Raw genomic sequence first — 112,686 nt, 5'->3', positions numbered from 1 at the left:
TGCCCACGAGCATGTCCACGCCCGACGTGGGGCGTGCGGCGGCGATCGCGCCGGCCACGTCGCCGTCGGAGATGAAGTGGATGCGCGCGCCGGCCTGGCGGACCTCCTGCACGATCTGCTCGTGCCGGGGCCGGTCGAGGATGCACACGTTCACGTCGGACACGTCGCTGTGCTTGGCCTTCGCGACGCGGCGGATGTTCTCCGCGAGCGGCGCGGTGATGTCGATGACGTCGGCCGCCTCGGGGCCCACGGCGAGCTTTTCCATGTAGAACACGGCGGACGGGTCGAACATCGCCCCGCGCTCGGCCACCGCCAGCACGGCCAGCGCGTTCGGCATGCCCTTGGCCATCAGCGTGGTGCCGTCGATCGGGTCGACCGCGACGTCGCAGTCGGGACCCTCGCCGTTGCCCACTTCCTCACCGTTGAACAGCATGGGCGCCTCGTCCTTCTCGCCCTCGCCGATCACCACGACGCCTCGCATCGAGACGGTGTGGATGAGCTTGCGCATCGCGTCGACGGCCGCGCCGTCACCGCCGTTCTTGTCGCCGCGTCCCACCCACCGGCCCGCGGCCATCGCCGCTGCCTCGGTGACGCGCACGAGCTCCAATGCCAGGTTCCGGTCGGGGGCTTCGCGACGTCGTTCCGCGGGGGTGTTCACCATTGCGCGCCTCCATGCGACTACTCAGCGTGCCGGATTTTGTGATCGGCAACTGAATCCTTGCACGGGATCACGCCTGCGAAACGTCCTCCTCGACCACAGCGAGAGCTGCATCGATTCGCTCGCGCGCACCGGCGAGATGCTGCTCACACGTCTTGGCGAGCGCCTCACCGCGTTCCCACAACGCGAGCGAGTCCTCAAGGGACAGCCCGCCGGCCTCCAGTTTGCGGACCACCTCGACCAGTTCGTCGCGGGCGGCCTCGTAACCCGGTGAAGTTTCCTGACTGGCTTCCGAACTCACGCGGATTGACTCCTCAGACGGCTCAGCACGGTCGCGACGGCCAGGTCGTACCCGACCAGCGCCTCCGCGAACTCCTCGCCGTCACCCTCTCGCACCGCCTCGTCGATGAGCGCCTCGGCCTCCGCGACGCGCCGGTACTGCACCGTGCCCGCGGTGGCCTCGCTCAGGTCGTGCAACGTGAGGATCAGCGTGCGGCGGCTCTTGGTGTCGCAGTCGCCCACCATCGCCGTCCAGCAGTCGGCTGCGGCGCGGTTCGCCGCCTCCGCCTTGCTCCGCAGTCCCGTCGCGCAGTCGCCGGCCGCCTCCATGGTCAGGGGCAGGAACACGGCATCACGCATCATCGGTACCTCCCCCTTCCGAGTCGACCTCCGAGCCGGAGACAACCGCTCGCACTGCCCCGTCAACGACGCGTACCCGCAGCTGTGTTCCGCTCGGCGCGTCCGTCACAGAACGCAGCACGCCGTCGGGCCCGTCAGGTGTGACGAGTTGCACAACGGCATATCCGCGCGCCAGCGTGGCGGCTGGTCCGAGGGTCGTCAAGCGGGCTTTCGTCCCCGAGAGGTGGACGTCCTCCCGATCGAGTCGTTGCGTCACGGCCCTGCGTCCCTGGTCGCGAAAACGCTTCACTTCCTCGGAACGCCGCTCCAGTGGCCCGTGAGGGTCCGAAAGTACTGGTCGGGAGCGCAGAGCGTCGAGCAGTTTGCGCTCTCGATCGACCCAGCCGTGCAACGCGCGCCGGCCGCGATCGCGCATCTGGCGGACGCGTTCACTCTCTTCAGCGACATCGGGAACCACCCGTTTGCCTGCGTCGGTCGGCGTCGAACAACGCACGTCAGCGACGTGGTCGAGCAGCGGGGTGTCCGGTTCGTGCCCGATCGCCGACAGCACCGGCGTGCGGCACGAGGAGACCGCGCGGCACAACGCCTCGTCGGAGAACGGCAGCAGGTCCTCCACGCTGCCGCCGCCGCGGGCGATGATGATCACGTCGCACTCGGGATCTCTCTCCAAAGTGGACAGTGCGGTCATCACCTGGGTGACGGCGGTCGGGCCCTGCACGGCGACGTTGATGACGCGGAAATGCGCTCCAGGCCAACGGTTTCGCGCGTTCGTGAGCACGTCCCGCTCGGCGGCTGACGCACGTCCGGTGATCAGGCCGATCTTGGCGGGCAGGAACGGCGGCTTGCGCTTGCGGCGCGGGTCGAACAGGCCCTCGGCGTGCAGCAGCTTGCGCAACCGCTCCAGGCGCGCGAGCAACTCGCCGATGCCGACCGCGCGGATGTCGTCCGCCCGCAACGACAGCGTGCCCCGGTTCGGGTAGAAGCTGATCTTCCCGTGCGCGATCACCCTGCTGCCCTCGGTGAGCTGCAGCTCGCGGATCATCGAGGCGTTGCAGGTGATCGACATCGACATGTCCACGCTCGGGTCGCGCAGCGTCAGGAACGCCGTCGAGCTGCGCGCGTTGAGCTGCGTGACCTGACCTTCGACCCACACGTCGCCGAGCCGGTTGATCCAGTCGAGCAGCTTGCGGGCGACCGTCCGGACGGGCCAGGGGTTTTCCAGCGTGGATTTGGCTTCACTCACGATTGGGCTTTGACCGTCGCGATCCGGCGGTTGAGCATCCCCACGAACTCAGGCCGCGACTCGTGCGCCTTCTCGTAGCGCAGCAGTTCTTCGAGCTGCTCGACGTCCAGGTTGCGCAGGCGGGCGCGCAGCTGGGCGATCGACAGTTCGTCGTAGGTGGGGAGGAACTCGGGAACCTCGGCGATCGCGCGTTCCTCTTCCTCCCACGGGTCGTCGGCGGGAGTTTCCTGAGAAGTCGTGACGGGCGTCTCGTCCTCGTCGAACGTCGCCCACTCCGGTTCTTCCTCGGCCGGGCGCAGTCCAGAGAGGACGTCGTCGCCCTTGATGGCGAGTTCGGTCACATGCTGCTGCACGCGCATGGACAACTGCATTGCCTCGCTGACCACCGTCAACGGGAGTCCGGCGAGCTGCTGAGGCAGCTTGCGCGCCTGTTCGAGGGCGGTCACCGCGAGCCCGGCAGCGAGTCGGACCGGCAACGGCAGTGGCTTCATGGGTCCTAGCCTGCCGCAACTGTGCGGCGAATGCCTAGGAACAGGGCTGGGTACCCTGGACCCATGCCCAAGCGAGTCCTGTTGGCGAAGCCGCGTGGTTACTGCGCGGGCGTTGATCGTGCCGTCGAGACGGTCGAGCTCGCCCTCGAGAAGTACGGCGCCCCCGTGTACGTGCGCAAGGAGATCGTCCACAACAAGTACGTCGTGGAGACGCTGTCCGACCGCGGCGCCATCTTCGTCAACGAGACCGACGAGGTTCCTGAGGGCGCACTCGTGGTGTTCTCAGCGCACGGCGTGTCGCCCGCCGTCCACGAGGAGGCGGCGAACCGGTCGTTGCGCACGATCGACGCCACCTGCCCGCTCGTGACGAAGGTCCACAAAGAAGCGGTGCGGTTCGCCAAGGAGGACTACGACATCCTCCTGATCGGCCACGAGGGTCACGAGGAGGTCGAGGGCACCGCCGGTGAGGCGCCGGACCACGTGAAGCTCGTCGACACCGCCGAGGACGCGGCCAAGGTCGAGGTCCGCGACCCGAGCAAGGTGATCTGGCTGTCGCAGACCACGCTCTCGGTCGACGAGACCATGGTGCGGGTCCGGCAGCTCAAGGACCGCTTCCCCGATCTGCAGGACCCGCCCTCCGACGACATCTGCTACGCCACCTCGAACCGCCAGACCGCGGTGAAGACGATGGCGCCGTCGTGCGACCTGGTGCTCGTCGTGGGCTCGAAGAACTCCTCCAACTCGGTCCGGCTGGTCGAGGTCGCGCTGCAGCACGGCGCCAAGGCCTCCTACCTGATCGACTACGCCAAGGAGGTCGACCCCGCGTGGCTCGAAGGCGTCGAGACCGTCGGCGTCACCTCGGGCGCGTCGGTGCCGGACCTGCTGGTGATGGAACTGCTGAAGTACCTGGAGACGCAGGGCTACGGCGAGGTCGAGGAGATCACCACGGCGAACGAGCGCATCACGTTCTCGTTGCCGCGTGAGCTCCGCAAGGACCTCGTCCGCTAGCGCTGCTAGTTCTCGACCACGCGGAGGGCGTGGGCCATGTCCAGGCCCCACACCTGGATCGCGTCCGCGCCTGCGGACACCAGTTGCGAGCCGTCGGGGCGCCACGCCACGTGCGTGACGCCACGGCTGTGCCCGCGCAGGGTCGCCCACGCGGTTCGTTCGCGCACGTCCCACACGATCACCGAACGGTCGGTGCTCCCGCTCGCCAGCCGGCTGCCGTCCGGGCTGAACTCCAGGGCCTTGACGGCGTCGGCGTGCCCGCGCAGCTCGCCGAGCTTCTGCCAGCCGGTGGTGTCCCACAACGCGATCAGGCCGTCGTCGCCACCCGTCGCGAGAATCCTGCGGTCAGGGGAGAGCGCGAGCGCCCGCACCGCCGCGGAGTGGGTGTGCGGCAGCGCGAGGTTCTGGTTCGGTACGCCGGAGTCCCGGACCAGCACCTCGCCGTCCTCGCGGGCGAAGACCAGCTGCCCGTCGTCCCTGCCGAACGAGATGGCGCTGCGCGGGCCGCTGGAGTCGCCGCCGATGAAGTTCGGCTTGCTCTCCTTCTCCAGCGGCCACACCGCGTCGGGTTCCGCGGAGTTCACGACGGCGATCTGCTGCTCGCCGAACGCGATGCCCGTGATCGAGCTCCCGGCGCGCACCGCCGGTGCGCTGACCTTCTCCCCGGTCCTGGCGTCGAGCACCTGGAGGTCGTCGTTCAGGACGACCAGGTCGTGGTTCGGGCTGAAGCGGCCGGAACGGCTTTGCGGCACACCGGTTTCGATGCGTTTGAGCGTGCGCAGCGTGCTGTCGCGGCGTTCGATCACGCCGGCTTCGTCGAGGGTGACGATCGTGCCGTCGTCGTCGACGGTGAGCGCTCGGACGGTGTAGCCGGCGGTCCGCGGGACGCTGCCGGGAGGCCAGAACCGCAGGGCCCGCGGGGTGAGCACGGCGAGTCCGCCGTCCGGTGAGAACTGCACGCTCCTGGCCGGTTCGTTGATCACGACCGTCGTGATGGCGTTGCCGTGCGCTACGTCCCAGATGTGCGCGCGGCCGTCCTCGCCGCCGGAGACCAGCATGCTGCCGTCGGCGCTGAGCGTCAGGCTGTTGACGACGCCGGTGTGCGCCGGGGGAGTGGCGACCACGGCACCGGTCGCGAGGTCCCGCACCTGCACCTGACCCTCGGTGGTGGCGAGCGCGGCCAGTCTGCCGCCGGGCAGCAACCGCACCCTGGTGATCTCGCCGGACTGCACCTGCAGGCCGCCGGTTCGTTGCCGCGTCTGCAGGTCCCACACCGAGAGGGAGCCTGCGGTCACCAGCGCCAGCACCCGGTCGTCCGCGATGTCGAACGGTCCGTTGATCGGCCCGACCGGCAGTGAGAACCGCACCTTGCGGGTGGCGAGGTCCCAGACGTCGCCACCGACGACGAGCGAGCGGCCGTCCGCGGTGAACGCGACGCCACCACGCGTGCCCTGGCGCTGGAGCACGACCTGGTCGTCCTCCGGGCCCGTCCACAGCACGATCCGGCCGTCGTGCAGGCACACCGCGATCGTGCGCCCGTCCGGCGCGACGGTCCAGGAGTAGACGACGTCGGTCGTGCTCGGGCGCCAGCGGGCCTTCAGCGACAGCGTGGCCGTGTCGTGCACGACCAGTCCCTCCGGCCCCATCAGGCCGACGAAGTCCTTGCCGAACGCGAAGCTCCACCCGCCGAGGTGGTCGAGCTTGCGCCCGCGTGCCGACGCCGACGCGCTCAGGACGCGGCTGCGCGCCTCGGGCGTGGGATAGGCCCGGTAGGCCTCGCCTGCCTTGCGGGCGGACTGCTGGGGGTCGCTGACGGCGAGTGCCTCCGACGCGGCCGCCAGCCGCTGGGACTGCGAGATCAGGCCGAGCCGTTCGACCTCACGGCGCTGCTGGACGGCGACGACGGCGCTCGCGGCGGTGGCCACCAGCATCACCGCCAGTACGGCCGCGGTCCAGCGCAGACGGCGGGTGCGGCGGCGTTCCCGCGCCTTCGAGGCGCCGATGAACTCGCGTTCGGTGCCGGTCAGCTCCGGCCTGGCACGGGTGACCCACTCGGTCGTCTCGGCGAGCCTGGTGCTGCGGTAGAGCGAGTCGTCGTCCTGGCCCAGTTCCCGCCACGTGCGGGCGGCGTCGGTGAGCCTGCGGTGCGTCCTGAGGCCCTCGTGGTCCTCGTCCAGCCACGCCCGGAGCCTCGGCCAGGCCTGGAACAGCGCCTCGTGGGTCACCTCGACGGTGTGCTCGTCCACGGTGATGAGCCGGGTGTCGGCGAGCACGTCGAGCACTTCCTCGCCCACGACCTCATGCCGCGGCACGGGCCGTTTGGTGCCGTCGGCGCTCAGCCGGAGCAGCAGTTGTTTGGCCAGGTGCTGCTCGGACTCGTCCAGCGTGGCGAACGCGGCCTCGGCGCTCTGCGCGAGCGCTCCCTGGATGCCGCCGGCGGACTGGTAGCCGCCGAGCGTGAGGGTGTTGCCGCGCTTGCGGTGCCACGTTTCGAGCAGCGCGTGCGACACGAGGGGGAGCACGCCGCTGCGTCCCGCCGCCTCGGCCACGAGGGTGGTCAGCAGGGCTGTTTCGACGGTGCAGCCGACGGTCGCGGCGGGCTGGGTGATGGCGCGGCGCAGCTCGTCCGGCGTCATGGTGCCGAGGAGCACCTGGGCGTCCGTGAGCGCTTCCGCGAGCCTCGGGTACTGGGCGCAGTGCGGGTAGAAGTCGGATCGGACGGCGATGACGCGGCGGCACTCCACGGCCAGCAGCGCGTCCAGGAACGCCTGGCGCTGCACCTCGTCCTCGCAGAGCGTGAAGAGCTCCTCGAACTGGTCGACGACCAGCAGGTCCGGGAGGAGCGCGAGCGCGTCGGCGAGGGCCGCGTCCGGATCCGGGCCGGGCGTGCACACCACGGCGTTCGGGAACTTCGCCGCGATGCCCGCCCTGATCAGCGACGACTTCCCCTCGCCGGACGCGCCGAACACGGCGAGGAACGGCTGCCGTTCGAGCCTGTCGAGCAACGTGTGCGTGAGCGCCTCACGGCCGAAGAAGCGGTCGGCGTCTTCTCGCGTGAACGGGTTCAGGCCCACGTACGGCGACGGTCCGTCGTTCGTCCTGCTCTGCGCCATCGCGACGGCGAGGTCGTGCCAGCGCCGTTCCCACGCGGGCTCGTCGCCGTGGCACGCGCGGACGTACGCGAGCGCGACGTCGAGGCCCGGCAGCTTCCGGCCGCCCGCCGCGTCGGACAGCGTGCTCGCCGAGAAGTGCGCGCGCCGGGACAGTTCCCGATAGCTCGGCGTTCCCGCGTCGGCGCGCAACTGGCGCAGGTCCGCGGCGAACAGCAACAGCGGGCTGTCGCCCTCGTCCAGTGGACGTTCTCCCCTAGGCATCGAACTCATGCTCGCAGAGTGCGTGCTGGTCAGGGGGTTGTTGTCCGTGATCCGTTGTACGACGTTCTAGGGGGCGATCGCGAACAACGGGCTAGCGGTCGTCACGCGGCGGGCGGGGCCTGCGCTGGCCTGCCGGGCGTTCGCCGCGGGCGGCGCCTTCCGGGCGCGGACGGCGGGCAGGGGTGCCCTCGGGACGCGGGCGACGGGCAGGGGTGCCCTCGGCGCGTTCCGGACGGGGGCGGCGCGGACGCTCTTCCTCCTCGGGCTCCTCGCGGGGCCTGCGGACGGGCTTGGAGCGTTCCTTGATCTCCGCCTTGGCCTCGCGCACCTCGTCCTTGGACGGGCGGTTCGGGTCCTTCTGCAGGAAGATCCGCAGGATGCCCAGCCCGACCGTGACGGCGGTGGTGACGGCCATGACCGGGAAGCTGTCGATCAACGGCCTGCCCAGGCCCAGGGCCATGGAGGTCAGGCCGCCCTTCGCGATGCCGCCGGTGAGCAGCACGAGCAAGGGCACCGTGATGGCGAGGATCAGCGGCGGCTGCACCATCGGCCCGAACAGGCTGCGGCGCTGCACCAGCAGGATCGCGGCCAGCGCGCCCAGGAAGAACACCGCGTTGAACGTCCAGCCGACGGTCTTGCTGGAGTTGATGTCGATGAACGCGCCGATGAGCGCCGGGACCAGGGCAGCGAGGATCGCCGCCCACCACGGGATGCCCTTGAACTCGCCGAAGATCGCTCGGTAGTTCCACGGGACCGCGTCGTAGTCTTCGACATCGTCATCATCGAAAGCTGCTGAACGCTCGCGCAACGCACTCACGACGCACACGGTAGCCGTTCGGCCATTCGGTGTTCGTCAGTCCGCGGCTTTCTCACCCAGAAGCAACCCGCGGGCACACTGCGTGCGTTTTAAGCGGACTGTTCGTCCGCCCTTCGGACCAGTGGGAGGGGCGTAGGAGTGGCGGAGGCGTCCGTCAGCGGCTCCACGCTCGCCCGGAAGCCCTCGAGGGCGTCGAGTTCCCTGCGTCTCGCCGAGAGGAAGCGCTGCAGGTGGGTGGTGGAGAGGTTGACGGCGTCGATGGCGCTGTCGGCGGCCCGGTTCGCCCGGCCGGCCTGCAGCCTGACCTGCTCGACGTCGTCGGCCAGCGCTCGTTCGGTGACCGCGAACATGGCGCTCGACGCGATCACGGCGAACCCGGTCGGGCCGCACAGGAAGACCCGGCGGTCGAGCAGCCAGCGCAGCAGTTCGGGATCGGTGTCCAGGGCCGCGACGACCGCGCCGTCGTTGGGGACGAACATGATCGTGCCGTAGATGGCGTCGGCCCAGCGCTGGTAGCCCTTGCCCGCCAGTTCGGCGGCGCGCGAGCGGATGTTGCGGACGTGGACCCGCAGCGCGTCCTGGCGTTCCTGTGGATCGTCCGTCTCGACGGCCTCGGCCCAGGTGGCCATGGACATCTTCGAGTCGACCGGGACCGCGCGGCCGCCGCCGACGTTCAGCACCATGTCGGGCCGGACCGCGCCGCCGCCCGCCACGTCCGTCTGGAGCGTGTAGTGGAGGTTCTCCCTCAGGCCGAGTGCGCGCGCTGTCTCGACGAGCACCTGTTCGCCCAGCTCACCGCGTCCGCTGACGCTGGAGAACGCCACTTCGTAGCGTTGCAGGGCAACCTGTTGCGCGTCGTAGCGCGCGCGTTCCGAACCGATGGCCTGGAGCGCTTCGTCGGTGCGCCGGACGCTGTCCTGGTAGAGACGCCAGACGAACAGCAGCGCCCCGGCACTCACGAGTGCCAGGACGATCGAGGCGGTGATGATCACTGCGGTCACGGCACCGATGATGCTCCCTCGAAGATGTTGAACTCGATCGGGTGACACGCCGGGAACCCTCCCGGAGATTTGTCAGACCCCGTCTCTACGGTTGGGGCCATGCGGATCCTGCACACCTCCGACTGGCACGTGGGGCGCACTTTCCACGGCCGCGACCTGCTCGTGGAGCAGGAGTCGGTGCTGAGCGGCCTCGCTGACCTGGTGTCTTCCGAGAAGGTCGACGTCGTGGTCATCTCGGGCGACCTGTACGACCGGGCGGTGCCCTCGGCCGACGCGGTGGCGTTGTGCGCGCGGGTGCTGATGCGGATCCGCGCGGCAGGGGCGCGGATCGTGATCACGCCCGGCAACCACGACTCGGCGGCGCGGATCGGGGTGTTCGGGGAGTTCGCGGCAGCGGGCGGGCTGTACCTGCGCACGCAGATCTCGTTGCTGGACAAGCCCGTCGAGCTGGAGGACGAGCACGGGCCCGTCGCGGTGTACGGGATTCCGTTCCTGGAGCCGGAGCCCGCGCGGCACGTGCTCGGGGTGGCGGACAAGGGGCACGCGCCCGTTCTCGGTGAGGCGATGCGGCGGATTCGCGCCGACCTGGCATCACGCGAGGCGCGTTCCGTGGTGCTGGCGCACGCCTTCGTGACCGGTGGGGCGCCGTCGGAGTCCGAGCGCACCATCGCGGTGGGCGGTGTGCAGGACGTGTCGATGCAGGTGTTCGCGGGCGTCGACTACGTGGCTCTCGGGCACCTGCACGGGCCGCAGACGCTCGCGGAGAACCTGCGGTACTCGGGCAGTCCGCTCGCGTACTCGTTCTCCGAGGCGCGGCACCGCAAGTCGGTGTGGCTGGTCGAGCTGGACGCGGGCGGGCTCGTCGGGGTGGAACGGCGGGATCTGCCGGTGCCGCGGCAACTGGCCGTGGTGAGCGGCACCTTGGCGGAGGTGCTGGAGGATCCGGCGCACAAACCGCTGGAAGACCACTTCCTGTCGGTCGTGCTCACGGACCAGGTGCGGCCGATGGACGCGTTGCGGCAGCTGCAGAAGCGGTTCGAGCACGCGGTGCACGTGGAGTGGCGGCCGGAACAGGGCCAGCAGCACAACATGACCTACGCGGACCGGGTGCGCGGCCGTTCCGACGAGGAAGTGGCTTGCTGCTTCGTGTCGGACGCGCGCGGCTCCGAGCCCTCCACGGCGGAGATGGCGTTGTTGCGCGAGGCGTTCGCGTCGGTGGCGAGGGAGCAGGAGCAATGAGACTGCACCGCTTGGAGCTCACGGCGTTCGGTCCCTACCCGAAGCCCGAGGCCGTGGACTTCGACGAGCTGGGCGCGGACGGGCTGTTCCTGCTGCACGGGGACACGGGCGCAGGCAAGACGACGTTGCTCGACGCGGTCGCGTTCGCGCTGTTCGGCCGGGTGCCGGGCGCACGCGGCGACGTGAAGAAGCTGCGTTGCGAGTACGCCGATCCCGAGGTGCCGACGGAGGTGTCGCTGGAGCTCACCGTGCAGTCGCGGCGGTTCCGGATCGTGCGCTCGCCGGAGTTCGACAGGCCGAAGAAGCGCGGCGGCGGTTTCACCACCCAGCCCGCGAAGTGCTCGCTGACCTGGCTCGAGGGCTGGGACGGCGAGGGCATCACCCGCATCGACGACGTGGCGCGCGCGGTCGAGGACATGCTGGGCATGTCGTACGAGCAGTTCTTCCAGGTCGTGCTGCTGCCGCAGGGCGAGTTCGCGCGGTTCCTGAGGTCGGACACGGCCGAACGCGAGGTGTTGCTGGAGAAGCTCTTCGGCACCGAGCGGTTCCTCGACGTGGAGAAGTGGTTCCGGGACAAGCGGGTCGTCGCCGGCCGGGTGCTGGAGGACCGCCGTCAGGGCGCCGGCGAACTGATGCACCGGGTGGCAGAGGCCGCGGGCGAGGAGCCGTCGTTCGAGCCGGGCTGGCTGGAATCCGTGCTGGAGCGGCTGACCTCCGCCGTGTCCGCGGCCGGTGCGCTGGCGGAGGAGACGGCGGGCCTGGCCGATGGCGCGGACGCGTTGCTGGCCCAGGCCCGTGTGCAGGCCGACCAGATCCGTCGCGTGCGCGAGGCCCGCGAGTTGCTGGCCCGCGTGGAAGCTGCGGACTCCGCAGCGTGGTTCGCCGAACGGGACGCGGCCCGCCGTGCCGTCCCGGTCGTGCCGGCGTTCGGGGAGATCGCGAAGCTTCAGCAGTCCTGCGAGTTCGCCGTCCGCGACGAGGCCCGCGCTCTCGAATCGTTGGAGCGCTTGGGTTACACGGGTTCGGAGTTGCGCGAGGACGCTTCGCGCTACCGCGAGGAGGCAGGTGGCCTGGGCGAGCTGGCCGCCGAGGCCGAACGCCAGCAGGCGGACGTGCGCCGGTTGTCGGTGCTGAAGAACTCCTCGTACCAGGTCGAACGCCGGCTGCTGGCCCTGAACGCCGAGCTGGAGGTGCTGCCGGAACGGGTGGCGCAGTGCCGCCTCCAGCTGGACGCGGCCGCGGAGGCTTCGGCACGCCTGGACTCCCTGAAGTCCCGCGCCGACGCCGCGCTGGCACTGCCGGACGCCGGGAAAGCGTTGGAGCGCACCAAGAAAGAGCTGCACGAGGCGATCGACGTCCACCAGAAGGCCAAGGACGTCCTCCAGCAGGTCCGCCACCAGCGCCTCGAGAACATGGCCATCGAACTGGCCGCGGCGTTGAAGCGCGGCAAGCCCTGCGCCGTCTGCGGCTCGCCGTCGCACCCCGCGCCCGCGCAACCGATGCTCGGCGGCGTCGACGCGACTGCCGAGGAGGACGCGGCCGCCGAGGAACAGCTCGCCCTGGACCGCCGCAACGAGGCGGAGCGCGCCGCCCACGCCGCCGAGCTGCGCATCCAGGCCTGCTGGGAGGCCCTGGGCTCCGCCGAGCCCGCTGTCGCGATCTCCGAGTACCGCGAGGCCTACGACCTGGCCCACACCCGTTCGCAGCGGCAGAACGAGTTCGTCGGCCTGGAAGCCAAGACCCGTGAGCTCGGCGCGGAGAAGGCCCAGGTGGAGCAGGACCTGGTGGGCCTGCACACCGAACACAGATCGCTGGTCACCGTCGTCGAGGAACGCGGCGCCCGCCTGGACAAGGCGCGAGGCGAGCACGACGACGTCCTGACCCGCCGCGACCACCTGCTCCGGTTGTCGAAGGCGTTGGTGGAACTGGCAGACCGCCGCGCAGCTCGCGACGCCGCCTTCGCCCGTGTGGAAGAACAGCAGGCCCTGGTGGCGGCCATGGCCGCCGACGCGGGCTTCCCCGACGTCGACGCGGTCCTGGCCGCGGCCCGTCCGGCGATCAAACTGCAGGCCCTCGACGACCGCATCGCGGCCTGGGAACGCGCCCGTGCCTCTGCCTCGGCGACGGTGGAGGAACTGGCCGAGATCGACCCGGCGGACGAGGTGGACCTCGGCCAGGTGACGGCCGCGGCGTCGTCGGCCCGTGCCGCCGCGTCCTCCGCCGCCACCGGCCTGGCGCGCGCTCAGGCGGCGTTGGACCGAGTCGGCGAGCTGGCCGCGCGGTTGCGGGCCGAGTGGAAGTCGCTGGAGCCGCTGGAGGCCACGTACGCCGAGCTGGACGCGTTGACCGACGTGATCAACGGCCGCGGGCAGAACTCCAAGAAGATGACCTTGCGGTCGTACGTGCTGGCCGCGCGCCTGGAGGAGGTCGCGGTCGCCGCGTCCGCCCGGCTGCACCGGATGAGCCAGGGCCGGTACAGCTTCGTGCACTCCGACTCGGCGGGCGCGCGCGGCACCCGAGGCGGGCTGAACCTCGACGTGCTGGACGACTACTCGGGGCGGGCCCGGCCGGCCAAGACGCTGTCCGGCGGGGAGTCGTTCCTGGCCTCGCTGTCGCTCGCGCTCGGGCTGGCCGACGTGGTCGCCAACGAGACCGGCGGGGCGTTGCTCGACACCCTGTTCGTCGACGAGGGGTTCGGGACCCTGGACTCGGACACGCTGGACATCGTCATGAACACACTGGACGAACTGCGCGCCGGTGGGCGGGTCGTGGGGCTGGTGTCGCACGTGGAGGAGCTGCGGCAGCGGATTCCCACGCGGCTGCGGGTGCGGAAGGCCAGGACCGGGTCGACGCTGGAGATGTCGCTGGCGTGAGTTGGCTCTAATCTCGGCCCGTGCTGTCCCATGTGGAAGTCACCGCGCGTGTCACCGTGACCCCGGCCGCCCACTTCGTGTGGTCGAACCGGCTCGACTTCACCCACGACTGCCTCGTCTGCCTGCGCGTCGGACGTGTCGTGCAGCTGCGGCACGGCATGCCCCACGGGCTCTGCACCGGCAACGAGCACCCCGCCCCGATGCGCGTCAGCGCGTTCGACGCCACCGAGCACGGTGCCGAGCGCAGGTTGCGGTGCCGGATCACGTCGTGGTGGGCACCGTTCAACGACTTGATGGAGCCTGAAGTCCAGGCCTCGGAGCTGACGGCGCAACCGTGGGTGCGGCTGAACTACCGCGTCGGCTGCCACACCTGCCGGGACAACGGGGTCGGCGAGTGGCTGGGCATCGAGGGTCACCTGGTCTCCGGCGCGGCGCCGGTGACCAGCTCGTGCCCCAGGTGCGGCACCGAACTGACCACCGGTGCCGCCCCGGAGATCAACCTCGTGGGTTAGTTCTCGTGGGCCAGCAGCCAGCGCTTGACGTCCAGGCCCCAGCGGAAGCCGCCGAGGTTGCCGCCGATCCGGATCACCCGGTGGCAGGGGACGAACAGCGCCGCCGAGTTGCGGGCGCAGGCCGAGGCCGCCGCCCGGATCGCCGCCGGGCGTCCCGACAGTTCCGCGTACTCGGAGTAGGTGACCGGTTCGCCCGCCTTGACCGTGCGCAGGACGTCCCACGCGTGCTGCAGGAACGGGCCGGACCTCTGGCGGACCTCGATGGTGTCGATCGAGGTCAGGTCGCCTTCGTGGTAGGCGACGACGGCCTTGGTGACGTCGCCCAGATCGGGCCGCGAGGTGATCTCGGACGGCATCAGGGAGGCGTGGATCTGGGGCGTCAGCAGGGCGAGGTCGCCGGTCCAGCCGCTGGCCAGCACTGCCCCGTCCGGCGCGACGATCGCGGTGAACGGCCCCGCCGGGGTGTCCACAGTGGACGTGTGCGCGACGCTCATGATGTTGCTGCCTTCCTCGTCAGGTGTGCTCCGGCGTAGGAGCGCCACGGCCGCCAGTTCGGGCCGTGGGAAGCCAGATGTCGCGAGGCCTCGGGGAGCACCAGCACGTCCGGTGCGCCCAGCACTCGCATGGCCACCTCGTCGGCCACGGAGGCGCCGACCAGGGGAGTGAGTTCTTCGGTCAGGTCTTCGATCGAGCGGCCCACGTCGACGACGAGTCTGCCGTTCGCCAGCGCCTCGGTGACGGGATGGTCCCCGGCCGCGTAGAGGTGGGTCAGGGTGCCGTCCGGGATCTGCAGCGGGACGCCCGTGAACGGGGCCACCAGGCGCAGCAGGGTCTCGGCGCCGTCGACGCTGCCCGCCACGCGGATGCCGGGCACCTCGCGGACCAGCGGGCCGATCAGCGGGTCGGCGCCCAGGAACGAGTCGACGGCCATCGGGTCCGCGTCGAGGTCCAGGAGACGGCGGACGCGGGCCACGGCCGCGCCCAGGTCCCGCACGTCGGCGAGACGCAGCGAGCACAGGACGTGGTCGGTGGGGAACGTCAGGCGGACCGTCGCCTCACCGTGCGGCAAGGAGAGGGTGCGTGCGTAGGAGTCGGCGGTCACCTCTTCGACGCCGGGCAACGCGTGCGCCCGGAAGTGGGCGAGCAGACCCGTGGCGTCGAACGGCGGCCGGTACGGCAGGCGCAGGACGATGCGGCCCGGCGTGCCCACCGGTGCCTTGCCCCGGCCGCGCATGTCGGACGGGGTCGAGGCGAACACCATGCGGATCGTGTCGTTGAACTGGCGCACCGACGCGAAGCCCGCGGCGAACGCGATGTCGGCGAACGACAGTTCGGTCGTCTCGATCAGCAGACGGGCCGCGTGGGCGCGGTGGGCGCGGGCCAGGGCCAGCGGACCGGCGCCGAGTTCGGCGGTCAGCACCCGCGTGAGGTGGCGTTCCGAGTAGCCGAGCTTGGTCGCCAGCCCGGTCACACCGTCGCGTTCGACGATGCCATCACTGATCAGGCGCATCGCCCGGCCGGCCAGGTCCGCGCGGAGGTTCCACTCGGGTGAGCCCGGCACGGCGTCCGGCAGGCAGCGGCGGCAGGCCCGGAAGCCCGCGGACTGCGCGGCGGCGGCCGTCAGGAAGAACTGGCTGTTGCGGCGCTTCGGGGTCACCGCGGGGCACGACGGCCGGCAGTAGATGCCGGTCGTGCGGACCGCGTGGATGAAGCACCCGTCGAAACGGGCGTCACGTGCGGAGCACACCCGGTACGCGTGTTCTTCGTCAATGACCATGCCAACGATCCTGCCAGCGGGAACGTCCAATGGCTCGCGGGAATCGGACACGACCGTCGGCTGCCGTAGACTCGCTCACCGTGAGTTTGACCCTCGGTATCGTCGGCCTGCCCAACGTTGGCAAGTCCACCCTGTTCAACGCGCTCACGCGCAACGACGTGCTCGCCGCGAACTACCCGTTCGCGACCATCGAGCCGAACGTGGGCGTGGTGCCGCTGCCGGACGCCCGCCTCACGACGCTCGCCAAGATCTTCGGCTCCGAGCGCGAGGTGCCCGCCGTGGTGTCGTTCGTCGACATCGCGGGCATCGTCAAGGGCGCGTCGGAGGGCGAGGGCCTCGGCAACAAGTTCCTCGCGAACATCCGCGAAGCGAACGCGATCTGCCAGGTCATCCGCGTCTTCGACGACCCGGACGTCGTGCACGTCGACGGCCGCGTCGATCCGTCGAGCGACATCGAGACGATCAACACCGAGCTGATCCTCGCCGACCTGCAGACCCTCGAGAAGGCCATCCCGAGGATCGAGAAGGAGGCGCGGATGCAGAAGGACCGCCGCGCCGTCCTCGAGAACGCGAAGAAGGCCAAGGACATCCTCGACGCGGGCCGCACGCTGTTCGCAGCGCAGTCCGAAGTGGACGGTGAACTGCTGCGTGAGCTCTCCCTGCTCACCACCAAGCCGTTCCTCTACGTCTTCAACGCCGACGAGGGCGTGCTGACCGACGAGGCCCGCGTGAAGGAACTGCGCGAGCTCGTCGCCCCGGCCGACGCGGTCTTCCTCGACGCCAAGGTCGAGTCGGAGCTGATCGAACTCGACGACGAGTCGGCCCTCGAACTGCTGGAGTCGATCGGCCAGACCGAGCCGGGCCTGCACGCCCTGGCCCGCGCCGGTTTCCACACCCTCGGCCTGCAGACGTACCTCACGGCCGGCCCTAAGGAATCGCGCGCCTGGACGATCCCGAAGGGCGCCACCGCCCCGCAGGCGGCCGGTGTGATCCACACGGACTTCGAGCGCGGCTTCATCAAGGCCGAGGTCGTGTCGTTCGACGACCTGACGGCCTCCGGTTCGAAGGCCGACGCGAAGGCGGCGGGCAAGGTCCGAATGGAGGGCAAGGACTACGTCATGTCCGACGGCGACGTGGTGGAGTTCCGCTTCAACGTCTGATCAGCTCAGAGCGGCCGTGCAGAGCGCGGTCGCGTTCGCCGCTGCCGGATCCATGAAGTCCGGCAGCGGCCGCCCATAGGCGACGGCCAGCTCGGGAACGCGGTCAACAGCGGTGGTCCAGCTGTGCGCGGCCAGCCATCCGGCGGGATCAGCCGCGGTCGCCACGAACTCCGCGCCCATGCTCCGGATCTGCTCCAGCGTGCCGGCCACCGACTCGCGGTCGTCCGCCGAGGTGTCCATGTGGTCGAAGGCGAACCGGCTGCCTGGCGCCGACCGCGAGTGGACCGTGTCGAGCAGGCGTTTCTTTTCGTCCTCGGTCAGGTACTGGAGCAGGCCCTCGGCGATCCACGCGGTGGGCGACGAAGCGTCGAACCCCGCGCCGGCCAGGGCGGTGGTCCAGTCGGTGCGCAGGTCCACCGGGACGACGACGCGGGTGCATCGTGGGACGAGGCCCGAGGCGACCACGAGTTCTTCCTTGAACTCCAGAAGTTCGGGGGAGATCCAGCTCGAACAGTCGCGTGCCGGAGGGCTGGTCCAGCCGGAACGCGCGGGAGTCCAGGCCTGCGGCGAGCACCACGATCTGGGGCAGCGCGGAGCCGAGCAGGAAGTCGTCGTAGAAGCGGGTGCGCACGGCCATGAACTCGGCCGCGCCTGGTGGGGCGGCGGGGATCGGCTCGCCGAGTGATACCGCCAACGCGGCCAGTGGGTCGTCGTGCAGGCGGTCTGATCTCGCGGCTTCCACGGCGCGCATCGACGCGACCCACAACGCTGTTCTGCTCACTCCCCGCATGTCTGGAAGGGTGGCATCGCGCCGCGTCCGACGTCGAGCGCGTGTCTCGGTGGCGCACCTAGACTTCCGCGGTGTGAGAGCTGAGTACCGGTTGCTGGGACCGCTGGAGGTAGTGCTCGACGGTGAGCCCGTGCCGGTTCCCGCCGGCCGCGGCCGGGTGCTGCTCGCCACGCTGTTGTTGCGCGCCAACCGGTTCACGTCCGTGGACGAGCTGGTCGAGCGGTTGTGGGAAGGCGCGCCGCCGGATCTGGACCGGGCGCACAAGACGTTGCAGACGGTCGTCATGCGGCTGCGGCAGGCGCTCGGCGAGGCGAACTGCGTGCGGCACGAGCCCGGCGGGTACCTGGCCGAGATCGAGCCGGAGCAGCTCGACCTGCTGAGGTTCCGCGCGCTGGTCGCCCGGCAGCAGTTCGGGCCCGCGCTCGCGTTGTGGCGGGGGCCGGTGCTGGGCAACGTCACGTCGGAGTCGCTGCACCGCGACGAGGTGCCGTCGCTGGTGGAGGAGCAGCTCGCCGTGCTGGAGCAGCGGATCGAGGCGGATCTCACGGCCGGGCGGTCGGCGGACCTGGTGCCGGAACTGCAGGACCTCACCCGCAGGCATCCGTTGCGCGACCGCTTCTGGGCCCACCTGATGCTCGCCCTGTACCGGTCGGGGCAGCAGGCCGGTGCGCTCGCGACGTATCGGCAGGTCAGCGAGATGCTCGCGGACGAGCTGGGGATCGACCCGGCACCGGCGCTGCGCCAGTTGCACGAGCAGATCCTGCGCGGAGAGGTCGTGCCGCCGAAGGAGAAACGCGTCACGCCGAGGCAGCTGCCGCCGGATCTCGCCACGTTCGCCGGGCGCGAGGACGACGTGGCACGGCTGGCGGCCAGCGGGGCGAAGGTGCTGGCCATCGCGGGCACAGGTGGAGTCGGCAAGACCTCCCTGGCTGTGCACTGGGCCCATCGGATCAGCGAGCGGTTCACGGACGGGCAGATCTTCGTGCACCTGCGCGGTCAGGATCCGGTGCGGGCCATGGCACCGCAGGAAGCACTGACCCTCGTTCTCAAGGCATTGGGCGTCGACCACGTGCCTGCCGGACTGGACGAACAGGTAGCGCTCTACCGGTCGCTCGTGGCGGACCGGAAGTTGTTGCTGGTGCTGGACAACGCCGCGAACGCCGAGCAGGTGCGGCCGCTGCTGCCCGCGTCCGCCGGCGCCCTGACGATCGTCACGAGCCGAGGCGACCTGCGCGGACTCGCCCTGCACGACGCCGACCTGCTGCGGCTCCCGGTGCTGAGCGATGACGGCGGAACGCGCGTGCTGGAGCGGGCGCTCGGCGCGGACCGGGTGCGGGCCGAGGCGGAGGCCGCCGCCGCGCTGGTGCGGTTGTGCGGCGGGCTGCCGCTCGCGTTGCGCATCGCGGCCGCGGACCTGTCCTCCCAGGACACGATGACCATCGCGGACAAGGTCGCGCAGCTCGGCGACGACCGCCTCGGCGAGCTCGCGGTGCCCGGTGATCCCGCCGCGGCCGTCAGCGTCGTCCTGGACGAGAGCTACTCCTCGTTGCCGGAGGAGACACGGATGGTGTTGCGCAGGCTGGGATTGTTGCCCGGCGCGGACTTCACCGCGAACGACGCCGCGGTGATCGCAGGCCTGCCCAACGTCCGCCGCCACCTCAACCACCTGGTCGGTGTGCACCTCGTCGAACAGCGCGGCACCCGCTTCGCCCTGCACGACCTGCTGCGCGTGTACGCGAGGGAACGGTGCACGAGTGAGGAGACCAACGAGGCCATCGCACGGCTGTACGACTTCTATCGCCGCATGGCCGACGCCGCTGCCGAACTGCTGTTCCCGGACCAGCGCAGATACCCGCTCAACACCACCACGACCCCACTGCCCGGCGTCGTGCTGAAGAGCACGGACGAGGCGTTCGCGTGGCTGAACGCCGAGCACGTGAATCTGATCGCGACGATGCTCGTCGCGACCGAGCGGGGTGATCACCGGCTGGTCGCCGAGCTCGGGGCCGTGGCCAACGGCTTCTACTACGAAGTTCGTTATGACGCGAACTGGGCGGTGTTGTGCGAGATCCGGGACCGCTCCAGCCGTGCGTCCTGCGATGACCTGCTGGTCGCCGGCGCGAACCTCGGCGCCTCCATCTACCGCTACTGCCAAGGGGACTTCGCGGAGGTGAAGCAACTCGCACAGGAAGCGCTCGACATCGGCGTCAGGGAGGGTGACCTGTCGATCCAGGCGAGCGCGCACCTCAGCATCGGGGCGATGGCCCGGATCGCCGGTGACGCGGACTCCGCTGTCGAGCACCTGCAGCGGACGCTCGCGATCCACGAGCTCCGGGGGTCGACAGAGGGGCAGGCGCTGGCCCTGCGGAACCTCGCCGCCCTCTGGTGCGAACTGTCCGACTACCCGGCCACCGAACAGGCGCTGCTCAGGGTTCTGGAGCTGGCCGACTCACCCGCCGTTCGCGTGAGCACTCACGAAGGCCTGGTCACGATCTGTCTGGAACTGGGCAGGTTCGCGGATGCCAGAGCGCACTACGAGCAGTACCTCGCGCTGCTGGCCGAGCTGGGAGACCCCCTGCGCGTCTCCATCGGCGCCGCCTCCGTCGTCAGGATCGACCTGGCACTCGGGAGGGTCGACGAGGCATTGGACCTCGTGCTCGGCCTCCTCCAAGAGGCGCGGCACAGGATCGGTGTCGAGGAGGAGTTCCACGTCTGGCATGCGCTGGAGGACGTGATGGACCACTGCGGTGCGCATGAGGACGCGCTGGCCGCCGCCATGGTGCGCCTGGGGCTCGTGGGTGAGGACTCCACCGTTCCCTCTTATCGGCTCACCGCGCATTGCTCGGCCGCGCGGGCGTACCGGAAACTCGGCGAGTTCGAACCGGCGCTGAGCCATCTGAACGAGGCCCGCGCAGTCCGAACCGCTGCCGGCTACGCGGTCGGGGGAGAAGGAGTGCTGCTCAGCGAGCGCGCGTTGCTCCACCTTGCGATGGGCGAGCCTTCGGAAGCGTTGTCGTGCGTGGAAGAGGCAGTCGCCACGCATCAGCGGCACCGCCAGCGGTATCTGGAAGGGCAGTCGCACGAAACTCTCGCGACCGTGCGCCGTGCATTGGGTGACGAGGAAGGCGCGAAGGCCGCGGAAGCGTTGGCCGCCAATGCCTACCGGGACTGCGGTGTGCCGGTAGGTTCGCCCGAATGACTGCCGAGTACCGCGTCCTGGGGCCGTTGGAAGTGCTGCTCGACGGCGAGCCGGTAGCTGTTCCCGCAGGTCGCGGGCGCGTGCTGCTGGCGGCGCTGTTGTTGCGCGCCAACGAGTTCGTGTCGGCGGATGAGCTGGTGGAACGGGTGTGGGACGGCGAGCCGCCCGCCCTCGACCGTGCGCGCAGGACGTTGCAGACCGTCGTGATGCGGCTGCGGCAGTCGCTGGGCGCCGCCAACTGCGTCCGCACGTCGTCGCACGGCTACCTGGCCGAGGTCGGCCCCGGACAGCTCGACCTGGCCGAGTTCCGCCGGCTCACCGCACGGGGCGAGCACCACACGGCGCTGGAGCTGTGGCGCGGCCCGGTGCTGGGCAACGTCACGTCGGAGTCGCTGCACCGCGACGACGTGCCGCCGCTCGTGGAGGAGCAGGTCGTCGCGCTGGAACGCCGCATCGACGAGGATCTCGCCCGGACCGCCGACGTGCTGGTGCCGGAACTGTGGTCGCTGGTGCGGCAGCACCCGTTGCGGGAGATCTTCTGGGCTCAGCTGATGCTCGCGCTGCATCGCGCGGGGCGGCAGGCCGAGGCGCTCTCGGCCTACCAGGAGATCCGCAAGCGGCTCGCGGACGAGCTCGGTGTGGATCCCGGCCAACGGCTGCGCGAGGCGCACGAGCAGGTCCTCAGCGGTGAGATGCCCGCTTCACCGGTAGTGCCTCGGCAGCTGCCGCCCGCCCACCCGCATTTCGTCGGGCGCGAGCACGAGCTGGCCCGGCTGTCCGAGATGGTCAAAACCCGGCCCGGCGAACCCGTGCTGATCTCCGCGATCAACGGCATCGGGGGCGTCGGCAAGACGGCGCTCGCGGTGCAGTGGGCGCATCAGGTGGCCGGCCGCTTTCCGGACGGCCAGCTCCACGTCGATCTTCGTGGGTTCGACACCGACACCGACCCGCTCGACCCGCAGGTGGCGATCCGCGCCTTCCTGTTGGCGCTGGGCGTCGGGGAGAACGACATCCCGTCGTCCGGTGACGCACTTGCCGCCGCCTACCGGTCGGCACTTGCCGGGCGGAGAATGCTGGTGTTGCTCGACAACGCCAGGGACGTCGACCAGGTCCGTCCGTTGCTGCCTGGCGGGGCCGGCAACCTCGTGCTGGTCACCAGCCGAAACCGCCTGAGCGGACTGGTCGCGCGAGAGGGCGCGCGGCCTGTCGCCCTCGACGTGCTGGACGAGCGGGAGGCCATCGACCTTCTGACCGAACGGGTCGGTGCGGATCGGATCGCCGCCGAACGCGAGGCGGCCGCTCGCCTGGTCGAACGGTGCGCGGGCCTGCCGCTGGCGCTCGGCATCGTGGGCGCCCGCGCGGCCTACGGCGACTCGCTCACGACGCTCGCGGACGAACTGGAGAAGGAACGGCTCGGTGCTCTCGACATCGAGGACGCCTCCACCGCCGTGCGCGCGGTCTTCTCCTGGTCGTTGCGGTCGGTCAGCGACCTCGCGGCCACGGTGTTCGTGCTGCTCGGTCTGCATCCCGGACCCGACTTCACCGCTGAGGCCGTGGCGAGTCTCGCGGCGCTACCACTCGCTCGGGCCAGGAAGGCCCTCGCCGAACTCGTCGCGGGCAGCCTGCTCACCCGGGGGAGCGACGGCCGGTACACCTGGCACGACCTCCTGCGTGACTACGCCGCCGAACGCGCCGCGGAGCTGCCGTCCGGCCCGCGGTCCACGGCTCAGGGCCGGATGTTCGACCACTACCTGCACGTCTCGCTCGCGGCCTGCGACTGGCTTTCCTCGATCGCGGTCGAGTGGACGCCGTTGGCTCCACCGGCCGAAGGGGTGGTGCTGGTGCCGGTGCCGGACGTGGCGGACGCGCACGCGTGGTACGACGCTGAGGAGCAGGTGCTGCTACGCGTGGTGTCGGCGATGGTCGCCGCGGGCGCCGACGACCTCGCCTGGCGGCTGAGTTACACGCCGCACATGCATTTGGTGACCCGAGGACGTCTGGCCGAAGCCGAAGTGGTCGAACGGGCAGGGCTGGCAGCGGCTCTACGACTGGAGGACGTGTTCGCACAGGCACGCCTGCACCGCTCGCTGGCGGGTGTGCTCGTCGCGCAACGCGACTTTCCCAGGGCGGAAGTCCAGATCAACGCCGCGATGCGATGTGAGGAGCTCCTCGGCCGGGTCGACGGCCGGTCGAACCTCTCGCGAGGACTGTCTTTCCTGTACGAACAGCAAGGCCGCAACGCGGAGGCACTGGAGGTCCTGCTCCAGGTGTACCCGCTGATAGAGCAGTGCGAACCCGGAGAGCAGGCCGCGCTGCGGGGCGAGCTGGGGCGTGCCTATCACCGCGTGGGTGACCACGAACGCGGGTTGGAGCTCTGCCTCGTGGCGGACGAGTGGCTTCGAGAGCGTCAGCCGTTCCCGTCTCCCACGAAGTCGTTGGCCCGCCAGACGCTCGCCGTCATCTACCTGAGGCTGGGCAGGGTCGCGGAAGCAGTGGACCGCCACAGCGAGGCTGTGCAGATGATGAGGGAGATGAGGGAGACGCACGACCTGGCGGACGCCCTGACCGAACTGGCCGAGGCTCAGGTGGCGGCGGGAGACCGGCCCGCGGCCCGTGAATCCCTCAGCGAGGCGTTGTCCATCTTCGAGGAGTTGGGGGACGGGCGGGCCGCCCAGGTGCGGGAGCTGATCGCATCGGTGACGAATGTATGAAGCGAGGTTTGTACCGACCCCCGTGGGGTAATCCAGAAAAGGATTCCCCACCTGGAGGTGTCATGATCGTCCTCGGTCTTATTTTGCTTGTCGTCGGGTGGCTGATGGGTATCAGCATCCTGACGACCCTGGGAGTGGTGCTCCTGGTGATCGGCGCGATCCTCGCCGTGTTGGGCGCGGTCGGCAAGCCGATCGGCGGACGGGCGCACTACTTCTAAACGCGCACCAAGTCACCGTTCCTCCCCTCGGAAACGGTGAAGGGGGAGCCTCCTTTGTGGAGGCTCCCCCTTCTGCTTGTCTCACAAGCTCTTACACGTTGTTCTTTGCGCGTGCGGCAGCGGCGAACACTCCGAACGCGACCCCCAGCATGGCCAGAGCGGCGACAGCGGCAACTACAAGATCAACAGACATGACCAGAAAACTCCCTCTTGCGATCTCTCCCGTCCTAATGACGCCGGGGTACCCCGTTTCGTTGCCTCGGGTAACGTTTTCGGGGTGAAACTCCGTGCTGTGGAAGCGCGTGTGCTCTCCGTAGCACCGTGGCTGCTCGCGTTGTCCGTCGCCGGGCACCTGTTCATGGTCGCGTTCCAGGCGAAGATGACCATGATCGACCTGCTGGTGTACCGCAACGGGTCGCCGCACCTGTTCTCCGGCGACCTCTACGAGTGGCGGCTCGACCAGTACGCGGACGTGTTCCCGCTGCCGTTCACCTACCCGCCCTTCGCGGCGGCGATCTTCACGCCGATGAGCTGGGTGCCGTGGGAGGCGTCGCGCTGGATCTGGCAGCTGCTCTGCCTGGGCTGCCTCTACTACATCGTGCGCACCAGCCTGAAGCTGCTGAAGCTGCAGGACCCGCGCCGCGCCATGATGTGGACCGCGCTGACGCTGTGGATCGAGCCGGTCCGCACCACGCTCAACTACGGTCAGATCAACCTGGTGCTGGTCGCGATCCTGATCGGCACGCTCGCCAGCGCGCGCAACTGGGTCGGCGGCGCCGGGGTCGGTTTCGCCGCGGGGATCAAGCTCACACCCGCGATTTCGGGGCTGTACTTCCTCATTCAGCGCCGGTGGATGGCCGCTGTGTGGTCGTTCGTCGCTTTTGTCGTGGTGTACGGCATCGGCTGGGCAATCTCACCGTCCCAGTCGGACAAGTTCTGGTTCCAGCTGCTCGGTGACGCCAGCCGCGTCGGGCCGGTCGGCAGCGCGATCAACCAGTCGATGCGCGGCGCCCTGAGTCGCACGGTCGGGTACGACGTGAAGACCGGGCCGATCTACATCGTCGCCGTGCTCGTCGCGGCCGCGCTCACGTGGTTCGCGGTCAGCAGGACCAAGGACGTGCTGGCGTTGATCGTCAGCGTCCAGATGCTCGGCCTGCTGGTCTCGCCGATCTCGTGGAGCCACCACTGGGTGTGGATGGTGCCCGCCCTGTTGTGGTTGATCTACGAGGGCGGACACCTCCTGTGCAGGATCACCGCCGGCCTGTGGGTGCTGCTGACCGGCGGCTACCTGATCTCGTTCCTGCTGCTCGCCCAGCCGAACATCTGGGACTTCCCGCGGCCCTGGGTCTTCGTGGCGCTCGGCTGGGGCTATCCGGCCGCGGGCCTGCTCACGCTCGTCGCGATCGGCCTAGCAACCCGGCGTAAGAGGGACGAGCTGCTGCCCCGCGATGAGGAAACTGCCCACGGCGAACCCACCGGTGTCACCGGCTGACGCGGGCTTCCACGAGTTTCGGGCCGCGACCCAGCCCAGCGTTCCGTCGGTGTCCAGCGCGGTCAGGAGGGCCTGCCAGCCCTTCTGGACGTGCGGCAGGTAGGTCTCCCGGTCGAGCACACCCGCGTTGATGCCGGCGGCGATCGCGTAGGTGATCATCGCGGTGGCCGCGGAGTCCTTGCCGGTGCTGCCCCAGAAGCCGTCGTGGCGCTGCAGGAACTTGAGCGTCTGCACGCTCTTGCGCAACGTCTTGGCGTACTCGGCGCGGTACGGGTGGTCGGCCGGCAGCGCGAGCATCGCCTTGGCCAGACCCTGCACGGCCCAGCCGTTCGTCTGCACGTTCAGGCTCCACAGGCCCGTGAACTCGTTGAACGTCCGGGCCTTGAGGCTGCGGTACGACTTGAACGAGTAGTCGAGCATTGCCTGGTCCTGGTCGGCCACGGCGACGCGGGTGAACGACGGCAGCGCCATGTTCAGTGCGTCGGGCGAGCGCCAGTAGTGCGTCTTCCCGTCCTTCACCTGGGCGCGCAGGTTGTCGCGCAACGGTTGCAGCACCTCGGGCTCCGGGTGGAAGTACGCCACGTCGAGGTACGGCTCACCGGTCGACTGGGCGTCCGGGGCGAAGGGGTTCGCCGGGTCGACCGGCAGCAGGTACTTGTTCGCCTGCACCCACGGCCACGTCTTGTGGTTGCTGATCCCGGTGGTCCGCACCTGGGCGAGGTTGCCGACGTGGAAGTTCGCGTTGGACCAGTTGTTCGCCGCGAGATCGGGGCCCTTGGTGACCCACGTCGCACTGACCTTGATCATCGTGTCCGTCACGGCACAAGGTACGGCGTTCGCACCGGCCGGAACCGCGGTAAGACTCCCGGCCAAAACGACGGCAAAAACAGATGTGCGCAACCGCATGAGGGTGTTCCCTCTCATTTCCGCGGGCGGCGGCAGCGCACATCTTGACCGAATCAGCTCATCGCGTCCAGGACTCCGTCGATCTCCTCGGCGAGAGACACGTCGAGCGCGGTGATTCCTCCCTTGTAGTGCGTGCTCAGGCGGAATGTCAGCGTCTTGTAGCGGATGTCGATGTCCGGGTGGTGGTTGTCGTTCTCGGCGATCTCCGCGATCCGGTTCACGACCATGATCGCGTGGGAGAAGCTCGCCAGCTCCACGGTCCGGACCAGCGCCGCGTCCTGGGCACCCCAGTCGGGCAGCTTGGGCAGCACGTCGTTCAACTGATCGTCGCTCAACAGCTCGGCCATGTCCTGATCGTCCCACCACGTCACGTAGGCTGCGCGTTGCCACGGGAGTCCGGTGAAGCGCCGGGCTGAGAGGAGGGCTCGCAAGCCCTCGACCGTCCACCTGATCCGGGTCATACCGGCGTAGGGAGAGATTTGACGTGAGAAAGATTTTCGCTGTTTGCGCTGCTCTGGTGCTGACCGGTTGTTCGGCCGGTACTTCGACCGCGCCGCAGACGCACGAGGTCACATTGGTGACGCACGACTCGTTCGTCGTGAAGCCCGAGGTTCTGGACGAGTTCCAGAAGTCCTCGGGAATCACCGTGAAGCAGATCGCGAGCGGTGACGCGGGCGAACTGACGAACAAGCTGGTGCTCACCAAGGCGAACCCGATCGGCGACGTCGCGTTCGGCGTCGACTCGACGTTCGCCTCGCGTGCGCTGGCGGAGGGTGTGTTCGCCGAGTACGCCTCGCCGGAGGCCTCGAAGGGCGCTCAGCGGTACAAGGCGGACGAGTCGAACCGCCTGCAGGCCGTCGACGTCGGTGACGTGTGCCTGAACATCGACCCGGCCAAGCTCGGCGGCGTCGAGCCGAAGTCGTACGACGACCTGGCCGACCCGAAGTTCAAGGACAAGCTGGTCGTCGAGAACCCGGCCACGTCCTCGCCCGGCCTCGCGTTCCTGCTCGGCACGATCGCCAAGTACGGCGAGAACGGCTGGCAGGACTACTGGACCAAGCTCAAGGCCAACGGCGTCAAGGTCGTGAGCGGCTGGGAAGAGGCCTACAACCAGGAGTTCTCCGCCACCAAGGGCGACCGGCCGATCGTCGTGTCGTACGCGTCGTCGCCGTCGGCCGAGGGCGGCAAGACCAAGGCCGTGCTGGACACCTGCTACCGCCAGGTCGAGTACGCGGGAGTGTTGTCCGGGGCCAAGAACTCCGCTGACGCTCAGAAGGTCCTCGACTTCCTGCTGGGCGAGAAGTTCCAGGCCCAGGTGGCCGAGCAGATGTACGTCTACCCGTCGCGTGAGGGTGTCGCGCTGCCCGAGTCGTGGGCCAAGGACGCGCCGTTGCCGCCGAATCCGCAGACCCTGCCCGCGGACAAGGTGAAGGACAACCGCGAAGCGTGGGTCGAGCAGTGGCGCAAGCTCGTGCAGGGCTGAGTTCCCGCACGGGGTGGTCGGCGGCGGCGCTGCTGCCGCTGGCCTTCCTGGGTTTGTTCTTCGCGTGGCCCGTGCTGGCGATCGTGTCGCTCGGGCTGCGCGAAGGTGGCGTGGCCTCGGTGCTCGTCGAGAGCGACACCTGGGAACTGGTCGGGTTCACGCTGGGGCAGGCCCTGGCGTCGACGGTCGTGGCAGTCGTCGCCGGGATGCCGCTGGCGTTCGTGCTGGCACGCTGCCGGATCCGCGGGCTCGGCGTGATCCGGGCCGCGGTGATGGTGCCGTTCGTGCTGCCGACCGTGGTGGTGGGCCTGGCTTTCCGGACGTTCTGGCCGGACGGCGGAGTGCTTCCGATCGTGCTGGCCAACGCGTTCTTCAACGTGGCGGTGGTCGCGCGGACCGTCGGCGGGCTGTGGGCGCACACGGATCGACGGGCTGAGGACGCGGCTCGGGCTCTTGGGGCTTCCCGTCCGCGAGCGTTCGTGTCTGTGGTGCTGCCGGCGTTGGCACCGGCGATCGGGTCGGCCGCGGCGGTCGTGTTCCTCTTCTGTGCCACGAGTTTCGGCGTGGTGCTGGTGCTGGGCGGGTCTCGGTACCGGACGCTGGAGACCGAGATCTACCTGCGGACGGTCGAGCTGTTCGACCTGTCCGGGGCAGCGGCTCTGTCGTTGTTGCAGTTCCTCGCCGTACTCGCGGTGCTGGTGCTGGGCGCTCTGGCACGGCGGCGCAGGGAGACCGCGCTGGCGTTGCGGGGCAGGGAAGAGCTGGCGCGGCGGCCGTCCGGCGGCGAGTGGTACGTGGTTCTCGGCGCTTTCGCCGTGGTGGCGGCGTTGCTGACGCCCGTGGTCGGACTGGTGACGCGGTCACTGTCCACTCGGGACGGCTGGAGCTTCGCCGGGTACGTGGCGTTGAACTCCCGTGGCGACCGCGGCACGTTGGCGGTGACCGGGATCGACGCCGCGGTGAACTCGTTGCGGACGGCCTTCGACGCGACGCTCGTCGCGTTGGTGGTCGGGGTGTTCTCGGCGGTGGTGCTGGTCGGGTTGCGGCGGTCCGGGAGTCGCGTCTCCGAGGTGCTCGACACCGCACTGATGCTGCCGCTCGGGGTGTCCGCGGTGACGGTCGGCTTCGGCTACCTGATCACGATGGACGCGTTGCCCGGCGACTTCCGCACGTCGCCGATGCTGGTGCCGCTGGCGCAGGCGCTGGTGGTCACGCCGCTGATCGTGCGGATGGTGCTGCCGGTGCTGCGGGCCGTCGACGAACGGCTGCGGCAGGCGGCGGCGACGCTGGGCGCCTCACCGTTGCGGGTGTGGCGTGAGGTGGACCTGCCGCTGGTCGGGCGGTCGTTGGTGGCGGCGGCCGGGTTCGGGTTCGTGGTGGCGCTGGGGGAGTTCGGCGCGACGAGCTTCCTGGCCCGCCCGGACGCGCCGACGCTGCCGGTCGTGATCGCGCGGCTGATGTCGCGGCCGGGGGAGTTGAACAGCCAGATGGCCTACGCGGCGTGCGCGTTGCTGATGGTCGTGACGGTCGGGTGCGTGCTGCTGATCGAGCGGTTGCGCGTGCCGAGCAGCGGGGAGTTCTGATGGCGCTGGAACTGGACTCGATCACCGTCCGTTATGGACAGACGGCCGCGGTGTCGGACGTGTCGCTGTCGGTGGCGGACGGCGAGGTCGTGGCGTTGCTCGGGCCGTCGGGGTGCGGGAAGTCGACGTTGCTGCGCACCGTGGCGGGGCTGGAGAAGCCTTCCGCCGGCGCGGTCCGGTGGGATTCCGCCGACCTGGCCGGCGTTCCGGTGCACCGGCGCGAGTTCGGGCTGGTCTTCCAGGACGGGCAGCTGTTCCCGCACCGGACGGTCGCCGGGAACGTGGCGTTCGGCCTGCGGATGAAGAGGGTCGAACGCGAGGCGCGGGACAAGCGAGTGCTGTCGCTGCTGGAGCTCGTCGGGCTCGAAGGCTATGCCGACCGCAGGGTGACGCAGCTGTCCGGCGGCGAGCAGCAGCGAGTCGCGCTGGCACGGGCGTTGGCGCCGTCACCGCGGTTGTTGCTGCTGGACGAGCCCTTGTCTGCGCTGGACCGGGCGTTGCGCGAACAGCTCGCGGTCGACCTGGCGCGGCTGCTGCGGGAGGCCGCGACGACGGCCCTCGTGGTGACGCACGACCACGACGAGGCGTTCACGCTGGCCGACCGCGTGGCGATCATGTCGCGTGGCCGGATCGTCCAGGTCGGGCCGCCTGCCGAGGTGTGGTCGTCGCCGGTGGACGTGGAGACCGCGAAGTTCCTGGGGTGCAGCAAGTTCGTGCCGGGGTCGTTCGTGGGGCTCGATGTCGAACGGGTCGGGCTGCGGGCCACAGCGCTCCGGGTCGCCCCGGACGGCCTGCTGGAGGGCACGGTCGTCGAGCGGGTGCACCGGCGCGATCACGTGCGGCTGCTCGTGGAGATCGACGGCGAGGAGTACGAGGCCGTGGGGCCGATGACCGAGATCGGGGACCGGGTCCGGCTCGAAATTGACTTGGACGGCGTCGCCCGCATCGGTTGACTGTGAGTCCTATGGGATCTCTCGAAGGACGAGTCGCGCTGGTCACGGGCGTGAGCAGGCGCCAGGGCATCGGGTACGCGATCGCGCAGCGGCTGGCAGGGCTGGGCGCGGACCTGTTCGTGCAGCACCACGTCGCGCACGACGCCGAGCGACCGTGGGGCGCGGATTCGATCGAGGACGTGATCGCGGGCATCGGCGGTCGCGTCGAGCACGCCGGTGCCGACCTCGCCCTGCCGGACGCGCCCGACCGCCTGGTGGAGGCCGCTGTCGAGGCTTTCGGGCGCGTCGACGTGCTGGTGTGCAACCACGCGAGCAGCGGGCCCGACGGCGCGCTGGGTGAGCTGGACGCGGAGAAGATCGACGCGCACTACGCGGTGAACACGAGGTCGTCGATCCTGTTGGCGCAAGCGTTTGCCCGCCAGCACGACGGCGCACCGGGCGGCCGTGTCGTGTTCATGACGTCCGGGCAGAACCTCGGGCCGATGCCGGGCGAGATCGCCTACGCGGCGTCGAAGGGCGCGCTGGTGGGGATCATGTCGACGCTGTCGCACCAGCTGATCAGGCAGGGCATCACGGTCAACGCGGTGAACCCAGGCCCGACCGACACCGGTTACGCGGGCGAGGAGACGAGGGAGTGGGTGCGCGAACGCATGCCACTCGGCCGCTGGGGTCAGCCGGACGACGCCGCCAGGCTGATCTCCTGGCTCTGCACCGACGACGCCGAGTGGATCACCGGTCAGGTGATCAACAGCGAGGGCGGGTTCCGGTGACGACCAGCCACGCGCCGGACGGGTACGAGTGCCCGTTCTGCTTCCTGCTCGCCGGCGGGGAGACCGAGATCGACAGCCAGAGCGACGTTGTGCTCCGCACCGAACTGGCGACCGCGTTCGTCGCGTCCGGGTGGTGGGCGAACAATCGTGGCCACGTCATCGTGATCCCCAACGCGCACCACGAGAACATCTACGACCTGCCCGCCGAGTACGGCCATGCCGTGCACGACGTCGTCCGCGAGATCGCCGTCGCGATGCGGGACGCGTACGGCTGCGAGGGGATCTCCACCCGTCAGCACAACGAGCCCGCCGGTGGCCAGGACGCGTGGCACTTCCACGTCCACGTCATCCCGCGGTACCACGGCGACGACCTCTACGGGTCGAAGCCGCTACCGGGATTCGCCACCGGCGAGCAACGCCGGCCTTATGCGGAGAAACTGCTAGCTGTCCTTGGTGATCAGGCGGATCGCCGCCAGCCCCGTGCCGATCAGCAGGTAGCACCCGGCGAGCAACGTGCTGTCGCCGATCTGCCCCAACGGGATCGGGTCGCGCATCACGTCGATCAGCCCCGGGAAGCCCGTGGTGATCAGGAACGGGTGCAGCCAGTCCAGTGAGCTGAACTGCCCCAGCACCTGGAACACGATGATCGTCACCATGGTCGCCGCCTGCACCACCAGCGGGTGCTCGGTGGCGGACGAGACGGCGAGGGCGACCGCGCCGATCGACACCATCTGGAACGTCACCAGCAGGATGAACAGACCGATGCGCAGCAGGCCCTCTCCGGTCGAGAGGGTGGTGCCGGACAGCGTCGCCATGCCGTCGGAACCGAGGAACGCGGTGCCGGCGATGATGCCGACGACGGCCATCAGCGTGACGGCGAGCAACGACATCGCGGTGAGGCCGAACAGCTTCACGAACAGCAGCCGCACTCGGGACACCGGCGCGACCAGCAGGCCGCGCAACGTGCCGTGCTGGGCCTCGCCCGCCAGGCCGTCCGCCGCCCAGATCGACGCCACCAGCGGCAGCAACAGGTTGAGCGACAGGAACAACGTGAAGATCGGCACGACCATGCCGTTGCCCTCGATGATCGCGGCGAGGCCAGGCCCGCCGCCACCGTCGTCGCCGGCGGTCCAGATGCCGAAGCTGATGATGATCGGCACCAGGATCAGGCCGAACAACCCGATGAGGGTCCGCGGCCTGCGCAGCATCCAGCGCACCTCGGAACCGAACTGACGCGTGATCATCGCCGTCCCCCGTCCAGAGTGTCCACAGCGGACATTCCGCGCTCTGCCTCCTCGGCCTCGGTGAGCCGGGCGAACAGCTCCTCCAGACCGGTCTTCCAGCGCGTCGCCTCGTAGACCTGGGCGCCTCCGTGCACGAGCGTCTCGATCACCTGCGGCGCGCTCGTCCCCGCGAGCTCGACCCGCAGGCCGTCACCGAGCGGCCTGGCGGAGATCTTGGCCTGCCGCAACGCGCTCAGCGCCTTCTCGACGTCCGGTGTGATCACCTGGAGCGCCGATCCGCCCGCCTGCAGCAGTTCGGTCAGCTCTCCTTGCGCCACAACGGTTCCGCGGTGCAGCACGGCGACGTGCGTGCAGGTGGCCTCGACCTCGCTGAGCAGGTGGCTCGACACCATCACGGTGCTGCCGGACGCGTGCAGCTCCGCGATGATCTTGCGGATCTCCCGCGTGCCGGCCGGGTCGAGGCCGTTGGTCGGCTCGTCGAGGACGACGAGCTTGCGCGGCACGAGCAGCGCCGCGGCCAGGCCGAGACGCTGCTTCATGCCGAGCGAGTACCCCCGGTACCTGCGGTGGGCCGCCTGCGCGAGCCCGACGCGTTCGATCGCGTCCTCGACCGCCTGCTTGATCTGCTTGCGCGGCAGCAGAGGCTCGAACGCGGCACACCTGACGAGGTTCTCCCGCCCGCTCAGGAACGGGTGGAACCCCGGACCCTCGACCAGCGCGCCGACGTGCGGCAGCACCTGCTCGGCTCCGTCGGGAAGACGTTTGCCGAGCAGTTCGATCTCCCCCTGCGTGGGGCGGACCAACCCGAGCAGCATCCGGATCGTGGTCGTCTTGCCGGACCCGTTGGGCCCGAGCATGCCGAGCACGGCACCTTCCGGCAGCTCGAGGTCGACGCGGTCCACGGCGACCGTGCTCCCGTACTCCTTGCGCAGACCCTTGGTCCGCGCGGCGACAGCGTGTTTCGACGGCGCTGTCACCGGCGCGCTGGTCGAGGTGGTCACTTCACCTGTCCGATCGTGTCGAACAGCACCTGCTCGGGCACGGCGCCCGCGACAACACGGCCGTCGTCCGCGATCAGGATCGTGGCGACCTTCGTGTTGAAGATCTTGCCGCTACCCCAGGCGCCGCTCACCTTCTTGGTGAACTTGTCGACCATGCCCTGCGCCTCTGCGGGCACCTGGGTCATGGCCTCCGCCGGAATCCTCGCGCCGACGACGGTGTCCCAGCCGGTGCCGAAGATCTGCGGGTCCTTGCCCTGAAGCGCCTGCTCGATGCCCATCTCGGGCATGCGGTCGCGGCCCTTCTCCTCCTTGGCCTCCGGCGTGGTGACCTTGGCGTTGGCGGGCGGCGTGAACTCGAACAGCTTCGAGTCCTGCGGGCCGACGTTGATCTCGCTGAAACCGACCAGGCCGACCGGCTCGCTCGTGCCGTTGGTCAGAACGGCGACGCGCAGCGGCATCTTGAGCTCGGAGTCGACCGCGATCCGCACCTCGCGGATCAGGGTCTTCTCGCTGGCCTTCGGGGTCAGCACGAGCTCGTAGGCGGCACGGTTCGCGACCCGCGCGGTGCCGTCGACGCTGATGTCGCTGAACTCCTTGGTCAGCCCGACGACCTGCTTGGCCGCCGCGGCCGGGTCCATGGTCTCGGCCTTCTCGGTGTCCGGCTTCGGCTGGTCTGCCTTGTGCTCGGACTTGGTGACCTCGTTGTCGGCGGAGTTCCACGACCACGTGGTCGTGCCGTCGTCGACGATGGTCTGCTCGGACTGGCCGTTCGGCAGGGCGGCGCGGAACTTGCCGTTGCCGTCCGTCCAGATCCTGGCGCTGTGCTTGCCGTCGGCGAGCTGCGGGATCTCGGCGATCGACGGGAGACCGAGCTTGTTGTCGACCTCCACGGTTCCGCCGAACGCACTCGGGTTGCTCGTCAGCACCTGCTCGACGAGCGTCTCCGCGGAGACGTCCGGCAGGGACGGCGGCTGGCCCGCACCCGCCGGCATGGCGAGCAGGCTCAGGCCTGTCGCACCGGTGATCACTCCGGCCGCCGCAGCGGCCAGGGTCACCTTTCGCTTGTTCATCAGTGGTCCCCTCCTCCAAGGGTTGTACTCATAGCTTGGTGGTGGGTTGCTGAGATGGTGCTGAGACTACTCCCACCTGCGGTTTTGTGCCTGCCGCTGAACGCTTTCTGAGAGTCGGCTGAGATCTTGCGCGCGGCTGGGAGTCGCGCGCGGCATGCTGTGACCCGTGAAGCCTCGGGTGCTGGTCGTGGACGACGAAGTCGGCGTGCGTCGGGCGTTGGAACGCGGGCTGACCGCGGAGGGCATGGAGGTCGTCACCGCCTCCGACGGGCCCACGGCGTTGCGGGTGGCGTTGACCGGTGCCTTCGACGTGGTGCTGCTCGACATCATGCTGCCCGGCCTGTCCGGGTACCGGATCCTGCAGCGCATGCGGGCCGACGGGGTGCGCACGCCCGTGCTGATGGTGTCGGCGAAGGACGGCGAGGTCGACCAGGCGGACGGGCTGGATCTCGGCGCCGACGGGTACCTGGTCAAGCCGTTCAGCTTCGTCGTGCTGGTCGCCCAGGTCAGGGCGTTGCTCCGACGCGGTGGCGGGGCTCGCCGCAGGCTGACGCTGGGGCACCTGGTGATCGATCGCGGCCTGCGCGAGGTCACCTGGGCCGGGCAGGACGTGTCGCTTTCGCCGCGTGAGTACGCGGTGCTCGACGTGCTGGCGTCGCGGGCGGGGTCCGTGGTGACCAAGGACGAACTGCTGCGGACCGTCTGGGGAGACGAGCAGGCCGCCACGCGCAACGCGGTCGAGGTCTACGTGGGGTACCTCCGGCGCAAACTGGACGCCGTGGGGGCAGGGGAGGTCGTGCGGACCATTCGCGGGCACGGGTACATCGCGTCGACCCCGGACCTGGACAACGCGCTGGGGAACAAGTGAACCCTCGCCGCTGGTGGTTGCGGCGCACGTTGCGCTTCCGCATCACCGTGGTGGCCACGGGGGTGGCGTTGCTGTGCCTGCTGGCGTTCACCGGGCTGGCGCCGGCGTTGATCGGGCTGATCCAGATCACCGCGGTGGACCAGGAACTGGAGAAGTCGCCGCCGCGGGTGCTCGACGTGTCCGGGACGCCGGTGGACGGCCAGCCGCCGCTTCCGTTGACGGCGCAGGACATCCGGGCCCTGAGGTCCGGCGAGCCGGTGCTGCGGATGGACGGGGAGTCCGCGCTCAGGTTCCGGGGACAGGTGGTGTTCTCCGGGGACGGGACACCTCGCCTGGAGGTCTACGCGAGCACGTTGCTCGGCTATGGGAAGGCCAACACGCTCGGCACGCGCTGGCTGGCGGTCGCGGCGGTGCTGGTGGCGGTGCTCGTGGGGATCGCGACCTGGCTGTCGGTGCGGTCGTCGTTGCGGCCCGTCGAACGGATGCGGGTCGCGGCGGGGGAGTTGCCGCACGGGGAGCGGTTGCCGGTCCCGCTCGCGCGGGACGAACTGCAGGCGCTGGCCGAGGCGCTGAACGCGTTGCTGGCCAGGCGCGACGAGGCGTCGGACCGGTTGCGGCGGTTCACCGGCGACGCCGCTCACGAGCTGAGGTCGCCGGTCGCGTCGGTGCGGGCGCAGGCCGAGGTCGCCGTGGCGCATCCGGATCCGGACTTCTCGATCGAGGTGCTGGAGTCGGTGGTCGAGGAGTCGATCCGGCTCAGCGCGCTGGTGGAGTCGTTGCTGATACTGGCGCGGGCGGACACCGGGGTGCCGGCGCGGGCGGAGGCGGTGGACCTCGTGCTGGAAGCCGAGGCCGCGATCTCCCGGCTGGACACGGAACTGCTGGTCCGGCTGACCGCGCCGCCGTCGGCGTGCCTGGTGTCGGCCACGCGGTCCGAGGTCGAGCTGGTGCTGGACAACCTGCTGCGCAACGCCGCCCGGTACGCGTACTCGACGATCACGCTGACGCTGGTGCCGGTCGGGCGGGACGTGCGGTTGCTCGTGGACGACGATGGGCACGGGATTCCCGCCGAGCACCGGACGAAGGTGTTCGACCGGTTCTACCGGGTCGAGGAGGACCGCGGGCGCCGCTCCGGCGGGTTCGGTCTCGGGCTCGCGCTGGTGGCGCATCTCGTCGGGCGGCGGCGTGGATCCGTCCGTGCCGCGGAGTCACCTGCCGGTGGTGCGCGTTTGGAGATCCGCTGGCCGTCCTGGTAGCAAGCTCTGGTGCCAGAGTTGCGAGCGTCGGCGCTGGTCGACGCGCCTGTTGCCGCTGTTGCGGGTGCCCTGTTGGACACGTCGCTGATCACGGGGTTCGGGGTGACGGTCCCGGGTCCGTTGCTGTGCCTCGGCGATGTGCTCGTCGGGCCGTTCGGGGTCCGGCTGACGGTCACCCGAGCTGATCTGTCCGGTGTGTCGGCCGCCGGCGATTTCCTGGAGCTGCACACGGATCTCGTGGCCACCGGGGCCGGGACGATGGTGGTCGACCGGGTGAGCTGGACCTCCGTGCGCGGCGCCGTAGGGCGGTTCGCGGACATGACGGTCGGGCGCGGAATGGCGTTGCGGGTGCTGGAGAAGCGCTCGGCATTGCTCGCGCGGAGGTGTGAGGAGCTGCGGGCGGCGCGGGTCGTGGTGGGGGCCGCGATCGTCCGGGACGGACGGTTGCTGGCGCAGCAGCGGTCCTACCCGGAAAGCCATGCGGGACAGTGGGAACTGCCCGGTGGCCGGGTCGAGCCCGGCGAGAAGCCCGCGGACGCGTTGGTGCGCGAGTGCGTGGAAGAACTCGGTGTGACGATCGTCGTCGGCGAGCACATCGGGCCGGACGTGCCGTTGAAGAAGGACATGGTGCTGCGGATCTTCGCGGCCGAGCTCGCCGACGGTGAGCCGGAAGCGTTGGAGCACAACGCTGTCCGGTGGCTCACCGCCGGCGAGCTGGCCGGCCTGGACTGGCTGCCGGCGGACCGGGTGCTGGTGCCGGCCCTTCAGCAGCTCCTCAACTGAGTCCGGACAGGCGCAGGGCCGCGTTCAGCCGGTGCTGGGCGCGGTCGCGGGCCCGTTCCGCACCGGCTTCCCTGATCCTGTCCAGTTCGGCCGGGTCGGCGAGCAGCTCCAGCGTGCGGTCGCGCACGGGCTTGAGCTCCTCGATCACCGCTTCGGCCACGACCTCCTTCAGGTCGGAGAACCTGCTCGTGTAGTCCTCCGGCTCCTTCCCGGTGCAGGAGCTGAGGATCTCGGTCAGGTTCGCGATGCCCTCGGTGGACGAGACGGCCCTGCGGACCTTGCGCCGCACCAGGTCCGGCTCGTCGAGCACGAAGACGACGCCCGCGGAGTTCTGCGCCGACTTGTCCATCTTGCGCGCAGGGTCCGAGAGGTCCTTGATGCGCGCCCCCACCTTCGGCACCACCGCGGTCGGCACGATGAACGCGTCACCGTAGGCGTGGTTGAAGCGCCGGGCGAGCGCACGGGCCAGTTCGACGTGCTGGAGCTGGTCCTCGCCGACCGGGACCTCCGCGGTGCCCTGCAACAGGATGTCCGCGGCCATCAGCACCGGATAGGTCAGCAGGCTCAGCCGCACCGACTCCCGTCCCAGCGACTTCTCCTTGAACTGGATCATGCGCGCCGCCTCGCCATAGGTGCAGGTGCACTCCAGCACCCAGTTCAGCGCCCCCAGCTCGCGGATCAGATCGCTCTGCACGCACACGCTCGCCGGGTCGATGCCGGACGCGATGAGAACGGCGAGCTGTTCGCGCGTCAGGGATCGCAGACGTTGTGGATTGTGCGACGACGTCATCGCGTGCAGGTCGCTGATGAAGTACACGTCCTCGTGGGTGCCCTCACGAGCCCACGTGCGCAGCGCACCCAGGTAGTTGCCCAAGGTGGGCTGGCCCGACGGGGTGATGGCGGAGAGACGGATCATTTTGCTGGTCCTTCCGTTCGAAGGACCGCCCCGGACGAACGCATCAAAAAAGCCGCCCGTCGGGGCGGCCTGTGTACGCGTCAGCGGTGATGTCTGCGCGCAGCTACTCCGGCCGCCTGAAGGCGGCCCACCAGAAGGCGTTCAGAGTGCGCACGTCGCCCAGTATAGGGCTACCGTCGAGGAATGTTCATCGTGCTGCTCAAGTACGCCGCGCCACTGGAACAGATCGACTACGCCCTGCCCGACCACCGAGCCTGGGTCGAGAAGCAGTACGAGCGGGGCCTGTTCCTCGCCTCGGGGCGTCAGGTGCCGAGGACGGGCGGCGTGATCATCACGCGGCCCATGCCCCGGGGCAAGCTCGAGGCGCTGCTCGCCACGGACCCGTGGGCCGAGCAGAAACTGGTGAAGTACGAGATCTGCGAGTTCGAGGCGACTCGGACGGCGCCGGAACTCGTGAAGCTGAACGAGGCCGTGCTCCAGCACTAGGCCCTTGAGGCGAGCCAGGCGATCGCGGTGTTGAGCACGCGATCGTGGGTGTCGTCTGGGTTCGTCGCGTGTTCGTGCTGGGCGATCGGCTCGTTGCGGTACGTCCTGCCGGTGCGGGCGGCCGGGATCCTTCGCCACCGGAACGCCGTGTTGCCGCCGTTATAGACGTGGCCGCGGCGGACGCCCCAGCCCGTCGCTTCGCCGTCTTGGCCGATGAACCTGCCCCTCTCGCCCTCGCCGAGCAGCGGGGCGACCACCGTGAGCATCGGGTGCTTGTCGCCGCCCCGGTTGCCGCGCAGGTCCACCACCCAGCCGGTCGGCCCGCACGCGATCAAGCCACGCAGGAGGGTGAGACCGGCGGTGACGTACGCCCTGCCGTTACGGGAGTCGGTCTCGGGCGGAAGCAACCATCCGGTCGGTCCAGATAGCTGGCCGGTTGGTTCGAGCAACCGACCAGTTGGTTCAGATAACTGACTGGTTGGTCCGATCGACCGACCGGTTGACCAAGGCAACTGACTGGTTGGCCCAAGTAACCGACTGGTTGGCCCGACTGACCGACCCGTCGACCCAGGTAACTGACTGGTTGGTTCGACTGACCGACCCGTCGACCCAGGCAACTGATCGGTCGGCTCAAGCGACCGACCGGTTGGTCCGAGCAACCGACCGGTCGGAACGGTTCGCCGTGCAGGCGAGGCCGCCCGCTGGGCCGTGATCAGGTGGGTGTGCGGGTTGCCGAGGGTGGCGATCACGTGACGGATCGCTTCACCGGTGTCCTCGGGCCCGTTCGCCGAGGCGGTGGCGACGTGAGCTTCGGCACGCGGGGCAGGCCAGTCGGCCTTCGCGCTCTCGATCGAGTGACGCTCGAGAAGTTCTAGTGACCTGTCCAGATGCGCGCGGACCTCGGCGATGCTCAAGCCGCCTTCTTCAACGCCTTCTTGGCGGCCTTCGCGGCCTTCTTGGCAGCCTTCTTCCTGGCCTTGTCACGCTCCTTGAGCAGGAACGGGACCGGGCAGCGCTTGCACTGGGGCTTCGACCGGCAGCACTTCTTCTTGAGCTTCTTACCCACTGGTTGCACTCCACTCCGACACGTTTGGCTAGAGTAGGTGAGGCTCACTTCACTGGCAGTCTTGTGTGGTAATGGCGACGCAGCCGGTAGTATCGGAAACGGCTGTGCGCATCGACGTGTCTGGCGCGAGCCCCTCCAACGCCTTCGAAGCTCTAGGAGTTCCGCGTGCCCACGGCCACCGCGTCTGCCCTTCAGACGCGAACTGACCTGCGAAACGTCGCGATCGTCGCGCACGTCGATCACGGTAAGACCACCCTGGTTGACGCCATGCTGCGCCAGTCCGGCGCCTTCTCCGCGCGTGCCGAACTCGTCGACCGGGTCATGGACTCCGGCGAGCTCGAGCGCGAAAAAGGCATCACGATCCTCGCCAAGAACACGGCTGTGCGCAGGCACACGCCGGACGGCGACGTGATCATCAACGTGGTCGACACCCCCGGCCACGCCGACTTCGGCGGTGAGGTCGAGCGCGCGCTGTCGATGGTCGACGGCGTCGTCCTGCTGGTCGACGCGTCCGAGGGCCCGCTGCCCCAGACGCGCTTCGTGCTGCGCAAGACGCTCGCGGCCGGCCTGCCGGTGATCCTGCTGGTCAACAAGGTCGACCGCCCCGACGCCCGGATCTCCGAGGTCGTCGAGGAAGCCCACGACCTGCTGCTCGACCTCGCGACCGAGGTGGGCGCCGACGAGTCCGTGCTGGACCTGCCGGTCGTCTTCGCCTCCGCGCGTTCCGGTCGTGCGTCGCTGAACCAGCCCGAGGACGGCGGCCAGCCGGACGAGGAGAACCTGGACGTCCTGTTCCAGGTGCTGCTCGACCACATCCCCGCCCCTCACGTCGACGTGAACGGGCCGCTGCAGGCGCTGGTCACGAACCTCGACGCCTCGACGTTCCTCGGCCGCATCGCGCTGTGCCGCATCCACCGGGGCACGATGCGCAAGGGCGAGACCGTCGCCTGGTGCCGCGAGGACGGCGAGCCGGTCAAGGTCCGCATCACCGAGCTTCTCATCGCCGAGGCGCTGGACCGCGTCCCGGCCGAGTTCGCCCGTGCGGGTGACCTGGTCGCCATCGCCGGCATCTCGGAGATCACCATCGGTGACACGCTGGCCGACGCCGAGACCCCCGAGGCGCTGCCCCGGATCACGGTCGACCAGCCGGCCATCTCGATGACCGTCGGTGTGAACACCTCGCCGCTGGCCGGTCGCAACGGCGGCACGAAGCTCACCGCCCGCGTGCTCAAGGCGCGTCTCGACGCCGAACTCGTCGGCAACGTGTCCGTGAAGGTGCTCCCGACCGAGCGCCCGGACACCTGGGAGGTGCAGGGCCGCGGCGAGCTGGCGCTGGCCATCCTGGTCGAGCAGATGCGCCGCGAGGGCTTCGAGCTCACCGTGGGCAAGCCGCAGGTCGTCACGCACATGGTCGACGGCAAGATCCACGAGCCGTTCGAGCGCCTGTCCGTCGACTGCCCCGAGGAGCACCTCGGCGCCGTCACGCAGCTGCTGGCCAACCGCAAGGGCCGCATGGAGAACATGTCGGGCCACGGCACGGGCCGCATCAAGCTCGACTACGTCGTTCCGTCGCGTGGCCTCATCGGCTTCCGCACGGAGTTCCTCACCGAGACCCGCGGCACCGGCATCGCGAACGCCGTCTCCGAGGGCTACGCCCCGTGGGCGGGCGAGATCCGCACCCGCCACAACGGCTCCCTGGTCGCCGACCGCACCGGCTCCATCACCGCCTACGCGATGATCCAGCTGGCCGACCGCGGCACGTTCTTCGTGGAGCCGGGTGCTGACGCCTACGAGGGCATGGTCGTGGGCGAGAACCCGCGCGCCGAGGACCTCGACGTCAACATCACCCGTGAGAAGAAGCTCACGAACATGCGCTCCTCCACGGCCGACGTGATGGAGACCCTGGCCCGCCCCCGCAAGCTCTCGCTGGAGGAGGCGCTGGAGTTCTGCGCGTCCGACGAGTGCGTGGAGGTGGCCCCGGAGGTCATCCGCGTCCGCAAGGTCACGCTGGACGCGAACCTGCGCGGCCGCGAGCGCTCGCGTCTCAAGGCGCGCGGCTGAGCACGACGCTGACGTAACGCCCGACAGGGGCGGTTGGGCCGCGATGGCCTGGCCGCCCTTCGTCGTGTGTGGGGGCGTGTGGGCCTCGGGTTTAGCCACCACAACCGCACGGTGTCCGGGTCGAACCACTCGACCAGGTGAGCCGTAGTACCCACCGGGCGAGCAACCCCGCGACCACGCGCCACGTCCCTTCAGTGGCACGGGTGACAAATTCCGGGTTGCCCGAACGCCACCACCAACCTTCTGGCAATGTGAGGACCATGAGGCGACTCGGGGGAGTGCTTGCTGCTGCCGTTCTGTGCGGCACAGCCGCGGCGTGCACGAACGCACCGCCGCCGCCCCTGGTCGCGAAGTCCGAGGCGCCTGTCATCACCACCACCGGGCCCAAGGTCACCGAGATCGTGGTGGGCGTGGACGACGTGGCCGGCGGTTACAACCCGCACGCCCTCGCGGCGCAGAGCCCCATCACGACGGCGCTGAGTTCGTTGCTGCTGCCCAGTCCGTTCCGGCCCGGCAACGACGGCGCTCCGCAGCTCGACCGGAACCTCATGGTGAGCGCGAAGGTCACCAAGGCAGAGCCGTTCACGGTCACCTACACGATTCGCAAGGACGCCAGCTGGTCGGACAGCGCTCCCATCGCCGCCGAGGACTTCTACTACCTCTGGCAGCGTATGCGGACGGAACCCGGTGTTGTGGATCCGGCGGGTTACCGGCTCATCAACAACATCAGCGCGCGTGAGGGCGGCAAGGTCGTCGAGGTCGCGTTCGGCAAGCCGTTCCCTGGGTGGCGAAGCCTCTTCTCGAACCTGTTGCCCGCGCACCTGCTCAAGGACGCGCCCGGTACGTGGTCGAACGTGCTGTCCACCGGCTTTCCCGCCACCGCCGGACCTTTCCAGATGCGCAGCCTCGACGAGCCGCGCGGTGAGGTCGTGCTCGAACGCAGCGACCGGTACTGGGAGACGCCGACGACGCTCGACCGGGTCGTCATCCGCAGGGCCACGCACAGCGCGATGGCAGAGTCACTGTCCAAAGGCGACAACCAGGCCGCGCTTCTCCGGGCTGACGCGGCGGACGTGAACCTGTTCCAGTCGATCAAGGACGTCACCACGAAACCCGTGCCGCGCAACGAGGTCGTGCAGGTGCTGCTGCGGCCCGCGAGCGAGCAGCTCAAGGACGTCAAGACGCGCAAGGCGATCGTGGCCTCGCTCGATCGTGAGGCGCTCATCGCGTCCGGGACGCAGAGCGGGCCGAGCACGCCGTTCCGGGCCGACTCGTACGTGGTGCCGCCCAGCCGCGCGGGGTACGTGAAGACGATCACCGCGAACACGCTCGACGCGTCGGCGAGCGACCAGCTGCTGACCGAGGCCGGGTATGTGAAGGCCGGCACCGAGTGGCAGAAGTCCGGCAAGGCGCTCAAGCTCCGGATCGCGGCGCCGGAGAAGGTCGAGCCGTACGCCGGCATCGCGAACCGGATCAAGGCTCAGCTCAAGGACCGGGGCATCGACTCCGAGGTCGTCACGCCCGCCGCCGAGGACCTCTTCAGCAAGCAGCTGACCGAGAAGGACATCGACATCGCCGTCGTCCCGAGGGTGGACGCGGGCGACACGGCGGCGGCGCTCGCGAGCGAGTACGGGTGCGCCGGTGACGCTCCGGACGGGTCGACGCCCAGCCCGCAGAACATCGCCGGTTTCTGCGACCCGGCGATTCAGGCCGACATCGACGCCGCGCTCAACGGCAGGACGTTGGTGTCCGACGTGCTGGCCCGCGTCGAGCCGTTGATCGCGGCCCAGGCCGTTTCGGTACCGCTGTTCCAGATCGTCGATCTGCTCGGAGTTCTGCCGTCGGTGGTTTCAGGCGTCGACACCGGGGCACCCCTCGCGGGCGTGCTCAGCGGTGCACCCGAATGGCGGCGTCTCGACAAGTAGCCGGCGGGTGGGAAATCCCGTTGCGCGAATCCTTTTCGCGTTGCTACTTTCGGCCGTTCTCGTTGACAGAATTCCGCGCGCCCGGTCAACGAACGTTGGCGCCCGGTAATCGGGCCATTGCGGCCTGCAACAACCTGTTTCCATTGGGTCACGATCCCCCTCTCAGGTAGTGACCGCCACCTCCACGGGTTCTTACCGTGCTGCCCACGATGTGCCGGTTCGGGGCGCGTATGGCACATCACGGTTATGGGCGTGCATGCCGACCTGGCAGCGGCCGCCCAGTGCTAGGAGGGCACGTGTCGATGAGGAGATCCAAAGCACTTCCGGCGATCGCGCTGGTTGCCAGCGCGTCTCTCGTGCTGGGTGCCTGTGGTGGCGGTGGCGGAACCAGCGACGCTGACGGTGGCGACGCCACGGTCGCGGAGATGGCGACTGCCCGTGGTGAGTCCGCGGACGGCTACACCGCGCCGGATACGAAGCAGAGCGACCAGGTCGTCGTGTCGACCGACAAGCCGTTCACTTCGTACAACAACGCGACGGAGGACGCCAACCAGTCCTACAACACGTTCGCGTTGACGCTCGTGCAGCCTGGCGTGCACATCATCAACGGCAACAACAAGGTCATCCTGAACAAGGACACCACGGAGTCGATCGAGGTCACCTCGAAGTCTCCGCAGGTCGTGACCTGGAAGTTGAAGAAGGGCGTCACCTGGTCCGACGGCGAGGCCTGGGACTGCGACGACATCTACATGGCGTGGTTCACGCAGTCGAACTCGGCGAAGAAGGCCGACGGCGCCAAGTACTTCAAGCCGGCCGGCACCACCGGGTACGACCTGATGACCGGTGAGTGCAAGGACGACCAGACGTTCGTCGGCACGTTCTCGGCTCCGTACCCGGACTACGAGGACATGTTCAACAACGACGTCCTCCCGGCGCACATTCTCGAGAAGAACGCCGGCGTCGCCGACATCACCAAGGTGAACAAGGACACCGCCGCCGCTGACATCCAGAAGATCGCTGACTTCTGGAACGAGAAGTGGAACGGCTTCACCAAGGACCTCATGCCGGGTGCCGGCCCCTACGTCCTGACCGGCTTCGAGCCGAACCAGTCGGTGACCCTGGAGCGCAACCCCAAGTGGCCGGGCAAGCCCGGTGGCCCCGCGAAGATCGTCCTGAAGGCGATCCCGGACCCCGTCGCGCAGGCACAGGCGCTGGAGAACGGCGAGCTCGCCGTCAACTCCTTCGCGCAGCCGGACGCGAACGCGGCCACGAAGCTCAAGGGCCTCAACGCCCAGGGTGTGACGTTCGGCGCGGGCCCCGGCCTGTCGTTCGAGCACCTCGACATCCAGATGAAGAACCCGGTGCTCGCCAAGGAGGAGATCCGCAAGGCCTTCTTCATGTGCGTCAAGCGCCAGGACATCATCGACAAGCTCATCAGCGAGGTCCAGTCCGACGCCAAGCCGATGGGCAGCCTGGTCTTCTTCCCGACCGACGAGGGCTACAAGGACGTCTACGCGGACAAGGCCAAGGGTGACGCGGCCGAGTCGAAGAAGATCCTGACCGACGCCGGCTGGGCGCAGGGTGCCGACGGCGTGTTCGCGAAGGACGGCGTCCGCGCCTCCTTCCGGATCAGCCACACCGACATCCCGCGTCGCAAGCAGACCGTCGAGCTGATCCAGGGCCAGTGCAAGGACGCCGGCATCGAGGTCAAGGACGACACCGACCCGAACTTCCTCGACGAGCGCGTCTCCGCGGGTGACTACGACGTCGCCCTGTTCGCGTGGTCCAGCTCGCCGTTCAAGGGCGGCAAGAAGTCGATCTACGAGACCGGTGGTGGCCAGAACTGGCAGAACCTGACCGTGCCGAAGGCCGACGAGGCCATGAAGCAGGCGGTCTCGCAGACGTCGATCTCCGACGCGCTGAAGTACTGGTCGGAGGCCGACCAGGCCCTGGCCGGTGCGTACGGTTCGCTCCCGCTGTTCCAGATGCCGAACATGTGGGCCTTCAAGGGTCTCGACCGCGTGTACTTCCAGAGCTACTACGGCGCGCTGTGGAACGCCAACGAGTGGCAGACCAAGTAATTCGCCTTAGCTCATCAGCTGAAGTGCGCAACGCCTGACCGGGCGGGGCCGGACCACGAGTCCGGCCCCGCCCGAGCCGGGTTGCCCCCTAGGAGCCCGCCCGTGATCCGCTACATCATCCGGCGCCTGCTGATCTCCATACCCATCCTGCTGATCGGCAGCTTCGCCTGTTACGTCCTCGTCGCGACCGCCGGAAACCCGTTGGCGGAAATGCGATTCCGGCCCGGTGTCACCGAAGCCGACATCAAGGCCGCGGAAATCGCGCTGGGCCTGGACCAGCCCGTGATCCTCCGCTACTGGAACTGGCTCACCGACTTCCTGTCGGGAGACTGGGGCCAGAGCATCGCCCTCGGTCAGGCCAAGACCGCTGTCTTCCCGGCCGTCACCGACGCGCTGTGGACCACCGGACGCCTCGTCATCGGCGCCGAGCTCCTCGCTCTCACACTGGGCGTCTCGGTCGGCGTGCTCGCCGCCGTGCGCCAGTACTCGATCTTCGACTACCTCGCCACCAGCACCGCGTTCCTCATGTTCTCGATGCCGATCTTCTGCGTCGCGGTCATCGTGAAGAACTACGGCATCCAGTTCAACAACGTCCTGGAGTCGATGGGGCTGGACCGCTGGCTCACCACCGCGGGCCCGCGGCCGGGTGGCTTCAGCGGCAACCTCGGTGAAGTGATCTTCAAGTACACCGGCACGTTCCTGCTTCCGACGCTCGCGCTGATGCTGATCAGCTTCGCCGCGTACAGCCGGTTCGAACGCGCCTCGATGCTGGAGATCCTGCACTCGGACTTCGTGCGCACCGCGCGGGCGAAGGGCATCTCGCAGGGCCGCGTGATCTTCAAGCACGCGTTCCGCAACGCGCTGATCCCCGTCGCCACGCTGTTCTCGCTGAACTTCGGTGCCGTGCTGTCCGGCGCGATCATCACCGAGACCGTGTTCGGCTGGTCCGGCATGGGCACGTTGCTGGTGAACTCCGTGCGGCAGTTCGACCCGCCCATGCTCATGGGTTGGCTCGCGGTCACCGCGACCCTGATCGTGCTGTTCAACCTCTTCGCCGACATCGTGTACGGCGTCCTCGACCCTAGGATTCGCCTTGGCTAACATCAACCTGGCGTCCGAGGGCGGCGTGGTGAACAGCGCTCCCCAGTCGGACTCCCACGAGTTCGACGCCTCCAAGACCCGCACACAGGGCCAACTCGTCCTGCGGCGCTTCCTGCGCCATCGGCTCGCGATGGTGAGCCTCGGCGTGTTCATCTTCCTCGTGCTGTTCGCGTTCCTCGGGCCGTTCATCTGGACGTACGACTACGAGGATGTGACCAGCAAGTCCTACCAGCCGATGAGCGGCACCCACCCGCTCGGCACCACCCAGGTCGGCAAGGACATGCTCGCGCTGCTCATGCGCGGCACCGGCTACTCGCTGCAGATCGCCCTGATCGTGGCAGCGCTGGCGACCGCGATCGGCGTGATCTTCGGTGCCCTGGCGGGATATCTGCGCGGTTTCGTCGACACGGCGCTGATGCGCCTGGTCGACCTGCTGCTGATCATTCCGCAGATCGCGGTCGCCGCGATCGTCGTGAAGGGCTTCTCCGGCAGCTGGTACGTCGTCGCGCTGGTGCTCGCCGCGTTCGCCTGGATGCAGATCGCCCGCATCACGCGCGGTGAGACGCTTTCCCTGGCACAGCGGGAGTTCATCGAGGCGGCGCGGGCCTGTGGCGCCTCCACCTCGCGGATCATCTTCAAGCACCTCGTGCCGAACATGATCGGCAGCATCACCGTCAACGCCACGCTGGCGATCGCGTCCGCGGTGCTCACCGAGGCCGCGCTGTCGTTCCTGGGACTGGGCGTCCAGCCCCCGGACACCTCGCTCGGTGTGATCGTGCTGGAGAACTACGGGCAGTTCATGAACCGGCCGTGGCTGTTCTGGGGTCCGTTCATCGTTCTCGTGTCGCTTTCCCTGGCCGTCAACTTCATCGGTGACGGTCTGCGCGACGCGTTCGACCCGAGGCAGACGAAGGTGCGTGCCTGATGACCACTGTTTCCGAACTGTCGGAGGACTTCCTGCCCTCCAACACCACCGCACCGCTGCTCTCGGTCAAGGACCTGTCGGTCACCTTCCCGACCGACGACGGTGACGTCCGCGCCGTGCGCAACGTCTCGTTCGACCTCAACGCCGGCGACGTGCTCGGCATCGTCGGCGAGTCGGGCTCCGGCAAGTCCGTGTCCTCCATGGCGATCATGGGCCTGCTGCCCAAGAACGCTGTCATCGACGGCTCGATCCGCTACCGGGGCGAGGAGCTGAACGGCCGCAGCTACAAGCAGATGCAGCCGTTCCGCAGCAAGCACATCTCGATGATCTTCCAGGACCCGATGACGTCGCTGAACCCCGTCTACACCGTGGGGTGGCAGCTCGCCGAGACCTATCGCGCGCACCACAACGTCTCCAAGAAGGCGGCGTGGGCCAAGGCGGTCGAGTCACTGGAACTGGTCGGCATCCCGCAGCCGGACAAGCGTGCGAGCCAGTACCCGCACGAGTTCTCCGGCGGCATGCGGCAGCGCGTGGTGATCGCGATGGCGATCATCAACGACCCCAGCGTGATCATCGCCGACGAGCCGACCACCGCGCTCGACGTGACGGTGCAGGCGCAGATCCTCGACACCATGCTGCGCATCCAGACCGAGACCGACGCGGCGATCGTCATGATCACGCACGACCTCGGCGTGGTCGCGGGCATGGTCAACCGCGTGCAGGTGATGTACGGCGGCACCGTGGTCGAGTCCGGCCCGGTCGACGACGTCTTCGAGCGGCCGCGGATGCCCTACACGGTGGGACTTCTGGGTTCGGTCCCGAACCCGGCCTCCCTGGGCAAGCGGCTCACCCCGATCAAGGGCGCGCCGCCGTCGCTGGTGAACCTGCCGACCGGGTGCTCGTTCTCGCCGCGCTGCCCGCTCGTCTCCGAGGTCTGCCACGAGTGGGAGCCGCTGCTGGAGGAGGCCGGTGCCGCGAACCACACGACGCGGTGCCACCGCTGGGAGCACCTGGCCACGTTCGAGCAGCCGCAGAAGCTGTTCCTGCACGACGAGATCGGCACGGTGGAGAACCCGGCCGTGTTCGCCGCGGCCAACCCCGACGAGTCGCTCGAGGTGACCGCCGTGCACGGTTCTCTGATCACCGAACTGAAGGATGAGGAGGCGAAGTGACCGCGCCACTGCTGGAGGTCACCGACCTCGTCAAGGAATTCCCCGTGCGGGGCAAGGGCATCATCCCGCGCAACACCGGTTCGGTGCAGGCCGTGTCCGGGGTGTCGTTCACGCTGCACCCCGGTGAGACGCTCGGCCTCGTCGGCGAGTCCGGCTGTGGCAAGTCCACGACCGGGCGCGCGATCCTGCAGCTGCACAAGCCGACCTCGGGCTCGGTGAAGTTCGAGGGCCGCGAGCTCACCACCATGAGCGCCAAGCAGCTGCGGCCGCTGCGCAAGGACATCCAGATCGTCTTCCAGGACCCGTACGCGTCGTTGAACCCCAAGTGGCAGGTCAACGACATCATCGCGGAACCGCTGGTGATCCACGGTGTCGAAGGTGGCGTGCAGCGGCGGGTCAACGAGCTGATGGAGCTCGTCGGGCTCAACCCCGAACACCGCAGCCGTTACGCGCACGAGTTCTCCGGCGGTCAGCGGCAGCGCATCGGCATCGCCCGCGCGCTGGCGCTCAACCCGAAGTTCCTGGTGCTGGACGAGCCGGTGTCCGCTTTGGACGTCTCGGTGCAGGCCGGTGTCGTGAACCTGCTGGAGGAACTGCAGGAACGGCTCGGGCTCGCGTACCTGTTCGTCGCGCACGACCTCTCGGTGGTGCGGCACATCTCCGACCGGGTCGCGGTCATGTACCTCGGCAAGATCATCGAGATGGGCGAGCGGGAAGCCATCTACGGCAAGCCGATGCACCCGTACACGCAGGCGTTGCTGTCCGCGGTGCCGATGCCGGACCCGAAGAAGGAACGCCAGCGGCAGCGGATCGTTCTGACGGGTGACGTGCCGTCGCCGGTCAACCCGCCGTCGGGGTGTCGCTTCCGCACGCGGTGCTGGAAGGCCCAGGACATCTGCGCCACCGAAGAACCGAAGCTGGAAAGGCGCGGCGGACCGGAAGGAACGCTGTCCGCCTGCCACTTCGCCGAGGAACGTTCGGTCGTCTAGCGCCTCGCTGACCAGGTGTTTTCGGCCTGGCGCGGGGATCGCGAGATCGCGTCGGTCATCCGGTCAACCGCTCCTGTCGAATTCGGCGAAGCCCAATTCGACAGGAGCGATTCGGCCGGATGACCGACTTCCCGGCGATCTCGCCGCCCCTGCGGAGCAGGGGCCTTAAACACCGCTTTACTCTGATTCGGTGACGCTGACTGCCCCACCACGGTTGCTCTTCGTGCACGCCCACCCGGACGACGAGAGTCTCTGGACCGGCGGCACCATCGCGCGCTACGCCTCGGCCGGCGCGCACGTCACGGTCATCACCTGCACGCTGGGGGAAGAGGGCGAGATCATCCCGCCCGCGCTGGCGCATCTCGCCGCCGACGCCGCCGACCAGCTGGGCGGGTACCGCGTGGGCGAGCTGAGATCTGCCTGCGCCGCGCTCGGCGTGACGGACCACAGGTTCCTCGGCGGCATCGGCCGCTGGCGCGACTCCGGCATGGTCGACGTGCCGTCCAACGCGAAGGCGCGCGCGTTCGTCCAGGGAGCGCTCGAGGACCAGACCGCCCAACTGGTCGAGATCCTGCGCGAGGTCAAGCCACAGGTCGTCGTGAGCTACGACGCGTTCGGCGGCTACGGCCACCCCGATCACATCCGCGCGCACGAGATCACGGTCGCCGCGTGCGCCCAGGTCTCCGAGGTCGAGCGGGTCTTCTACGCGGTGACGTCCCGCGACGCCACGAACGCCGGTGTGGCCGCGCTGGAGAACGTCCCCGAGGCGTTCCGGCTGCCCGAGCCGGGCGAGCTCCCGGCGACGCCGGATGAAGAGATCACAACGGTTGTCGACGTGTCGGAGCACCTGACGGCCAAGCGCCGCGCTTTGCGTGCACACTCGACGCAGGTCAGTGTGTGGGACGGCGGATACGCGTTGTCGAACGACATCGCGCAGCCGCTGGTCGGTGCCGAGTACTACGTGCTCGCGAAGGGCTCACCGGAGGGTGCGGCCACGGATTTGTTCGGAGGCCTGGGTGATCGTTAGCTGGCGAGTCGTTCTGCTGCTGCTCCTGTGCGTCGAGGCAGCAGCACTCGCCGTGCTGGAAACGATGTTCCTGCCCCTGCGCTTCGACGGCACGCTGCTGCCGAGGCTGGGGGACTGGCCGTTCCCGATCACCATCGTGGTGGCCGCCGTCACGATGCCGTTGCTGGTGTCGTGGGCGGCCTCGCTGTCCGAACGGGTCTTCACCGCCGCGCTGCCGCTGATCGTGTGGTTCCTGACGCTGATGGTGTTCGGCTACTTCGAGCCCGGCTACGCCGCGGGCAGCCCCGTCCTGCTGCTGCAGGACTGGCGCGGGCTGTTCTTGCTCGCGGGCGGCGCGTTGACGGGTGCGGTGGCCGTGGGGGCCGTGATGGCGCGCAACGCGGCCAACCGGCCCGGCCTCTACGACACCGCCGGGATCCAGTAGCGGTAGCGGTGGTGCTCGGTGCAGCCGAGTTCCTCGTACAGCCTGATCGCCGGCTCGTTGTGCTCGGCGACCTGCAGCACGCACGTCGTGGCGCCCTGAGCGAGTCCCCAGCCGGCCACCTCGCCCATGAGCCGCCGTGCGAGGCCCTGACGGCGATGTGACGGCCGCACGGCGAGGCGGGCGACGTGCAGGACGTCTTCGACCACGGCGCCCCGCACAGCCGCGATCACGACCCCGTCCTCGGCGATCGAGGCGAAGCAGACGTTGCCGCCGCTGCCGAGGACGTGCCGCTGGGCGGCGGAGACCTCGGATCCGGCCGTGAGCTCCCACCATCCGGGAAGATCGCGGCTCTCGGCCACGCCGTCGGCGAACTTCTCCAGCGGACCGGTCATCACCAGCGACTCCGCCCCGCCGGGGTGATCCAGATCGACGATCCAGCCCGCGGCGGCGAACTCGGGTTCCGGTGGTGAGCCCTTGATCACGTGAGCGGTGGGTTTGATGCCGTGCTCGCGGGCGAACACTTGAGCGGCCCTCAACGCGTCCGGGATCGGCATGCCGGGATCACCGCAGGTCAACGTGCTGTTGGCGCGGCCGGTGAAGCCGTCGGCGGCGCGCATCAACCAGTCTCCAAGCGGAACTTCTGCCAGGACGGGCCATGCTTGCGCGCAGAGTGATTCCAGGTGATCCACGGTGTGCACACGTCCATCCTGACTATGTTGGCGAGGGAGTTTCCGGTCAGGAGTTGTGACGTGTCACACCGCACAGCTAAGGCAAGCCTGACCGGGTGATACTCGAACGTGCCGCGTACTCTCCGGCTTGCGCGGTGTGACCGATGAAGTTGGAGAGCGCAGTGACTTATGTGATCGCCCAGCCGTGCGTGGACCTGCTCGACAAGGCCTGCATCGAAGAGTGCCCTGTCGACTGCATCTACGAAGGCGACCGGATGCTCTACATCCACCCCGACGAGTGTGTGGACTGTGGCGCGTGCGAACCCGTGTGCCCGGTGGAAGCCATCTACTACGAGGACGACGTCCCCGATGAGTGGAAGGACTACACCAAGGCGAACGTCGACTTCTTCAACGAGCTCGGCTCGCCCGGTGGCGCGTCGAAGGTCGGCAAGGTCAGCGCCGACCCGGAGTTCGTGAAGGTCCTCGCGCCGCAGGCCGAGGGGCATTGATCATCAACCGCAGGGGTCCGGCGCTGCCGGACTTCCCGTGGGACCTGTTGGCAGGCCACGCCGCCAAGGCGCGCAAGCACCCCGGTGGCGTGGTCGACCTGTCGGTCGGCACCCCTGTCGACCCGGTTCCCGCGGTGATCCAGTCCGCGTTGTCGTCGGTCGCCGACATCCCCGGCTACCCGACCACCCACGGCACTCCTGAGCTGCGCGCGGCCTTCGTCGCCGCGGTGGAGCGCCGGTACGGGATCGTCGGTGTCGCGGAGGCGGCGGTGCTGCCCACGATCGGCTCCAAGGAGCTCGTGGCGTGGCTGCCCACCCTGCTCGGTGTCGGGCCGGGCGACGTCGTCGCGGTGCCCGCCGTCGCGTACCCCACCTACGAGGTGGGCGCGCTGATGGCGGGGGCCGAGGTCGTGCGCCTGGCCGACGGTGAACCGCCACCCGCCGGCACGAAGCTGGTGTGGCTGAACTCGCCGTCGAACCCGACCGGCCGAGTGCTGTCGGCCGAGCAGCTGCGTGCCGCCGTCGCCGCCGCACGCGCGGTCGGCGCGATCGTGGCGTCGGACGAGTGCTACCTCGCGCTGCCGTGGGACTCCTCACCGGTGTCCGTGCTGCATCCGTCCGTTGTGGACTCCTTCGACGGCGTGCTCGCCGTGCACTCGCTGTCGAAGTCGTCCTCGCTCGCGGGCTACCGGGCCGGGTTCGTCACCGGCGACCCGGAGCTGATCGCGGGCCTGCTCGAACTGCGCAAGCACGCCGGCATGATCGTGCCGCGGCCGGTGCAGGAGGCCATGCGCGCCGCTCTCGAAGACGACGCGCACGTGGCCGAGCAGCGGTCCCGGTACCTGGCCCGGCGTGAGGTGCTCAAGCCCGCGCTGGAGGCGGCCGGGTTCACCGTGTCGCACTCCGAGGCGGGACTCTACCTGTGGTCGTCGCGCGGTGAGGGCGCCTGGGAGACGATCTCGTGGCTGGCCGATCGCGGCATCCTCGCGGCACCCGGCACGTTCTACGGACCGGCAGGCGAGAAGCACGTGCGGATCGCGCTCACGGCCACCGACGAGCGGATCGGCGCTGCCGTGGAACGCCTCAAGGCTTGAGGGCCGACCAGACCCTGCGGGTGAACTGGTTGGGCGGCACCGCGTCCGTCGTCAGACGCACGCTGGTGCTGATCTCCTCGCCGCTCAGGCCGAGGCCGAGCACGAGGTGCCAGTGCAGGTCCCAGAGGTCGGAGAACGCGTCCAGTTCCACGTCGGCGTCCGCGCTGACGTGGAGCACCGCCGGTTCCGCGACCCGCACGACGCGTTCGACCGCCCGCACGTCCCGCGTGTTGGTGCGGAAGCTGAACGCCAGGTCGACCGTCTCGCTGTCGAGCCCGTACGTCGCGTACGAGTGGCATCGGTGGTGCGGCAACGACAACGGCTGGTTCGTCTCCAGGTAGAGGTCGCCCTCGAACCGCAGCGTCGGCGAGTGCTGGCTCAGCGTCGCGCGGGCGCTGACGAACTCCCAGCCGGGCATGTCCAGCTTGGGCACCAGCAGTTCCAGCACCTCGCTGCGGCGCGCGGACCGCGTCCGTTCACCGGAGCGCCACGGGATTTCCCTGCTGTACGGCTCTTTCTTCGTGACGAACACGTACGGCGCGTTGTCGGTCTGCAGGCTGAGGACGACGACCGTGCGGCCACGAGCCCAGTCGAACGCGACGGTGGTCAGACCCGGTGCCACGCCGTCGAAGTGGCTCTCGACCCGAGGCCACCAGCTCGACAGCTCCTCGGCCAGCGCGCCTTTGACGTAGCGGCCCTTCTCGTCGACGCCGACGATCCACATGGCCTCCGACCCGCGCGCGGCGTTGCACAGCGCGGCGATCTGACGGGCGGCCTTGCCGTGGTCGATCGGCCACTGCGTCTTGAACTCCACGAAGGAGTCCTCGGACTGGGCCCCCTCCAGGGCACGTTCGATCGCGGCGCGAGCGTTCAACTCAAGTCGCTGTTTCAGCACGTGCACCTCCTGGAGTCGGCCCCTGAAAGCGATTGGGACCCAGTCTGCCTTCGCAGACCGGGCCCCAGACACCGAGTTTCGCTGTCTCAGTCGTTGGCGTGCAACGCGGCGTTCAGTTCGACGCCGGTGCCCTTCCGGGGCTTCACCTTCACCGTGCCGGTCACCGAGTCCCGGATGAACAGCAGGTTCGATTGTCCGCTCAAAGCGACCGCCTTGACGACCTCGCCGTCCGGCAACGTCACCTTCGTGCCCGCGGTGATGTAGAGGCCCGCCTCGATCACGCAGTCGTCGCCGAGCGAGATGCCCAGACCGGCGTTCGCGCCGAGCAGACAGCGCTCGCCGATGCTGATGACCTGCTTGCCGCCGCCGGACAGCGTGCCCATGATCGACGCGCCGCCGCCGACGTCCGAGCCGTCGCCGACCACGACGCCGCCGGAGATGCGGCCCTCGACCATCGAGCTGCCGAGCGTGCCGGCGTTGAAGTTCACGAAGCCCTCGTGCATGACCGTGGTGCCGGACGCGAGGTGGGCGCCGAGCCGGACCCGGTCCGCGTCGCCGATGCGGACACCGGACGGGAGGACGTAGTCGACCATGCGCGGGAACTTGTCGACGCTGAAGACCGTCACCGGGCCGCGCAGGCGCAGGCGGGTGCGGGTCTGCTCGAAGCCGTCGACCGCGCACGGGCCGTGGTTCGTCCACACGACGTTCGTCAGCAGGCCGAACATGCCGTCGAGGTTCGCGCCGTGCGGCTTGATCAGGCGGTGGCTGAGCAGGTGCAGGCGCAGCCAGATGTCGTAGGTGTTCTCCGGGGCGGCCTCCAGGTCGATGACGACCTTGACGCCGACGACCTCGACACCGCGTTCCAGGTCCTCGCCGAGCAGCTTCGCGGCGGCTTCGCCGAGCGCTTCCGCGATCTCGGCGGACGACACGCGGACGGTGCCGAGGTCCGCCGTGTCGCCGAGGACGGGGGACGGGTACCAGGTGTCGAGGACGGTGCCGTCCGGGGTCACAGTGGCCAAGCCGATGCCGTATGCGGTGCTCACGGCTACCGAGCTTAGTCCGATGGTTCAGTCGGGCACTTCCGCCGAGAAGTACAGCGAGCCCAGGTCGCCCCTGGTCGCGATCAGGGCCTCGTTGCACTTCGACTGACGCGCGTCGGTGCTGGACACGTTGTCGACGCGCACCTCACCGCACCGGTGCGCCTCGAAGTCGCCGATCGCGGTCATCAGGCGGGGCAGCACCTCGCTGACGTCCTGCTGGACGTGCTTGCCCCGCAGGGACGTGTCCAGCCGCCGGGTCATGGTGCTGACCTCGCCGACCCATCCGGCGCAGTCGGCCGGGGTGAAGCTGTGCTGCGAGCCGCACGGCGCGGTGAACAACGTCCGGATCTCTCCGCACTGCCGGTCGCACGCGGCAGGGGCCTCGCCGCAGCCGGTCGCCAGGAGCAGCAGGGAGATGACCAGGAGTGTGCGCTTGATCACGCAGAGCACGGTATCGGCTGAACGGCCTAGCGCCCAAGCCGCTTGAGTAGGGTGATCGCGTGTCCGACACCCTTGATCTGTTCGCCGACCCGATCGATCTGACGACCTCGCTGGTGGATGTGCGCAGCGTGTCCGGGGAGGAGGCGGAGATCGCGGACCTCGTGGAGCGGTCGCTGCGACTCCACGCGCCCCACCTGGAGATCACCCGATCAGGGAACGCGGTGCTGGCCCGCACGAACGCCGGCAAGGACCGTCGCGTGGTGCTCGCCGGGCACCTGGACACCGTGCCGATCAACCAGAACTTCCCGAGCCGCCGCGAGGGCGAGATCCTGCACGGCTGCGGCACCGTCGACATGAAGGGCGGCGACGCGGTCATGCTCGCGATCGCGGCCCTGAGCGAGAACGCGCGCCACGACCTCACGTTCGTCTTCTACGACTGCGAGGAGATCGAGGCCGAGCGCAACGGGCTCACCAGGATCGAGCGCGAGCAGCAGGACTGGCTGATGGGCGACCTCGCGATCGTGTGCGAGCCGTCCAACGGCACGGTCGAGGCCGGCTGCCAGGGCACGATGCGCATCGAGATCAGGACCACCGGCAAGCGCGCGCACACCGCCAGGGCGTGGATGGGAAAGAACGCCATCCACGGCCTGGGCGAGGCGCTGCGCAGGCTGGAGGCCTACGTGCCGCGTCAGCCCGAGATCGACGGCTGCCACTTCCACGAGGGCCTGCAGGCCGTGAAGATCAGCGGCGGCGTCGCGGGCAACGTCGTGCCGGACGAGGCCGTGCTCACGGTCAACCACCGGTTCGCCCCGGACCGCACGGTGGAGCAGGCCGAACAGCACCTGCGCGAGGTCTTCGAGGGCTTCGACGTCACCGTCACGGACCGCGCGGCCGGTGCGCTGCCGGGCCTGAACGCCCCTGCGGCTCTGGAGCTCGTCCAGGCCGCGGGAGGCACGCCGGTCGCCAAGCTCGGCTGGACGGACGTGGCGCGTTTCGCGGCGCTGGGCATGCCCGCGGTCAACTTCGGGCCGGGTGATCCGACGCTCGCGCACACCCAGGAGGAGAACGTGCCGGTCCAGCAGATCACCGGGTGTTTCGCCGTGCTTAAGCGATTTCTGTTGAACTGATCCCTAAGATCTCAGTGATGACGGAAGAAAAGAAGAACGGCGCCGTCGACGAGCGCCCATCGGAGAAGCGTCGCGGTCCGGTCGTGGAACGGCGTGATCGCAAGGACGACCAGACCACCACCACTGACCAGCGGTTGCTGGACTCCCGCGGCCCGTCGGACTGGGTGCACACCGACCCGTGGCGGGTGCTGCGGATCCAGGCCGAGTTCGTCGAGGGTTTCGGCGCGCTGGCCGAGGTTCCGAGCGCGGTGACGGTCTTCGGATCCGCGCGCACCGGCCGTGACCACCCGGAGTACCAGACTGGGCGTGACCTGGGCGCGGCACTGGCGGAGGCCGGGTTCGCGGCGATCACCGGCGGTGGTCCCGGCGCCATGGAGGCCGTCAACCGCGGGTGTTCGGAGGCCGGTGGCTTCTCGATCGGGCTCGGCATCGAGCTTCCGTTCGAGCAGGGCCTCAACCCGTGGGTCGACCTCGGCGTGAACTTCCGCTACTTCTTCGTGCGCAAGACGATGTTCATCAAGTACTCGCAGGCGTTCATCTGCCTGCCGGGTGGCTTCGGCACCCTCGACGAGCTGTTCGAGGCGCTGACCCTGGTGCAGACGAAGAAGGTCACGAAGTTCCCGGTCGTCCTGTTCGGAACCGAGTACTGGCAGGGTCTTTACGACTGGATCCAGAACTCGGTGCTTCCCGGTGGCAAGGTCGGCGAGAAGGACCTCGCGCTGCTGCACCTCACCGATGACATCGACGACGCGGTGCGCGTGGTCAAGGACGCGCACAAGGCATGGGCGGACTCACACTGATGTATGTCGCTGTCTACTGCGGAAGTCTCGCGACCGTCCCGCAGAGCTACATCGACCTCGCCGCCGAGGTGGGGCGCCAGATCGCGGCTCGCGGCTGGCACCTCGTCTGGGGCGGCGGGCAGACGTCGATGATGGGCGCGGTGGCGCGCGAAGCCCGTGCGGGCGGCTCGCACACCTACGGCGTGATCCCGAAGGGCCTGGCCACCAGGGAGATCGCCGACCGCGAGTCGACCGAGCTGCACGTGGTCGACACCATGCGCGAGCGCAAGAAGATGATGGACGACAAGGCGGACGCGTTCCTGACGCTGCCGGGTGGCATCGGCACCGCCGAGGAGTTCTTCGAGGTGTGGACGGCCGGTGTGCTGGGCATGCACGGCAAGCCCGTCGTGCTGCTCGACGTCGACAACCACTACAAGGGACTCGTCGAGTGGCTGACGGAGTTGCGGGACAAGGGTTTCGTCTCGCACGCCGCGTTGCAGTCGCTGATCGTCACGGACGACGTGTCAGTCGCTCTTGACGCTTGCGTCGTCTAGTCCCTTGGCCTGAGCCAGGATCTGGGTCTCCGGCAGGAGATCCGGCAGCGGGCGGTACGGCGTCGCCGTCACCTCGAACCGCTTGCCGGACACCACCCTGCCCTGCCAGGAGCCCGCGATCTCGCCGTCCACCAGCACGGCGCCGCGCCGGCCGAGGACGCGGAAGATGTCCTTCTGCGCGGCCTTGTCCGGCAGCAGCAGGTCGCGGTCACGCGCCTGCAGGTACGGGTCGGTCGGCGGCAGCAGGCGGACCTCCGGCGGTTCGGCGTCGGCGATCTCCAGCTCCTCCGGCAGCCACGCCTGCTCGCCCTCGACGGTCACCTCGACCAGGCCGTCCTTCGGCCACCGCTTCTTGACCTCGCGCGTCGACGTGCCGAAGTAACCGGCCACTTCGGACGGTCCGGCGGGGCCGTGCAGCGTCAGGTACCGGTGCACCAGCTCGTCGAAGCCCGCGGTCTTGCGCGGGACGCCCGGCCAGCCGTGGATGCGTTCGAACGTCACGGTCTTCTCCTCCGGGATGATCCGGAGACCCGCGGGCAGTGCGCCGAGGCGGAAGATCGGGTCGCTGACGTGCTCGGTCTGGCAGCCCCGGCACGGTTCGATCGTCTGCTGGGGAGCCAACGGCGTCAGGGCCTTGCTCACCTCGCCCTTGGTCATCGGCTTCGTCACGATCGACCGCATCGCGGTGGCGATGTGCCGCAACGCCGCCACCATGTCGTCCACCTTCGGACGTGAGGCACGAGCGCGGGCGTCGGCGTCGCTCCACGGCCACAGCGCGCGGGAGAACGCCTTCAGCTCACCGTCCCGGTGCAGGTGAGGAGCTCCCCGCACGGACCAGATGAGGGTGAAGTCCTCCGTCGACGGTGCGCTCAGGCGCGCGGCGAGACTCAGCAGGGCCGAGCCGGAGGTGTTGTCCTGGATGCCCAGTGACAACACCGCCAGCTCGGTCGCGTCAGAGATCCGCCGGTCCAGTTCGTGCTGATGGATCCGGTGGAGGAGCACCTGCTGCCGGGTGAGGTCCACCCGGACATTCTTACGCCTTCGGAACCGTGAGGCTCGACGGTCCGAAGGTGACGGTTGAGCCGCGAGTTGATTCCGTCAGATAACGCGGGTCCACCGTGTCGATCACGAGCGCCAGCCGGTTGCCCGCGCCGACGTTCCACACCGTCGGCTCCAGCTCCACGTCGAGCGTCTGCGTGCGGCCCGCGCCGGTCACCTTGACCGGCTTGTGCGTGATCAGCGCGCCGAGCCCGAGCGGCCCCACCTCGTACAGGTACGCGAACAACGTCGTCGTCTCCGCACTCGGTGTGACCTGGAGCTTGAGCTTCGGTGTGCCGGCCACCGTCGCCCCGCGGGGATACGAGGGCCCGCCCCACACGCCCGCGACGTTGCGGTCGACGAACGGCAGTGAGACCCCGGTCGGGATGTTCAGGAACCCTTGCAGCGCACCGGAGAGCAGGATCGTGCCGCTGTCGGCCACCGTGCCCCAGCCCGCGGCGATCCGCTTGCCGTCGAGCTGCACGGTGTCCACGTTGCCGTTCGGCCAGGCGCCGAACGACTTCCACGCGCCGCCGTTGTTGGGCTTGAGCTGCACCGGCTGCTCGGCGTCGATGCCGTTGGCCGTGCCCTTGACGTAGCGGTCGAACCAGCGGCCGACCGACTCCCAGATCTCGTTGGGCAGCCCCGCCGCGCCGAACAGTTCGGCGGTGGCGTGGTCACCCGGCGAGAGCATGAGCCGCTTCGGGCCGGTCAGCTTGCCGTAGAAGTCCGTGATCTGGCCCGGCGCGAAGATGCCGTCGTTCCAGGCGTTGCCCAGCATCACCGCCGTGCCGTTGGCGTTGATCTGCGCGATCTTCTCCGCGGCCGAGCGTTCCGCGGAGATCGGCACGACCTCCCAGAACCGGCCGTCACGATAGGCGTCCTCGGCTTCCCGCAGGACCGGTCCGGGACGTCCGGTGGCCTTGCCCGCCGCGAGCAGGACCTCGACGGCCTGCTTGTTGACGGTGCTGTTGGGGTAGAGCGAGCGGGCCAGGTCGGTCCACGTGCTCAGCGCCGCCGCGGCCTTGATGCGCTTGTCGTTCGCCGCGGCCAGCAGGGACTGCCCGGCGCCGTAGGAGATCCCGGCCGCGCCGACCTTGGTGCCGTCGGCGTGCGCGTTGGCGATTGCCCAGTCGATGACCAAGCTGACGTCACCGACGGTGTCGGGGCCGGCCACGTCGATCTGACCGCCCGAGTCCCAGAAGCCGCGGCTGGTGTAGCTCACCACGACGTACCCGGACTGCTTGGCGAGCTTGGCCGCCGCGCCGACGTACTCGATGTTGGGAACCGCCCAGCTGGACGGCATGACGAGCAACGGGAAGGGGCCGTTGCCCTGTCCGGTCGGTTCGACGACGAGGGCCTTCAGAACGGTGCCGCCGACGCCGGGGATCGACCGGTACGAGATCTGGTGTCCAGGGGCCGCCGTGGCGGCAACAGGAGCACCGAGCAGGGTGGAGAGGAGTACCAGGACTAAAACAAGTGATCGTCGCACTCTGGTCCTCCTTGACCATGACGTAGATCACACAGGGTTTGTTACTGCGGAGTAAACCAGGTGGCTACTCGTGAGTAGCAAGAAGCTGTGAGCCAGCTCACTGTCTACGCTGGGTGGTGTGAACCGATTCCGCGTCACTGAGCTGCCGAAAGACCGCGTGCTGGTCGTTGCGCATCTGACCAGCGCGGACGCCGTGGCGCAGGCCGTCGCCGACGGTGCCGACGTCGTCGAGTTCGACGGTGATCTGGAGCTGCCGTCACTGCTCGAAACGTTGGATGTGGTGACGATCCCAGCGGGGGACGAGGACTTCACGCTCGCGGCTGCGACAGTGGCTGCGGTGTCCGGAGCACGTGCGGTTCGTGCTTCCGACGTACGGCAGGCGAGGAAGGTCGTGGAGATGGTCGCGAGCGTGACGGGCACCCGTCCGCCGGTCCGGGCGATGCGGGCGCTCGCCTGATGCTGCCCTCCGTCGAAGCCTGGTTCGCCTCGCACACCTGGCAGCAGCCGACCTGGACGCCGGACGAACTGGTCGCGTTGAAGCGCGGCCGGACCGTGTCGGTGGTGCTGCCCGCGCTGAACGAGGAGGAGACCGTCGGAGACGTGGTCTCCGTGGTCAAGCCGCTGCTCGGGACCCTTGTGGACGAACTGGTGGTGATGGATTCCGGCTCGACCGACCGGACTGTCGCCGTCGCTTCCGCCGCTGGGGCACGGGTGGTGCTGCGCGAGGACGTCGTGCCGTGGCTTCCACCGTTGCCCGGCAAGGGTGAGGTGCTGTGGCGGTCGCTGGCCGCGACCACCGGGGACCTGATCGTCTTCCTGGACTCCGACCTGGTGGATCCGGAGACCGCGTTCGTCACGGCGTTGCTGGGGCCGTTGCTGCTGGACGCCGATGTGCATCTGGTGAAGGGGTTCTACCGGCGGCCGTTGCGGCTGGAGAGCAGTGGCGGCGGACGGGTCACCGAACTGGTGGCGCGGCCGTTGCTGAACACGTTGCGGCCGGAGCTTTCCGGTGTGGTGCAACCGCTCGGCGGCGAGTACGCGGCCACCCGGTCCTTTTTGGAGTCGGTGCCCTTCGCGGCCGGGTACGGCGTGGAGATCGGGTTGTTGCTCGACGTGCACCGGGTGCACGGGCTTTCCGCGCTGGCACAGGTGAATCTGGGCGTCCGGAAGCACCGGAACCGATCGTTGCTGCAGCTCGGCGCGATGTCGTCGCAGATCATGGGGACGGCGTTGGCCCGGTGCGGGGTTGTCGCGGACTCCGGGCCGCTGACCCAGTTCGTGCAGGTCGGCGGCGAGTGGCTACCCGACTCGACCGACGTGCTCGTGGCTGATCGGCCCCCGATGGCGCACGTGATCGAACAGGGCTAGCTGCTCGGTCCGGTGGGTGATGACCAGGGCGGTGCCCTGGGAGTTGTCCAGGATCTTGCCGAGCACGCGGTCGGCTTGTTCCGGGTCGAGGCCTTCCGTCGGCTCGTCCATGAGCAGGACTTCGGGATCAGCCAGCACTGATCTGGTCAGGATCAGGCGTTGCCGCTGGCCGCCGGAGATCTCCTCGCCGCGTTCGCCGACGACCTGGTCCCAGTCGAGGTCCAGCTCGGCGATCTCGGCCGCGCGGTCGAGTTCTTCCTGCGTGGCATCGGGCTTGGCCAGCAGAACGTTCGTGCGGACCGTGGTGTGGAAGACGTGCGCGTCGGCCAGCGCGCCCTTGCTCGGTTCGAGGCGGCGGGCGATGGCGTTGAGCACCGTGGTCTTGCCCGCGCCGCTCGGGCCGACGATCGCCGTTTTACCTTGCAGATCAGGGGTCTCTGTCGGGCAGGCCGGTTCGGGTTCGTCGGTGGGTTCCGGGCTCGGTCTGGTCAGCGCCGCGAGCGGGACGGTGATCTCGAACGTGGCGATGGCGGCCATGATCAGCCAGGCCGGCTCGTGCTGGACGAGCATGAGCAGGGCCGCGCCGAACTGGACGGCGATCGCCAGCGGGGTCAGGTCGCGGGTGCGTTCCTCGCGGGACAGTTCTTTCGCGGTCTTGGTGGCATTGCGGAGTTTCCCGTCGAACAGGCCGTAGGCGATCAGTTCTTCTCTGCTGTGGACCAGTTCGGTGGTTTGTTCGGTCAGCCTGGCGCGCAACGGGGTCAGGTTCCGCGGGCCGCGGATCGCGAGCCAGGGGAGCAGGGCCAGGTTGATCAGCAGACCGGCGATCAGCGGCAGCGAGAAGCCTGAAACTGTTGCGACGACGGCGCCGACCAGGGCCGCGGTGATCCACGGCAGGGTAGCGCGGAGCCTGGTGTCGAGCCGCTGGTCGACGTTCGTGACGATGCGGGTCAGGGCCGTGCCGGACGGGATGTGCCTGCGGTGCGCGAGGTCGTCGTAGACCTGGCCGCGCAGTTCGACGGCCTCGCTGAGCACGGCCTTGTGGCTGGTCAGACGTTCGAGATAGCGCAGCGCGCCCTTGGCCAGCGCGAGCGTGCGGACCGCGACGATCGCCACGGTCAGCGCCTGCATCGGAGGATGCTCGGCGGCACGCATGATCAGCCAGGTCGCCGTGGCGGTGAGGCCGACGCCGGCCAGTTCCGCGAGCGTTCCGACGAGGATTGCGAGCTTCACACCGCCACCACCCTGTTGACCTCGGTGAGCAGCGTCGGGCGGTGCGCCACGATCACCGCCGTCCTGCCTTGCGTGAAGTCGCGCGTTGCCTTGAGCACCAGCGCTTCCGTCTCCGCGTCGAGGTGCGCGGTCGGTTCGTCCAGCAGGAACAACGCTGCCCGGCGCCGGCCCAGTGCGTTGGCCAACGCGACCCGCTGCTGTTCGCCGGACGAGAGGTTCGCCGGGACGAGCGTGGGCCGTTGTGGCACCCACGACAGGGCTTCCAGCCACTTCTCGTGGTCGATCTCCTCGAGGTCGACACCGCCGACGAGCACGCGCCCTTCGTCAGGTCGCACGAAACCCAGCAGCAGCGCCAGAATCGTGCTCTTTCCCGCGCCGCTCGGGCCGACCAGCGCGATCCGTTCGCCGGGCCGGATGCGCAGTGAGAAGTTCCTGAGGCTGCGCACTGAGACGTTGTCGAACACGATCTCGGCCTGCGCGAGGTCCGGCGGCGCCTGGCCCGTCGTCTCGGTTCGGACCGGCACCTGGGCGAGCACCTCCCGGCCCTGGGCGCTGGCGTGGTACTGGGCGCCGGCCGCTCGGAGTGGCAGGAACGCCTCCGGGGCAAGGAAAAGTACGAGGAGCGCGGTGTACAGCGGCACCCCGCCGTCCAGGAGCCTGAGCCCGACCGGCACGGCGACCATCGCCACCGACATCGTGGCGACCAGTTCCAGCACGAACGCCGACAGGAACGCGACTCGCAGCGCGGACATCGTCTCGGTCATGTGCTGCGCGGCCAGCTTGCGGACCGTCGCGGACTGCGCCTCGGCCCGCCCGAACGCCCGCAGCGTGCCGATTCCCTTGACCACGTCGAGGAAGTGCCCGCCGAGAGTGGCCAGCGCGTCCCATTGGCGGGCCGTTCGTTCACGGGTGTGCGCGCCGACCAGCGCACCGAAGATCGGGATCAACGGCAGCGTCGCGAGGATCGTCAGAGCCGCGGTGAGGTCGGCGAACGCCAGCCTGATCACCACCGCGAGAGGCACGGCCACGGCCAGAACCTGTTGTGGCAGATACCCGACGACGTACGGCGTCACGTCGTGCACGCCACGAGTGACCAGGGTGGCGACCTCGCCGGCCTTGGTGCCGGGCGAGCGCAGGAACGCCTCCCGCAGACGTGCGCGAGTCCGTTCGGCTGCCCGATGAGCCCACTCGCGGTGCACCCACCACACCAGCACCCGCAGCCCGATGACCAGGCACAGCAGGGCAAGCCCGGTCTCGCCGCTCAGCGCCGACGCCAGGAGTTCGGCCTGGGCCAGCACCAGGAACGGGATCGGGATCAGCGCGAGGAGATGGCGACGATCGACCATTGCACCAACACCACCAGCGGAATGATCGGGATCGCGACCCACGCGAGCAGGCCGAGCGTGTCGTTGTGCGCCATGAGCCCGGTGACGTCGATCGAGCTGAACGCGAGCGGGATCGGCAGCGCGCACAGCAGCGCGGTGACCGGGAACAGCTTCCACTGCCGGGTCTGGAACACCCAGCCGTGCACCGCGAACAGCGCCGGCATCACGAACGCGACCGGCCACGGCGCGTGCAGCAGATGCGCCAGGAACAGCCCCCAGCCCACGGACACCATCAGCGCGCCCGTGAACACCAGCCACCACCACAGCCTGAGCTGCACGGCCGCCATGAACAGCACCAACCCGGCCAGGACCAGCGTGAACGTGCTGTGCGCGCCGGAGAGCAGTTCGCCTTCGAGTCGCGGGAACGCCGCGAACAGCACGCCGATCGCGGCGACCAGCCACACCTCGTTGCCGAGGAAGAACGGGTTCATGCGTTGCAGAGCGACCTCGCGTCTGCGGAACGGCAGCAGAAGTCCTGTGCCGTAGTCGAATCCGGCCAGCGCGAAGTAACCGACGGTCAGCATGCCGAGCACGACGAGCCAGAGCGTTTCCATCACAGAGTCACCACCAGCGGCGAGACAGGGGCGGGCGCCACGTCCGGACCGCGACGGACCGCACGTGCGATCAACGCCCAGTCGGTGACGGCCAGCACGACGAACAGAGACGTGAAGACGATGAGCGACAACAGGATCTGCGAAGCGTCCACATGCGACACCGCGTCCTCGGTGCGCAGCAGGCCGTAGATCAGCCACGGCTGCCGTCCGATCTCGCGGAACATCCACCCGAAGATGGCCGCCACGAACGGCAGCGGAATGCCGATCACCATGAGGTACAGCGGAAAGCGCATCCGGATCACGGCATCCTTGATCAGCAACGGCAGCGTGAGCCAGCTGACCATCGTCAGCGTCATCCCGATGATGATCATGAACCCGAGCGGCGCGCCGATCCACGGCGCCGCCTCTGTCTTGTCCGGCTGGTACTGCGCGATCACCGGGAACTGCGCGAACCCTGCCCCGATCAGCGACGGGGTGGCCAGGGCCGTGGTGACCACGCCCATCCGCAGCGACCGCCGGAAGAAGTCGACCTCGGGCGTTCGCCTGATGAAGTGGTAGGCCGAGACGCCGGTCATGAACACGCCGCCGACCGTGATGGAGGCGAAGATCACGTGCGTCAGCGCCGAGGTGAAGGTCGGGTTCGACAGCAACGCGCTGAAATCGTCCAGTCGCAACACGTTCCCGTCGATCCGGTAGCCGACGGGGTGTTGCAGGAACCCGTTCGCCGCCATGATCCAGAACGCCGAGGCGAACGCGGTCAGCGCCGTCAGGTACAGCAACGACAGGTGCACCCAGCGGTTCAGCTTGCCCCAGCCGAAGATCCAGAGGCCGAGGAACGTCGACTCCAGGAAGAACGCGATCAGCGTCTCCATCGCGAGCGGCGCGCCGAACACGTCGCCGGCGTAGGTCGCGAGGCCCGACCAGTTCAGCCCGAACTGGAACTCCATCACGATGCCGGTGACGATCCCCAGCGCGTAGTTGATCACGTAGATCCGTCCCCAGAACCGTGTCATCCGCTCGTGCACGGGCGCGCCGGTGATCGTGAACCTCGTCTGCATGATCACCAGCAGGGTGACCAGACCCAGCGTGAGCAGCACGAACAGGAAGTGAAACGAGGTCGTCAGCGCGAACTGGAGGCGGGCGAGGTCACTTGCGCTCATAGGCAGCGACGCTATGTGTAGCCCCGCTACTTATGAAGGCTCGAACGAGCATTTCAGGGGGATCTCAGGGCTGACCCTGAGCGGAGATTTCAGGGATCACTTCCAGGGGGTGGATCAGTAGAGTCACTACTCATGAAGCCCGACGCGCTCCGCGGCCACCTCGACGCGTTGCTGCTGGCGACGCTCGACGACAGGCAGCTGCACGGCTACGCGATCATCGAGGCGCTGCAACAGGGCAGCGGAGGGGCGCTGGACCTCCCGACAGGCACGGTGTACCCGGCGTTGCGCAGGCTGGAGCGGGCAGGCCACGTCGTCAGCGACTGGAGCACGGTCGGCGGACGCAAGCGCAGGACCTACAAGCTCACGCAGGCGGGGAAGCGCGCCCTGAACGCCGAACGCACCGCGTGGCGCGAGTTCACGACGGTCATCGACGGGGTGCTGGGAGGTGACGGCAAATGGGCACAGACGTGATCGAGCGCTACGTGACCGATCTCGGGACGCGGTTGCAGGGCTCGAAGAAGCAGGTTCGCGAGCTGCTCACGGAGACCCGCGACAGCCTCGCCGACGCCACCGAGGCGCACCTGGACCGCGGACTCACCGAGCGCGAGGCGCAGAAGCGCGCGGTCGAGGAGTTCGGCCCGGTGCGCGAGATCGCGAACGAGTACCAGGCCGAGCTGGCCGTCGCGTACGGCACGCGCACGCTCGTCTGGCTGGCGATCGTGCTGCCGCTGATGCACATGGCGTGGGAGTACGGCCGGATGCTGCTCGTCGGCCCGTGGCAGGACTTCGGCACGATGCCGCCCGCCTGGTACCTGTTCGTCGCCAAGGCCAACGACCTCACCAGCGGCATCGCGTCCGGGGTGGCGCTGGTGGCGTTGATCCTCGGCCGGGTCCTCGCTCGCAGGTACGACGCGAAACTGCTGGCCAAGCTCGGCGCGACCATCGCGATCGTGGCTGTCGGCGCCGTGCTGCTGGGCAACGTCTCGATCATCGTGGCCACCGCGCACCTCGACGTGTCGCGGCTCGTGCAGTCGTTGCCGATGAGCATCGCGAGCCTGATCACCTGGATCGTGATCGTTCGTCTCGGTCTGCTCGCTCGCCGCTGCCTGAGCTGTGCCACGATCGTCGCGTGACCAACGCCCTGATCTACCTGATCGTGATGATCGCCGTCGCGGCAGTGGTGTTCCTGCTCGCGGCGTTGGTGTTCGGGCGCGGCGAGGAGCTCGCGCCGCTGCCGCCCGGTGCGTCGCCCACGCGGCTGCCGTCCGGCGACATCACCGCGGAGGACGTCCGCGAGCTGAAGTTCCAGCAGGTGTTCCGCGGCTACAAGATGTCCGAGGTCGACTGGGCGTTGCAGCGGCTCTCGACCGAGGTCGAGACGCTGCGGGCGCGCGTCGCGGAGCTCGAGGACGCCGAGAACCTGGAGAGCAGTGAGCACCGAGCTTGAGCTGACCGTCGAGGTGGCGGCGCCGCCGGACACGATCTTCCGGGCCATGTCGGACTGGGAACGCCAGTCGGAGTGGATCTTCGGCACCACCGTGAAGGTGGTCGCCGGGGACGGGAAGTCGGTCGGCAGCGAGATCGACGCCGTCACGTTGGGCGTCTCGGACCGCATGCGGATCACGCGCTGGGACCCGCCGCACGCCGTCGAGGTCCTTCATCTCGGCCGCGTCGTGCGCGGAACCGGTGTGTTCGCCGTGCGCGGCAGCCGTTTCGTGTGGTCGGAAAGCCTCGACGTGCCGTTCTTCTACCCGTTGGTGAAGCCGCTCTTCGTGCTGATGCTGCGACGGTCGTTGCGGCGGTTCGCCCGTTTCGCCGAGGAGTACCGGTGATCGTTCGTTGTCCCTGGGGCGACTCGACCCCGGACTACGCCGAGTACCACGACACCGAGTGGGGCGTGGAGCTGCACGGCACCCCCGAGCTGTACGAGCGGATGTCGTTGGAGGCGTTCCAGTCCGGGCTGTCGTGGATCACGATCCTGCGCAAGCGGGCGGCGTTCCGGGCGGCGTTCGGCGACTTCGACCCGCACCTGGTCGCGAAGTTCGGACCCGCCGACGTGGAACGGCTGATGGCCGACGCGGGCATCGTCCGGAACCGGCTGAAGATCGACGCCGCGATCCACAACGCCCGCGTGATCGTCTCGGAGGGCGTCGACCTGGACGCGCTGCTGTGGTCGTTCGCGCCCGCCGATCACGTGCGGCCCGCGACGTTCGCGGACGTCCCGGCGATCACGGACGAGTCCAAGGCGATGGCCAAGGAACTGAAGAAGCGCGGCTTCAAGTTCCTCGGCCCCACCACGTGCTACGCGCTGATGCAGGCGACCGGCATGGTCGACGACCACATAGCGACCTGCTTCAGGGCTACTTCCCGCTGAACTTCGGGGCGCGCTTGTTGACGAAGGCGTCGACCGCCTCGCGGTGATCCTCGGTCGCGCCGCAGTCGGCCTGGGTGCGGCGCTCGGCTTCGAGCGCGTCCTCCAGGGTCCCGTCGGCGGCCGCGGCCAGCGCTTCCTTGATCTTCGCGTACGCCGTCGTCGGGCCGGCGGCGAGCTTCGCGGCCAGCAGGTGCGCGGTGGACAGCAGTTCCTCGTCCGGCACGACCTGGTTGACCATGCCGACCCGCAACGCCTCCTCGGCGCCGACGGGCTGCGCGAGCAGCATCATCTCCATCGCGCGGCCGTGGCCGATCAGCCGCGGCAGCGTGTAGGACGCGCCGGAGTCCGCGGTCAGGCCGACGTTCGCGAAGGCCATCAGGAACTTCGCGGACTTGCCCGCGATGCGCAGATCGGCGGCGTAGGCGAAGGACGCGCCCGCGCCCGCCGCACTGCCGTTGACCGCGGCGATCACCGGCTTCGGCATGCCGATCAGCTCACGCACGATGGGGTTGTAGTGCTTCTCGACGGTGTGCAGCGGCGCCGGATCACCGGCCTGCAGCAGGCCGATGTGCTCCTTGAGGTCCTGACCCGCGCAGAACGCCCTGCCCGCACCCGTGATCACCACCGCGCGCACCGACTCGTCCGCCGAGGCTTCGCGCAGCGCGGCGAGGAACGACTCCTTCAGCGCGACGGTGAAGGCGTTGAACGACTCCGGGCGGTTGAACGTGAACGTGCGCACACCATCGGCGTCGTCGACGAGGAGCTCGGACACTGGACCTCCATCAAGCAGTGGAAACGTTGCGCACCGGCCGCAGGCACTCGTCGACGAACCGACTCGTGCCCGGCGCCAGCCGCAGCGTCTGTTCGTCGAAGAACGACGCTGCCGCGTGGCCCGGCCAGTCCGGTGGCAACAGTTCAGCAGGAAGACCGGGATCACGGAACAGGAACTTCCGCCACGCGTGCAGCAGCTGCTGTGACGCCGCGAACGCCGCCGCGTCGTCCGTCTCGTCCACAACGGACACCTGCTCGTGCCAGTGCGCGACGAACCCGGCGTAGTCGCGCCCCAGCTCGGCCAGGTCCCAGGCCTTCGCGGCGAGCTCGGCGTCCCCACCGTCGTGTGAACCGTGAAAAGTTCGTGCGGGAACCTCGCCGGCGGCCAGCACGTCGGCCAGCTCCGGGGACGGCCGGGGAGCGATCCACGTCACAGGACCGAGCGCGCCGTAGCCGAGCAGTTGCAGTTCCGACGCCAGGTGATCGCGCGAGTCGCGGCCGGGGATCTCCTCCAGCACCACCACGTGCCAGCGACCGTCCCACGTGGACGGCCCGGTGCGGTAGATGCGGGCAGCGGCCTCGTCGAGCCGCCGTTCCCCGCGAGGTGTCATCGCATATCCAGGCCCGTCAGGCAGCCGGGAGGGCTGCAGCCAGCCCTGCCGGACCGTGCGGGACACGGCCGTGCGGACGGCCGGCGCGGCGAAACCCAGCGGCTCGAGCAGGCGTACGAGCGCGGCGATGGTGGCGGCGCCACCGCGTTCGCGAAGGTGGCCGCCGTAGACGTCGAAGAGCGCGGAACGGGCTCGCACCCGTCCCATCCTGTCACGACACGGCAGGGCGTGCCCAAAGTGTTGCGTTGGCGCGAAAACAGGTACTGATCAGGGACAAGTCAAGATCGACAAACGTCACCCGGACTCGCCAAAAGATCGGTTCGGTTTCGCCCCTGAGTCGCCATAGGGGAGAATGGAGAGATCCGGCCTGGCCGGACGGGGAAGATGTTGACGATGGGAGCACGCGATGGCGGCCATGAAGCCCCGGACCGGTGACGGTCCCCTCGAGGTCACCAAGGAGGGACGCGGCATCGTCATGCGCGTTCCGCTCGAGGGTGGTGGGCGCCTTGTCGTCGAGATGTCGGCGGACGAGGCCAGCGCCTTGGGCGACGCGCTGAAGGCCGCCGCCGGCTGAGGCCTCCCGGTGAGAAGCACGTGAAGCCCCGGTTTCCACAGTGGAGACCGGGGCATCGCTTCGTTCTCTCCGGCTGCCGAGAGCACCTGTCTGGCCCGCGAAACACGGGGCGGACGACGGCGATCGCGGCACCGGGAGAGAATGAACGGTCGTTAATGCAATAGGGGAGGTCCAGTCGTGGCGTCGACGATGCCGTCAGTGCCAACCAAGCTCGTGGACGTCGAGGTGGCCACCTCGACGCGCCGCAACGTTCCGGCGGTCGTGCTCGCGGCCACCGGACCGGCGCTGGGACCGGGCGGCGACGGCATCGACGTCTCCGACCTGACCGGCAAGGCCGGCGAGGCGGTGCGGCACGACGAGGCCTGGACCCTCGGCGTCGGCACCGGGACGCTCGCCGACTACCGCACGGCCGGGGCCAGCCTCGTCCGCGCGTTGAGCGGTGAGGACGCGCCCAAGACCGCCGACGTCCTGCTGACCCCGGACTTCGACGCCGACAAGGTGCGCGCGTTCGTGCTGGGCGCGGCGCTCGGCGGCTACCGCTTCAAGGTCACCGGCGAGGAGGGCCCGAAGCGCGTCGGCTCGTTGCGGCTGATCACGGCCGACGACGGGTTCGAGGAGGTGCTCACGTCGGCCGCGCTGAAGGCCCACGCGCTCGCCACCGCGACCGCACTGGCACGTGATCTCGCCAACACGCCGTCCAACGTCAAGGACCCGCGCTGGCTCGCCACGACCGCCGCCAAGCTGGCGGACAAGGTCGACGGGCTGCACGCCACTGTGCGCGACGAGAAGTGGCTGGCACAGCAGGGCTTCGGCGGTGTGCTCGCGGTCGGCGGCGGATCTGCCCGCCCGCCGCGGTTCCTGGAGCTGACGTACGGCACCACCGGCCCGCACCTGGTGTTCATCGGCAAGGGCATCACGTTCGACACCGGCGGCATCTCGGTGAAGCCCGCGGACGGCATGCACCTCATGCGCACCGACATGGCGGGCGGTGGCGCGGTGATCTCCGCGCTGCTGGCCGTGGCGCGCAGGCGGCTGCCGGTCAGGGTCACCGGGCTCGTGCCGTGCGCGGAGAACCACGTCTCCGGCTCCGCCTACCGGCCCGGCGACGTCGTGCGCCACTACGGCGGCGCGACCACCGAGGTGCAGAACACCGACGCCGAGGGCCGCATGGTCCTGGCCGACGCGATGGCGTACGCGGTGAAGAACCTGAAGCCCGACCTCGTCGTGGACGTGGCGACGCTGACCGGCGCGATGAAGGTCTCGCTGGGCCTGCGCACGGGCGCGGTGTTCAGCGCGTCCGACGAACTCGCGGCCGAGGTCGTCGCCGCGGGTGTGAACGTCGGCGAGAAGTGGTGGCGGATGCCGTTGCTGGAGGAGCACGTCGGTGCCGTCTCCAGTGAGGTCGCGGACTACAAGCAGTGCCCGCCCGGACCGGGTGGCATCACGGCGGCGCTGTTCCTGCAGAAGTTCGCGGGCGACGTGCCGTGGGCGCACCTCGACATCGCGGGCCCCGCGCGGTCGGAGAAGGTCTACGACGAGGTCGTCGCGGGAGCCACGGGCTTCGGCGCGCGGACGCTGATCGAGCTGGCTGAAAAATATTCACGTTAGTCCCTACGATCAGCCCATTCGAGACGGCGACGTTCCACGGCATGATGTGAGCTCCTTCACAACGTCGTAGAGGAGCGCTCGTGTTACTCCGCCTGGCTCTCGCCGTCTCGCTGGTTCTAGCGGCGATGTCCCCTGCCACCGCGGCCACGCCGTGGTGGGAACCGGTGGCGAGGCCCGCCCAGGACTCGCAGATCAACGTGACCGGAGAGCCCTTCAAGGGCGTCGACGGGCAGGGCAGGGTGCGCGGGCTCGTCGACGCGCACAACCACCTCATGACCAACGAGGGCTTCGGCGGCAAGCTGATCTGCGGCAAGCCGTTCTCGGAGCAGGGCATCGCGGACGCGCTGAAGGACTGCCCCGAGCACTACCCGGCCGGTCTGGGCGCGATCTTCGAGGCGATCGTGACGGGCGACCTCGACGGCCACGACCCGGTGGGCTGGCCGACGTTCAAGGGCTGGCCGTCCTCCACGACGGTCTCGCACCAGCAGAACTACTACGCCTGGCTGGAACGTGCGTGGCGCGGCGGCCAGCGCGTGCTGGTCCAGGACCTGACGAGCAACGCCACGTTGTGCGTCATCCACCCGTTCAAGGACAAGCCCTGCGACGAGATGCAGTCGGTCCGGTTGCAGGCCCAGCGCACCTACGAGCTGCAGGCGTTCGTCGACAAGCAGTTCGGCGGGGCGGGCAAGGGCTGGTTCCGCATCGTCACGTCGGCCGAGCAGGCGCGCGACGTGGTCGCGCAGGGCAAGCTCGCGGTGGTGCTCGGCATCGAGACCTCTGAGCTCTTCGGCTGCCGGACGTTCCTCGACATCCCGTTGTGCAACAAGGGCGACATCGACCGCGGCCTCGACGAGATGTACGCGCTCGGCGTCCGCAGCGCGTTCCTGTGCCACAAGTTCGACAACGCGCTGTGCGGCGTCCGGTTCGACTCGGGCACGCAGGGCGGTGTGATCAACGCGGGCCAGTTCCTGCGCACCGGCCAGTGGTGGCAGACCGAGCAGTGCAAGGGCCCGCAGCAGGACAACCCGATCGGCACCGTCGGCCCGAACGCGCTGGTCCCGGCTTCGGCCGTCGCACCCGCGTACGACCCGGCCAAGCGGTGCAACGTGCGCGGCCTGACGTCGCTCGGCGAGTACGCGGTGCAGGGCATGATGCGCCGGCACATGATGATCGAGGTCGACCACATGAGCGTGAAGGCAGCCGGCCGCACGCTGGACCTCGCGGCACAGGCGAAGTTCCCCGGCATCATCTCCAGCCACAGCTGGATGGACGCGCAGTGGACCGAGAAGGTCTACCAGCTCGGCGGGTTCGTGGCGGGCTACGAGAACAGCCCCGAGGGGTACGTCTCCCAGGCGGCCGCCGCGGAACCGTTGCGGCGCAAGTACGACGTGGGCATCGGGTTCGGCTCCGACTACAACGGCGTCGGCTCGCACCCGGCACCGCAGACCGGCGTGACCTACCCGTTCCGCAGCTACCCGGACGGCCCGCTGGTCGACCGGCAGCGCACCGGTGAGCGGGTCTGGGACATCAACGTCGACGGCGGCGCGCACATCGGTCTGCTGCCGGACTGGGTCGAGAAGGTCCGTCAGCTCGGCGGCGACCAGCTGGTGAAGGACATGCTCGGTGGCGCCGAGTCGTACCTGCGGACGTGGTCGGGCACTCAGCGCTGGACGCCGTGAGTCCTGAGCGCGTGTTCACGGAAGGCGCGGACGGCGGGCGGCAACGGGTGGTCCTTCAGCCACGTCAGCCCGAAGATCCGGCCGGTGCGCGGGGTCAGCGGTAGCTCGCGCAGTCCGGGAGGTGGAGCGAACTCGGCGTGGGTCAGCAGTGCCACGCCGAGGCCCGCCGCCACCAGGCCCCGCACCGTCTCGATCTCCTGGCACTCGAAGACGTAGCGGGGCGCGAACCCGGCGGCCGCGCACATGTCGTCGGTGATCTGGCGCAGGCCGTAGCCGTGTTCCAGGGTGATCAGGTCCTCGCCCTCCAGGTCCTGGACCCGTACCGACCTCCTGGACTCCAGCCGGTGCCCCGCCGGCACGACGACGATCAGGGGCTGCTCGAACACGACCACCGACTCGAACTCGGGACCGACGGGCGGCGGGGCGACCAGCGCGAGGTCGATCTCGCCGCTCACGAGCTTGTCGATCACGGCCTGGCGGGCGTTCTGGACCAGGCCGAACCGCACGTGCGGGTGCTCGGCGCGATAGCTGCGGACGAGTTCCGGCACGACCGCGCGGCCGAGCATGTGCAGGAAGCCCAGCACGACACGGCCCTTCTCCGGATCGAGCTCCTCCTCGACCTCGCGCAGACCCGGTTCCAGCGCGGCCAGCGACCGGGTGGCGGCCTCGGCCAGCAGCCGGCCTGCCCGCGTGAGACGGACGCGCCTGCCGGTCTTCGTCATGATCGGTGCGCCGAGCTGATCGCCGAGCTCGGCGATCCAGCGGCTGACGGTGGGCTGGGGAAGCCCGACGCGTTCGGCGACACGGGTCACGTGCTCGTCGGTGGCAAGTGCTTTCAGCACCGCCAGCTTCGGTGCCAGCTCCAATTCATCCACGGATCGATTCTGGCGCATTTCCGTATTGGACGTATGGCTTAGCGTCAATCGTGTGAACAGGTTGACCGCGGCCATCGCCGCATCGGGGTTCGCGTGCTTCGCGCTGCTGTACACCCCGCAGCCGGTCATGCCGCAGATCGCCGCCGAGTACGGGCTGGGCCCGGGCAGCGCGTCGCTCGCGCTGTCCGCGGCGACCCTCGCGCTGGCCGTGGTGGTCGTGCCGATCGCGATGCTGTCCGAACGCGTCGGGCGTCGCCCGGTGATCGTGGTCAGCGTGCTGGCGGCGGCGTTGCTCGGCCTCGTGCTGCCGTTCGCACCGAACTACGAGGTCTTCCTGGGTCTGCGGGTGCTGCAGGGCATCGCGGCGGCCGGGGTGCCCGCGGCGTCCATGGCCTACCTCGCGGACGCGCTGGACAAGAAGAAGCTCGGCGCCGCGATGGGCGCGATGATCGCCGGGAACAGCCTCGGAGGCATGTCCGGGCGGCTTGTCACCGGCATGACCGCCGACTGGCTGGGGTGGCGCGGCTCTGTGCTGCTCGCCGGCGTGTTCGGGCTGGTCGCGGCCCTGGTCGTGGTGTTCTTCCTGCCCAAGGCCCAGACGATGCCGAAGCGCGCGCCCAGTGGCATGAAGGCGGCGTTGAAGGACCCGGTGCTGCTGTCGATGTACGTCGTCGCCGTGCTGCTCGTGGGCGCGTTCATCTCGTTCTACAACGTCGCGGGCTTCCAGCTCACCGGTCCGGCGTGGCTGGAGACGCTGGTGTTCCTGTTCTACGGGTTCGGCAGCACCTCGGCGGCGTTCGCGGGCAGGCTGGCCGACAAGTTCGGCCGCGGCAAGGTGCTGCTGCTGTGCATCGGCGTGCTGGCTCTCGGCGCACTGGCGAGTCTGCTGTGGGTGCCGCTCGGCCTGGCGATCGTCACCGCCGGGTTCTTCGCGTCGCACACCACGGCGAGCGGCTGGGTCGCCGCACGGGCACCCGAACACGCCCGCGGCCACGCGTCCGGGCTGTACCTGGCCGGGTTCTACGTGGGCAGCAGCGTCGGCGGGACGTCCGGCGCCACCGCGTACGAGGAGTGGGGCTGGGGAGGCCTGGTCCTGGTGATCCTGGGCTGGCTCGCCCTGGCCGCGATGCTCGCTCAGAACTCCAGGGCGAGGGTGACGCGCGAGTCGACCGGCGCGATGGTGGTCTTGCCGAGGCGCGACAGGTCCACCGTCCCGTCGACCATGCCGACCGAGACCGAACGGGTGTCCGCCGGGACCTCGACCACGATCGCGAACGGCAGCGGGCCACCGTCGTAGCGGGCGCCGACCTGCCGGGCGGTCGACCCGTCCGGCAGCGTGACGGTGATCAGGTCCTTGGTCAGGAGGCCGCCCGCGGTGTCGGGCAGGTTGCCGGTCGCCTCGACCCGCACCTCCAGCAACGCCTTGTCCGGCGCGGAGATCGTGGCCACGTCGTACTGGCTCTCGCCGAGCTTGACCGGGCGCTGCCGGCCGAGCCGCACGCCGGTGACCTTCATGCCGAGCTCGCGGTCGCCGAAGCGGATCTTCTGCGTCTGGTCGGAGAACTGCGGGGGAGCGGCGGCGCGCTGCAGCACGTGCGGCGGGTTGTCGGTGCGCTTGCCGGACGGGACCTCGGCGCGCTGCTCCAGCGACTTGGCGCCGAGCGTGCCGAGCACGAGTGACTCGGTGCCCGCCTGCGGGTCGGGCACGGTGTAGACGACGAAGACCGAGCCGTTGGCCGGCAGCCGGTCTGCGGGCAGCACCTGGCGCTTGCCCGGCACCTCCAGCGCGAGCTCGGACGGCTGCGGGGCGAACCCCTGCCAGTTGGTGCGGTGGAATCCGCTGTCGGTCTCGTTGAGCTTCTCGACCTTCATCCTGACCACGCGCAGCCGTGACCCGGCCTCCGCGCGCACCGTGCCCTCGGCGGTGAACCAGATGTCCGGATTCGCCCAGCCGGTGACGGCGGTGCCGAGCAGGTCGTCGCGCAGCTTGATGTCGGCGTTGCCGAGGCCGAGGTCGACGTTGTTGCGCTTGCCGTCGTCGGGCAGCACGGCCAGGAAGTCGCGCCCGGCGGTCAGGTCCTGCTGCTTCGACGGGTCGAACTCCTTGCCGTCGGTGCGCACGAGCTTGCCGGACGGCGTGCTGCGGTTGCCCTTCTCCGGCACCTGAGGTGACTGCACCTCGTAACGGACCTCGTCATCCGTCTTGGTGACTTCCTTGAGCGGTACGGGCACCCAGTCGGTGCCGGCACCGGTGCCGGGGACCTGGACCGGTCCGCACCACAGCCGCTTGTCGACCTCGGACTCCAGACCCGTCTTCGCGAACCAGCAGCTGACCGCGGCGGCGCCCGCCCGTGCCACGTAGCCGTACTCCAGCGTGTAGGCGAGCTGTGCTTCGGCGTTCGCCTGCAGGTCAGAGGCCTCGGCGAGCTTCTTGCCGTCCACCGTGAGCTGGACCGCGGCCGGCTGGGCGGCGGGAGCTGTGGCACATCCGGTCACTGCCAGAAGGACCGTCAGACCCAGCACCGCACAACGCACAGTCCTCGCGCCCCTCACCAGTTGAAACCACAACGTCACTACTGGTTAAAGGCGGCGTTCACACTTTGGGGTTGCCCTGGACGGGTGTGGCTCAAATCACACTGCGGTACACCTCGACCGTTTGCGCGGCCATCGTGGACCAGGAGAACTCCTGCTCAGCGCGGGTGCGTCCGGCGGCTCCGAAACGCTTCGCGCGCTCGGGGTCTGTGATGAGTTCGTTGATCGATTCGGCGAGCTGCTGTCGATATGTCGACAAATCATGCTCGTCGTAGTGGACGAGAAGGCCCGTCTCGCCGTGCACGACGACCTCGGGGATGCCGCCGACATCGCTCGCGACGACGGCCGTGCCGCACGCCATCGCCTCCAAGTTCACGATGCCCAGCGGCTCGTACACAGACGGGCACGCGAACACCGTCGCGTGGCTCAGGATCTGCCGGACCTCGGCGGGCTGCAGCATCTTCTGGATCCAGAAGACACCGGGACGTGCCTGGGAGAGTTCGCTGACCGCCTGCCGGGTCTCCTCGGCGATCTCCGGGGTGTCCGGCGCCCCGGCGCACAGCACGATCTGCGCTTCCGGGTCGATGTGGTGCGCGGCGGCCACGAGATGACCGACGCCCTTCTGCCGGGTGATCCTTCCCACGAACGCCACGATCGGCTTCGTGGGATCGATTCCACGAGACGTCAGGGCGTCCGTTTCCCCGACCGGGTGGTAGGCGACGCTGTCGATCCCGTTGCGGACGACGTGCACCTTTGCCGGGTCGAGCGCGGGGTAGGCGTCGAGCACGTCGGTCCGCATGCCCTCGCTCACGGCGATGACCGCGTCGGCGTGTTCGTACGCCGTGCGCTCCGCCCAGGAGGAGATCCGATACCCGCCGCCGAGCTGCTCGGCCTTCCACGGCCGGCGCGGTTCCAGCGAGTGCGCCGTCACCACGTGCGGGATCCCGTGCAGGAGTTTGCCCAGGTGACCGCCCATGTTGGCGTACCAGGTGTGCGAGTGCAGGAGGTTCGCCGCGGACACCGCGGCGGCCATCTCAAGATCGACCGCGAGGGTCGTCAGAGCCGCGTTCGCCTGCTCCAGGCTGTGCGGTGGGTTGTGGGCCGTGGCATCCGATCGGGGTGCACCGAAGCAGTGCACGTCGACGTCCACGAGTTCGCGAAGATGGGGCACGAGGAAACCCACGTGCACACCAGCTCCACCGTAAACCTCCGGCGGATACTCCCGCGTCAGCAGCGCAACTCGCACGCACTCACCGTAGATCACGGACGTGCCTGTTGGGACAAACCGGTTTGCGTCTGGTTCGAGAACGATCGCACGGATAGGGTCACATGCTGTGAAGGGGCAGCCGCACGTTCTCGGAATTGTGCTTGCCGGTGGTGAAGGCAAGCGCCTGTGGCCACTGACGGCCGACCGCGCGAAACCGGCTGTGCCCTTCGGGGGCAACTACCGGCTGGTCGACTTCGTGCTGTCGAACCTGGTCAACGCGGGGCTCGCGAAGCTCTGCGTGCTGACGCAGTACAAGTCGCACTCACTGGACCGCCACATCTCGACGACGTGGCGCCTGTCCAATGTGCTCGGTCAGTACGTGACACCGGTACCGGCGCAGCAACGCCTGGGCCCGCGCTGGTACACGGGCTCGGCGGACGCGATCTTCCAGTCGCTGAACCTCGTCCACGACGAGAAGCCGGACCACGTCGTCATCTTCGGCGCCGACCACGTGTACCGGATGGACCCCGGCCAGATGATCTCGCAGCACGTCGAGTCGGGCGCGGCCGTGACCGTCGCCGGCATCCGCGTGCCGCGCAACGAGGCCAAGGCGTTCGGCTGCATCGACTCCGACGTGTCCGGGAAGATCACCCGGTTCCTGGAGAAGCCGTCCGAGCCGCCGCACGTGCCGGACGACCCGGAAGTAACTTTCGCTTCAATGGGCAACTACGTGTTCACGACCGAGGCGCTGCTGGACGCGCTTCGCGGGGACGCGTTGAACCCCGACTCGGACCACGACATGGGTGGCGACATCATCCCCATGCTGGTGGACCGGGGGAAGGCGCACGTCTACGACTTCCAGGACAACGACGTGCCCGGTGCTACCGACCGGGATCGTGGGTACTGGCGGGACGTCGGGACGATCGACGCCTACTACGACGCTCACATGGATCTTGTTTCGGTCCATCCGATCTTCAACCTGTACAACCAGTTGTGGCCTATTCGGACTGCCACCCCGCCGTTGCCTCCCGCCAAGTTCATCGCCGGAGGGTCCGCTGAGGACTCGATGGTCGGGCCTGGAGCGATCATCTCCGGGAAGATCCACGGGTCGGTGATCTCCTCGGATGTGATCGTCGAGGTCGGGTCTGTGGTGCAGGGGTCTGTGCTGTTGCCGGGGGTTCGGATCGGCAAGGGTGCTGTGGTTCGGCGGGCTATTTTGGACAAGAACGTTGTTGTGCCTGATGGGGCGTTGATCGGTGTGGACGCTCCTATGGATCGGGAGCGGTACACGGTGTCCGCGTCTGGGGTCACGGTGTTGGGGAAGGGTGTTCGGGCTTACTGAGTCGCTCTGTCCGTAGGTGGTTCTGTTGCGGGCGGCGGGTTCTGTTGGGTGCTTCCCCTGGGGGCTCTGCCCCCAGACCCCCGGCAATCTGATCGGGGGAGGGCGCCGTACGTGGGTTGATGGCACGCCTGTTGCGTTGGGCGGCCGCCGGTTGCTTAGAAGGTTGCGTTGGCGGTGGGTCCCGTCACGAGCCGCACCAAGAGCGGGCCACATGTGAGAGGGAGGGTCAAGTCGACGAAAAGCGTGTCGACTTGACCCTCCCTCTCACATGCAGCAAGAGCTGTGGTGCGACTCGTGACGGGACCCACCGCCGGGCCCGCGCGCTAAGGACGGCTCGCCTTCGGCATCGCGGGCGAACAGGTGCTTGCCGTGAGGTCAGGGCCTTCGCGCTGCTACCAGTAGGCCGTCGCCCAGCGGGAGGATCACCGGTACCAGGCGGTCGTCCTCCCTCACCAGGCGTGCGATGTCCCGCATTGCCTGGGTGGAGTCTTCCCGGTTGCTCGGGTCTACGACCGAGCCGTGCCAGAGGACGTTGTCGAACGCGATCACGCCGCCTGGGCGCAGCATGCGGACGCCGTGTTGCAGGTACTGCGGGTACTCAGGCTTGTGGGCGTCTACGAAGACGAGGTCGTACGCCGCGTCCGTCAGGCGTGGGAGGACGTCCAGGGCCTTGCCCATGATCAGGCGGGTGCGCGACGGGGAGATTCCTGCCGCCGCGTAGGCCTCGCGGGCAGCTCGTTGGTGTTCTGAGGCCACGTCTATCGAGGTCAGGATGCCTGAAGGTGGCATGCCTGCCAGTAGGTAGAGGCCGCTGGTGCCTGCGCCGGTGCCGATTTCTACTACCGCGCGGGCCTGGAGTGCGGTCGCCAGGAACCGCAGGGCGGCGCCTCCGCCCGCGCCGATGGGCACGCAGCCCAGTTCCTGGCCGCGTGCTCGTGCTGCCAGGTGTATGTCGTCCTCGGGGAGGTACTGCTCGACGTACTCCCGCAGGGCCGATTCCGGGGTCACGGGGTAGCAGGTTAGTGCTTCCGGTGCCCAAAACGGGTGAACGTGGCCCGAACCGAGATTCTCAGGGTGCTCTCAGCCCACTCTCACGATCGTTTAAAGCGCGCAGGAGAAGGTACAGAGGCAAGAAGCCAGGCTCTAGTCGGGAACAAGCCGGACCCGTCGCCCGTTGAGCCGCATAAGGGTCGCCGGGCGGCCCACATGGAGGTGCCGAAACACCTGATGCGCACGCAGTCGAGTTCTCCGGAGGCCGTCGCGCCCATCGAGACGGCCGACTGGACGCCGCCCTCGTGGGACGCGATCGTCCGTGAGCACGCGGACAGGGTCTACCGGCTCGCGTACCGCTTGACCGGCAACCAGCACGACGCCGAAGACCTGACGCAGGAGACTTTCATCCGCGTCTTCCGGTCGCTGGCATCGTACAAGCCGGGCACCTTCGAGGGGTGGCTGCACCGCATCACCACCAACCTCTTCCTCGACATGGCACGTCGGCGCAGCCGCGTGCGCATGGAGGCGCTGCCTGAGGACAACGACCGCCTCGAGGGTGACGACCTGTCCCCTGAGGAAATCTATGACGAGAACCATCTGGACCCCGACCTGCAGGCCGCGCTGGACGAGCTCCCGCCGGAGTTCCGTGCCGCGGTCGTGCTCTGTGACGTGGAGGGCCTTTCCTACGAGGAGATCGGCGCCACGCTAGGGGTGAAGATGGGTACGGTGAGGAGCAGGATCCACCGGGGCCGCCAGGCTCTGCGGGTCGCGCTCGAACGCCGTCGTCAAGAATCGTTGCTGGAGGACTCTGCATGACCGACCTCCGTGGTTGGGGCCTGCCTGAGCAGCATCTCTTGCCGGATGCCGTGGTCGCGTTCGTGGACGGAGAACTGTCCTCGACCGCCCACGAGCGAGCCTCCGCGCACATCCAGCGCTGCGGCTTCTGCGCATTCGAGACCTTCACGCAGCAGCAGGCGCGCTCCGCGGTGCGCACCGCTTCGACGCCCACGGCGTCGGCCTCGCTGCTGGACAGGCTCGGCGCGATCCCCCAGGAGGTCGAACTGCCGTCCGCTCCGGACGGGCTCGCGATCACCGAGGACGGTCAGTTCGTCGCCGTGCAGAGGACGGACAAGCCCGCGTTCGGCTCAGGGCCGGTGCTGGGTTCGTCGAGACCTCTGGGCAGCAACGGCTGGTTCAGCGGCCGCCGTGCCCGTCAGGGTGCCGGGGTCGTCGTGAGCGGCATGTTGCTGAGCGCGCTCGCGTTCACCACACCGGAGAGCGAGGCGCCTGCCACGACGCCGGTCCCGCAGAACGCCGGCGCGATCTTCGCGACCACCCCCTGACAGTCATTTCACTGTTCGTGAGGCACGCTGTAGTTCAGCACTCCTAGCGGAAAACTCGGGGAGAGATGAGCCAGCAGTCGCCCAACGGCCAGACGTCCACACCCGTTTCCGGAGTGGACGACGGAGCCCATCGCCGGCTCCGGCCACGGCCACTGGTGCAGCCGCCGGTCGACCCCGCGTCCGCCACCGCCTTCGGCCGCCCGGATGGTGTCGCCGGGGCGTTCGCCGCGCGCGACGTGCCCGTGTCCCAGCTCCAGTCCGCGCCGCCGCCTCCCGAGTCCCTCGTCACGGCGTTCGGCCGGCAGGGCTCCCAGGAACTGTTGCAGCGGCCGCCGCAGCCCGTGTCCGACCCGGATCCGGACATCGACCCGGTGTTCTGGGGCGACAAGCCCGCCGGTGACCCGTGGCGCGACCCGGCCTCCGGTGCCGTGATCGGCCCGCCCGCCGTCGGTGAGGACCCGCCCGGCGAACCTGAGCGCAAGCCCGAGCCCGGTCCGCAGCTGAGCGTTCCCGAACTGCTGTTCGGCCGCCGGGTGAAGCCCGCCGCGATGGCGTTGCTGCTCACGGTCGCGCTCGTGCTCGGCGCCGTCGGCGGTCTCGTCGGCTGGCTGATCGGACGGGCCGGAAACCCCCTGACCGACTCGACCGTCACTCTGGCCGAGATCACGGAGGGCAAGGAACGTCCCGCCGGTTCGATCTCGGAGATCGCCAAGCGCGTCACGCCCAGCGTCGTCTCGATCGAGTTCAAGGGCGCGAACGTCGCGGGTGTCGGTTCCGGCGTCATCATCGAGGCCGGCGGCTACATCCTGACCAACGACCACGTCGTCGCCCCGGCCGCGCAGGACTCCTCGGCCAAGCTCAGCGCCGTCTTCACCGACGGCACCCGCGCTGCCGCCCGCGTCGTCGGCCGCGACCCGAAGACCGACCTCGCGGTCATCAAGGTCGAGGTCACCAACCCCACCGTCCTGCAGTTCGGCAACTCCGACGACCTCCAGGTCGGCGACAGCGTGATCGCCATCGGCTCGCCGCTGCAGCTGTCCAACACCGTCACCGAGGGCATCGTCTCCGCGCTGCACCGCCCGGTGACCGCCGCGGGCGAGAACGGCGGCCCGCAGGTCACCTACGACGCGATCCAGACCGACGCCGCCATCAACCCCGGCAACTCGGGCGGCGCGCTGGTCGACTCGCGCGGCGCCCTGATCGGCATCAACTCGTCGATCCGCACCGAGACCGGCGGTTCGGTCGGCCTCGGCTTCGCGATCTCCGGCAAGCAGGCCCGCAAGATCAGTGAGGAACTGATCCGCAACGGCCAGGTCAAGCACGCGGACATGAACCTCAACGTGAAGTCCGTGTCCGCCGAGACCTCCGAAGGCGCCCAGGTGCAGAACGTCCCCGCGGGAGGTGCCGCGGCCGCCGCGGGCATCCAGGAGGGCGACGTCATCACCAAGCTCGGCGACCGCATGGTCCGCAACGCCGCCGAACTGGTCGTCGCGGTCAGGGAGCACGAAATCGGCGAAACCGTGCAGGTAGTCCTTGCCCGCCAAGGCCGTGAGCTGAAACTAGACGTCACACTCAAGAGCGACTGAGAAGTAGGCTGAGACCTGTGTTCGACAGCATCGGATGGGTAGAGATCCTCATCATCGTCGTCGCGGGTCTCTTCATCCTGGGGCCCGAACGCCTGCCATCGGCCGCGGCCTGGCTGGGCAAGACGGTGAGGCAGGTCCGCGAGTACGCGACCGGCGCGCGGGAGCAGCTGAAGCAGGAGATGGGCCCGGAGTTCGAGTCGCTCCGCAAGCCCCTCGAAGACCTGCGGGAGCTGCGCAACTTCGACCCGAAGCGCGCGGTGACCAAGCACCTCTTCGACGACCCCGAACCGACCAAGTCCAACGGCTACCCGACGCCGTCGACCCCGCCCGCGGCCGAACAGCGTCCGCTCGCACCGGGCGAGCGTCCGCCGTACGACCCGGACGCGACCTGAGTTTCTAGCGGCCCGCGGGGGAGACGTTCAGCAAACGTCCCGCCAGTCCGCGCGAACGAACCGACAGCTTCGTGGCGATCTCGGTCAGCACCTGAGCCGCGGCCGACTCCGGCACCGCCTGCACGATCGGCGTGCCAGAGTCGCCGTTCTCCCGCAGACGCGGGTCGAGCGGCACCTGGCCGAGCAGCGGCACGTCGGAGCCGATGGCCTTGGTCAGCGACTCGGCGACGGCCGCGCCGCCACCGGTGCCGAAGACCTCCATGCGGGAGCCGTCGGGCATTTCCAGCCACGACATGTTCTCGATGACACCCGAGACCCGCTGACGGGTCTGCAGCGCGATCGACCCTGCGCGCTCGGCCACCTCGGCGGCGGCCTGCTGCGGGGTGGTGACGACCAGGATCTCGGCGTTCGGCACGAGCTGGGCGACGGAGATCGCGATGTCGCCGGTGCCGGGCGGCAGGTCGATCAGCAGCACGTCCAGGTCGCCCCAGAACACGTCCGCGAGGAACTGCTGCAACGCGCGGTGCAGCATCGGCCCGCGCCACACGACCGGTGTGTTGCCCGGCGTGAACATGCCGATCGAGATGACCTTCACGCCCTGCGACTGCGGCGGCATGATCATCTTCTCGACCTGGGTGGGCTTGCCCTCGACAGCCAGCATGCGCGGGATCGAGTGGCCGTAGATGTCCGCGTCGACGATGCCGACGGACAGTCCGCGGGCGGCCATCGCCACGGCGAGGTTCACGGTCACGGACGACTTGCCGACGCCGCCCTTGCCGGACGCGACGCAGTACACGCGCGTCAGCGAGCCCGGCTGGGCGAACGGGATGACCGGCTCTTCCGCGCCGCCGCGCAGCGTCTTGCGGAGCTCGGTGCGCTGGGCGTCGCTCATCACGTCGAGGTCGACGCGCACGGACGAGACGCCGTCCAGAGCCGTGACGGCCGCGGTGACGTCCTTGGTGATCTTGTCGCGCATCGGGCAGCCCGCGACCGTGAGGAAGATGCCGACCACCACGACGCCGTCCGCGCCGACCTCGACGTCCTTGACCATGCCGATCTCGGTGATCGGGCGGCGGATCTCGGGGTCCTGCACACCGGAGAGCGCCTTGCGGACGTCCTCGACGGTGGGGAGTGGCTGTGTGGTGGTCACCTGCCCCATGCTACGTCCGGTTCGCGCCCCTACTACCGGCCGGTCACTTCTCCGCACAGGCCCAGGTCGTAGCCGGGAGCGCGCTGTCCGTAACATCGACGCCCGTGCCGGAATCGGGTAGTTCCCGGTTGCCCACCCGTGTCGAGCTAGGGGTGTGGCGATCGTTCCTCCGCGCGCATGCACGGATCACGAGGGTCCTCGAGGCCGAACTGATTGCTGAGCAGCGCCTATCGCTCGCGGCGTACGACGTGCTGGTTCAACTGGCCGAGACGCCTTCCATGCGCATGCGCATGACCGAACTGGCCGATGCCGTTCTGCTGTCCCGCTCTGGCGTGACCCGCCTGGTGGACCGTCTGGAACGGGCAGGCCTCGTCGGGCGGGAACGCGCCGACGGTGACGGACGCGGCATCGTGGCCGTGCTCACACCGCTGGGCGCAGAACGCCTGCGCAGTGCCTCCACCACCCACCTCGCCGGCGTCGCCGAGCACTTCGGGGAGAGCTTCGGCCCCGGTGAGCTCGAGGCCTTCGGCCGCACTTGCGATCGCCTGGCCACGGACGACGTCTTTCCGTGATCACGGTGGTGGGACTGGTGCACGTCGAGGCTGGCCGCCTCCTCGTTGTTCGCTCACGCAACAAGAAGGCCTTCTACCTTCCCGGCGGCAAGATCGAGCCAGGTGAGACCCCCTTTGACGCCGTGCGCAGGGAGGTCAGGGAAGAACTCGGCATCGAACTCGACGGCCCCGAGGTCCTCAAGCGCTACGTCGCCCCGGCCTACGGCGAGGGGGAGGGCGCGATGGTCGACATGACCTGCTTCACGGCTTCGCTGCTGGGCACGCCGCAGCCCACGAGCGAGATCGCCGAACTGACGTACGTGACACGGGACGAGTACCGCGGGCACGCCGAGACCGCTCCCGCGATCCACGAGGTCCTGGCGGACCTGGTCGCGAGTGGCCGGATCAGGACGTGATCCGGCGCGCTTCCGCCGGCGCCGTCAAGGCCGGACCTTCTTCAGGTTGTTCTGCTCCTTCATCAGCTTCTCCAGCTCACCGCGGATGAAGTCGCGCGTCGCCACCTCGCCCAGCGCCAGCCGCACCGCCGCCAGCTCACGCGCCAGGTACTCGGTGTCGGCCTTGGTCTGCGCCGCCCGCGACCGGTCCTCCTCCAGCGACACCCGGTCCCGGTCGTCCTGCCGGTTCTGCGCGAGCAGGATCAACGGCGCGGCGTAGGCGGCCTGCGTCGAGAACGCCAGGTTCAGCAGGATGAACGGGTACGGGTCCCAGCGCAGCGACACGGCCACGAGGTTCACCACGATCCAGGCGAGCACCAACAGCGTCTGCCAGAACAGGAACTTGCCGGTGCCGAGGAACCGCGCGAGCCGTTCGGAGAGCTGGCCGAAGGTGTCGGGGTCGATCGAGAAGCGGAAGCCGCGTGGTTCGCGCGGCAGGTCGAGTCTGCGCCGAGGCAGCAGTTCAGGCATGGCTCAGTCCCGTCTCGCGCCAGTTCGCCGGCAGCAGGTGGTCCAGCACGTCGTCCACGGTGACGGCGCCGAGCAGGTGCTCGGCCTCGTCGAGCACCGGGGCGCACACCAGGTTGTAGGTCGCGAAGTAGCGCGTCACGTCGCTCAGCGAGGCGTCCGCCGACAGGGAGGTCAAGTCCGTGTCGAGCACTCCGGCGACGAGGTCGAACGGTGGTTCGCGCAGCAGCCGTTGGATGTGCACGCAGCCGAGGTAGCGGCCGGTCGGCGTCGCGGAGGGGGAACGGCACACGAAGACCATCGACGCCAGCGCGGGCGTGAGGTCGGGATTTCGCACTCGTGCCAACGCTTCCGCGATCGTCGCGTCCGGCGTGAGGATGATCGGCTCCGGTGTCATGAGGCCGCCGGCCGTGTCGAACGAGTACTCCAGCAGGCGCCGGACCGGGGCCGACTCCTCCGGTTCCATCAGTTCCAGCAACCGGTCCTTCATGCCCTCGGCGAGCTCGCTCAGCAGGTCCGCCGCGTCGTCCGGGTTCATCGCCTCCAGGATGTCCGCGGCGCGTTCCTCGTCCAGGTGCGACAGGACGTCTTTCTGGTCGTCTTCGGACAGTTCCTCGATGACGTCCGCGAGCCGTTCGTCGTCGAGCGCGTCCGCCACCTCGTAGCGGCGCTTGGGCGGCAGCTCGTGCAGGGAGTTCGCGACGTCGGCCGCGCGCATGCCCTCGAAGACCGCCACCAGTTGGTGCGCGCTCTGCGGCTGGCCCGCGATCTCGTTCACGCTCAGGCCGGCGACGTCCTCCCACCGCCACACCTGCACCGGCCCCTTGAGGCTGAACCTGCCGGTCCGTTCGCGCCCGGCGACGCGGACCATGCGCCAGTCGCGGGTGCGGGTGACCTCCATCGCGGCGTCCACGACCACCGCGGTCGCGTCGTCCCCGACCTGGATCTTGGCGTCGAGCAGTTCGCCGATCACCAGCACCTCGTTGACGCGCTGGTGGAACGGCCGCAGGTTCACCGATCCGGTCGCGAGCGTCACGGCGTTCGGTTCGATCGAGGTGACCCGCAGCATCGGCACGAAGATCCGCCGGCGCGTCACCAGCTCGACGACCATGCCGAGCACACGCGGCGGTTGCCGGTCGATGCGGAGGCTGATCACGACGTCACGGGCCTTGCCGATGGGTTCGCCGTCGGGGCCGAACACGGGAAGTCCGGCCAGCTGGGCGATGTAGATCCTGTTCACAGCCACCACAACACCCAGGCTAGATCAGGTCCGGGCCGCCCACCCGGCAATGTCGGCGCAGATCACCGCCATGTCCTCGAAGTCCTCTTCCAGGCACCAGATCCAGTTGGCGACAGCGCGGTGCAGCGTCCAGTCACGTGCTTTCGCGACGTCCAGCTCTCCCGCGTCGCAGATCGCGAGGAACCGGTCGGTGAGCCCCCGGTGGCCGTCCAGTTCGTCGAACCTGTTCCACAGCAACGGAATCACGCAGTACTCGGGATCACCGGACAGTGGTTTCGGGTCGATCACCAGCCACGGCTCGCGGTCGCCGCGCAGCACGTTCTGGTAGTGCAGGTCCTCGTTGACCAGCGTCGTGCCCATCGGCCCCGTCCCGGCCTCGCGGGCGGCGTCGAGCAGCTTCGCGGGGATCGCGGGATGGCTTCGGAGGGTGTTCGCGAAGCGCCGGATCTCGCCGGGAGCCTCGACACCGCGGTGGCGGCGCAGCAGCTCGCCGATCACGCCGATCGCCAGGTCGATCGGCTCGTCGTCGAGCGAGTGCTGGTCGAGGCGTTCCAGCAGCAGCGCGCCGAGCTCCTCGTCGTGGCCGAGCAGCTGGACGGCGCCGTCGCCGTTGTAGAGCTTGAGCGCCAGCGGTTCCTGCGCCGTCTCGTTGTCGACCCAGCTCAGCTTGAGCACGGCGGGATGGCCGTCGGCTCTGCGGACCGGCAGCACGACGGCGCAGAACCCGTTCATCAGTGCGCCGTCCGGGGTGAGCTGCCAGCGAGCGCACGCCTTGGTGGCGAGCCTCGGCAGCTTCGCGACCCACTCGCCGGCGCCGTCGCCCAGGCCCTCACCGAAGCCCTCGGGCACGGTGATCATGAGCCGAACTCCAGCCGGTACACCGCGTCCCACTCCGGTTTGGTGTTGAGCCGGGCGGTCTTCAACGCCAGCGTCGTCTCGTCGTCGGGCTCGGTCAGATGCGCGACCGCGGACGCGTCGATGAGGTGCGAGTGCGTGCTGGGGGAGCGGACGGTGACGGTGACCTCTGCTCCATCGGTCAGTCCCGGCACCTCCGGTTCGGTGCCGCCGGAGATGACCCACAGGGAGTCGGCGCGCCAGTGGGAGTGCACGAGACGGGGTTCGTGTCCGGGCGAGGTGATCCAGACGGCCGCCGCTTTCCGCAGCGCCGCGTCCAGTACTCGAGTGATCTCCACCGGTTCAGCCTGCCAGGCTTTGTGAAACGGGACTCAGCGAATATGCGCCCGGAGATGATGCGTGCCACTGTGGCGCTCATAGTTACCGGCCGGTACAAGGAGGTACTCCAGTGGTCGACCAGCAGCGTCCCCGTCGCTCGTGCCTTGCGGTTCCCGGCTCCAGCCAGAAGATGATCGACAAGGCGCGCACGCTGCCGGCGGACCAGGTGTTCCTGGACCTGGAGGACGCCTGCGCGCCGCTGGCCAAGCCCGACGCCCGCAAGACCATCGTCGCGTCGCTCAACGAGGGCGGCTGGGGCGACAAGGCCCGCGTCGTCCGCGTCAACGACTGGACGACGGAGTGGACCTACCGCGACGTCACCGAGGTCGTCGAGGGCGCCGGCGCGAACCTCGACTGCATCATGCTGCCGAAGGTCCAGACGCCCGAGCAGGTCGTCGCGCTCGACTTCCTGATCACCCAGATCGAGAAGACGATGGGCTACGAGGTCGGCAAGATCGGCATCGAGGCGCAGATCGAGAACGCCCTGGGCCTGAACAACGTCAACGCGATCGCCACCGCGTCCCCGCGCGTCGAGACGATCATCTTCGGCCCGGCGGACTTCATGGCGTCGATCAACATGAAGTCGCTGGTCGTCGGCGAACAGCCGCCCGGCTACGACGTCGGCGACGCCTACCACTACATCCTGATGCGGATCCTGATGGCCGCGCGGGCCCACGACAAGCAGGCCATCGACGGCCCCTACCTGCAGATTCGCGACGTCGACGGCTACAAGCGCGTCGCCGGTCGTTCGGCTGCGCTGGGCTTCGACGGCAAGTGGGTGCTGCACCCCGGCCAGATCGACGCGGCCAACGAGGTCTTCAGCCCGAAGCAGGACGACTACGACCACGCCGAGAACATCCTCGACGCGTACGAGTTCTACACGTCCGAGGCGGGCGGCAGGCGCGGCGCGGTCATGCTCGGCGACGAGATGATCGACGAGGCGTCGCGCAAGATGGCGTTGGTGATCTCCGGCAAGGGCCGTGCCGCGGGCATGGCGCGCGCGAACGTGTGGACGCCGCCGGAGGCCTGATTCCGATACGGATTGTGCGCTACTTCACCACGAATGTCACCGGACGTGTTCGACCGTCACGGGTTGCATTCAAAACTGGTGAAGTGGCGCACAATCCGTCACTGAAGTTTGCGATCCACCCCCGGCGCGGGGGCATGCTCTTGGGCATGTCACGTTCCAGTAACGGCAAGACGAGCAGACGGTTGCGGCTCTTCAAACGTCGCGAGGACGACCTGCTCGAGCGCAGCTTCCGCAGCTGCCCTGGATGCGCTTCCGACGTCCACGTGTTCGCCGACGTCTGCCGCCACTGCGGCGGCGCACTGGAGATCGCCCTCGCGGGCTGAGCTTTCCGCTAGTACGTGCTGCTGTTCACGCCCGCGATGATCGCGATGACGATGATCGCGAAGTAGGCCAGCCATCCGGCGATGACGAGGTAGCCGACGACCAGGCCGGCCATGGCCAAACCGTGTCCTTCCTCCTCGCCCCGCTTGATCTTCCCCATCGCGATGTGACCGAAGACGACGCCGACGATCGCCGTCACGCCACACGACACGAAACCCACGCAGGACAGAACCAGCGAGAGAATCGCGCTCTGCTGCGACTTCGGCGGCATGGGCGGCGGGTAGCCGTAGCCGTAGGGCGGCTGCTGGCCGTACGGGCCGGGCTGGCCGTAAGGCGGCTGCTGCTGGCCGTACGGATCCCCTGGCTGCTTCGGGTTGTACGGGTCGTAGGTCATGGTGGTCCCCCTAGAAGTGGTGAGGCGGGATCTTAAGGTCCCGCCTTTCAGTTCGTCGCGCGTGGGTGCGCGATTACACCTGTCAGGGATGCTGTTTCGGTACAGCAGGTGCCGCTGTTGTTGCGGAGAGCACACCCCGGTCGCAAACGGGCGTTAACCGGTCCATACTCGCCGGTAACCAAAGCCTTGGAAGGGAAGTGCGATGGCGCGCCTCGCCCAGACCGCGGGTCTCACGGACATCCAGGAAGAAATCCTCGCGACCGTTCGCACGTTCGTGGACAAGGAGATCATCCCGCACGCCCAGACGCTGGAGCACGGCGACACGTACCCCGCCGACATCGTCGAGGGCATGAAGGAGATGGGTCTCTTCGGCCTGACGATCCCGGAGGAGTACGGCGGCCTGGGCGAGTCCCTGCTGACCTACGCGCTGGTGGTCGAGCAGATCGCGCGGGGCTGGATGAGCGTCTCCGGCGTCATCAACACCCACTTCATCGTGGCGCACATGCTCAAGCAGCACGGGACGCCCGAGCAGAAGCAGAAGTACCTGCCGCGCATGGCCACCGGCGAGGTGCGCGGCTCGTTCTCCATGTCCGAGCCCGAACTCGGCTCCGACGTCGCGGCGATCCGCACCCGTGCCGTGCGCGGCGATTCCGGCTACACGATCAACGGCCAGAAGATGTGGCTGACGAACGGTGGCACGTCCAACCTCACCGCCGTGCTGGTGAAGACCGACGAGGGCGCCGAGAAGCCGCACCAGAACCTCACGACGTTCCTGGTCGAGAAGCCCGAGGGTTACGGCGAGGTCCTGCCTGGCCTCACGATCCCGGGCAAGATCGACAAGATGGGCTACAAGGGCGTCGACACCACCGAGATGGTGTTCGACGGCTTCGAGATCGCCGCGGACCAGGTGCTCGGCGGCGTCACGGGCCAGGGCTTCCGGCACATGATGGACGGCGTCGAGGTGGGCCGCGTGAACGTGGCCGCCCGCGCGTGCGGCATCTCGATCCGGGCCTTCGAGCTCGCGATCGAGTACTCGCAGCAGCGCAGGACGTTCGGCAAGGCCATCGTCGAGCACCAGGCCATCGCCTTCAAGCTCGCCGAGATGGCGACCAAGGTCGAGGCCGCGCACCTGATGATGGTCAACGCCGCGCGGCTGAAGGACTCGGGCCAGCGCAACGACGTCGAGGCCGGCATGGCGAAGCTCATCGCCTCCGAATACTGCGCCGAGGTGACGCAGGAGTCGTTCCGAATCCACGGCGGCTACGGCTATTCCAAGGAATACGAGATCGAGCGCCTGATGCGCGAGGCCCCGTTCCTGCTGATCGGCGAGGGCACGTCCGAGATCCAGAAGACGATCATCTCGCGCGGCCTGCTGCGCGACTACCAGTCACGCGGCTAGCCGCGAGTTGACGTTCGTCCGTTAGGGGCCAATCTTTCACGGGATTGGTCCCTAACGGTTTTTGCCCGCGGGCCATAAGGTTCGCTCACTTTGAGCACAGATCTGACACTTCCGAGACCTGTGTCGCCGCCACACGTGGTCCGTCTGGAGCTGGACACGTTCTCCGGCGTCGACCGTCCAGCGCTGGCCAAGTGGTTCGGCGACCTGTTCACCGGTCTGCTCGCACCCCTCTGCCCGGCCTCCGTCGAGGAACTCGTGGCAGTGGCGCGCGACTACCACCCTTCCGACACAACGCCCTGGGGTCCGCCGGGTTATGCCCGCCTCCTGCTCTCTTCGGGTGACTTCACCCTTCCGTCGTGGTCGGCCGCCCTCGACGACCTGCCGTCGTTCCTGCGCGTGCAACTCGTCCAGCTCGACTCCCAGGGCCTGCCCCTGGTGGACGACGGCTGGTGCGCGGAAATCCTGCTGAAGGACGATCCCGCGTTCCCCCACCAGATCACCGTCACGGCCGCACGCTCGCTGTTCGGCGGCTGGATTTCCCATGTGGTGCAACAGGAATGGCTGTCGACGTTCCGCTCGGGCGCCACGCTCGCACAGGCCTGCGGCGGCTGGATCACGCTGGACCGCGTCGGCGTGCGGACCGCGCACGAGGTCGCCGCCGGCGTGGGCCTGGACGAATCCCTTTTCATGGCAGCGGAGTTGTCGCGCGGCCCGCACTGGGCGACGTTGCTGGGACCGCGCCAGGTCGCCGCTTTGGGTGGTGTGCAAGAAGTCTGCGCGACCGCGCCGGTTGTCGCCGTTGAGCATCTGGGTGGCGGCCGCATTCTTCTACAGCTGACGGAGCACCTCGACGAGGTGCCGCCGGACGTCCTGCGCAAGCTGACCGAGTTCCTCACCCCGGTCCTGCACTGACCCGGCGAGATGCGCTGTCGTTTGGGACCCTGTCCTCCGTGAGGCCTTCACCGAAGACTGACGTGCTCATGGCCGTGGACGCCGCCCTGCGCCCCACGGGCTTCGTCCGCCGCGGCCACGTCTGGCTCCAGGAGCGTGGTGACGGCGTCGCCGGCTGGCTCGGCTTCGGCCTGGCGGGTTCGGTGGACGTCACCCCGCTGGTCGGTGTCTGCTTCCGCCGCTACGACGAGGTGTGCCGCGTGCTCGGCGTCGGAATCCCGACCACGCCTTTCGTTTCCACGCCTGTCGGTTCGCTGATGGGCGAGAAACCCGTGTGGCGCTGGACCTTCGAACCCGGCGGCGACCACACGGCGACCGCTTCCTCTTTGGTGAGCGCGTTTCTGAAGCACGGCAAGCCCTACATCGACAAGCACGCCAAGTGGGACGCGCTGTCCCGCGACCTCGTCGCCAGGCCCGAGTCGTTGCTCGACTTCGAACGGGCGCGCAAGCTCGCGATCATCCACGTGCTCAACGGGAACGTCGGCGCGGCCGGTGAGGTGCTGAAGAAGGAGCGGGAACGGGTGGCGGACAGCAAGGACGTCTACGCGAGGTCGTACCGCGCGTTCGCACACCGCTTCGAGCTGGTGTTCGCGAACTAGTGTCCTGAGTCGTTAATTCGGCATCAGCACTAGATTGTGTCGGTGCCGAACCCGAAACTGGTGCCGCTGACCCTGTCCGATGACGAACGTCGAGTCCTGGAGAGCTGGACGCGTCGGCGGACAACTGCGCAGGCGTTGGCGTTGCGAGCCCGGATCGTGCTGGCATGTGCTGAGACTGGTGAGTCGAACACCGTTGTGGCGCAACAGTTGAGCCTGGGCCGTCAGACGGTGGCGACCTGGCGGGCACGGTTCCTGCGCGACCGGCTGGACGGGTTGTCGGACGAGCCTCGCCCAGGCCGGCCGCGCACGATCACCGACGATCAGGTCGAGCAGATCGTGGTCACGACACTGGAGACCAAGCCGGTCGGCGCGACGCACTGGTCGACCCGGTCACTGGCCACGCAGGTCGGGATGTCGCAGTCGGCGGTCTCGCGGATCTGGCGGGCGTTCGGCCTCAAGCCGCACAAGGTCGACACCTTCAAGATCAGCAAGGATCCGTTGTTCGTGGACAAGGTCCGCGATGTCGTCGGCCTCTATCTCGACCCGCCCGCGAAAGCCGTGGTGTTGTGCGTGGACGAGAAGACCGGAATTCAGGCACTGGACCGCTCGGCGCCGGTGTTGCCGATGCTGCCCGGCGTGCCCGAGCGACAGAGTTTCGACTACATCCGGCACGGCACCACGAGCCTGTTCGCAGCGCTGGAGATCGCCACCGGACAGGTGATCAGCGCGGTGAAACGCCGTCACCGGCACCAGGAGTTCCTGGCGTTTCTGCGCACTATCGACAAGAACGTGCCCACCGGCCTGGATGTCCACGTCATCCTCGACAACCTCAGTACCCACAAGACACCCGCGGTGAAGACGTGGCTGCTCAAGCACCCACGCTTCCACTTGCACTTCACCCCGACCAGCTCAAGCTGGCTCAACCTGGTCGAACGCTTCTTCGCCGAGATCACCGTCAAGCTTCTTCGCCGGGGCGTCCACCGCTCGGTCACCGCACTGGAGAAAGACATCCGCGGCTGGATCGAGCAGTGGAACACCAACCCCAAGCCCTACGTCTGGACCCGCACAGCAGACCAGATCCTCGAGTCCCTAGCCGCCTACTGTCAGAGAATTAACGACTCAGGACACTAGAAGACGAACACCTTTTCGAACGAGCGGGTGTTCTTGTGTTGTCGGGGGACATGCGCGTGACCACGGGGGACCCGACTTGTTCGACCGCCGAAATGACCGTCACGTCGATCGACGAGAAGCTCCGTTGTGACGCTGACCGTGAACTCGTGGACGGAACGGATCCTGTCCGCCGAGGTCGACACCCTGCGCAGAGCGTTCCCAGGGCGCGTCCTGCCTGACGCTCTGCCAAGCGGGAGCGCAGAGGCGTTCTCAGCGGAAGAACTCTGGTTCGCGACCATTTGATCGGTGTGGACGGCGTGGTGATTCGTGGCTTCGAAGCGGATACCACGCCGCCGACATCGTCTGACCCGTTTGGGGCCGATCCGTGAGATCACCGACGATCGCGGTGAGATCCGCGAGATCGCCGAGCCGGCGCTGCACGTCCAATGCCCGTTGAAGGTGTTCGCGGGAGACCGGCCCATCATGGCAGAGCCGCGCGACGAGGATTGGCGGTCTTCCGGCCCTGTCGCGACGCCGAGCACGTGGTCGTGCCGCAGAAGAGGTGATCCCGGCAAAACACCCGCAGGCGTCTCGGCACCCCGCAGTGGGCACTGGCAGGATGGGACGATCAGCGCGTCCGACAGAGGTGGTCCCCGTGACGAGTCCGTTCGCCAACCCGAACCGGCCCGGCGTCCCTCCCCGCCTGCCCACCCCGCCGACGGGGTGGCCGGTCGGTTCGTACGCCACGTATGAGGAAGCGCAACGTGCGGTTGACCATCTCGCCGTAGAAGATTTCCCGGTCCAGGACGTCATGATCGTCGGCGTGGACCTGATGCTCGTCGAGCGCATCACCGGCAAGCTCACCTGGAGCCGTGTCCTCATGACCGGTGCGGCGAGCGGGGCCTGGTTCGGCCTGTTCGTGGGGCTCTTGCTCACCCTCTTCAGCCCCGAACCGGGAGTGACCGTCGGGCCGGTGCTCACTGGTCTGATCACCGGTGTGTTCTTCGGGCTGGTGTTCGCGGCGGTCGGGTACGGGTCGGCGCGCGGTAAGCGGGACTTCCAGTCGGCCAGTCAGCTGGTGGCGAACCGGTACGACGTGCTGTGCAGCCCGAAGTCCGCCGAGAAGGGGCGTGACCTGCTCGCGAGGCTTGCGATGCGGCCCGTGAACCCCGGCAATTGAGACGCTGAAGTGGACCATTGGTTCTGAATCGTTGCCTCTCTTGGTTGCGGCTCGTGATCACCCGGCCTAGGTTCATCTGACCGGTCCGCCCGGTGCGGCCGGTGGCACGACGAGGTGCCGGGCGCTGCGGTCTGGCTCCTCCGTGTAGTCGGGAAGGAGGCAGGGCCGATGGGTGCGACACGGCGCTATCGACTTGCCGCCGGAGTGGGAGCCGCGGTACTCGCGGCAGGAACGCTCACGGCGTGCGGGTCGGGCGACGGCGGCATCACCGTCAACGTCTACAAGTATCCCCAGGAGAACTTCCAGGCCATCGTTGACAGCTGCAACGCGAAGGCCGGCGGGCGATACAACATCGTTTACAACAAGCTGCCGCGTGAGGCGGACGGTCAGCGCGAACAGATGGTGCGCAGACTTGCGGCCGAGGACGACAGCATGGACGTCCTGGGGCTCGACGTCACGTGGACCGCGGAACTGGCGAAGGCGGGCTGGATCAAGGAGTTCACCGGCTCCGTCAAGTCCCAGGTGGAGAGCGGCACGCTCAAGACGCCACTCGACACGGCGACCTACGAGGGCAAGCTGTACGGAGCTCCGGACAACACGAACGTCCAGCTCCTGTGGTACCGCTCGGACCTCGTGCCCACGCCGCCGAAGACGTGGGACGAGATGATCTCCATGGCCGAGGCGCTGGTGGCGGAAGGGAAGCCCGGCCAGATCGTGGCGCAGGGGAAGCAGTACGAGGGGCTCGTCGTGCTGTACAACACCCTCGTCAACTCCAACGGCGGCACGATCCTCGACGAGAACGGCACCAAGGCCATCGTCGACGAGAAGGCCGTGCAGGCGTTGGCGGCGTTGAAGAAGCTCGCCACGTCCAAGGCGATCGACCCGTCGTTCTCCAACGCGGCCGAGGACAACGCGCGCCTCGCGATGGAGAACGGCAACGCGGCGTTCCAGCTGAACTGGCCGTACGTCTACGCGGCGGCGCAGAAGAAGCCAGACTTCGCGAAGAACTTCAAGTGGGCGCCATACCCCACCGTGAGCGGTGACGCCGCCAAGGTCACCGTCGGCGGGATCAACTACGCCGTCAGCAACTACACCACGCACGCGGACGAGTCGTTCGACGCGGTGTTGTGCTTGCGCGGAGCGGAAAGCCAGAAGATCGCCGCGCTGAAGGACGGTGTGCCGCCGACCATCGAGGCCGTCTACGACGAGCCCGAGATGGCCGAGGCGTACCCGATGCGCGACGACATCAAGGAGACGCTGAAGAACGCGAGTGTGCGGCCGCGCACGCCCGCCTACCAGAACGTCTCGACGGTCATCTCCACGATCCTCTCGCCGCCCGCGAGCATCGACCCGCAGGCGACGGCGGACAGGCTGCGCAAGGAACTGCAGGACGCTCTCGACTCGAAGGGGGTGCTGCCGTGAGCCAGACAGCAACGGAAGACACGGCGACGACCGGGGCGACGCCTGCATCGGTCGCCCCCAAGAAGAAGGTCGCGCTGAGCGAGGGCAAGAGGGCCGAACGCCGGCTCGGCTGGCTGCTCTGCGCGCCCGCCGCGATCACCATGGTCGCGGTGACCGGCTGGCCGATCCTCTACTCGCTGCTGCTGTCGATGCAGAGGTTCGACCTGAAGTTCCCGGACCGCACCGAGTGGATCTGGTTCGACAACTACGTCACGGTGCTCAGCAGCCCGTACTGGTGGAACGCGGTCTGGGTGACGGTGTTGCTCACCGTCGTCACGGTCGCCGTCGAACTGGTGCTGGGCATGTCGCTCGCGCTGATCATGCACCGGGCGCTGGTCGGCCGCGGCATCGTCCGCACGACCACGCTGATCCCGTACGGCATCGTCACGGTCGTGGCCGCGTTCTCCTGGCGCTTCGCCTGGACGCCCGGCACCGGCTACCTCGCCGAGGCGCTCGGTGGCGATCCCGTGCTCACGGAGAAGATCCCGGCGCTGATGGTCGTGGGTCTCGCGGAGATCTGGAAGACCACGCCGTTCATGGCCCTGCTGCTCATGGCGGGCCTGGCGCTGGTGCCGGACGACCTGCTCAAGGCCGCCGCGATGGACGGCGCGAACGGGTGGCAGCGGTTCATCAGGATCACCGTGCCGATCATGAAGCCGGCGATCCTCGTGGCACTGCTGTTCCGCACGCTCGACGCGTTCCGCATCTTCGACAACCTCTTCGTGCTCACCGCGGGTTCGCAGGGCACGTCGTCGGTGTCGATGCTGACCTACAACAACCTGATCAAGGGCTTGAACCTCGGTATCGGATCCACGATGTCCGTGCTGATCTTCATCATGGTCGCGATCATCGCGTTCGTGTTCATCAAGCTCTTCGGCACCGCTGCCCCCGGCAGTGACGACGGAGGGAAGCGCTGATGGCGGGTATCGGAGGAGCGGAGACCCCGGCCAAGAAGTGGGGCTGGGGCGTTCTCAACACGGTCGTCGTGATCTACGCGCTGATCCCGGTGCTGTGGATCGTGTCGCTGTCGTTCAAGTCGTCGGCGACGTTGTCCGACGGCAACTTCATCCCTCGCGAGTGGAGTCTGGAGAACTACCAGAACATCTTCTCGACGTCGGAGTTCACGCGGGCGCTGATCAACTCCATCGGCATCGCGATCATCGCGACCGCGATCGCCGTGGTGTTCGGCACGATGGCCGCCTACGCCATCGCGCGGCTGGACTTCCCCGGCAAGAACCTGCTGGTCGGCGTCTCGCTGCTGATCGCGATGTTCCCGCAGGTCTCGCTGGTGTCCCCGTTGTTCGAGATCGAGCGCTCGCTCGGCCTGTTCGACACGTGGCCCGGCCTGATCCTGCCGTACATCACGTTTGCGCTGCCGCTCGCGATCTACACCCTGTCGGCGTTCTTCCGCGAGATCCCCTGGGAGCTCGAGAAGGCGGCGAAGATGGACGGTGCGACGCCGGGGCAGGCGTTCCGTCGCGTCATCGCGCCGCTGGCCGCGCCGGGTGTGTTCACGACGGCGATCCTGGTGTTCATCTTCTGCTGGAACGACTTCCTGTTCGCGATCTCGCTCACCTCGACCGAGCAGTCGCGGACCGTGCCGGTGGCGCTGTCGTTCTTCACCGGCAGCTCGCAGTTCGAGGACCCGGCCGGGTCGATCGCGGCGGCCGCCGTGGTCATCACCATCCCGATCATCCTCTTCGTGTTGTTCTTCCAGCGCCGGATCGTCGCCGGCCTGACCTCCGGCGCCGTCAAGGGGTGAGTTGACCAATGGCAGAGATCGTTCTGGACAAGGTGACCAAGAAGTACCCCGACGGCGCGCTGGCCGTGCAGGAGGTCAACCTCGAGATCGCCGACGGCGAGTTCATCATCCTGGTCGGACCGTCCGGCTGCGGGAAGTCCACCACGCTCAACATGATCGCGGGCCTGGAGGACATCACCGACGGCGAGCTGCGCATCGGCGGGCAGCGCGTCAACGAGAAGGCGCCCAAGGACCGCGACATCGCGATGGTGTTCCAGTCCTACGCCCTCTACCCGCACATGACGGTGAAGGAGAACATGGCCTTCCCGTTGCGGCTGGCCAAGGTCGACAACGCGACGGTGGAGAAGAAGGTCAAGGAGGCCGCGGAGATCCTGGATCTCACGCAGCACCTCGACCGCAAACCGTCCAACCTGTCCGGTGGCCAGCGGCAGCGCGTGGCGATGGGCCGCGCGATCGTGCGCAGCCCCAAGGCGTTCCTGATGGACGAACCGCTGTCCAACCTGGACGCCAAGCTGCGCGTGCAGATGCGCACCTCGGTGTCGCGCCTGCAGAAGCAGCTCGGCACGACCACGGTGTACGTGACGCACGACCAGACCGAGGCGATGACCCTCGGCGACCGGGTCGTCGTCATGCGCGGCGGTGTCGTGCAGCAGATCGGCGCGCCGCAGTTCCTCTACGAGCAGCCGGCGAACCTGTTCGTCGCGGGCTTCATCGGCTCCCCGTCGATGAACTTCGTGCCGGCGTCGCTGGAGAACGGCTCGCTGCGGTCGGTGCTCGGTGACGTGACGCTGACGGACCGGGTGCGGCAGCTGCTCGAAGGCGCCGACGCGCCCCGAGAGGTGATCATGGGCATCCGCCCTGAGCACTTCGAGGACGCGGCACTGGTCGACGCGGCCGCGCTGTCGGCCGGTGGCAGGTTCACCTCGCAGGTGGACGTGCTGGAGTCGATGGGTTCGGACAAGTACGCCTACTTCAACCTCACGGGCGAGCAGGCGGCGTCGGCCGAACTCCAGGAGCTCGCGGCGGACGCGGGATCGGACGACGTGCCGGGTGACGGCATCTCCATGGTCACGCGGCTGTCGTCGGCCTCGGGCGCGGTGGAAGGCGCTTCCGCGGACATCTGGTTCGACGCGGACAAGGTGCAGCTCTTCGATCCGTCCAGCGGCAGGAACCTGACTTACACGGAACGGTGAATTCTCGTTTCTCGGGCCGCCTTCCCCTCGCGGGAAGGCGGCCCGTTTTTGTCACCCAATCGAGTTAGGGTCAAAGGGCCGTGTTCGTGAGGGCCGATTAGTGCGGGTCATCTGCCCGGCCGAACTCGGTTCGCCATTGGGCGCTCGGCAGCGTCATCTCATCGAAACATGTTCTGCTCGGCCCGGGATCGTCCGCACGCTTGTCGGAGGCGGGTACAGGACCACAGGGGGGTTCGGGAACCGCCGCCGAGTGAAAGAGAGCGTGCAATGGGGATCCTGGACGGTAAAGCGGTCGTCATCACGGGGGCAGGCCGAGGGCTGGGCGAGGCCTACGCCATGCACGCCGCCCTCGCCGGCGCGTCCGTGGTGGTCAACGACAACGACGGTGACCTGGCAGAACGGGTCGCGGAGCACATTCGTGAGTTCGGCGGCCGCGCCGTGGCCTCGAACCACACGGTCGCCGATCCCAGCGAGGCGGCCAAGATCGTGGACCTGTGCGTCGACGAATTCGGCCGTGTCGACGGTTTGGTGAACAACGCGGGCCTGAACTACGAGACCGCGCCGTGGGAGGACGACCCCGAGACGATCAAGCAAGTGGTCGAGGTGAACGTCCTCGGCGTCATCTATGTCGGAATCGCGGCAATGCGGGCGATGCGCGCCACCGGCGGTGGCTCCATCATCAACATTTCCTCCGGCGCCTCATTCGGCCAGCGCAAACTCGCCACCTATTCGGCGACCAAGGGCGCGGTGGCCTCACTGAGCTACTCGTGGGCTCTCGACCTGGAGTCCGAAGGCATCCGCGTGAACGCCGTGTGCCCTGTCGCGCACACGCGGATGGTGTGGAAGTCGGAACGTTCCCTGCGCGCCATTCCGGCCGATCGGACGCCGGGCAAGGTGGCGCCGCTCGTGCTGTTCCTGCTCTCGGACCGCGCCGAGGGCATCACCGGGCAGGTCATCCGGTGCAACGGCAGGCAGCTGCACATCGTCGGGCAGCCGTACTTCAAGCAGCCGATCCTGGAGAGCGACAACTGGGACACCGCTTCGGTGGAGCGGGCGTTCACGGGCGTGTTGCAGGCCCACCTCGAACCGTACGGGTTGGAGAAGAGGATGCCTCCCCGGCTCCGTGCGCTGGTGGAGCCTTCGCAGACCGCCTGAGCCCGCGGGGGAGGTGTCGCCCGGCGCCCCGGGTGGCGCCTCCCCGCTGTGGTCAACTGTGGACTGTCGCGTTTGACGCGGTGCTAGCTTCCGCGCGTGGTTTCCCAGCTTCCGTCCTACGTCGACACCGACTTCGACGACGACGAACTCATGAGCACGGCTTTGGCGCTGGTCTCCGGCGACCTCGGCCCTGCTCTCCGTCTCGTCGCCGCCACCCGTGACCAGCCGCACCGCCGCGAGCTCGTGCTCGACGTGCTCGGCGGCGCGGGCAACGTCGTCCTGCCGCAGTTGCTCGACCTGCAGGAGGAGCGGCCGGACGACCTGGAGCTGCTGTTGTTGCTCGGCAGCGCCCAGTCCGTCGCGGGATGGCAGTCGCGTGGTGCGGCGGGGGCGGACCAGACGGCGGAGGAACAGTGGGACGGGCTGCGGAAGTTCTCCCACAGGGCCCACGAGACGCTGCACCGTGCCGCCGCGCTCGACCCCGACGACGTCGCGCCGTGGGCGTTGATGATGTCGATGGCCGTCGCGCTGCCCACGCACCGGCGTGAGGCCGCGGAGGTCTACGAGGAGGTTGTGAAGCGGGTCCCCGACCTGGTCAACGCGTCGTTCCGGCGGCTGCACGCGGCCTGCAAGAAGTGGTACGGCAGCCACGAGGAGATGCTCGGATTCGCCAGGGGCACCGCCGGCGGTGCGCCCGACGGGCACCCGCTGCTGGCGTTGATCCCGGCCGCGCACATCGAGATGCACGTGTACCTGACCTGGAAGACCAGCTTCCTGGTGCGGATGTGGCAGACCATCGCCCGGTCGTACCTCAAGAAGCAGCGCGCCGAGGTCGACGCCGCGTCCGACCGCCTGCTTGCCGGTACCGACGACCACCCACGTTCCCTGTGGGCGCACCAGATCTTCGCGAACTACTACTTCGAGCTCTTCGTGACCGACAGGCTTGCCTTGCACCTCGCGCGCGGCGGCGAGCGAGCGTCGCGGTGGCCCTGGGGTTACAGCGGGGACGCGGACGCGCAGTTCGCACGGGCGCACTCGTACGTTGCCCGGTTTCACCGCCAGGACGGGTAGCTCGGCGCGACCTCGGCGTAGCGCTCGCTCCAGTTCGGCGGGGTCTCGTTGCGCAGGAAGGCTTCCGCGCGGTCGAAGAACGCGTGCGTGCCGGGCGCGAAGCCCTTGGCGTTGCGTTCGGACAGTCCGCGGTGGGTGAACCGGAGCAGGGTCTCGTCGCCGTCCGCGGTGAGCTCGTAGCGCACGACGCTGTCCTCCACGATCCGCTGGTGCCACTCGTGTTCGAAGACCGCGTGGCCGTTCTCCGGCGGCTGCCACGTCAGGATGCGGCCCGTGACGCGCTTGGCCTCCATCGGCGCGGGCGGGTCCTCGGGCTCGATGACGACCGTTTCGCCTTGCGGGTCAACGGTTCCCTCGCCGAACCACGCCTTGCGCTCGGCGTCGTCGGTGATGGCCGCCCAGACGCGGTCGATCGGGAACCGGAACCTGCGGTGGAACGCGAGGGTGGCGTGCGCGCCTTCGCCGGTGATGGTGCCGAGGTCGTTCATTCGTTCTCCAGGTGCTGTTGAAGTGCGTCGAGGTGATCGCGCCAGAAGCGGCGGTACGGGGTGATCCAGTCGTCGACGCGTTGCAGGCCATCGGGCTTGAGTGCGTAGATGCGGCGCTGACCGTCCGGTCGCACCTCGACCAGTCCCGTCTCCCGCAGGACGCGGAGATGACGGGACACGGCCGGCTGGGTCAGCGCCGGGAGGCTGTCCACGAGTTCACCCGCGGTGCGTTCGCGTTCGGCCAGCAGGCTGATCAGGTGCCGCCGGTTCGGTTCGGCCACTGCCTCGAAGACGTCCACGCTCAGTTTTATAACTCAGCACGTATATAAGTGCAAGTACATATAGGCGTTCTGGTGATGTTTGCGCACGTCACACGGATGGCTGCGGAAATTGTCGGTGTCGCCTGTCACCATCGGGACATGGCCGAACGTAAACCCAGAGTCACCGACTGGAGACTTGTCGTGCAGTCCCGGCTGGACCGGGTGCGCGCGGATCTGGCCGCGCTCGGCCCGTCCGATCCCGTCGATCCCGAGGGCGACGTGTGGCGTCGCACGGCCGAGGCGCAGGCCGCCGTGGTCGAGGCGATGCTCGGCAGTCGCGAGCCGTGGTGGCGCATGCTGCCGTCGTGGTGGTCGGGCTGGCACATCGAACGTGCCTGGCGCGCCCTGCACGAGGCCGAGGTGGCGACGATCTCGGCCGAGCGCGGGTTCCTGGGGCGGTTGCCGGGTCTGCAGGCACGGGTGGCGCAGTACCTGGACGAGGACGACCAGCGCCGCCGAGCCCTGGAAGCGTTGCGGCCGGGGGAGTTCACGCCCGCGGTCGAGCGCGCGATCGTGGTGGACGCGCTGCGTGCCGCTTACGACAACTCGGACTTCGCGCACGCGGGTTCCCGTGCGTTGCGCAACAAGCTGATCGCCGCGTCCCTGGTGCTGTTCGTGATCAACACGGTGCTCGGCGTCGTCGGCATCGTGAAGCCGGGCATCATCCCGCTGTGCGTCGACCCGAAGGAGAACGCGCTCCCGACCGTCTGTCCCGGAGGCACCGCGAAAGCGTCCGGTGTGGACGTGTGGCTCGTGCAGGTGCTCGGCTCGTTCGGCGCGGTGCTGGCCTCCGTGGTCCTGCTCCTGCGCCGCCGGCCATCGCTCTCGCCGTACGTGATGATCGGCTACCAGGCGCTGATCAAGATCATGCTCGGGGCGGCACTGGCGGTGGTCGGCATCCTGGCACTGGGCGCCGGCGTGACGAGCGGGCTGATCGGCATTCCGTCGGCGGCCGCTTTGCTGCTGTGGGCGGTCATTTTCGGTTACGCGCAGCAGATTGGCACGCGGCTGCTCGACAAGTACACCGACGAGGTGCTGGACCAGGCGCGGCCGCTGCCGGACGCGGACGGGCCGCGGGTGGCACCCCGGTGACCGTGTCGGAGCGGGTTGCCGCGCGGGTGCGCCGGGACTTTCGCGGCGACGAGGCCGACGAGGTGCTGTGGCGGCTCGCCGGCGCGTTCACCGACGACCAGGCCGTCGAACGGATGCACGCCGCCGTCGTGCTGGTCGGCTAGCCACGACCCGTGCGGCCGTGCGTGCGGGTTTCCTCGCGCACGGCGTTGATGACCTCGGCGTCCCATCGGTGCGTGCGGATGAGCCGGTACCGCTCCGCCGCGACCCACATGTACGCCTCGGTCTCGGTCCGGTCGCCGATCATGTCGGCCTGCCGCAGCATCGCCACGACCGGCGTGTACTCCTCGGCGTACCAGCGGCGCGCGACTTCGGCACGGTCGAGGAACTGGCCCGTGTCCTGCATCAGCCGGAACCCCCACGCTTCGACGTGCTCGCCGAGCTGGGCGTAGTGCCACGGGTCGGACAGCACCACGGCGGCACGGGCCTCGCCGCCCAGTGGCACGCGGTCCAGGAAGAGGCGCCGGTAGTCCTTCACGATCAGGTCGCCGCGGTACCGGATGCCGGAGGAGTTGATCCGCGTGATCACCTGCGTCACGTACGCGTCGATCGTGGTCAGCCCGAGGGCGTGCGCGACCGAGACGCGGTGGTGGCCGTCCATGATGAAGTGCAGCTCGCCGATCCGGTACACCTCGATCGGCGGCACGCTCTCGCCGCGGCGCGCGGCCAGGGCCAGTCGCTGCCAGCGTTCGCGGACGCGGCCGGACGTCGGGCGGAAGCGGCGGTCGAAGTCGCGGGTGCGGTCGACGCTGCCGACGATCGAGTCCAGCCGGATCGACTGCAGGCCCAGTCGCTTCTCCGACGCCATCCCCAGCGCGTCCACGACCTCGTGGAACGGCAGCATGATGTTCACGTCGTCGGGTTCGCGGCGCAGCCAGGCCGCGAGGCGCGACATCACCTGGCGCCGGCGGGCGCGCAGGAAGTCGCTTTCGGCGTCGGCGACGGGGAAACCGGTGTCACGTCTCATCGCGACCTCCCGAGATGTCCAGCACCTTCTGCGGAACCACGTTGATCACCCGTGTCGCGCCCAACGCGCGGTCCGGGCGTGGATGGCCGTGCGGATGAATGTGGCCGTGCAGCATGAACGACGGCTGCAACCGCGAGACAAGTCCGCGTAAACACTCGAAGCCGCGGTGCGGCGCGTCGGGTTCGTCGCCGCAGTCCAACGGCGGCGAGTGGGTCAGCAGCACGTCCACGCCACGTCCGTCCCGCAGCCTGCGCCACGCGGCCAGCCGGGACACCCGGCGGGCGCGGCGGGCCTGCTGCCGTTCCGTCCACTGGTTCGGGCCCTTGTTGTAGCGGATCGAACCACCGAGACCGGCGATCCGCAGGCCGGCGACGTCGACCACGCGTTCGTCCGCGTTCACCGCACCGGCTGGACCTGGCCAGCGCACCGGAACGCCCGCCTTGGTCCACAGACCGCGCACGTTCGAGTAGCCGGACAGGTCGACGTCGTGGTTGCCGGGGACGAACACCAGCGGCTTGTCCAGCGTGTTCGCCAGGTGTTCCAGGTAGTCGAACGGCAGGTCACCCGCCGCGACGATCAGGTCCACGTCGGCGTACTGGAACACCTTGTCGGTCCACAGCTGTTCGACCACCTCGTCCGCGACAGCCAGAATCCGAGCCATCCCAGCACTGTAATCAGCACTTTCCCCACATGACGGCCGGCAGCGCTCCCATTACCGTGGACGTCGTGCTTGCCGAGCTGTTCGCCGCGGCCGCCCACGGATGCCGCGACCGCAGTCCGCTGACCCAGCGACTCCTCACCGACGCCGCCGACGACCTCCGGCGGGGTGGCGTCACGACCAGGATCATGGCGGGTTCCGAACGCGACCGGGAGGGCACCGTGCCCGGTCTGCGGTTCGCGGGCGCCGTCCACCGGCTCGTGCTCGAAGGGCGCGCGCCGGGCCTCGCGAAGCACTACCCGTCCGTCGGTGGCCAGCCGAACCTGCCGACGTTGTGGGAGGACGCGCTGCCCGCTCTCCACGCGCACGCCGACGTCCTGAGGCAACGAGTCCTGGCGACCGTCGTGCAGACCAACGAGCCCGGCCGCAGCGCGCCCCTCTACGGCGGCCTGATGGTCGCCGCACAGGAGGCCGCGAAGGCAGCGGGAAGGCAGGTGCCGTTCTGCGTGCGCCTGCTGGAGGTCGGCGCGAGCGGCGGGCTCAACCTGCGCCCGCACCACGTCGGCTACCGGCTGGAGGACACGGTCCTCGGCGACGCGGACAGCCTGCTGGTCCTCGACCCGGAGTGGACCGGAAGGCCACCGGCGGACCTGGGGCACCGGCTGCGCGTCGTCGGCAGGGCGGGTTGCGACCTCACCCCCGTCGACGTGTCCACAGAGGACGGACGGCTGCACCTGAGCTCGTTCGTCTGGGCCGATCAGCTCGACAGGTGGAACCGGCTGAGGGACGCGCTCGACCTGGCCGCCACGGATCCCGTGAAGGTCGACCGGTCGGCGGGCCCGGAATGGCTCGCGAACCGGCTCGCCCGCGCCGAACGCGACGTGCTCACCGTCGTCTGGCATTCGGTGGTGTGGCAGTACGTCTCGCCAGCGGACAGGGCGATGGGCAGGGCCGTGCTGGCCGACGCGGCCGCGAAGGCGACACCCACGTCACCGTTGGCACTGCTGGTCTTCGAGCCGCGCCGCACGGACGACGACTACCGGTTCGAGCTGCTGCTCAAGCTCTGGCCGGCCGGGATCTCGCTGAACCTCGGCCACGGCGCCGGCCACGGCACGCCGTTCACCTGGGACGTCACCCCTTGGGAGTGACGACCGGGTTCACCACGTACCGGCCGTCCTGCATCTCCACTGGCAGCCGGAACTCCGCGCGGGTGCCGTCGTGCGTGTACTCGACGACGACGGCACCATCGCGGTAGACGCCGCGCTCCACCCGTGCGGTCTGGAACTGGTCCGCGGTCGACTTCGCGACGTCCTCGCCGCCGACCGCCAGCAACGGCTCCAGCTTGTGGAAGTCGTGTGCGCGCAACGCGTTCGTCACTTCGGCGGCGAGCTCGTCCGGTGACCCGGCGCCCGGAGACGGCCAGACCGCGATGCAGACGAACACCATCGCGAGCCAGCCGATCGGGAACACCAGCAGCCAGAACCTGAGGTTCGTCAGCCGCGCTCTCACGTCAGGGGGTTCCGCTGATGAGCACGAACACGGTGGTGATCCAGCAGAGCAGGAACGCGAGGATCCAGAAGCGGATGTTGGTGAGGATTCTGGTCATGACGGGGCCCTTCCACAACGAAGAAAGCGGGCGAAACCGGGACTAGAGCCAGCGATTTCGGCGCAGTATTCGGTAGAGCGTCAGGCAGGCGATCAGGACCAGACTCATGATCAGCGGGTAGCCGAACTTCCACTTCAGCTCGGGCATGTAGTCGAAGTTCATGCCGTACACACCGACGACCATGGTGGGCACGGAGATGATCGCGACCCACGAGGTGATCTTGCGCATGTCGGTGTTCTGCTGCAACGTGATCTTCGCGAGCGTCGCGTCGACCAGCGTCGTCAGCAGTTCGTCGAACGCGGTGACGCGCTCGGACACCTCGGTGAGGTGGTCGTCGACGTCGCGGAAGAACGCCCGCACCTGCTCGGGGATGAGCGGCGTGTAGCCCTCCGCCAAGCGGCGCAACGGGTTCGCGAGCGGCATCACCGCGCGGCGCAGCTCCACGACCTCGCGCTTGAACATGTAGATCTGCTCCGCGCTCACCTCGGTGCGCGGCGCGAAGACCCGTTCCTCCATGCGGTCGATGTCGTCCTCGATGTGGTCGGTGACCTCGAGGTAGTTGTCGACCACCTGGTCGGCGATCGCGTGCATCACCGCGGACGGGCCGATCTCCAGGCGTTCCGGGTCGGCCTCCAGCACGTGCCGCAGCTTGGAGAGGCCGGAGTGGTTGCCGTGCCGCACCGTGATGACGAAGTCCTTGCCCAGGAACACCATGATCTCGCCGGACTCGACGATCTCGTTGGCGGCGTCGGGGTGCTCGTTGGTCACGTAGCGCACGGTCTTGAAGACCATGAAGAGCGTGTTGTCGTAGCGCTCCAGCTTCGGGCGCTGGTGCGCGTGCACCGCGTCCTCGACCGCGAGTTCGTGCAGGCCGAACGTCTCCGCGATGCCCTCGATCTGCTCGGCATCCGGTTCGTGCAGGCCGATCCAGACGAACCCGTCCTTGCGCTTGCGCACCTCTTTGACGGCGTCGGTGTGTGTCCAGCGGCCTGGCAGGCGCTTGCCGTCCACGTACACCGCGCAGTCGACCACGTAGTGCGACAACGGCACGGCGATCGGCGGCGTCGGGCGCTGCTGGGCGCCGCGTCCGCGGATCGAGGGCAGGCTGGGCATGGTGAGTTCCTCCAGGGCCACACGTCGTCGAAGTGCACGAAAAGCACGACGGGCGTCCCACCGGGGGAGACTCAGCGAACTAGAACGATCTAGCAGGCCACCTCGGTGAGGACGCGCTTGGTACTGGCAGGGTGGGGGTCCTTGCTCATTTCGGGGTCCTCACCTCCTAAGGGCGAAGGGCACGGGTGGTGGAAATCCTCACACACCGGTTGCCGAGGGTACTCCCTCCGCGTAAAGACTGTCTCCCCACCTGAGGCAGATCTCGATCACACGTAGTTGGAGGCGCGGTGCAGTTCGGTCGGTACTACGAGGAGTTCGAGGTCGGAGCGGTCTACAAGCACTGGCCCGGTAAGACGGTGACGGAGTACGACGACCACCTGTTCTGCCTGCTCACGATGAATCACCACCCGCTCCACATGGACGTGAACTACGCGGAGAACACGACGGACTTCGGCAAGAACGTCGTCGTCGGCAACTACATCTACTCGTTGCTGCTGGGCATGTCCGTGCCCGACGTCTCCGGCAAGGCCATCGCCAACCTGGAGGTCGAGTCGCTGCGGCACGTGAAGCCCACGTTCCACGGTGACACGATCTACGGTGAGACCGAGGTGCTCGACAAGACGCCGTCCAAGTCGAAGGACGACAGGGGCGTGGTCTACGTGGAGACTCGCGGCTACAAGCAGGACGGCACGGTCGTGTGCGTCTTCAGGCGCAAGGTCATGGTGCCCAAGCAGTCCTACGGTGACGCTCGCGGTGGCGAGCAGCCGGGACGCCCTGAACCCAAGGAGTGAAGTGACTTCTCTGGATCTGGCACAACAACGGTTGCGCGCGTTCGCGGAGGAGGCCGCGGCTACGTCGCCGCTCTACGAGCACCTCGCGTCGCGTGCCGCCGCCGATCCGGAGGTCGCCGACCTGCTGACCGCCGCCAGCGAGGACAGCGCCACGGGCGAGCTCCTGCTGGCGGCGGCGCACCGGCTGGTGCAGGCCGAGCCGTTCCACCAGCTCTCGAACTACTACCCGTCGCTCGGCGGTACGTACGGCGCCGACGAGAACACCTGGCCGTTGTTCCGGGACTTCCTGCTGGAACGCGGCGACCGGGTGCGGGCCCTGGTGAGCACCCAGGTGATCCAGACCAACGAGGTGCGGCGCGCCGCCCTGCTCTACCCGGCCGTCGTGGCCGCGGCGAAGCAGGCGGGCGGGCCGATCGGGCTCGTGGAGGCCGCGACGACCGCCGGCCTGCTGCTCGGGCTCGACCAGTACTCGTACCGCTACCAGACCGCGGAGGCCGGTCAGCTCGTCGCCGGTCCGACGAAGGCCGCGCTGGGGCTGCACTGCGCGCTGGAGCTCGCGCCGGGCGCGGCGCTGCCGAAGCTGCCCAAGACGGTCAAGGTGGCCGCGAAAGCCGGCATCGGGGTGGCGCCCGCCGACCTGGCCGATGAGGACGCCTACGCGTGGCTGGAGGCCTGCGTGTGGGCCGACCAACCGGAACGGCTGCGTCTGTTCGGGGTGGCCTGCGGGGTGCTGCGCAAGAACCCGCCGCGCCTGGTGACCGGCGACCCGCTCACGGACCTCGCCAAGGCGGTCGAGCCGATCGACGCGCCGCTCGTCGTGATCTCCAGCGGGTCCGGGCTCGACCTCGTGCCCGCATTGTCGGCTTTGGGCAGACCTGTCTGGTGGGCCGCGCACGAGGCCGGTGAGCTGCGGCTCATCCATGTGCGTGACTCAGGCGTGGAGACGACCACTCTGGCGACCACCGAGGCCCACGGGCAACGTCTCGTATGGCGTTGAACGCTGGCCACTAACGCGTGAACCCTGATCAGGCCTTGGGCAGGCAGTTCCACTGGGAGAGCGCTTCCACGAGGCCATCCGTGGTCGGAAGTGTGTCCAAGGTCGCACCGTCGACCCAAGCGACATCCGATGCGTCGTCGCCCGCTCGGAGCAAACCCGATGTGACCTGGCATTCGTAGTCGAAGATCGAATAAACCCCATTCGGGGCCGGTCGCTCCACGTGGCCGACGAGGCGTCCGACGGTGACGGAGAGTCCCGTCTCCTCGAGCAGTTCCCTAGTCACGGCAGTCTCATCCGTCTCATCTGGCTCTACGCGACCACCCGGTATCGACCACATGCCCTCACCAGGAGGATTGGCGCGTCGCACGAGCAGTAGTCGCCCATTCGAGTCATGAACGATGGCTCCGACGCAACGGATCGTGCGCTTGCTGCTGGCCGTCACGATCACGAAGCGTAGTCACACCGGAACGGCGGTGCTCTCCGCTACCCCGGCTGCGGTACAAATCTCCCAAGGCGCTGAATCGTGCTGTACAACGGTCACGAACGGCGCCAAACGGGTGCGACGCGGACGGGGTGGACACCGTGAACTTGAAGAAGATTCTCACTTTCGCTGGAATCGCCTTGCTGCTCTTCTTCCTCATCGCGGAGCCCCAGCAGGCGGCCCAACTGGTGCAGAACATCCTCAACTCGCTGAGGACCGCGGCTGAGGCTCTGATCACCTTCGTGCGCTCCGTCTTCTAGGCTTCCTGGTAACCGGCTACCCATCGCGGTGGCCGGGGGAGCAGGATGGACAGGGCAGTGCCTGGTACCAGGAAGGGCTGGTAGCGCATGTTCGCACCACGTGATCCGGACGACTACCTGCTCCAGAGTGAGCGTCGGGTCATCCGCGTGCGCAGGCACTGGTCCTATCTGATCTGGGACGTCCTGGAGGCGGCGGCGCTGCTCGCCGGCTTCATGATGATCTCGTACCTGCTCCCGGCGAACGCGGGCGTGATCCAGAACGTGCTGTGGTACGGGGCTTTGCTCGTGTTGCTGCGCGTCGCGTACTTCATCATCGAGTGGTGGGTGGAGCGCATCGTCGTCACCGACAAGCGCTTCATGCTGACCTCGGGCGTCTTCGAGACCAAGGTCGCGATGATGCCCATCACCAAGGTCACCGACCTCACCTACGAGCGCACCGTGGGCGGACGCATGTTCGGCTACGGCACGCTCATCGTGGAGTCGGCGGGTCAGATCCAGGCGCTGAACCGCCTGGAGTTCCTGCCGAACCCCGAAGAGGTCTACGACGCCATCTCGGAGCTGACCTTCGGCGACAAGAAGGCCCAGGCCGAGCGGTTCTCGATGATCAAGGCCCAGCGCGCGGCGCGCGGCAAGAA

General features: G+C 68.7%; 116 protein-coding genes and 2 pseudogenes (2 of these 118 running past the window's edge). 70 read left to right on the top strand and 48 right to left on the bottom strand.

Annotated features, from left to right (window positions below; all coding sequences use genetic code 11):
• From glpX to OG205_RS27970, 5 genes are all read right to left on the bottom strand, one after another.
• Positions 1 to 661 carry the 5' portion of a class II fructose-bisphosphatase gene (gene glpX, locus OG205_RS27990; RefSeq protein ID WP_330271002.1) on the bottom strand. Its footprint begins 380 nt before the window's first position, so 661 of the gene's 1,041 nt are visible here — the first part of the coding sequence; it begins with the start codon at positions 659 to 661; its stop codon lies off the left edge, out of view.
• Between the two features lie 67 nt (positions 662 to 728).
• Positions 729 to 959 carry an exodeoxyribonuclease VII small subunit gene (locus OG205_RS27985; protein WP_330271001.1) on the bottom strand — a complete coding sequence of 77 codons (231 nt, stop codon included), beginning with the start codon at positions 957 to 959 and terminating at the stop codon, positions 729 to 731.
• Positions 956 to 1,300, bottom strand: a complete 345-nt coding sequence (locus OG205_RS27980; protein ID WP_330271000.1) for a sugar ABC transporter substrate-binding protein — start codon at positions 1,298 to 1,300, stop codon at positions 956 to 958. Before OG205_RS27980 ends, OG205_RS27985 begins: the two co-directional genes overlap by 4 nt.
• Positions 1,290 to 2,540: an exodeoxyribonuclease VII large subunit gene (gene xseA / locus OG205_RS27975; RefSeq protein ID WP_330270999.1), complete on the bottom strand. Its 1,251-nt coding sequence runs from the start codon at positions 2,538 to 2,540 to the stop codon at positions 1,290 to 1,292. The genes OG205_RS27980 and xseA overlap by 11 nt, the downstream gene beginning before the upstream one ends.
• Positions 2,537 to 3,031 carry a lipid droplet-associated protein gene (locus tag OG205_RS27970; RefSeq protein ID WP_330270998.1) on the bottom strand — a complete coding sequence of 165 codons (495 nt, stop codon included), beginning with the start codon at positions 3,029 to 3,031 and terminating at the stop codon, positions 2,537 to 2,539. The genes xseA and OG205_RS27970 overlap by 4 nt, the downstream gene beginning before the upstream one ends.
• A gap of 63 nt (positions 3,032 to 3,094) precedes the next feature.
• Here OG205_RS27970 and OG205_RS27965 point away from each other — a divergent pair, with 63 nt between their 5' ends.
• On the top strand, positions 3,095 to 4,039 hold the full coding sequence (locus tag OG205_RS27965) for a 4-hydroxy-3-methylbut-2-enyl diphosphate reductase (RefSeq protein WP_330270997.1): 945 nt from the start codon (positions 3,095 to 3,097) through the stop codon (positions 4,037 to 4,039).
• Between the two features lie 5 nt (positions 4,040 to 4,044).
• On the opposite strand, the gene OG205_RS27960 is transcribed toward OG205_RS27965, so the two are convergent.
• The 3 genes from OG205_RS27960 to OG205_RS27950 form a co-directional block, all read right to left on the bottom strand.
• Positions 4,045 to 7,422, bottom strand: a complete 3,378-nt coding sequence (locus OG205_RS27960) for a WD40 repeat domain-containing protein (protein WP_330270996.1) — start codon at positions 7,420 to 7,422, stop codon at positions 4,045 to 4,047.
• Positions 7,423 to 7,504: 82 nt separating this feature from the next.
• Complete coding sequence (locus OG205_RS27955) at positions 7,505 to 8,230, bottom strand: DUF6542 domain-containing protein (protein ID WP_330270995.1); 726 nt, start codon at positions 8,228 to 8,230, stop codon at positions 7,505 to 7,507.
• 89 nt (positions 8,231 to 8,319) lie between these two features.
• Positions 8,320 to 9,231 carry a DNA recombination protein RmuC gene (locus OG205_RS27950; protein ID WP_330270994.1) on the bottom strand — a complete coding sequence of 304 codons (912 nt, stop codon included), beginning with the start codon at positions 9,229 to 9,231 and terminating at the stop codon, positions 8,320 to 8,322.
• Between the two features lie 99 nt (positions 9,232 to 9,330).
• Between OG205_RS27950 and OG205_RS27945 the strand changes: the two genes are divergently transcribed.
• Genes OG205_RS27945 through OG205_RS27935 form a run of 3 tightly spaced genes read left to right on the top strand, consistent with a single transcriptional unit; the run spans position 9,331 to position 13,855 of the window.
• Positions 9,331 to 10,470: an exonuclease SbcCD subunit D gene (locus tag OG205_RS27945; RefSeq protein ID WP_330270993.1), complete on the top strand. Its 1,140-nt coding sequence runs from the start codon at positions 9,331 to 9,333 to the stop codon at positions 10,468 to 10,470.
• A complete protein-coding gene (locus OG205_RS27940; protein WP_330270992.1) occupies positions 10,467 to 13,343 on the top strand; it encodes an SMC family ATPase in 2,877 nt (958 codons plus the stop codon). Before OG205_RS27945 ends, OG205_RS27940 begins: the two co-directional genes overlap by 4 nt.
• 20 nt (positions 13,344 to 13,363) lie before the next feature.
• Positions 13,364 to 13,855 (top strand): hypothetical protein, encoded by a 492-nt coding sequence (locus tag OG205_RS27935; RefSeq protein WP_330270991.1) that lies wholly within the window; start codon positions 13,364 to 13,366, stop codon positions 13,853 to 13,855.
• On the opposite strand, the gene OG205_RS27930 is transcribed toward OG205_RS27935, so the two are convergent.
• Together OG205_RS27930 and OG205_RS27925 are read right to left on the bottom strand one after the other, a co-directional pair.
• On the bottom strand, positions 13,852 to 14,349 hold the full coding sequence (locus OG205_RS27930; protein WP_330270990.1) for a methylated-DNA--[protein]-cysteine S-methyltransferase: 498 nt from the start codon (positions 14,347 to 14,349) through the stop codon (positions 13,852 to 13,854). The genes OG205_RS27935 and OG205_RS27930 overlap by 4 nt on opposite strands.
• Complete coding sequence (locus OG205_RS27925; RefSeq protein ID WP_330270989.1) at positions 14,346 to 15,632, bottom strand: bifunctional transcriptional activator/DNA repair enzyme AdaA; 1,287 nt, start codon at positions 15,630 to 15,632, stop codon at positions 14,346 to 14,348. Before OG205_RS27925 ends, OG205_RS27930 begins: the two co-directional genes overlap by 4 nt.
• 80 nt (positions 15,633 to 15,712) lie before the next feature.
• Here OG205_RS27925 and ychF point away from each other — a divergent pair, with 80 nt between their 5' ends.
• Positions 15,713 to 16,792, top strand: a complete 1,080-nt coding sequence (ychF, locus tag OG205_RS27920; protein ID WP_330270988.1) for a redox-regulated ATPase YchF — start codon at positions 15,713 to 15,715, stop codon at positions 16,790 to 16,792.
• On the opposite strand, the gene OG205_RS27915 is transcribed toward ychF, so the two are convergent.
• Entirely contained in the window at positions 16,793 to 17,257 is a 465-nt protein-coding gene (locus OG205_RS27915; protein WP_330270987.1) for an SAM-dependent methyltransferase, read from the bottom strand.
• A 91-nt stretch (positions 17,258 to 17,348) separates the two neighbouring features.
• Positions 17,349 to 17,543 (bottom strand): annotated as a pseudogene (locus tag OG205_RS46825) (class I SAM-dependent methyltransferase); the annotation flags it as partial.
• A gap of 112 nt (positions 17,544 to 17,655) precedes the next feature.
• Here OG205_RS46825 and OG205_RS27905 point away from each other — a divergent pair.
• From OG205_RS27905 to OG205_RS27890, 4 genes are all read left to right on the top strand, one after another.
• On the top strand, positions 17,656 to 20,781 hold the full coding sequence (locus OG205_RS27905) for an AfsR/SARP family transcriptional regulator (protein ID WP_330270985.1): 3,126 nt from the start codon (positions 17,656 to 17,658) through the stop codon (positions 20,779 to 20,781).
• Positions 20,778 to 23,492, top strand: a complete 2,715-nt coding sequence (locus OG205_RS27900) for an AfsR/SARP family transcriptional regulator (RefSeq protein ID WP_330270984.1) — start codon at positions 20,778 to 20,780, stop codon at positions 23,490 to 23,492. The genes OG205_RS27905 and OG205_RS27900 overlap by 4 nt, the downstream gene beginning before the upstream one ends.
• Positions 23,493 to 23,554: 62 nt before the next feature.
• A complete protein-coding gene (locus tag OG205_RS27895) occupies positions 23,555 to 23,710 on the top strand; it encodes a DUF6131 family protein (RefSeq protein WP_089909616.1) in 156 nt (51 codons plus the stop codon).
• A gap of 277 nt (positions 23,711 to 23,987) precedes the next feature.
• Complete coding sequence (locus OG205_RS27890; RefSeq protein ID WP_330270983.1) at positions 23,988 to 25,202, top strand: mannosyltransferase; 1,215 nt, start codon at positions 23,988 to 23,990, stop codon at positions 25,200 to 25,202.
• On the opposite strand, the gene OG205_RS27885 is transcribed toward OG205_RS27890, so the two are convergent.
• Together OG205_RS27885 and OG205_RS27880 are read right to left on the bottom strand one after the other, a co-directional pair.
• A complete protein-coding gene (locus OG205_RS27885; protein ID WP_330270982.1) occupies positions 25,119 to 26,021 on the bottom strand; it encodes a glycoside hydrolase family 88 protein in 903 nt (300 codons plus the stop codon). The two genes, OG205_RS27890 and OG205_RS27885, sit on opposite strands and share 84 nt — an antisense overlap.
• A 140-nt stretch (positions 26,022 to 26,161) precedes the next feature.
• Positions 26,162 to 26,455, bottom strand: a complete 294-nt coding sequence (locus tag OG205_RS27880; RefSeq protein WP_319980253.1) for a 4a-hydroxytetrahydrobiopterin dehydratase — start codon at positions 26,453 to 26,455, stop codon at positions 26,162 to 26,164.
• A gap of 137 nt (positions 26,456 to 26,592) precedes the next feature.
• On the opposite strand from OG205_RS27880, the gene OG205_RS27875 reads away from it, so the two are divergent.
• The 5 genes and pseudogenes from OG205_RS27875 to OG205_RS27855 form a co-directional block, all read left to right on the top strand.
• Complete coding sequence (locus OG205_RS27875) at positions 26,593 to 27,591, top strand: thiamine ABC transporter substrate-binding protein (RefSeq protein ID WP_442916594.1); 999 nt, start codon at positions 26,593 to 26,595, stop codon at positions 27,589 to 27,591.
• Entirely contained in the window at positions 27,567 to 29,174 is a 1,608-nt protein-coding gene (locus tag OG205_RS27870; RefSeq protein ID WP_442916838.1) for an ABC transporter permease, read from the top strand. The genes OG205_RS27875 and OG205_RS27870 overlap by 25 nt, the downstream gene beginning before the upstream one ends.
• Positions 29,174 to 30,127, top strand: a complete 954-nt coding sequence (locus tag OG205_RS27865; protein ID WP_330270981.1) for an ABC transporter ATP-binding protein — start codon at positions 29,174 to 29,176, stop codon at positions 30,125 to 30,127. Before OG205_RS27870 ends, OG205_RS27865 begins: the two co-directional genes overlap by 1 nt.
• 11 nt (positions 30,128 to 30,138) lie before the next feature.
• Complete coding sequence (locus OG205_RS27860) at positions 30,139 to 30,897, top strand: SDR family oxidoreductase (RefSeq protein WP_330270980.1); 759 nt, start codon at positions 30,139 to 30,141, stop codon at positions 30,895 to 30,897.
• Positions 30,852 to 31,247 (top strand): annotated as a pseudogene (locus OG205_RS27855) (HIT family protein); the annotation flags it as partial. The gene OG205_RS27860 and the pseudogene OG205_RS27855, both read left to right, overlap by 46 nt.
• A 90-nt stretch (positions 31,248 to 31,337) precedes the next feature.
• Here OG205_RS27855 and OG205_RS27850 read toward each other — a convergent pair.
• Genes OG205_RS27850 through OG205_RS27840 form a run of 3 tightly spaced genes read right to left on the bottom strand, consistent with a single transcriptional unit; the run spans position 31,338 to position 34,212 of the window.
• Positions 31,338 to 32,141: an ABC transporter permease gene (locus OG205_RS27850; protein WP_330270979.1), complete on the bottom strand. Its 804-nt coding sequence runs from the start codon at positions 32,139 to 32,141 to the stop codon at positions 31,338 to 31,340.
• Entirely contained in the window at positions 32,138 to 33,142 is a 1,005-nt protein-coding gene (locus tag OG205_RS27845) for an ABC transporter ATP-binding protein (protein WP_330270978.1), read from the bottom strand. The genes OG205_RS27850 and OG205_RS27845 overlap by 4 nt, the downstream gene beginning before the upstream one ends.
• On the bottom strand, positions 33,139 to 34,212 hold the full coding sequence (locus OG205_RS27840) for a LolA family protein (RefSeq protein ID WP_330270977.1): 1,074 nt from the start codon (positions 34,210 to 34,212) through the stop codon (positions 33,139 to 33,141). The genes OG205_RS27845 and OG205_RS27840 overlap by 4 nt, the downstream gene beginning before the upstream one ends.
• Positions 34,213 to 34,378: 166 nt before the next feature.
• Here OG205_RS27840 and OG205_RS27835 point away from each other — a divergent pair, with 166 nt between their 5' ends.
• Genes OG205_RS27835 through OG205_RS27825 form a run of 3 tightly spaced genes read left to right on the top strand, consistent with a single transcriptional unit; the run spans position 34,379 to position 37,119 of the window.
• Positions 34,379 to 35,080: a response regulator transcription factor gene (locus OG205_RS27835; protein WP_330270976.1), complete on the top strand. Its 702-nt coding sequence runs from the start codon at positions 34,379 to 34,381 to the stop codon at positions 35,078 to 35,080.
• Positions 35,077 to 36,336 carry a sensor histidine kinase gene (locus tag OG205_RS27830; protein WP_330270975.1) on the top strand — a complete coding sequence of 420 codons (1,260 nt, stop codon included), beginning with the start codon at positions 35,077 to 35,079 and terminating at the stop codon, positions 36,334 to 36,336. Before OG205_RS27835 ends, OG205_RS27830 begins: the two co-directional genes overlap by 4 nt.
• Positions 36,337 to 36,345: 9 nt before the next feature.
• Positions 36,346 to 37,119: a (deoxy)nucleoside triphosphate pyrophosphohydrolase gene (locus OG205_RS27825; RefSeq protein ID WP_330270974.1), complete on the top strand. Its 774-nt coding sequence runs from the start codon at positions 36,346 to 36,348 to the stop codon at positions 37,117 to 37,119.
• Here OG205_RS27825 and trpS read toward each other — a convergent pair.
• A complete protein-coding gene (trpS, locus tag OG205_RS27820) occupies positions 37,112 to 38,035 on the bottom strand; it encodes a tryptophan--tRNA ligase (RefSeq protein WP_330270973.1) in 924 nt (307 codons plus the stop codon). The two genes, OG205_RS27825 and trpS, sit on opposite strands and share 8 nt — an antisense overlap.
• A gap of 183 nt (positions 38,036 to 38,218) precedes the next feature.
• Between trpS and OG205_RS27815 the strand changes: the two genes are divergently transcribed.
• Complete coding sequence (locus OG205_RS27815; RefSeq protein ID WP_285643463.1) at positions 38,219 to 38,521, top strand: YciI family protein; 303 nt, start codon at positions 38,219 to 38,221, stop codon at positions 38,519 to 38,521.
• Here OG205_RS27815 and OG205_RS27810 read toward each other — a convergent pair.
• Positions 38,518 to 38,928: a hypothetical protein gene (locus tag OG205_RS27810; protein ID WP_330270972.1), complete on the bottom strand. Its 411-nt coding sequence runs from the start codon at positions 38,926 to 38,928 to the stop codon at positions 38,518 to 38,520. The genes OG205_RS27815 and OG205_RS27810 overlap by 4 nt on opposite strands.
• A 503-nt stretch (positions 38,929 to 39,431) precedes the next feature.
• The gene (locus tag OG205_RS27805; RefSeq protein WP_162185756.1) at positions 39,432 to 39,587 is read right to left on the bottom strand and encodes a hypothetical protein; all 156 of its coding nucleotides are present in this window, start codon (positions 39,585 to 39,587) and stop codon (positions 39,432 to 39,434) included.
• Positions 39,588 to 39,752: 165 nt separating this feature from the next.
• Between OG205_RS27805 and typA the strand changes: the two genes are divergently transcribed.
• The 9 genes from typA to OG205_RS27760 all read left to right on the top strand — a co-directional run bounded on the left by typA (position 39,753) and on the right by OG205_RS27760 (position 51,292).
• Positions 39,753 to 41,648, top strand: coding sequence for a translational GTPase TypA (gene typA, locus OG205_RS27800; protein WP_330270971.1), 1,896 nt, complete (start codon positions 39,753 to 39,755; stop codon positions 41,646 to 41,648).
• 260 nt (positions 41,649 to 41,908) lie between these two features.
• A complete protein-coding gene (locus tag OG205_RS27795; protein WP_330270970.1) occupies positions 41,909 to 43,573 on the top strand; it encodes an ABC transporter family substrate-binding protein in 1,665 nt (554 codons plus the stop codon).
• Between the two features lie 302 nt (positions 43,574 to 43,875).
• Positions 43,876 to 45,654, top strand: a complete 1,779-nt coding sequence (locus tag OG205_RS27790) for an ABC transporter family substrate-binding protein (RefSeq protein WP_330270969.1) — start codon at positions 43,876 to 43,878, stop codon at positions 45,652 to 45,654.
• Between the two features lie 102 nt (positions 45,655 to 45,756).
• Positions 45,757 to 46,755 carry an ABC transporter permease gene (locus OG205_RS27785; protein ID WP_330270968.1) on the top strand — a complete coding sequence of 333 codons (999 nt, stop codon included), beginning with the start codon at positions 45,757 to 45,759 and terminating at the stop codon, positions 46,753 to 46,755.
• Positions 46,748 to 47,680 (top strand): ABC transporter permease, encoded by a 933-nt coding sequence (locus OG205_RS27780; RefSeq protein ID WP_406601883.1) that lies wholly within the window; start codon positions 46,748 to 46,750, stop codon positions 47,678 to 47,680. The genes OG205_RS27785 and OG205_RS27780 overlap by 8 nt, the downstream gene beginning before the upstream one ends.
• Positions 47,680 to 48,852: an ABC transporter ATP-binding protein gene (locus tag OG205_RS27775; RefSeq protein ID WP_330270967.1), complete on the top strand. Its 1,173-nt coding sequence runs from the start codon at positions 47,680 to 47,682 to the stop codon at positions 48,850 to 48,852. Before OG205_RS27780 ends, OG205_RS27775 begins: the two co-directional genes overlap by 1 nt.
• The gene (locus OG205_RS27770; protein WP_330270966.1) at positions 48,849 to 49,841 is read left to right on the top strand and encodes an ABC transporter ATP-binding protein; all 993 of its coding nucleotides are present in this window, start codon (positions 48,849 to 48,851) and stop codon (positions 49,839 to 49,841) included. Before OG205_RS27775 ends, OG205_RS27770 begins: the two co-directional genes overlap by 4 nt.
• Before the next feature lie 190 nt (positions 49,842 to 50,031).
• Entirely contained in the window at positions 50,032 to 50,868 is an 837-nt protein-coding gene (gene mshB, locus OG205_RS27765; RefSeq protein ID WP_330270965.1) for an N-acetyl-1-D-myo-inositol-2-amino-2-deoxy-alpha-D-glucopyranoside deacetylase, read from the top strand.
• Positions 50,858 to 51,292, top strand: coding sequence for a hypothetical protein (locus OG205_RS27760; RefSeq protein WP_330270964.1), 435 nt, complete (start codon positions 50,858 to 50,860; stop codon positions 51,290 to 51,292). Before mshB ends, OG205_RS27760 begins: the two co-directional genes overlap by 11 nt.
• Here the strand turns inward: OG205_RS27760 and OG205_RS27755 are convergent.
• On the bottom strand, positions 51,268 to 51,981 hold the full coding sequence (locus tag OG205_RS27755) for a GNAT family N-acetyltransferase (protein ID WP_442916837.1): 714 nt from the start codon (positions 51,979 to 51,981) through the stop codon (positions 51,268 to 51,270). The two genes, OG205_RS27760 and OG205_RS27755, sit on opposite strands and share 25 nt — an antisense overlap.
• A gap of 161 nt (positions 51,982 to 52,142) precedes the next feature.
• Between OG205_RS27755 and fdxA the strand changes: the two genes are divergently transcribed.
• Both fdxA and dapC read left to right on the top strand, forming a co-directional pair.
• A complete protein-coding gene (gene fdxA, locus OG205_RS27750) occupies positions 52,143 to 52,469 on the top strand; it encodes a ferredoxin (protein WP_030480843.1) in 327 nt (108 codons plus the stop codon).
• Positions 52,470 to 52,471: 2 nt separating this feature from the next.
• Entirely contained in the window at positions 52,472 to 53,563 is a 1,092-nt protein-coding gene (dapC, locus tag OG205_RS27745) for a succinyldiaminopimelate transaminase (RefSeq protein WP_330278240.1), read from the top strand.
• Here the strand turns inward: dapC and OG205_RS27740 are convergent.
• The 3 genes from OG205_RS27740 to OG205_RS27730 all read right to left on the bottom strand — a co-directional run bounded on the left by OG205_RS27740 (position 53,553) and on the right by OG205_RS27730 (position 55,939).
• Positions 53,553 to 54,458: a hypothetical protein gene (locus tag OG205_RS27740; protein WP_319980231.1), complete on the bottom strand. Its 906-nt coding sequence runs from the start codon at positions 54,456 to 54,458 to the stop codon at positions 53,553 to 53,555. The genes dapC and OG205_RS27740 overlap by 11 nt on opposite strands.
• Positions 54,459 to 54,544: 86 nt before the next feature.
• Positions 54,545 to 55,501, bottom strand: a complete 957-nt coding sequence (dapD, locus tag OG205_RS27735; RefSeq protein WP_330270962.1) for a 2,3,4,5-tetrahydropyridine-2,6-dicarboxylate N-succinyltransferase — start codon at positions 55,499 to 55,501, stop codon at positions 54,545 to 54,547.
• A gap of 24 nt (positions 55,502 to 55,525) precedes the next feature.
• Positions 55,526 to 55,939, bottom strand: coding sequence for a hypothetical protein (locus tag OG205_RS27730; protein WP_330270961.1), 414 nt, complete (start codon positions 55,937 to 55,939; stop codon positions 55,526 to 55,528).
• Positions 55,940 to 55,998: 59 nt separating this feature from the next.
• Here OG205_RS27730 and dapE point away from each other — a divergent pair, with 59 nt between their 5' ends.
• From dapE to OG205_RS27715, 3 genes are read left to right on the top strand one after another with little or no spacing between them, the layout of a single operon-like run.
• Positions 55,999 to 57,066, top strand: coding sequence for a succinyl-diaminopimelate desuccinylase (dapE, locus tag OG205_RS27725; protein WP_330270960.1), 1,068 nt, complete (start codon positions 55,999 to 56,001; stop codon positions 57,064 to 57,066).
• 17 nt (positions 57,067 to 57,083) lie between these two features.
• Positions 57,084 to 57,866, top strand: a complete 783-nt coding sequence (locus OG205_RS27720) for a TIGR00730 family Rossman fold protein (RefSeq protein WP_330270959.1) — start codon at positions 57,084 to 57,086, stop codon at positions 57,864 to 57,866.
• Complete coding sequence (locus tag OG205_RS27715) at positions 57,866 to 58,399, top strand: TIGR00730 family Rossman fold protein (protein ID WP_319980226.1); 534 nt, start codon at positions 57,866 to 57,868, stop codon at positions 58,397 to 58,399. The genes OG205_RS27720 and OG205_RS27715 overlap by 1 nt, the downstream gene beginning before the upstream one ends.
• Here OG205_RS27715 and OG205_RS27710 read toward each other — a convergent pair.
• Together OG205_RS27710 and OG205_RS27705 are read right to left on the bottom strand one after the other, a co-directional pair.
• On the bottom strand, positions 58,370 to 59,422 hold the full coding sequence (locus OG205_RS27710; protein WP_330270958.1) for a winged helix DNA-binding domain-containing protein: 1,053 nt from the start codon (positions 59,420 to 59,422) through the stop codon (positions 58,370 to 58,372). The two genes, OG205_RS27715 and OG205_RS27710, sit on opposite strands and share 30 nt — an antisense overlap.
• 10 nt (positions 59,423 to 59,432) lie before the next feature.
• Positions 59,433 to 60,929, bottom strand: a complete 1,497-nt coding sequence (locus OG205_RS27705; protein WP_330270957.1) for a CocE/NonD family hydrolase — start codon at positions 60,927 to 60,929, stop codon at positions 59,433 to 59,435.
• Positions 60,930 to 61,047: 118 nt separating this feature from the next.
• Here OG205_RS27705 and OG205_RS27700 point away from each other — a divergent pair, with 118 nt between their 5' ends.
• Both OG205_RS27700 and OG205_RS27695 read left to right on the top strand, forming a co-directional pair.
• A complete protein-coding gene (locus OG205_RS27700; RefSeq protein ID WP_330270956.1) occupies positions 61,048 to 61,386 on the top strand; it encodes a hypothetical protein in 339 nt (112 codons plus the stop codon).
• Positions 61,386 to 62,297: a glucosyl-3-phosphoglycerate synthase gene (locus OG205_RS27695; RefSeq protein WP_330270955.1), complete on the top strand. Its 912-nt coding sequence runs from the start codon at positions 61,386 to 61,388 to the stop codon at positions 62,295 to 62,297. The genes OG205_RS27700 and OG205_RS27695 overlap by 1 nt, the downstream gene beginning before the upstream one ends.
• On the opposite strand, the gene OG205_RS27690 is transcribed toward OG205_RS27695, so the two are convergent.
• Genes OG205_RS27690 through OG205_RS27675 form a run of 4 tightly spaced genes read right to left on the bottom strand, consistent with a single transcriptional unit; the run spans position 62,229 to position 66,629 of the window.
• A complete protein-coding gene (locus OG205_RS27690) occupies positions 62,229 to 63,530 on the bottom strand; it encodes an amino acid ABC transporter ATP-binding/permease protein (RefSeq protein ID WP_330270954.1) in 1,302 nt (433 codons plus the stop codon). The two genes, OG205_RS27695 and OG205_RS27690, sit on opposite strands and share 69 nt — an antisense overlap.
• On the bottom strand, positions 63,527 to 64,876 hold the full coding sequence (locus tag OG205_RS27685; protein ID WP_330270953.1) for an ABC transporter ATP-binding protein/permease: 1,350 nt from the start codon (positions 64,874 to 64,876) through the stop codon (positions 63,527 to 63,529). The genes OG205_RS27690 and OG205_RS27685 overlap by 4 nt, the downstream gene beginning before the upstream one ends.
• Positions 64,846 to 65,469 carry a cytochrome d ubiquinol oxidase subunit II gene (locus OG205_RS27680; RefSeq protein ID WP_330270952.1) on the bottom strand — a complete coding sequence of 208 codons (624 nt, stop codon included), beginning with the start codon at positions 65,467 to 65,469 and terminating at the stop codon, positions 64,846 to 64,848. The genes OG205_RS27685 and OG205_RS27680 overlap by 31 nt, the downstream gene beginning before the upstream one ends.
• Complete coding sequence (locus OG205_RS27675) at positions 65,469 to 66,629, bottom strand: cytochrome ubiquinol oxidase subunit I (RefSeq protein WP_330270951.1); 1,161 nt, start codon at positions 66,627 to 66,629, stop codon at positions 65,469 to 65,471. Before OG205_RS27675 ends, OG205_RS27680 begins: the two co-directional genes overlap by 1 nt.
• Positions 66,630 to 66,761: 132 nt before the next feature.
• Here OG205_RS27675 and OG205_RS27670 point away from each other — a divergent pair, with 132 nt between their 5' ends.
• From OG205_RS27670 to OG205_RS27650, 5 genes are read left to right on the top strand one after another with little or no spacing between them, the layout of a single operon-like run.
• Entirely contained in the window at positions 66,762 to 67,100 is a 339-nt protein-coding gene (locus OG205_RS27670) for a PadR family transcriptional regulator (protein WP_319980217.1), read from the top strand.
• A complete protein-coding gene (locus tag OG205_RS27665) occupies positions 67,085 to 67,762 on the top strand; it encodes a permease prefix domain 1-containing protein (RefSeq protein WP_330270950.1) in 678 nt (225 codons plus the stop codon). The genes OG205_RS27670 and OG205_RS27665 overlap by 16 nt, the downstream gene beginning before the upstream one ends.
• Positions 67,759 to 68,076, top strand: a complete 318-nt coding sequence (locus OG205_RS27660; RefSeq protein WP_330270949.1) for a DivIVA domain-containing protein — start codon at positions 67,759 to 67,761, stop codon at positions 68,074 to 68,076. The genes OG205_RS27665 and OG205_RS27660 overlap by 4 nt, the downstream gene beginning before the upstream one ends.
• On the top strand, positions 68,060 to 68,461 hold the full coding sequence (locus tag OG205_RS27655; protein WP_330270948.1) for an SRPBCC family protein: 402 nt from the start codon (positions 68,060 to 68,062) through the stop codon (positions 68,459 to 68,461). Before OG205_RS27660 ends, OG205_RS27655 begins: the two co-directional genes overlap by 17 nt.
• Positions 68,461 to 69,003 carry a DNA-3-methyladenine glycosylase I gene (locus OG205_RS27650; RefSeq protein ID WP_330278239.1) on the top strand — a complete coding sequence of 181 codons (543 nt, stop codon included), beginning with the start codon at positions 68,461 to 68,463 and terminating at the stop codon, positions 69,001 to 69,003. Before OG205_RS27655 ends, OG205_RS27650 begins: the two co-directional genes overlap by 1 nt.
• Here OG205_RS27650 and OG205_RS27645 read toward each other — a convergent pair.
• Both OG205_RS27645 and OG205_RS27640 read right to left on the bottom strand, forming a co-directional pair.
• Positions 68,990 to 69,775 carry an enoyl-CoA hydratase-related protein gene (locus tag OG205_RS27645; RefSeq protein WP_330270947.1) on the bottom strand — a complete coding sequence of 262 codons (786 nt, stop codon included), beginning with the start codon at positions 69,773 to 69,775 and terminating at the stop codon, positions 68,990 to 68,992. The two genes, OG205_RS27650 and OG205_RS27645, sit on opposite strands and share 14 nt — an antisense overlap.
• Positions 69,776 to 69,785: 10 nt before the next feature.
• Complete coding sequence (locus OG205_RS27640) at positions 69,786 to 70,583, bottom strand: PaaX family transcriptional regulator (protein WP_319980213.1); 798 nt, start codon at positions 70,581 to 70,583, stop codon at positions 69,786 to 69,788.
• 208 nt (positions 70,584 to 70,791) lie between these two features.
• On the opposite strand from OG205_RS27640, the gene OG205_RS27635 reads away from it, so the two are divergent.
• From OG205_RS27635 to OG205_RS27625, 3 genes are all read left to right on the top strand, one after another.
• On the top strand, positions 70,792 to 70,959 hold the full coding sequence (locus OG205_RS27635) for a DUF3117 domain-containing protein (RefSeq protein ID WP_065914675.1): 168 nt from the start codon (positions 70,792 to 70,794) through the stop codon (positions 70,957 to 70,959).
• 189 nt (positions 70,960 to 71,148) lie between these two features.
• Complete coding sequence (locus OG205_RS27630) at positions 71,149 to 72,567, top strand: leucyl aminopeptidase family protein (protein ID WP_330270946.1); 1,419 nt, start codon at positions 71,149 to 71,151, stop codon at positions 72,565 to 72,567.
• Positions 72,568 to 72,647: 80 nt separating this feature from the next.
• Complete coding sequence (locus OG205_RS27625) at positions 72,648 to 74,246, top strand: hypothetical protein (protein WP_330270945.1); 1,599 nt, start codon at positions 72,648 to 72,650, stop codon at positions 74,244 to 74,246.
• Here OG205_RS27625 and OG205_RS27620 read toward each other — a convergent pair.
• Positions 74,228 to 75,121, bottom strand: coding sequence for a LysR family transcriptional regulator (locus OG205_RS27620; protein WP_330270944.1), 894 nt, complete (start codon positions 75,119 to 75,121; stop codon positions 74,228 to 74,230). The two genes, OG205_RS27625 and OG205_RS27620, sit on opposite strands and share 19 nt — an antisense overlap.
• Before the next feature lie 52 nt (positions 75,122 to 75,173).
• On the opposite strand from OG205_RS27620, the gene OG205_RS27615 reads away from it, so the two are divergent.
• Positions 75,174 to 76,418, top strand: coding sequence for an MFS transporter (locus OG205_RS27615; RefSeq protein WP_330270943.1), 1,245 nt, complete (start codon positions 75,174 to 75,176; stop codon positions 76,416 to 76,418).
• A 1,329-nt stretch (positions 76,419 to 77,747) separates the two neighbouring features.
• Here the strand turns inward: OG205_RS27615 and glgA are convergent.
• The gene (gene glgA / locus OG205_RS27610) at positions 77,748 to 78,899 is read right to left on the bottom strand and encodes a glycogen synthase (RefSeq protein WP_330270942.1); all 1,152 of its coding nucleotides are present in this window, start codon (positions 78,897 to 78,899) and stop codon (positions 77,748 to 77,750) included.
• Positions 78,900 to 78,987: 88 nt separating this feature from the next.
• On the opposite strand from glgA, the gene glgC reads away from it, so the two are divergent.
• Positions 78,988 to 80,202, top strand: coding sequence for a glucose-1-phosphate adenylyltransferase (gene glgC, locus OG205_RS27605; protein WP_330270941.1), 1,215 nt, complete (start codon positions 78,988 to 78,990; stop codon positions 80,200 to 80,202).
• A gap of 375 nt (positions 80,203 to 80,577) precedes the next feature.
• On the opposite strand, the gene OG205_RS27600 is transcribed toward glgC, so the two are convergent.
• Complete coding sequence (locus tag OG205_RS27600; protein WP_330270940.1) at positions 80,578 to 81,210, bottom strand: O-methyltransferase; 633 nt, start codon at positions 81,208 to 81,210, stop codon at positions 80,578 to 80,580.
• Between the two features lie 219 nt (positions 81,211 to 81,429).
• On the opposite strand from OG205_RS27600, the gene sigE reads away from it, so the two are divergent.
• The 4 genes from sigE (at position 81,430) to tatB (ending at position 84,516) form a co-directional block, all read left to right on the top strand.
• Entirely contained in the window at positions 81,430 to 82,011 is a 582-nt protein-coding gene (gene sigE, locus OG205_RS27595) for an RNA polymerase sigma factor SigE (protein WP_169746025.1), read from the top strand.
• Positions 82,008 to 82,538 carry a zf-HC2 domain-containing protein gene (locus OG205_RS27590; protein WP_330270939.1) on the top strand — a complete coding sequence of 177 codons (531 nt, stop codon included), beginning with the start codon at positions 82,008 to 82,010 and terminating at the stop codon, positions 82,536 to 82,538. The genes sigE and OG205_RS27590 overlap by 4 nt, the downstream gene beginning before the upstream one ends.
• Positions 82,539 to 82,603: 65 nt before the next feature.
• Positions 82,604 to 84,124, top strand: coding sequence for a S1C family serine protease (locus tag OG205_RS27585; RefSeq protein ID WP_330270938.1), 1,521 nt, complete (start codon positions 82,604 to 82,606; stop codon positions 84,122 to 84,124).
• Positions 84,125 to 84,141: 17 nt separating this feature from the next.
• On the top strand, positions 84,142 to 84,516 hold the full coding sequence (gene tatB, locus OG205_RS27580; protein WP_330270937.1) for a Sec-independent protein translocase protein TatB: 375 nt from the start codon (positions 84,142 to 84,144) through the stop codon (positions 84,514 to 84,516).
• Positions 84,517 to 84,520: 4 nt separating this feature from the next.
• Here the strand turns inward: tatB and OG205_RS27575 are convergent, their stop codons facing one another.
• On the bottom strand, positions 84,521 to 85,666 hold the full coding sequence (locus OG205_RS27575; protein WP_330270936.1) for an Mrp/NBP35 family ATP-binding protein: 1,146 nt from the start codon (positions 85,664 to 85,666) through the stop codon (positions 84,521 to 84,523).
• Positions 85,667 to 85,770: 104 nt separating this feature from the next.
• On the opposite strand from OG205_RS27575, the gene OG205_RS27570 reads away from it, so the two are divergent.
• Both OG205_RS27570 and OG205_RS27565 read left to right on the top strand, forming a co-directional pair.
• Positions 85,771 to 86,238, top strand: coding sequence for a MarR family winged helix-turn-helix transcriptional regulator (locus OG205_RS27570; protein WP_330270935.1), 468 nt, complete (start codon positions 85,771 to 85,773; stop codon positions 86,236 to 86,238).
• Positions 86,235 to 86,633 carry an NUDIX hydrolase gene (locus OG205_RS27565; RefSeq protein ID WP_330270934.1) on the top strand — a complete coding sequence of 133 codons (399 nt, stop codon included), beginning with the start codon at positions 86,235 to 86,237 and terminating at the stop codon, positions 86,631 to 86,633. Before OG205_RS27570 ends, OG205_RS27565 begins: the two co-directional genes overlap by 4 nt.
• 24 nt (positions 86,634 to 86,657) lie before the next feature.
• On the opposite strand, the gene OG205_RS27560 is transcribed toward OG205_RS27565, so the two are convergent.
• From OG205_RS27560 to OG205_RS27545, 4 genes are read right to left on the bottom strand one after another with little or no spacing between them, the layout of a single operon-like run.
• A complete protein-coding gene (locus tag OG205_RS27560) occupies positions 86,658 to 87,143 on the bottom strand; it encodes a DUF1003 domain-containing protein (protein WP_330270933.1) in 486 nt (161 codons plus the stop codon).
• Entirely contained in the window at positions 87,136 to 88,389 is a 1,254-nt protein-coding gene (locus OG205_RS27555; protein ID WP_330270932.1) for a magnesium transporter MgtE N-terminal domain-containing protein, read from the bottom strand. The genes OG205_RS27560 and OG205_RS27555 overlap by 8 nt, the downstream gene beginning before the upstream one ends.
• A 15-nt stretch (positions 88,390 to 88,404) precedes the next feature.
• Entirely contained in the window at positions 88,405 to 89,238 is an 834-nt protein-coding gene (locus OG205_RS27550) for an aminoglycoside phosphotransferase family protein (protein WP_330270931.1), read from the bottom strand.
• Entirely contained in the window at positions 89,235 to 89,573 is a 339-nt protein-coding gene (locus OG205_RS27545) for a hypothetical protein (protein ID WP_330270930.1), read from the bottom strand. Before OG205_RS27545 ends, OG205_RS27550 begins: the two co-directional genes overlap by 4 nt.
• Positions 89,574 to 89,683: 110 nt before the next feature.
• Between OG205_RS27545 and OG205_RS27540 the strand changes: the two genes are divergently transcribed.
• Together OG205_RS27540 and OG205_RS27535 are read left to right on the top strand one after the other, a co-directional pair.
• Positions 89,684 to 90,643, top strand: a complete 960-nt coding sequence (locus OG205_RS27540) for an HpcH/HpaI aldolase/citrate lyase family protein (RefSeq protein ID WP_330270929.1) — start codon at positions 89,684 to 89,686, stop codon at positions 90,641 to 90,643.
• Positions 90,644 to 90,789: 146 nt separating this feature from the next.
• A complete protein-coding gene (locus tag OG205_RS27535) occupies positions 90,790 to 90,966 on the top strand; it encodes a hypothetical protein (RefSeq protein WP_319980195.1) in 177 nt (58 codons plus the stop codon).
• Between the two features lie 8 nt (positions 90,967 to 90,974).
• Here the strand turns inward: OG205_RS27535 and OG205_RS27530 are convergent, their stop codons facing one another.
• Positions 90,975 to 91,358, bottom strand: a complete 384-nt coding sequence (locus OG205_RS27530; RefSeq protein WP_330270928.1) for a DUF4190 domain-containing protein — start codon at positions 91,356 to 91,358, stop codon at positions 90,975 to 90,977.
• Between the two features lie 202 nt (positions 91,359 to 91,560).
• Here OG205_RS27530 and OG205_RS27525 point away from each other — a divergent pair, with 202 nt between their 5' ends.
• The 11 genes from OG205_RS27525 (at position 91,561) to OG205_RS27475 (ending at position 103,239) form a co-directional block, all read left to right on the top strand.
• On the top strand, positions 91,561 to 92,757 hold the full coding sequence (locus OG205_RS27525; protein WP_093602395.1) for an acyl-CoA dehydrogenase family protein: 1,197 nt from the start codon (positions 91,561 to 91,563) through the stop codon (positions 92,755 to 92,757).
• 135 nt (positions 92,758 to 92,892) lie between these two features.
• Entirely contained in the window at positions 92,893 to 93,669 is a 777-nt protein-coding gene (locus OG205_RS27520) for a hypothetical protein (protein ID WP_330270927.1), read from the top strand.
• Positions 93,670 to 93,707: 38 nt separating this feature from the next.
• A complete protein-coding gene (locus OG205_RS27515) occupies positions 93,708 to 94,307 on the top strand; it encodes a hypothetical protein (RefSeq protein WP_330270926.1) in 600 nt (199 codons plus the stop codon).
• A 42-nt stretch (positions 94,308 to 94,349) separates the two neighbouring features.
• A complete protein-coding gene (locus OG205_RS27510; protein ID WP_442916586.1) occupies positions 94,350 to 95,438 on the top strand; it encodes an IS630 family transposase in 1,089 nt (362 codons plus the stop codon).
• 598 nt (positions 95,439 to 96,036) lie between these two features.
• Positions 96,037 to 96,597: a general stress protein gene (locus tag OG205_RS27505; protein ID WP_330270925.1), complete on the top strand. Its 561-nt coding sequence runs from the start codon at positions 96,037 to 96,039 to the stop codon at positions 96,595 to 96,597.
• Positions 96,598 to 96,765: 168 nt separating this feature from the next.
• The gene (locus tag OG205_RS27500; RefSeq protein WP_330270924.1) at positions 96,766 to 98,019 is read left to right on the top strand and encodes an ABC transporter substrate-binding protein; all 1,254 of its coding nucleotides are present in this window, start codon (positions 96,766 to 96,768) and stop codon (positions 98,017 to 98,019) included.
• Positions 98,016 to 98,975 (top strand): carbohydrate ABC transporter permease, encoded by a 960-nt coding sequence (locus OG205_RS27495; RefSeq protein WP_442916593.1) that lies wholly within the window; start codon positions 98,016 to 98,018, stop codon positions 98,973 to 98,975. The genes OG205_RS27500 and OG205_RS27495 overlap by 4 nt, the downstream gene beginning before the upstream one ends.
• Complete coding sequence (locus OG205_RS27490; RefSeq protein ID WP_330270923.1) at positions 98,975 to 99,820, top strand: carbohydrate ABC transporter permease; 846 nt, start codon at positions 98,975 to 98,977, stop codon at positions 99,818 to 99,820. The genes OG205_RS27495 and OG205_RS27490 overlap by 1 nt, the downstream gene beginning before the upstream one ends.
• A gap of 8 nt (positions 99,821 to 99,828) precedes the next feature.
• Entirely contained in the window at positions 99,829 to 101,013 is a 1,185-nt protein-coding gene (locus tag OG205_RS27485; RefSeq protein ID WP_330270922.1) for an ABC transporter ATP-binding protein, read from the top strand.
• 267 nt (positions 101,014 to 101,280) lie between these two features.
• Positions 101,281 to 102,168 carry an SDR family NAD(P)-dependent oxidoreductase gene (locus tag OG205_RS27480; RefSeq protein ID WP_093602373.1) on the top strand — a complete coding sequence of 296 codons (888 nt, stop codon included), beginning with the start codon at positions 101,281 to 101,283 and terminating at the stop codon, positions 102,166 to 102,168.
• A gap of 96 nt (positions 102,169 to 102,264) precedes the next feature.
• Positions 102,265 to 103,239 carry a hypothetical protein gene (locus OG205_RS27475; RefSeq protein ID WP_330270921.1) on the top strand — a complete coding sequence of 325 codons (975 nt, stop codon included), beginning with the start codon at positions 102,265 to 102,267 and terminating at the stop codon, positions 103,237 to 103,239.
• Here the strand turns inward: OG205_RS27475 and OG205_RS27470 are convergent.
• Both OG205_RS27470 and OG205_RS27465 read right to left on the bottom strand, forming a co-directional pair.
• Complete coding sequence (locus OG205_RS27470) at positions 103,221 to 103,727, bottom strand: SRPBCC domain-containing protein (RefSeq protein ID WP_330270920.1); 507 nt, start codon at positions 103,725 to 103,727, stop codon at positions 103,221 to 103,223. The genes OG205_RS27475 and OG205_RS27470 overlap by 19 nt on opposite strands.
• A complete protein-coding gene (locus tag OG205_RS27465; protein ID WP_330270919.1) occupies positions 103,724 to 104,026 on the bottom strand; it encodes an ArsR/SmtB family transcription factor in 303 nt (100 codons plus the stop codon). The genes OG205_RS27470 and OG205_RS27465 overlap by 4 nt, the downstream gene beginning before the upstream one ends.
• A gap of 120 nt (positions 104,027 to 104,146) precedes the next feature.
• Here OG205_RS27465 and OG205_RS27460 point away from each other — a divergent pair, with 120 nt between their 5' ends.
• A complete protein-coding gene (locus tag OG205_RS27460) occupies positions 104,147 to 105,139 on the top strand; it encodes a hypothetical protein (protein ID WP_330270918.1) in 993 nt (330 codons plus the stop codon).
• Entirely contained in the window at positions 105,136 to 105,282 is a 147-nt protein-coding gene (locus OG205_RS27455) for a hypothetical protein (protein ID WP_330270917.1), read from the top strand. The genes OG205_RS27460 and OG205_RS27455 overlap by 4 nt, the downstream gene beginning before the upstream one ends.
• On the opposite strand, the gene OG205_RS27450 is transcribed toward OG205_RS27455, so the two are convergent.
• Positions 105,279 to 106,145 (bottom strand): chromosome partitioning protein ParB, encoded by an 867-nt coding sequence (locus OG205_RS27450; RefSeq protein WP_330270916.1) that lies wholly within the window; start codon positions 106,143 to 106,145, stop codon positions 105,279 to 105,281. The two genes, OG205_RS27455 and OG205_RS27450, sit on opposite strands and share 4 nt — an antisense overlap.
• Positions 106,135 to 106,806 carry a metallophosphoesterase family protein gene (locus tag OG205_RS27445; protein WP_330270915.1) on the bottom strand — a complete coding sequence of 224 codons (672 nt, stop codon included), beginning with the start codon at positions 106,804 to 106,806 and terminating at the stop codon, positions 106,135 to 106,137. Before OG205_RS27445 ends, OG205_RS27450 begins: the two co-directional genes overlap by 11 nt.
• A 65-nt stretch (positions 106,807 to 106,871) precedes the next feature.
• Here OG205_RS27445 and OG205_RS27440 point away from each other — a divergent pair, with 65 nt between their 5' ends.
• Positions 106,872 to 107,951 carry a DUF2332 domain-containing protein gene (locus OG205_RS27440; RefSeq protein WP_330270914.1) on the top strand — a complete coding sequence of 360 codons (1,080 nt, stop codon included), beginning with the start codon at positions 106,872 to 106,874 and terminating at the stop codon, positions 107,949 to 107,951.
• Here the strand turns inward: OG205_RS27440 and OG205_RS27435 are convergent.
• Positions 107,935 to 108,312: a hypothetical protein gene (locus OG205_RS27435; protein WP_330270913.1), complete on the bottom strand. Its 378-nt coding sequence runs from the start codon at positions 108,310 to 108,312 to the stop codon at positions 107,935 to 107,937. The genes OG205_RS27440 and OG205_RS27435 overlap by 17 nt on opposite strands.
• A 139-nt stretch (positions 108,313 to 108,451) precedes the next feature.
• Positions 108,452 to 109,522 carry a magnesium/cobalt transporter CorA gene (gene corA, locus OG205_RS27430; RefSeq protein ID WP_330270912.1) on the bottom strand — a complete coding sequence of 357 codons (1,071 nt, stop codon included), beginning with the start codon at positions 109,520 to 109,522 and terminating at the stop codon, positions 108,452 to 108,454.
• A gap of 287 nt (positions 109,523 to 109,809) precedes the next feature.
• Between corA and OG205_RS27425 the strand changes: the two genes are divergently transcribed.
• Both OG205_RS27425 and OG205_RS27420 read left to right on the top strand, forming a co-directional pair.
• Positions 109,810 to 110,313 carry a MaoC family dehydratase gene (locus OG205_RS27425; protein WP_330270911.1) on the top strand — a complete coding sequence of 168 codons (504 nt, stop codon included), beginning with the start codon at positions 109,810 to 109,812 and terminating at the stop codon, positions 110,311 to 110,313.
• Between the two features lies 1 nt (position 110,314).
• On the top strand, positions 110,315 to 111,310 hold the full coding sequence (locus tag OG205_RS27420; RefSeq protein ID WP_330270910.1) for a DUF2332 domain-containing protein: 996 nt from the start codon (positions 110,315 to 110,317) through the stop codon (positions 111,308 to 111,310).
• Positions 111,311 to 111,338: 28 nt separating this feature from the next.
• Here OG205_RS27420 and OG205_RS27415 read toward each other — a convergent pair whose 3' ends face one another.
• Positions 111,339 to 111,677, bottom strand: a complete 339-nt coding sequence (locus OG205_RS27415) for an NUDIX hydrolase (protein WP_442916836.1) — start codon at positions 111,675 to 111,677, stop codon at positions 111,339 to 111,341.
• 215 nt (positions 111,678 to 111,892) lie between these two features.
• Between OG205_RS27415 and OG205_RS27410 the strand changes: the two genes are divergently transcribed.
• Together OG205_RS27410 and OG205_RS27405 are read left to right on the top strand one after the other, a co-directional pair.
• Positions 111,893 to 112,051, top strand: a complete 159-nt coding sequence (locus OG205_RS27410; RefSeq protein ID WP_169746024.1) for a hypothetical protein — start codon at positions 111,893 to 111,895, stop codon at positions 112,049 to 112,051.
• Between the two features lie 87 nt (positions 112,052 to 112,138).
• Positions 112,139 to 112,686, top strand: partial view of a PH domain-containing protein gene (locus tag OG205_RS27405; RefSeq protein ID WP_319980173.1) — the 5' portion only. The gene runs 13 nt beyond the window's last position; only the first 548 of its 561 coding nucleotides appear in the window; the start codon lies at positions 112,139 to 112,141; its stop codon lies off the right edge, out of view.

This window comes from Lentzea sp. NBC_00516, from assembly GCF_036346835.1.
In the GTDB taxonomy this organism is placed as follows: domain Bacteria; phylum Actinomycetota; class Actinomycetes; order Mycobacteriales; family Pseudonocardiaceae; genus Lentzea; species Lentzea sokolovensis.
Note: the sequence above shows the minus strand (reverse complement) of the source record. Positions and strands in the feature narration are given on the sequence as shown.

What these genes read in the sequence shown, in the direction of transcription:
- OG205_RS27630 (WP_330270946.1), top strand. Translation starts at nt 71,149, where the DNA reads ATGCCGTCAGTGCCAACCAAGCTCGTGGACGTCGAGGTGGCCACCTCG.
- OG205_RS27925 (WP_330270989.1), bottom strand. Translation starts at nt 15,632, where the DNA reads ATGGTCATTGACGAAGAACACGCGTACCGGGTGTGCTCCGCACGTGAC.
- OG205_RS27585 (WP_330270938.1), top strand. Translation starts at nt 82,604, where the DNA reads ATGAGCCAGCAGTCGCCCAACGGCCAGACGTCCACACCCGTTTCCGGA.
- OG205_RS27850 (WP_330270979.1), bottom strand. Translation starts at nt 32,141, where the DNA reads ATGATCACGCGTCAGTTCGGTTCCGAGGTGCGCTGGATGCTGCGCAGG.
- OG205_RS27930 (WP_330270990.1), bottom strand. Translation starts at nt 14,349, where the DNA reads ATGAGCGTCGCGCACACGTCCACTGTGGACACCCCGGCGGGGCCGTTC.
- OG205_RS27695 (WP_330270955.1), top strand. Translation starts at nt 61,386, where the DNA reads ATGCTGCCCTCCGTCGAAGCCTGGTTCGCCTCGCACACCTGGCAGCAG.
- OG205_RS27635 (WP_065914675.1), top strand. Translation starts at nt 70,792, where the DNA reads ATGGCGGCCATGAAGCCCCGGACCGGTGACGGTCCCCTCGAGGTCACC.
- OG205_RS27505 (WP_330270925.1), top strand. Translation starts at nt 96,037, where the DNA reads ATGGGACGATCAGCGCGTCCGACAGAGGTGGTCCCCGTGACGAGTCCG.
- OG205_RS27815 (WP_285643463.1), top strand. Translation starts at nt 38,219, where the DNA reads ATGTTCATCGTGCTGCTCAAGTACGCCGCGCCACTGGAACAGATCGAC.
- OG205_RS27860 (WP_330270980.1), top strand. Translation starts at nt 30,139, where the DNA reads ATGGGATCTCTCGAAGGACGAGTCGCGCTGGTCACGGGCGTGAGCAGG.
- OG205_RS27675 (WP_330270951.1), bottom strand. Translation starts at nt 66,629, where the DNA reads ATGAGCGCAAGTGACCTCGCCCGCCTCCAGTTCGCGCTGACGACCTCG.
- OG205_RS27880 (WP_319980253.1), bottom strand. Translation starts at nt 26,455, where the DNA reads ATGGCCGAGCTGTTGAGCGACGATCAGTTGAACGACGTGCTGCCCAAG.
- OG205_RS27670 (WP_319980217.1), top strand. Translation starts at nt 66,762, where the DNA reads ATGAAGCCCGACGCGCTCCGCGGCCACCTCGACGCGTTGCTGCTGGCG.
- OG205_RS27865 (WP_330270981.1), top strand. Translation starts at nt 29,174, where the DNA reads ATGGCGCTGGAACTGGACTCGATCACCGTCCGTTATGGACAGACGGCC.
- OG205_RS27980 (WP_330271000.1), bottom strand. Translation starts at nt 1,300, where the DNA reads ATGATGCGTGATGCCGTGTTCCTGCCCCTGACCATGGAGGCGGCCGGC.
- OG205_RS27945 (WP_330270993.1), top strand. Translation starts at nt 9,331, where the DNA reads ATGCGGATCCTGCACACCTCCGACTGGCACGTGGGGCGCACTTTCCAC.
- OG205_RS27795 (WP_330270970.1), top strand. Translation starts at nt 41,909, where the DNA reads ATGAGGCGACTCGGGGGAGTGCTTGCTGCTGCCGTTCTGTGCGGCACA.
- trpS (WP_330270973.1), bottom strand. Translation starts at nt 38,035, where the DNA reads ATGATCCGTCTCTCCGCCATCACCCCGTCGGGCCAGCCCACCTTGGGC.
- OG205_RS27715 (WP_319980226.1), top strand. Translation starts at nt 57,866, where the DNA reads ATGTATGTCGCTGTCTACTGCGGAAGTCTCGCGACCGTCCCGCAGAGC.
- OG205_RS27960 (WP_330270996.1), bottom strand. Translation starts at nt 7,422, where the DNA reads ATGAGTTCGATGCCTAGGGGAGAACGTCCACTGGACGAGGGCGACAGC.
- OG205_RS27790 (WP_330270969.1), top strand. Translation starts at nt 43,876, where the DNA reads ATGAGGAGATCCAAAGCACTTCCGGCGATCGCGCTGGTTGCCAGCGCG.
- OG205_RS27900 (WP_330270984.1), top strand. Translation starts at nt 20,778, where the DNA reads ATGACTGCCGAGTACCGCGTCCTGGGGCCGTTGGAAGTGCTGCTCGAC.
- OG205_RS27840 (WP_330270977.1), bottom strand. Translation starts at nt 34,212, where the DNA reads ATGAACAAGCGAAAGGTGACCCTGGCCGCTGCGGCGGCCGGAGTGATC.
- OG205_RS27490 (WP_330270923.1), top strand. Translation starts at nt 98,975, where the DNA reads ATGGCGGGTATCGGAGGAGCGGAGACCCCGGCCAAGAAGTGGGGCTGG.
- corA (WP_330270912.1), bottom strand. Translation starts at nt 109,522, where the DNA reads ATGCCCAGCCTGCCCTCGATCCGCGGACGCGGCGCCCAGCAGCGCCCG.
- OG205_RS27445 (WP_330270915.1), bottom strand. Translation starts at nt 106,806, where the DNA reads ATGGCTCGGATTCTGGCTGTCGCGGACGAGGTGGTCGAACAGCTGTGG.
- OG205_RS27535 (WP_319980195.1), top strand. Translation starts at nt 90,790, where the DNA reads ATGTCACGTTCCAGTAACGGCAAGACGAGCAGACGGTTGCGGCTCTTC.
- OG205_RS27460 (WP_330270918.1), top strand. Translation starts at nt 104,147, where the DNA reads ATGGCCGAACGTAAACCCAGAGTCACCGACTGGAGACTTGTCGTGCAG.
- OG205_RS27500 (WP_330270924.1), top strand. Translation starts at nt 96,766, where the DNA reads ATGGGTGCGACACGGCGCTATCGACTTGCCGCCGGAGTGGGAGCCGCG.
- OG205_RS27480 (WP_093602373.1), top strand. Translation starts at nt 101,281, where the DNA reads ATGGGGATCCTGGACGGTAAAGCGGTCGTCATCACGGGGGCAGGCCGA.
- OG205_RS27775 (WP_330270967.1), top strand. Translation starts at nt 47,680, where the DNA reads ATGACCACTGTTTCCGAACTGTCGGAGGACTTCCTGCCCTCCAACACC.
- OG205_RS27590 (WP_330270939.1), top strand. Translation starts at nt 82,008, where the DNA reads ATGACCGACCTCCGTGGTTGGGGCCTGCCTGAGCAGCATCTCTTGCCG.
- OG205_RS27470 (WP_330270920.1), bottom strand. Translation starts at nt 103,727, where the DNA reads ATGAACGACCTCGGCACCATCACCGGCGAAGGCGCGCACGCCACCCTC.
- OG205_RS27720 (WP_330270959.1), top strand. Translation starts at nt 57,084, where the DNA reads ATGACGGAAGAAAAGAAGAACGGCGCCGTCGACGAGCGCCCATCGGAG.
- OG205_RS27685 (WP_330270953.1), bottom strand. Translation starts at nt 64,876, where the DNA reads ATGGTCGATCGTCGCCATCTCCTCGCGCTGATCCCGATCCCGTTCCTG.
- OG205_RS27530 (WP_330270928.1), bottom strand. Translation starts at nt 91,358, where the DNA reads ATGACCTACGACCCGTACAACCCGAAGCAGCCAGGGGATCCGTACGGC.
- OG205_RS27970 (WP_330270998.1), bottom strand. Translation starts at nt 3,031, where the DNA reads ATGAAGCCACTGCCGTTGCCGGTCCGACTCGCTGCCGGGCTCGCGGTG.
- OG205_RS27665 (WP_330270950.1), top strand. Translation starts at nt 67,085, where the DNA reads ATGGGCACAGACGTGATCGAGCGCTACGTGACCGATCTCGGGACGCGG.
- OG205_RS27940 (WP_330270992.1), top strand. Translation starts at nt 10,467, where the DNA reads ATGAGACTGCACCGCTTGGAGCTCACGGCGTTCGGTCCCTACCCGAAG.
- OG205_RS27450 (WP_330270916.1), bottom strand. Translation starts at nt 106,145, where the DNA reads ATGAGACGTGACACCGGTTTCCCCGTCGCCGACGCCGAAAGCGACTTC.
- OG205_RS27525 (WP_093602395.1), top strand. Translation starts at nt 91,561, where the DNA reads ATGGCGCGCCTCGCCCAGACCGCGGGTCTCACGGACATCCAGGAAGAA.
- OG205_RS27965 (WP_330270997.1), top strand. Translation starts at nt 3,095, where the DNA reads ATGCCCAAGCGAGTCCTGTTGGCGAAGCCGCGTGGTTACTGCGCGGGC.
- OG205_RS27895 (WP_089909616.1), top strand. Translation starts at nt 23,555, where the DNA reads ATGATCGTCCTCGGTCTTATTTTGCTTGTCGTCGGGTGGCTGATGGGT.
- OG205_RS27550 (WP_330270931.1), bottom strand. Translation starts at nt 89,238, where the DNA reads ATGATCACCGTGCCCGAGGGCTTCGGTGAGGGCCTGGGCGACGGCGCC.
- OG205_RS27680 (WP_330270952.1), bottom strand. Translation starts at nt 65,469, where the DNA reads ATGGAAACGCTCTGGCTCGTCGTGCTCGGCATGCTGACCGTCGGTTAC.
- sigE (WP_169746025.1), top strand. Translation starts at nt 81,430, where the DNA reads ATGCGCACGCAGTCGAGTTCTCCGGAGGCCGTCGCGCCCATCGAGACG.
- OG205_RS27560 (WP_330270933.1), bottom strand. Translation starts at nt 87,143, where the DNA reads ATGCCTGAACTGCTGCCTCGGCGCAGACTCGACCTGCCGCGCGAACCA.
- OG205_RS27485 (WP_330270922.1), top strand. Translation starts at nt 99,829, where the DNA reads ATGGCAGAGATCGTTCTGGACAAGGTGACCAAGAAGTACCCCGACGGC.